The sequence below is a fragment of the Pseudomonas sp. BF-B-15 genome (assembly GCF_019946675.1).
In the GTDB taxonomy this organism is placed as follows: Bacteria; Pseudomonadota; Gammaproteobacteria; order Pseudomonadales; family Pseudomonadaceae; genus Aquipseudomonas; species Aquipseudomonas migulae.
On record NZ_JAGYFZ010000001.1, the window covers coordinates 1 to 115343 of the forward strand.

Consider the following 115343-nt stretch of genomic DNA (forward strand, 5'->3'; position numbering starts at 1 on the left):
GTGTGTCAGTTACTAATGAATTGACTGATACACCGCTATCGCGAGCAGGCTCGCTCCCACAGTGGTTCTGGGTGTTTGCCGAATCGGCTGGACGAGCCGAAATCTTCAGCCGTTTCCATCACCTTAAAAACCCTTATCAACCGGGTTTTCCCGCTCCCGAAACAGACAATGAGCCTCTCTCAACCCTCATTGAATCTGTGCCCATGCAAACCACCAATACCGTTTTGATGATTCGCCCGACACGTTTCTCTTTCAATCAGGACACGGCGGCGAACAACCGTTTTCAGCGCCCGGCCGCCGTGTCCGAAGACGTTCAGCTCAAGGCCCTGCAAGAGTTCGATGGCTACGTTGCCGCACTGCGCGGGCAAGGCGTCGAAGTCCTTGTGCACAACGACCTTGAAGCCCCGCACACGCCAGACTCGATCTTTCCCAACAACTGGTGGAGCAGCCACCCCGACGGCACGTTGGTGCTGTATCCGATGCAAGGCCACAACAGGCGACTGGAGCGGGATAAAGGTGTGCTCGACTGGCTGCGCGACGAATACCGGGTCGAGCAGTTGCTGGACCTTTCCAGCCTCGAACAGCAGGAAGTCTTCCTGGAAGGCACCGGCAGCATGGTGCTGGATCGTCAGCAGCGGATTTGCTACGCCGGCTATTCAACCCGCACCCACGCCCGGGCGCTGGATGAGGTGGTCAACCATCTGGGTTACGAGCTGTGCGCGTTCACGGCGCAGGACCGTCAGGGCGTCGCGATTTACCACACTAACGTGATGATGAGCGTCGGTACGCGGCTGGCCATTGCCTGCCTGGCATCGGTCACGGACCCGAGCGAACGCCGGGTCCTGCGCTCGCGGCTGGAAGACAGCGGCAAGCAAGTCATCGCGCTGAACTGGAGCCAGTTGGAATCCTTTGCCGGCAACATGCTGGAAGTTCAAAGCAGTGCGGGCGACCCCGTGCTGGTGATGTCACGTACCGCCTGGCAAGCGTTGGACACCCGCCAGCGTCGGTTGATCGAGGCCCACACCACGCCGCTGCCGGTGAACATCGACACCATCGAACGCATCGGCGGCGGCAGCGCCCGCTGCATGTTGGCCGAAGTATTCCTGCCCAAACACCTGACTGCCAAGGAGCAAGTGCGATGATCGTCCGTCCCGCCACACCGGCTGACCTGCCGGCACTCCTGGCCCTGGCCCATAGCGCCGGGACCGGTTTGACCACCTTGCCTGCCGATGCGCCGCGTTTGCGCCAGCGTCTGGAATGGGCCGCGAAAACCTTTGCCGGCGACGCCGAGCGTGCCGATGCCGACTACCTGTTTGTGCTGGAGAACGACCAGAAAGAGGCGATCGGTATTTGTGCGCTGGCCGGTGCCGTCGGCCTGCGCGAGCCCTGGTACAACTATCGAATGGGCTTGTTTGTCGCGGCGTCGAAAAACCTCGGGATCAATCAACAACTGCCGACGTTGTTCCTGGGTAACGACATGACCGGGCAATCGGAGCTGTGCTCACTGTTCCTGCACGCCGATCATCGCAGTGGCCTGAACGGGCGCTTATTGTCGAAGGCGCGGTTCCTGTTTCTCGCAGAGTTCCGTCAGCACTTCGGCGACAAGGTCATTGCAGAGATGCGCGGCTACTCGGACGAAGCGGGCATTTCACCGTTCTGGGAAGGACTGGGGCGGCACTTTTTCAAGATGGACTTTGCCGATGCCGATTATCTTACCGGCCTGGGCAACAAGACCTTCATCGCGGAACTGATGCCCAAGTTTCCGCTGCCGACCTGCCTGTTGCCGGAAGCGGCGCGCTCGGTGATTGGCCGCGTCCATCCCAACACCGAGCCGGCGCTGGGCATGCTGCAGGCGGAAGGATTCGAACACCGCGATTACATCGACATTTTCGACGGCGGGCCGCTGATTGAATGCGCCACGGCCGACATCCGCGCGGTGCGTGACAGTCAGGTACTGCAATTGAGCATTGGCACCCCCGGAGAACACGCAGCGACTTACCTGATTCACAACCGCCAGTTTGCCGAGTGCCGGATTACCGCAGCAGCGGCGCGGGTAGCGGCGGGTACGTTGATTGTCGATGCCCAGACCGCAAAAACGCTGGGGTTGAGTGCCGGTGCATCGGTGCGGGCAGTGAGTCTGGCAGTACCGGCCAAGCAATTATCTGCGGCTTGACTCGAACCTTCAGGAGCGAGACTGCTCGCTCCTGAAGGGTTCTGTAGGGTGTCAGGTTCTGCGGCTAAGGACTTCAGTGATACTGCGCCGCTTGGCATGCAACTCACTGGCTTGAATCAACTGCTCAAGGTCTTCGGGCGTGACGTCAAAGAAAGCTTCCATGTCCGCCAGCGCCCGTTTCAGATCCTGGGCAGTGATCGCCTGGCTGTCGATGGGCGGGTGATCGGCCGGCACCATCGGCACCGGTTCACTGGCGCGTCTTGGGTAACGAATGCGCGTCAGGTTGTTGTACGCCAGCGCACTGAGCAACATCGTCGAGGCACCGAGCATTACCGGGCCGAGGGCTTTCCAGTCCAGGGCGATGGTCGCCGGGTCTGCCAATACCAGCAGCAACGCCAAGGCACCGGCCGGCGGATGCAGGCAACGCAGCCAGCACATCAGGATCAGCGACATGCCTGCGGCCAGGCAAGCACTGCCAAGGGTTCGTCCGAGCACGTGGGCGACCAACAATGCGACCACCCCTGCGCTCAAGTAACCGCCGAGAATCGACCAGGGTTGCGCCAATGCGCCGGAGGACACGGCGAACAACAGCACTGCCGAGGCGCCCAGCGGACCGATCAGGTGCTGCGCCACTTCGATGCCGAAAACCTGTGAGCACAGCCAGACGCTGAACATCGTACCGAGGGCCATGCCGATGGCGGCACGGCTCCATTCAGAAGGTCGGGTATTGATGGCGGCGGGGAACCAGCGAGCAAACATGAGGTGAATGGTCCGTTGCAAAAGTCGAGGCAAAAAAAAGGCTTAGCTGGGATACCCAGAAAGCCCTTGAAGTCGTTCCAACTATTGGGGGAGGAACGAGGCACAGTGTGCCGCTCATTCCAGACGGAGACAAATTCATATTAATGCAGTTTCAGTGCATTAATTTTGCTGTAAAGCCACCCGGCGTCCGCTCATGAAACACAGGAAACCGCCCATGGCGGTCAGCGCGCTCAGGGCATAAAACATCGTCGGCGCCGGGGTGTGCATCAACAGGAAACCGCAAATCACCGGGCTCAGGGCACCGCCCAGGGCCGCCAGGTTTTGTGCGCCGTAGTAACTGCCGCGCAGTTCTTCCGGGGCCAGGGTGTCGACGAACAGGAATTCGGCGGGGTAAATGATCATTTCGCCGAGGGTGAAGATGAACATCGCGATGCACCACGACACCAGGCTGTCCGCCAGGCTGAAGCCGATCAGGCCGAGGATGAACAGGCTGGTGCCGCCGGCAATCCAGTAGCGCAGTTGTTCACGCTTGAGGAAACGGCCGATCTGGTATTGCAGCAGGATCACGCTGATGGCGTTGCAGGCGAGCAGGGCGGCCATGGTTTCCAGGGCGCGTTTGGAGTCCTGGGTCACCAGCAGGTATTGCGACAGGTACAGGGTGAAGCGCCCATGGACCACGGTGCTGAGCAGGCAGCCGCAAGTGAACATAATCAGCGTGCGGTCGTTTTTCAGGGTGATCAGGGTTTTCAGAAAGCTTTGCGGCTGGCCGATCGCGGGTGTCTGGCTCGAATCTTTCGGGATCCCGCTCATCAAAAAGATGCTGAAAAACGCAATGCCGCCGGCAATCAGGAATGGCGCAATCGGGTAGACACCGGCGATGACCACGCCGAGCATCGGCCCCGTGGCGTAACCGATGTTGGTCAGGGTGTAGCGCAGGGAAAAGGCCTTGGCACGCTGGCCCATGGGCAGGTTTTCGCTGAGGATCGCCTTCGAGCCAATCAGGAACAGCGCCGAAGCGGTTTCGGTGATCACCAGGGTCAGGGTGGTCAGGTAGAGGTTTTCGGCGAAGGTCAGCAACACGAAACCGATGGCGCTGGAGAGCATGGCGAGGATCAGCAGCCGGCGTTTTTCGAGGCGGTCGATGATGTAGCCGCCGTAGAGCGCAAGCAGGGTAGCGATGAACACCGCGATGCCCAGCAGCAAGCCAACGTCCTGTTGGTTGAGGCCCAGTTTGTTGCTCAGGAACAACGTGAGCAACGGGCTGGTGATGGCGCGGCTGACGACGATGGTCAGCGATACGATCATCAACCGGCGGATAACAAGCGAGTAAGTGGCCACGGTGGGGCAAATGTCCTTATTCAGATTTCAGGGTGTTCGACGGTGTACCGTGTCGCGCCCAATCGCGAGCAGGCTCGCTCCCACATTTGGAATGCGTTCCCCTGTGGGAGCGAGCCTGCTCGCGATTGGGTCAGATCAGTCACCGCATTACTCAAGTCAGCCACCGATCCAGCACAGCAACCGATTCCAGCTGTTCCAGCCGCCACATCTGCCCGATCAGTTCCTCTGCCTGCAACCTCGGCATCACCCGCACCGCCAGGCTGAAAAACTTCTGTTCCAACGCGTCATCACTCAACGGATTGCCCGGCGCACCCAGTGGCGGGTCGACGCACAGGCTCGCCTGCCGACCGTCCACCGTCCGCACGCTCACCACGGGCTCGCCATCCTCTGACAGTTGCGGGTCCACTACAAGACGAATGCGCGACATCCACAGCGCAATCTGCGGAACACGCCGTTGCTCGTCGTCATACGCCTCCAGCCGGCAATGCCCATGAACCAGGCGTGCGGCGAGGGCGTACGGCAAGCTCATCTGCGCCGCCGCGAGGCTGCTCACTTCCTGTGCGCCGCACATGTCCTGCAGAAACCCGCACAGCGAAACCTCAAGGTCTTCAACCTGATCGACATCCACCTGCAGTTGATCCAGCAACAACCCCAACGCGTCGATGGCCGAATGCGTGCCACGGCACGAGGCGTACGGCTTGATCGAACAGCGGGCGAGTTTCCACACGACGCCCAGGTCGGCATCCAGTGCCTCCGGTTGTGCCGTCTCGCCGGCCAGGGTTTTCAGGAAACCGCCCCAGACATCATCGAACAGCTTCGACGGCCCGGTGATGCCTTGCTGCGCAAACCGTGCCGCCAGCAATCCACCTTCGGCGGCGCGCCCGCTGTGCAGTTTTTTACTCTGCGAGCCGTCGTGGATGAAGGCCCACAAGCCGCCGCTGAAACTGCCGGCAATGCCCAGTGCCGAGAGCATTTGTCCGGCGTTCAAACCCAGGATGCGTGCACTTGCCGCCGCCGCGCCAAACACGCCGCAGGTGGCGGTGGAATGCCAGCCGGCGCCGTTGTGCGCCGAATAACCACCACAGGCTTCGAGCACGCGGCGGCCGACTTCGTAACCGATGACCACCGCCGTGATGAACTCGCGACCACTGACCGGCCGCGTGCACATCGAAACAGCGGCCATCACCGCCGGCAGCACCACCGCGCCGGAATGGTCACAGCCACCGGTGTCATCCAGTTCCAGCGCATGTGCGGCGACGCCGTTGAGCATCGCAGCCTGAGCGGCGCCGACCCGCAGGTCCGCGCCCCAGACCAGCGTGCCGCCGGTTTCGCCCGCGAACACCAGGCGCGCCTGTTTCGCCACATCGCTATCAGCCCCGGCCAGCGTCGCGCCAAAGGTGTCGAGAATGTGCCGTTTGGCTTGTGCAACCAGTGCCGGGGGCAAGTCTTCAAATCGTGTGTCGACGCAAAACTGCGCCAGTCGTTGCAAACGCTCGGTCATAGGAGGTAGTCCCGATAATGCCGTTCGTACACTGACGCCGGGTGATCCTCGGTCACAGGCGTCGCGGAATCGGCCCACCACTGAGCGACTTCGGCTCCGGTGGCGATCCACACGTCGCTGTGTTGCTGAATGCCCTGCAGCAATTCGCGCAAAACGCCGATCCGTCCCGGCGTGGCAATGATTTCCGGGTGCAAACGCAGCACGTAACACAGCCCGAAGCGGTGAAACCCTGCAAAGTCCATTTGCAGGTTGCCCAGGGTGTGGCTGTAAGAGGCGATCCGTGATTGCGCCGGCGGCACCGCCGGGCTCAGGTTGAACGCGAAGTAGGGTTCGTCTTCCAGCTCGTAGTGCAAGGGCAGTTCAATCACCTGCGGCGCCGTGGGATGTGCGAACGGCAAATCATCGCCACGCCACGAGGATGACCAACGAATGCCTTGATCCCTCAGCGCCTCGATGAACCCCGGCGCGCCATTACCGGCGGGGATGCGAAACCCCGTCGGGCGCTGGCCGGTCAATGCTTGCAGAGCCTCGCAGCCGGCGGCAATTTCGGCGTTCTGCTGCGCCAGATCGAGGGTGTCGTAGTTTTGATGGCGATACCCGGCGCAGGCAATTTCATGCCCACCGGCCTGGATCGCCTGAAGGTGTTCGGGGTTTTCTTCGGCGACGATGCCGGGGACAAACCAGCTGCTGCGAACCCCCAGTTCCTTGAACAAACCCAGCAGACGCTCGACGCCGCGCTGGCTGCCGTAACGCCATACAGACAGTGTCTTGTCGCGCCCGGCGACTTCCGGCGCCTGGGTGAGAATCCCGTGAATGTCGTTGTAATCGACGGTCAGCACCACCGCGCAGCGATAGCCGTCGGGCCAGACGATGGAATCAGCCATGGTGATGCTCCTTCAGCCACCACTGGGCGACGTCGCGGCAAGTGGCAAACCACACGTCGTCGCGCTGACGCATGTGTTCGAACAGTTTTTCCAGCAACAGGATGCGCCCCGGTTTGCCGGTGATCTTGGGGTGGAACAGGGTGGTCAGGCACAACCCCTCATTCATGGCGCCGTCGTACTCGCGGCACCAGTTGTCCAGAGTCAGCTCATAGCTGGCCGTGCGGTCCAGTCCCGAAGGAAAGTCTGGCGCGCGGGTGTAGGCGAGGGAGGCGTAGTCGTCCATTTCCCAGCGCCCGGGTATTTCCACCAGTGGCGTGTCGAACCCCGGCACGTTCACCAGGTACGGTCGGTCGTCGCCGCGCATGCTGCTGGAGTAGGTCACGCCGGCTTCCACCAGCATCGCCGGGGTCTCGGCGCGCCAGTCGCCGGACGGCGTGCGGAAACCTTCGGCGCGGATGTTCAGGTGTTTCCAGAACACCTCGCGGGATTTCTTCATTACGTCCTTTTGCTGGTCCAGCGTCAGGGCGTAAAAGGATTCGTGTTTGTAGCCGTGGTACGCCACTTCATGCCCGCGCTCGACAATCGCCTGGCACTGTTTCGGCCAGTTCTCCACGACCCAGGCCGGAACGAAAAACGTGGTAGGGATGCGGAATTCGTCGAGCAGGTCGAGAATCCGTGGCAGCGCCCGGTAAGGGCCGTAACCACCAAAACCGAAGTACTCGGGCTTGTGCCAGATCGAGCCGTTGAGCATCGCATCGCCGGTGGGGCCGTCGAGGTCGAAGGCCAGGGCAAGGCAGGCCTTGTGCTGGTCGGGCCAGGTTGGGGAGGACGACATCGTTGGTGCTCCGTTCTCAATAGTCGAAACGCAACCAAACCTGTAGGAGCCGGCTTGCCGGCGATGGTGGTGTGTCAGTCAACATTCATAGCGACTGATCCACCGCTATCGCCAGCAAGCTGGCTCCTACAGGGCAAGCATTACTTGCCGGCGTTGATGGTTGCCGTCTTGATTGCGCCCAGCTCCAGGTCCCATTTTTTCAGGATGGTCTGATAGCTGCCGTCATCGATCATGCTCTGCAACGCAACCTTCACCGCTTCGCTCAGCTCAGGCTTTTTGTTGCTCAGGCCCATGCCGGAGAACTGCACGGAAATCGGCTGGCCGACCGTTTTGTACATGTCCTTTTCCTGAGTCTTCAGGTACGACAAGGTCTCGCTGCCTTGCATCGCGGCATCGATACGGCTCTGACGCAGTTGCGCACGGGCATCCGCCGAGCCTTCGGTGCCGATCACCACGATGGCCGGTTTGCCGGCGGCTTCGCAGTTGGCCTTGCTGTACTCAGCGATTTCCGCCGGGAACGTGGTCCGGCGGCTGGTGCCGACTTTCTTGCCGCACAGGTCGGTGATTTCGTTGAAGTCCTTGTTCTTCTGCAGGGTGTAGAACTGCGGACCGCTGGTGAAGTAGTCGACGAAGGTCACGCTGGCCTGACGCTCTTTGGTGTCGGTCATGCCCGACAGCACCATGTCGACGCGGTCGGTGGTCAGGGCGTTGATCATTTGCTCGAAGCCGGTTTCCTGCCATTTGATCTTCACGCCCAGACGTTCGGCCAGGGCGTTGCCCAGATCAACGTCCACACCGGTGAGGGTATTGGTGGCCGGGTCCTTGAAATCCATTGGCGGGTAGTTCGGCATGATCGCGACGACGATCTCGCCTTTTTCCTTGATGCTGGCCGGCAATTCGGCGGCGAAGCTGACGCTGGATGCCATCAGGCCTGCGAGTACTGCGGGGATTACGTAGTTCTTCATGGTCGTTCTCTTATGTGTGTTGTTACGCCAGCCGGCGCTTAGGTTCGAACGGCAGAAATGAAGCTTTGGGTGCGCGGGTTTTGCGGACTTATTAGTATTTCTTCGGGGCTTCCTGCCTCCACGATCTGCCCGCCGTCCATGAACACCATGCGGTTGGATACTTCGCGAGCGAAGCCCAGTTCATGGGTGACGACGATCATGGTCATGCCGGATTGCGCGAGATCGCGCATCACCGACAGCACCTCACCGACCAGTTCCGGGTCGAGTGCCGAAGTGGGTTCATCGAACAGCATCAGCTTGGGCCGCATGGCCAATGCGCGAGCAATGGCGACACGTTGTTGCTGACCACCCGAAAGCTCGATCGGGTAGCTGTTGCGCTTGTCGGCCAGGCCGACGCGGGCGAGCAGCTCCAAGGCTTCTTCGTGCGCCTCCTTGGGCGAACGCTTGAGCACCTGGCACGGCCCTTCGATGATGTTTTGCAGCACAGTCATGTGCGGAAACAGGTTGAAACGCTGGAACACCATGCCGGTGGCCAGGCGTTGACGGGCGATCTGCGACTCGTTGAGTTCGTGCAGTTTGTTGCCGACGATGCGGTAACCCACCAGCTCGCCGTCGACCCACAGGCCACCCTTGTCGATCTTTTCCAGCTGGTTGACGCAACGCAGCAAGGTGCTTTTGCCGGAGCCGGACGGGCCGATGATGCACAGCACTTCGCCTTGCTCGACTTCGATGTTGATGTCCTTGAGGGCGTGGAAATGGTCGTAATACTTGTTCAGGCTCACGGCCTTGACGATGCTTCTCATGTTCGACTCCTCAAGAACGCTTGCCGGCGCCGCGAGCGAAACGACGCTCCAGACGGCTTTGACCAAAGGACAGCACGGTGACCGTGGCCAAGTACCAGATACCCGCGACGATCAGCAGCTCCATCACTCGGGCGTTGGCGTAGTAGATGTTCTGGGCGTTGTAGAGCAGCTCCGAGTACTGGATGACGCTCGCCAGCGAGGTCATTTTCACCATGCCGATAAACTCGTTGCCGACCGGTGGAATGATGATCCGCATGGCCTGCGGCAGGATGATCCGGCGCAGCGCTTGCAGGCGTGGCATGCCGATCGACTTGGCGGCTTCGTACTGCCCGGTGTCCACCGACAGCAGACCGGCGCGCACCACTTCAGCGGTGTATGCGCCCTGGTTGATGCTCAAGCCGAGGAGGGCGGCCACGAACGGCGTCATCAGGCTTACGGTGTCCATTTCGAACACGCCGGGGATGCCGATGGTGGGGAAGATCAGCGCCAGGTTGAACCACAACAGCAGTTGCAGGATCAGCGGCGTGCCACGGAACAGCCAGGTGTAGGTCACCGCCACGTAGCGCAGGATCGGGTTGGCCGACATGCGCATGATCGCCGTGATCACCCCGAACACAATGCCCAGCCCCATCGCCAGCACGGCCATGACGATGGTATTGAGCAAGCCCCACATGATCGCCTGGGACGTGAGGAACTGGCCGATGTACGACCACTCGATCTTGCCTTCGGCAAAGGCCCGCACCAGGCCGATGATCGCGATGACGATGACCGTGGCGAAAAAGATCCGCCCGTAATAGCGCCGTGGCACGTGATCGTACTGGGTGATATCGAACTGGTTTTCCGCCAGTTTGCGCTCCGCCTGGAGTCGTTCTGCCTGAGTCTGGCTCATGTTGTTTCTCCGAACTGTTCTTTCAAATCCAACACAGATCCTTGTGGGAGCTAGCCTGCTAGCGATTGCGGTGTGTCAATCAGCGAATGGTTGTCAGACAGAGCCAAATCGCTAGCAGGCTAGCTCCCACAGGGTTATGCGTGGAGGCTGTTAGAGGCGGAAGCCCTGATAGTTCTCGGTCCATTCGTGTTGCGCGGCGAGGGCGGTCTTCAACCGGCCGATCTGCTCGCGTACCTGCTGCGGCGCCGTACCACCCCAACCGCTACGGGCGGCGATGGCGGCTTCCAGCGTCAGGCTGTCGCGTACTTCCGGGGTCAGGCGCGAATCGATCTCGGCCAACAGCGCTGGCGAGGCTTCCCACAACTCGATGTCGTGTTTCTCACAGGCCTGAACCAGCGCGCCGGTGATTTCATGGGCTTCCTTGAACGGCACGCCACGCACCGCCAGCCAGTCGGCCACTTCGGTGGCGAGGGTGAACCCGAGCGGTGCCTGACGGCGCAACTCTTCAACGTTGACCTTCATGGTCGCGACCATCCCGGCCATGGCGGGCAGCACCAGCAGCAAGGTGTCGACGCTGTCGAGCACGCCGTTCTTGTCTTCGCTCAAGTCGCGGTTATACGACAGCGGCAGGGATTTCAGGGTGGAGAGCAGGCCGGTGAGGTTGCCAATCAGGCGACCCGCCTTGCCCCGGGCCAGCTCGGCAATGTCCGGGTTTTTCTTCTGCGGCATGATCGAGCTGCCGGTGGCGTAGGCATCGTCCAGTGCGACCCAGCGAAATTGCCGCGAGGACCACAGGCAGAATTCTTCCGCGAGGCGGGAAATGTTGATGCCGAGCATGCTGGCGATAAACAGGAACTCGGCGACGTGATCGCGGCTGGCCACGGCGTCGATGGAGTTTTCGCAGACGCCGCTGTAACCCATTTCCTTGGCCGACTGTTGCGGCAGGCGCGCGATGGCGGAACCGGCCATGGCGGCGGCACCCAGTGGCGACAGCGAGGTGCGGATGTCCCAGTCCACCAGCCGTTGCACGTCACGCAGCATCGATTGGGCGTGAGCGAGCAAGTGGTGAGCAAAGACGATCGGTTGCGCCTGTTGCAGGTGAGTGAAACCGGGGCAGATGCTTTCGATGTGTTGTTCGGCCTGGTCGACCAGCGCTTGCTGCAAGGCCAGCACTTCGACGGCCAGGGTGCGCACGTGGTCCCGCAGGAACAGACGCAGGTCGTTGGCGGTCTGGTCGTTGCGCGAACGGCCGGCGCGCAGCTTGCCGCCCAATGGGCCGAGGCGCTCGGTCAGCAGGCGTTCGATGAAGGTGTGGACGTCTTCGTCATCCAGCGTTGGCGCGATGCTGCCGGCTTTAAAGTCAGCGCCGATACCTTCCAGCGCGGCCAGCATGGTGTGGGTTTCCTGCTCGCTCAACAGCCCGGCGCGCTGCAGTTCACGGGCATGGGCCTTGGAACCGGCGAGGTCATACGGGGTCAGGCGAAAGTAGCGCTCAGGGCAACGGGACAGGGCCGCCAGGGCTTCGGATGGGCCGCTTTTGAAGCGGGCACCCCAGAGACGGTCGGTGGTTTGAGACATTGTTGTTTTCCTCGTCGGTAAAGCGAACTGAAATTGATGCGCAGAGCCGGGAAGACCCGCCGGAAATAATTCGGGCGTGGTTCGGCCTAAGCAGTTTTCAAGAGGGCAGTTGCAGCGTTGCGAGAGCTGATCGAAGTGTCAGCTTTTAGTAGTTCGAAATCAGTGAGTTGGCACTGAAGTACGGGGATTATTAGCGGTTGCCAAGCCTGGTTTTCTGTGTTCATTATTATTGGCCAGCTATGTTTTTGTTGTTGGGCACAGGTTGTTGAATAGCGCGCCAGAGGTAAATAAGCATTATGGAAACCCCACTTTCCAATTCCGGAAACCCGGCGCCAAAAACGGCGCATCGGGCGCCACTGGCCCTCAGCGGGCTGGATTTCAAACTGCTCAAAGTGTTCAAGGCCGTAGTCGAGGCCGGTGGTTTCAGTGCGGCGCAGAACGAGCTGAATGTGGGGCTGGCGGCCATCAGCAAACAGATCTCCGACCTTGAAATTCGTATCGGCATGCGCTTGTGCACCCGAGGTCGCGAGGGCTTTCATCTGACCGAAGAAGGCCGCCTGGTGTATCAGGCATCGATTGATCTATTTGCCTCGGTTGACAACTTTCGTGACCGGCTTAGTTCGGCGCAGAACGAACTTATTGGTGACTTGGGTGTGGGCGTTATTGATAACACTATTTCCGATCTTAATTCACCGTTAGTTGCAGCGCTTAGACGGATAAATGAAGAGTCGCCGAAAGTAAGGTTTCAACTTCAGGCGTCACAACTGGATGAAATTGAAAGAGGGGTCGTAGAGGGACGCCTGGTGGCCGGTATCGTGCCGGTTTATCAGAAACGCGAAGAGTTCGACTATTACACGCTGTATGAAGAACGCTCGGAGGTTTACTGCGCGATCGGCCACCCGTTGTTCTCGGTGCCGGACGCAGAAATCGGCAGCAATGTGCTCAAGGATTACGAGTGCATCAACCACCGCTACGCGATCCATCGCGACAAACTGAATTTTGCCCGGTACGACAGTTTTTCCGCCTCGGCGACCCAGGTGGAAGCCGTGGCGCTGCTGATCAAGACCGGGCGTTTCGTGGGTTTTCTACCGCAGCATTACGCCGCGTCGATGGTCGCCCAAGGGCAGTTTCGCGCGGTGCGGCCGGACCTCATTCACATCAGCACACCGTTCAATCTGATCCTGCGTCACAACACCGTGCGCAGTCCGTTGGTGAAGGCGTTTGCCCAGGCGTTGGGCGTTGATTTGAAGGTGCCTGTTTGTTAATCAAACTTTGCTGACACCATCAAACTGTAGGAGCTGGCTTGCCAGCGATAGCAATCAAAAGATCACCACAAAGTCCAAGGTCCTCATCGCCGGCAAGCCGGCTCCTACAGTGTTTTGAGTAGGCCTCTGTCAATCACGCAACAACTGAAGCCACTGGCCATTGTTGATGCGGAATCGGTAACTTGCGCGAGTCGCCTCGCCCCATCGGAAAGTACATAAACCCGCTGCGCGCCAACCGGTCTGCGTCATACAGATTGCGTCCATCGAATATCACCGGCGCTTTCAATCGTTGCTGGATCAGATTGAAATCCGGCGCCTTGAACTGCTGCCATTCGGTGCAGATGATCAACGCATCAGCGCCGGCCAGCACCGATTCCGGGGTGCCCATGAGCATCAGCTTCGCTTCGTCTGGATACAAATGCTGGGTTTCCTGCATCGCCTCCGGGTCGAACGCCCGCACGCTGGCACCGGCGGCCCACAGCGATTCCAGGAGTACCCGACTCGGCGCGTCGCGCATGTCGTCGGTGTTGGGCTTGAACGCCAGGCCCCACACAGCAAACGTCTTGCCGCGCAAATCGCCTTTGTAGAACGCGTTGATGCGCTCGAACAGCTTGTGTTTCTGCCGCTGGTTGATGGCTTCCACCGCTTGCAGCAGGTCGCTGGAGCAATGCGCTTCCTCGGCGCTGTGGATCAGGGCGCGCATGTCCTTGGGGAAACACGAGCCGCCATAACCGCAGCCGGGGTAGATGAAGTGGTAGCCGATGCGCGAATCGGCGCCGATGCCCAGCCGCACCGATTCGATGTCGGCGCCGAGGTGTTCGGCCAGTTCGGCGATCTGGTTGATGAAGCTGATCTTGGTCGCCAGCATGCAGTTGGCGGCGTACTTGGTCAGCTCGGCACTGCGCAGGTCCATGAACATGATCCGGTCATGGTTGCGGTTGAACGGTGCGTAGAGGTCGCGCATGACATCGCGCACGTCATCGTTTTCGCAACCGATGATGATACGGTCCGGGCGCCGACAATCGGCGACGGCCGAACCTTCTTTCAAGAACTCCGGATTGGAGACGATATCGAACTGCAGCAACCGGCCGACCTTGATCAGGCACTTGTCGATGTGCGTGCGCAAGGTATCGCCGGTGCCCACGGGGACGGTGGATTTCTCCACCAGAATCACCGGTTGCTCGCGGTGACGGGCCACCGCTTCACCCACCGACAGCACGTAGCGCAAATCCGCTGAACCATCGTCCCGGGACGGCGTGCCCACCGCAATGAACAACACCTGACCGTGTTGCACCGCGAATTTTTCATCAGTGGTGAACTGCAACCGCTTGGCCTCCAGGCTTTCGCGCACGAGGCTGGCCAGCCCCGGCTCGAAAATGCTCACGTGGCCTTGCTGCAGCAACTCGACTTTTTTCTCGTCGATGTCCATGCAAACCACGTCGTGGCCGACTTCAGCCAGGACAGCGGCCTGCACCAGGCCGACGTAACCGCTACCAAATACACTGATTTTCATAGGTCACTCCTGAGTGTGGACGCGTGAGCAGGTCGAGCGTTGATGGTGATGACGCCCAGAATGACCAGGGCCACCCCGAGGCTTTTGGAAAGGCTGAAGTCTTCGTTGAACACCGGCAGGACGGCGGCCAGCAGGTACACCAGCGCGTAGCTGATGCTCAGCAGCGAGTAAGCCCGGCCCAGCGGCACATCGCGCAGGGCCACGAGCCAGCTGAGCATCGACAGGGCATAAGCGAGGATGGCGGTCAGCACCACGGCAACGGCGCTCGGGTCGAGGCTGGCGGTCAGCAAGTGCTCCGGTGACGGCAGGCGCGTCATGCTCCAGCGCATGCCCAACTGCGCGGCACTGCCGAGCAGCACGCTGCCCAGAGCGAAGGCGATGCCCCGGCGCAGGCTCATGCGTTCAACCCCAGCAAAATCACGCCGCCGATCACCAGCGCTACGCCCAACCCGTGGCGGCGGTCGATGGTTTCGTGGAAGACAAAGCGAGCGATCAGGGTGATCAGCACAAAATTGAGGCTCAACATCGGATAGGCGACGCCGACTTCAAGTCGCTGCAACACCAGCAGCCACACCAGCAAACCCGCGCCCAGCGCGGCGAGGGCCAGCCACAGCCATGGCGAGCGCAGTTTTTCGCCCCAGCCCGACGTCTTGCCGCGCCAGTTCTCCACGGCGTATTTCTGGGCGATCTGGCCCAGGCAGGTCAGCAGGCAGGCCGCCAATACCAGCAACAGGCTCATGACGCACCCTGAGGGAATATCAAAATCACAAGGTTGCCTTGTTCATAGCGTTTGCCATCCTTGGGCAAGCGGTCGATTTCACGCAGCTCGTCTTCACCCTTGACCCGCATCAGCACGCCTACCGAGCCACGCTGACGGGCGTCGTGCATCCACTGTTGCACGCGATCAGGGTCGACGCGTTGCGACATGCCGTCAGGATAAGCGAGGCCATATTTCAGTTCGCCTATCGTGTTGTACAACGCCACGTCCGGGCGTTTCAGGCGCCAGGCCAGGGCCGAAGCGGCGCCCAGATCGTTACTCAACAAACTGGCGGTCTCGCCGAGTTCCCGGGCATGCTCAAGGACAAACTGGTCGGGCATTTTGTTCGCCACTACCGATTCGGGTATGGCCGCCGGCAAGACCCCGACCAGCAGCAGGCTGCCGAAGGCCGGCGCCGCCCAGCATTGCAAGGGCCGGAACGCTTGCAGCAGGTTGGCCATGATCCAGCCGATCAGGCCGATGAACACCAGCACCAGGTTGTGCAACTCGTGGTCGTACAGCGGTTTTTTCAGTTGCAGGTACACCAGCGTGAAGAGGGTGGTCAGGCCCAGCATGAGATTGAGCAAACCATTGAGGCCCAGTACCCGGCCTTGCTCCAGCCGCAAGCGATCCGCCAGCGCATGCCCCAGCAGCAAGGCCAGTGGCAACAGGCACGGCATGATGTAGGTGGGCAGCTTGCCGTTGCTCAGGCTGAAAAACAGCAGCGGCATCAGTAACCACAACAGCAGGAACGCGATGTTTGCCTGCCTGCGGGTTTGCCATGCCTGACGAAGTGCAGACGGCAGCAGCACCACCCACGGCAGACTGAACGCCACCAGCAACGGCAAATAAAACCACCACGGCGCGTCATGCTGCGCGTCCTCACTGGCGAACCGACGGATGTGCTCGTGCCAGAAGAAAAACCGCCAGTAATCGGGCTCCTGCGCGTGCACCGCCAAGGCCCAGGGCAGGCTCACGGCGATGGCCACGGCAATTGCCAGCGGGCCGTAGATCAACAGTTCACGCCAGCGTTTTTGCCAGAGCATCCAGGGCAGGGCGATCAGCACCGGCAGCAGCCAGGCCAGAAAGCCCTTGGTCAAGAAGCCCATGCCACAGGCCAGGCCCAGTGTTGCCCAGGCAATCAGGCGTCGGGCGCGGGTGGCGCTGTCCAACGCAAACCACAAGGCGACCAGGCTCAGGTTGACCCAGAAAGTGAACTGCGGATCGAGATTGGCGTAGCCGGCTTGCCCGGCGACCACGGTGAAACTCATGTACAGCAACGCGCAGGCAAAGCTTTTGCGTGGCTCGTTCCACAGCCGGCGAGCGATCAAGTAACACAACATCACACTGAGCCCGGTACTGATGGCCGAAGCAATCCGCACCCCGAACAGATTGTCGCCAAACAGTGCCTGGCCAAGGGCGATCATCCAGTACCCGGCCACCGGTTTTTCGAAATAGCGCAGGCTCATGAAATGCGGCGAGATCCAATTGCCGCTCAAGAGCATGTCCTGGCTGATCTGCGCGTAACGGGTTTCATCGGGAATCCACAGACCGTGGGTGCCCATTGGCAGCAGGTAGCCCAGCAGGAAAAGTCCCAGCAGCAGCGGAAGTACCCAGCGTTTACTCATGCACCTTGCACTCCCAGCCAGCCTTCACGGCCGTCGAGCGTGCCGCGCAGTACGCGACCGGTCGGCAAGGTGCCTGGCGCCTTGGGCAGCAGGTCGCCCAAGGGTTGAAAACGGATACCTCGCTGGCGCGCAGCGGCCAGCAGTTGACGAAAATCGTTGGCCATCAGAATCCCTTCTACTTCGGCGTGGATCGTATAGACGTTGAGTTGTTCCGAGGAGAATCGATCGAGAATGAACCCGTTGAAGTCCTTGGCCGCGACCGTTGGGCCAACCACTTCATCGAAGGTCGGCAGGTCCACCGGAATTTGCGGTGCCCCCAAACCACCCCCGGCCAGAGTCGGCTGGAACAGGCTGTGGCCACGGCAATCGCTGTTGTAGCGAAAGCCGAAAGCCTGCTTGGCCTCGATCACGCGCTCGTCCGCGCGCCAACCGGCGGCTGCCGAACACTCGATTTTTTGCCCGAGGATGTCGCCGAGCGTGTCCACGCCCTGGCGAATCTGCTCGATCAACTGTGCGTCGCTCCAGCGCCCGGCATTGGCCTGCCAGCCGTGGTGATCCCAGGCATGCAGGCCGACTTCATGACCTGCATCCCGGGCCTGGCGCATCAAGTGCCCGAGGTCACGGCCAATGGGTTTGCCCGGCCATGCGGTGCCGGCCAGCAGGATGTCCCAGCCGTACAGCCCGGCGGCGTTGGAGCGCAGCATCTTCCACAGGAACTGCGGACGGATCAGGCGCCACAAGTGGCGCCCCATGTTGTCCGGCCCGACGCTGAAGAAAAACGTCGCTTTGACCTGGGCTTCATCGAGCATCTCCAGCAGCCGGGGCACTCCTTCCCGAGTGCCCCGGTAGGTGTCGACATCAATCCGGAGGCCTGCCTGCATCAGTGCTTGTCCGCGATTTCGAGCATCGCTTCACGCAAGAAGAAATCCAGGGTATTGCCGATGGTTTCGCTCATCTGCACGGTCGGCGCCCAGTCCAAAAGGCGCTTGGCGTTGTCGATGCTCGGTTTGCGGTGGGACACGTCCTGGTAACCGGTGCCGTAGAACGCCTTGCTTTCGACGTCGCGGAAGCCGGCGAACGGCGGGAAGTTGTCGCGCAGCGGGTGCGCTTCGAACTGGCGCAGCAGTTCCTCGCCCAACTGACGGATGCTGGCTTCGTTGTCCGGGTTGCCGATGTTGATGATCTGGCCGTTGCAGGCATCGTTGTCGTTATCGATGATCCGCGCCAACGCTTCGACACCGTCGGCGATGTCGGTGAAGCAGCGTTTTTGCTCACCACCATCGAACAGGCGAATCGGCGTGCCTTCCACCAGATTGAGGATCAGTTGCGTGATGGCCCGTGAGCTGCCGATGCGTGCCGAGTCCAGTCGGTCGAGGCGCGGGCCCATCCAGTTGAAGGGGCGAAACAGGGTGAAGTTCAGGCCTTTCTGGCCGTACGCCCAGATCACGCGGTCGAGCAATTGCTTGGAGGTCGAGTAGATCCAGCGCTGCTTGTTGATCGGCCCGACCACGAGGTTGGAGGTGTCTTCGTCGAATTTGGCGTCCTGGCACATGCCGTAGACTTCCGAGGTCGAGGGGAAGATCACGCGCTTGTTGTATTTGACGCAGTAGCGCACCAGTTTCAGGTTTTCTTCAAAGTCCAGTTCGAACACGCGCAGCGGGTTGCGGGTGTACTCGATCGGCGTGGCGATCGCCACCAGCGGCAGGACCACGTCGCACTTCTTGATGTGGTACTCGATCCACTCGGAATGGATGCTGATGTCGCCTTCGACGAAGTGGAAATGCGGATGGCTGCGCAAGCGTTCGATGGCGTCCGAGCCGATATCCAGGCCGTAGACCTCGTAGCGGTCGTCACGCAGCAAACGCTCGGACAAGTGATTGCCGATGAAACCGTTGACGCCGAGGATCAGCACGCGGGTGCGACGTGGCGCGCGCCCTGATTCGGCACCGCGCAGCACCGAACCGTCGACCAGCCCCAGTTCGTTGGCCAGTTGCGGGCCGCTCAGGTACAAACCGTTGTCGTTGCGTTGACCGGCAGTGATCACCAGCGAGTCTTCGCCGCAGGCAATGCGCAGCGGATCGACGCTGATGACCCGGCCCGGTGCCTGGCCTTCGTTGCCCAGGGCGACCTCGGCGTTCCACACAATCAGTTTGTGCTCACCCACCGCACAGAACGCGCCGGGATAAGGCTGCGTCACGGCGCGTACCAGATTGAACAGTTCTTCGGCCGGTTTTTGCCACATCAACTTGCCGTCGGCAGGCGTGCGGCGACCAAACACCGTGGCTTTCGATTCGTCCTGCGGGGTCTCGCTGACTTTCCCGGCGAGCAACGCTGGCAGCGTGTCGCGCAGCAGGTCGGTGGCGGCCACACGCAACTTGCCGTGCAGGCTCAGCGCAGTGTCGCTGCGCTCTATCGCGACTTTTTTCTGGGCGAGGATCGCGCCGGCATCGGCCCGTTTGACCATGCGGTGCAGGGTCACGCCGGTTTCGCTTTCGCCATTAACCAGCACCCAGTTGGCCGGCGCACGACCGCGATAGCGCGGCAGCAACGAACCGTGCAGGTTGAACGCGCCCTTAGTGGCCGTGGCCAGCAACGGTTCGCTGAGCAGGTGGCGGTAATAAAACGAGAACAGGTAATCGGGGTTGAGCTTGGCGATGCGTTCGATCCACAGCGGATGATTGACGTCTTCCGGCGCGTGCACCGGGATCCCCTGACGGGCGCACAGTTGCGCAACCGAGCCGTAGAAGGCGTTTTCCTGCGGATCATCGGCATGGGTGAACACGGCGGCAATCTCGTAACCGCTGGCGAGCAGGGTTTCGATGCCGGCACAGCCAATATCGTGATAGGCGAAGACAACAGCTTTTGCGCTCATGAGAGAACCTGATCTGAAGAGGTGGAAGTGAGGCCGTCGACGGTGACCACAGGCGCCGGGGTGGCCGGCTGGCCGCGCAGGACTTTTTCGATGAAGAACCGCGGACGGGCGCGAACGTCGCTGTACATGCGCCCGAGGTATTCACCCAAAAGACCCATGCCGATGAATTGCCCGCCGGTGAACACGAACAGCACGGCGAACAGCACGAACGTACCGTCACCGGCCCAACTGGCGCCGAACACCAGTCGCAGGACGATCAGCGCCATGGCGAATGCCACGCCCAGTCCGGCCATGGCGAAGCCGACGATGCTCAGCAACCGCAGCGGCGTGGTGGTCATGCACGTGATCAGGTCGAACATCAGATTGACCAGGCGCATGGGGCTGTACTTCGATTCGCCGTGTTCGCGCTCGGCGTGGGTCACCAGGATTTCCGTGGTGTGCCGGGCAAAGCTGTTGGCCAGGATCGGAATGAACGTGCTGCGTTCGCGGCAGGCGAGCATGGCGTCGACAATGGTCCGGCGGTAAGCCCGGAGCATGCAGCCATAGTCGCTCATGGCGACGCCGGTGGAGCGCTGCACGGCGAGGTTGATCAGCTTCGACGGCCAACGGCGCAGGGCCGAGTCCTGGCGGTTGTTGCGCACCGTGGCGACCACGTCATAGCCGAGTTCGGCCTGAGCCACCAACCGTGGAATTTCTTCGGGCGGGTTTTGCAGATCGGCATCAAGGGTGATGACGACATCGCCCTTGCACTGCTCGAAACCGGCCATGATTGCCGCGTGCTGGCCGTAATTGCGGTTGAGAATGACCGCCACCACCGGGCTGCACTCGCGACTGGCGGCTTCTTCAAGTATCTGCGCCGAGTGGTCGCGGCTGCCGTCGTCGACCAATACGATTTCATAGTCATGGTGCAATTGCTGGCACGCCGCCTCGGTGCGCCTGAGCAATTCGGGCAGGCTGTCCTGTTCGTTGTAGACCGGGATGACAATTGACACACAACGGATCGGATAAGGTTTCACAGGCGGCTGTCCACAGTGTTTTCGATGGCGCTGACCACACGGTCGACGTCGTCGTGGGTCATGTCGGGGAACAACGGGATCGAACACAGGCGCGCCGAGTTCCATTCGGTGTTGGGCAGGTAGATGTTGGGGAATCGCCGGCGGTAGTAGGTGTGCAGGTGAGTGGCGATGAAGTGAATGCCGGTGCCGATGTTTTGTTCCTGCAGGGCTTTCATGAACGCCTCACGGTCCAGCCCGCAGCGTTCGGCATCGATGCGCAGGATGAACAGGTGCCAGGCGTGCTGCTGCGGGTAGGCCGGAATCGCCAGCGGTTGCACCGGTGAGCCTTCCAGCCGTTGCAGGTAAGTCTTGGCCAGTTCGGTGCGCTTGGCGTTGATCTGGTCCAAGCGCTCCAGTTGCACCAAAGCAATGGCGGCATTGATGTCGGCCAGGTTGTATTTGAACCCCGGCTCGATCACTTGGGCCTGGGGTTTGCGGCCGTGGGTCAGGCGGTCGTAGGCATCGACGCCGAGGCCGTGAAACTTGAGCATGCGCACCCGGTTGGCCAGCGCTTCATCATCCGTGACGAACATCGCGCCCTCGGCGCAGGTCATGTTCTTGATCGCATGGAACGAGAAGATCGCCGTGCCTTTCGCGCCGACGTGACGATTTCTGTAGAGGGTTCCGGCGGCGTGGGCGGCGTCTTCAACAACGGGGATGCCGTGTTTGTCGGCCAACGCATAGAGCGGGTCGAGATCGAACGCGGCGCCGGCATAATGCACCGGAATGATTGCCCGGGTGCGCGGGGTGATGGCCGCTTCAATGTGCTCCAGGTTGCTCATCAGCGTGTCGCGGTCAACGTCGACGAACACCGGTGTCGCGCCCAACAGGCAGATCATGTTGGCGGTGGAGACCCAGGTCTGGGACGGGGTGATCACTTCATCGCCGGGACCAATGCCCAAGGCCAGTAATGTGACGTGCATGGCGCCGGTCGCCGAGGAAAGTGCCACGGCATGACGGCAGCCCACGTAGTTGGCGAAGTGTTCTTCCAGTTGCTGGTTTTTCGGTCCAGTAGTGATCCAGCCGGAGCGCAATACTTGCTCTACGGCAGCCATTTCTTCATCGCCGATACTGGGGCGGGAGAAGGGGAGAAAAGCCTGACTCATGGGTACCTCAAGGCTGTTGGCTTAGTGGTGTGGCTCTAGATAATTATTGGATCCAATAAAAGCGTAGCCGAATAATCTAAAGCTGCATCAATGAGTTGACTCATCATGCTGACAATCCGCTTTCATTGACTTTTCCTGCATGGACCGGCAGGTTGGGAGCCCCTTGCGGCTCACCGTATTCATAAGAGGTTAGGCGCGTTTTTGTGAAAGGAACATGAAAAACCGGTCGGCGAATCGTTTTTCTGACAGCTATTAAGCCCGTGTTCAGACTACTGCCGTTCATCGCGTTTTTAGTAGAAAGGTCCTACAGAAGTGTTCCGCTTTATATGAAGGATGTTTCAATCCTTAGTTGTTTTATTGATCTGTTTCCACTCAAGGCCGTTTTGTTTTGATTGACTTACCTGTTGCTGATTCAACTGCTGCAAAGAGCCCGATGACCGTGTATCTGGCGCGACTGGCGCCGTCCAGCCAACTGACCATGCGTTATGTGTTGCAGGATGCCGCCGACCGTCTGGGCTTCGAAGACATGAACGTCGAGGAAATTCCCTGGCACGAGCTTCAGCCCGAGGATGTGATCGCGCTGGTCGCGGCACTGCGTGAGGATGGCTACGCGCCGAATACGTCGTCGCTGTACGTCAACGCTGTGCGCGGGGTGATGAACGAAGCGTGGCGCATGAGCCTGATCAGCCAGGAACACTTGCTGAAAATGCGCTCGGTCAAGGGGATTGCCGGTACGCGGCTGTCCCAGGGGCGCAACCTGCGACGCTCGCTGATTCAGGAAATGATGGCGGTCTGTGCCGCGGACCCTCGGCCACAGGGCTTGCGAGACGCGGCGATCATCGGGATTCTGTATGGCTCGGGCATGCGTAAATCGGAATCGGTGAACCTGGACCTCGATCAGGTGGACTTCACCGAGCGTAGCCTGCGGGTGACTGCCAAAGGCAACAAGCAACTGATCAAATACGCACCGGCCTGGGCATTCGCCAAACTGGATGCCTGGCTGGAGCTGCGCCGCTCGCAGCTCAAGGAAGGCGAAGTGGATGATCCATTCCTGTTCAATCGCATTCGCCGTGGCAGCCACATCACCCGTGAGCGCATCACCAAGCACGCGATCTATTACATCGCCCGCCAGCGCGGTGCGCAGGTCGGGGTGAAGATCATGCCCCACGATTTTCGCCGCTCGTTCATTACCCGGGTGATCGAGGAACACGACCTGTCGATCGCGCAGAAACTCGCCCATCACAGCAATATCCAGACAACCGCCAACTACGACGTGCGGGATGACAACGAGCGGCGACGGGCCGTGGATCGTTTCGACCTTTAAGCTTCGCTCAACACGTGGGCGTGACCGATGGTCGAGACGTGCACCGCACTGCCGGTGGGTGGCGCGTAGAGGCCCGAACTACGAACCATGAGTGTGCGACCGGGCTGCTCGGCGGATGGCAGCGACTCCAGTTCCACGGTCAAGGTGCAGGTATTGCCGCTAAAATCCCGCTCGGTCACCACCGCGCGGCACCCAGTGGCCTCCACCGCGCTCGGCACGATGCCGACCACTTGCAGCTGCTCGGGCCGCAGCATGATCTGCGCGCAACGGTTGTTGCGATGGTTGTTGACCGGGATCCGCCCCAGATCACAATGCGCCCAGCCAGCCTCGATCCTGGCGGGCATGACCACCGCATCGCCGAGGAACAGCGCGGTTTGTTCGTCACCGGGGTAGCGGTAGAGGTCCAGTGGATGACCTGACTGCACCAGTTGGCCATCGCGCATGACCGCCAGTTGATCGGCAAACGACAGCGCCTCACTCTGGTCATGGGTCACCAGGATGGTGGTGACCCCGGCGTCTGCCAGCAACCGCGCGACCAGTTTGCGCATGGCCGCTCGCAAGCCGGTGTCGAGCGCGGAAAACGGCTCATCAAGCAACATCAGGCGTGGCTGTTGCGCCAGTGCCCGCGCCAGAGCCACACGTTGTTGCTGGCCGCCGGAAAGCTCGTGGGGCCAACGATTGGCCATGCTGGAATCCAGTGCCACGCTGTCCATCAGTTCAGCGATACGCTCCTGTTTTTGCGCACCCTTGATCGACAAGCCGAAACCGATGTTGGCGGCCACGGTCATGTGCGGGAACAAGGCGCCGTCCTGCGGGACATAACCTATCTGGCGTTGGTGCGCCGGGACTTCGTGAGTGTCGTCCACCAACGTCTGGCCGTTGAGCGTCAGGCGGCCCCAGTCCGGAAACTCGAAACCGGCGATCATGCGCAACAAGGTGGTTTTGCCCGAACCGGAAGGCCCGACGATCACCGTGCGGCTGCCCGTTGGCACCGACAGGCTGATGTTTTCCAGGGCGCGTTGCGAGCCATAGGATTTGCAGATCGAATGCAGTTCAAGAGCGTTCATCGGCCAGCCGTTTTTTTGGATTGGTGATAGAGGAGCCCGGTCAACGGAAGTGACAGCAGGATCATCAGCAAGGCATATGGCGCAGCAGCGGCGTAGTCGATCTCGCTGGTCAACGCCCAGAACCCGGTCGCCAGCGTGCGCGTGCCGTTCGGCGCGAGCAGCAAGGTGGCGGTCAATTCATTGGTGATCGCCAGAAACACCAGCGCGGCACCCGCGGCTGCACCGGGCGCGGCGAGGCGCAGGGTTATCAGCCACAGTGCGCGGCCGGGCGAGCGACCGAGACTGCGCGCGATGTTCTCCAGCTCCACCGGCGCCTGGGCGATGCCGGCCCGCAAGCTGACCAGCGCACGGGGTAAAAACATCAGCAGATACGCCAGCAGCACGGTGATCGTGGTCTGATAAATCGGCCGGGCGAAATGTACCGTGACGGTCACCAAGGCCAGGGCGACCACAATGCCCGGCAATGAGCTGGTGATGTAGTTGCAGCTTTCGAGGACCCGTTGCAGCCGCCCCGGCGAGCGAATCGACAGCCAGGCAATCGGGATCGCCGCGCAGGTGGTGAGGGCCGCACCCGCAATCCCCAGCAGCAGCGTCTGTTGCAGTGCCGGCATCAAGTCGTCCATCTGCCAGACGTGCACACCACCGGCGATCAGCCACTTGCCTAAGGTGATCAACGGCACCCCGAGCGCGAGGGCGCAGGTCACGATTTGCAAGGTCAGCGCGAGCACGGTGGGCACCTTTTTCAGGCGCACGAGCTGCTGCTCCCGGGCGCTTCCAGAACCCACGCGGGCATAACGCGCATTACCACGCGCCGTCGATTCAACGGTGAGCATCGCCAGGCAGCACAGCGCGAGAACACTGGCCAGCATGTTCGCGGCAGGTCCGTTGAAGGTGGACTTGAACTGATCGAATATCGCCGTGGTGAAGGTGTCGAAGCGGATCATCGCGTACAGGCCATATTCGGCCAGCAGGTGCAGCCCGACCAGCAAGGCGCCGCCGCAAATGGCCAGGCGCAACTGCGGCAGCACGACGCGAAAAAACACGGCCCAGGGCTTGAGCCCCATCGATTGCGCGACATCTTCAATGGCTGGATCGAGCCGACGCAAGGTCGCCGCGATCGGCAAGTAGAGGAAGGGGAAGTAGGCGATGACCGACACCAGAACCCCGGCAAACAGCCCGTGAATCGGCGGCACCAGGCTGACCCAGGCATAGCTGTGGACGAATGCCGGGACCGCCAGCGGCGCGGTCGCCAGCAACGACCACCAGCGTCGCCCCGGCAGATCGCTGCGCTCGGTCAGCCAGGCCAGTGTCACGCCCAGCGCGATGCACAAGGGGATCGTGATCAACACCAGCAACACCGTATTGATCAACAGCTCGCCAACCCGTGGCCGGAACACCAGTGCCAGCAAGGTCGACCAGCCAGTTTGTACGGACACGCCGATGACAAAGGCGATGGGCAGCAGCGCGAGCAGAGAAACCAGCACCGACAAACCGATCACCCACGCACCGCCGCGACCCACGAACAATCCGCGGGAGCGGCGGCGTAAAGTTGCGGGAATCGCCTCAGCGACGCCCGCCGGTAATGTTTCAGGTATCAATTAGAGCAGTCCGGCCTGAGTCATCAGCTCCACGGCTTTTTTACTGTCGAGTTTCGAGGCGTCGACTTTCGGCGCGTCGAGCTGCTGCAGCGGCACCAGTTTGGGGTTGGATTCAGCGTTCTTGCCTACAGCGTATTCATAGGAGTTACCGGTCTTGAGGATCGCCTGGCCGTCTTTGCCGGTGACCCATTTCAGGAACGCCTGTGCTTGATCCTTGTGTTGGCTGGACGCCAGGACACCGCCACCGGAAATACTCACAAACGCGCCCGGGTCTTTGTGCTTGAAGTAGTGCAGGGCGGTGTTCTTGCTGTTCTCGCCGGTCTTGGCCTGATCACCGAAGCGGTAATAGTGATAAATCACGCCGCTGTCAATTTGTCCGGCGTTGACCGCTTTGAGCACCGAGCTGTTGCCCCGGTACGCGGTAAAGTTGTTTTTCATGCCCTTCAGCCACTCAAGCGTGGCGGCTTCGCCCTTGAGCTCCAGCACGGCGGCGACAATCGCCTGGAAGTCGGCACCGGCCGGCGAGGCCGCCCAACGGCCTTTCCACTTGGCGTCGGCGAGGTCCATCAGCGACTTCGGCAATTCGGCTTCGGGCAGTTTGCCCGGGTTATAGACAAACACCGTGGAGCGTGCAGCGATCCCGACCCATTTGCCATGGGCCGGACGGTAGGCTGCGTCGACTTGCTCCAGGGTGGTCGGCGCCACTGGCGCAAACAGCCCGGCGTTGTCCACCAGCACCATGGCCGGGGAGTTTTCGGTCAGGAACACGTCAGCCGGGGAGGCCGCGCCTTCCTGCACGATCTGATTGCCCATTTCCGTGTCGTCGCCATTGCGTATCGTGACCTTGATCCCGGTTTCCTTGGTAAAACCTTCGACCCAGGCTTTGGTCAGGCTTTCGTGCTGGGCGTTGTAGACCACGATACCGTCGGCATCGGCGGCGTAGACGTGGCCGGCGCTCAGCAGGGCAGTGGCCAGCAGGGCTTTTTTCAGGAAAGAGGGGATATGGCGATTCATGCTTCGGGCAGCTCCTGTTTTTTTGGGCGTCATGCGCAGGAATTCGCGGTTCAACCAATGCGAATCATTTGCATGTTTCGGATCGCTGGAATGTAGTGGGTACAATGAGAAAAAAACGTTAAATAAACCGTTAATACATGTCATTTTCATTCAGATTAGCAGTGACTCAGCCCCTTGCGCGGTCGATCTGATTCAAACGATGTCGTCGATCAGGATATGGCGCTGGCCACGGCTGCAAATCTCGATTCTGGCTTCGACCTCGTAGACCTCGCGCAGCATCTGTTCGGTGATCACTTCAGCGCTGGGCCCGCTCCCCCGGGACGTTCCATTGGCAATCACCAATACCTGATCGGCAAAGCGTAGCGCTTGATTCAGGTCATGGATGGCAATAAATACAATGACTTCGCGTTTGCGTGCCAGTGCGCGCATGAAGTTCAGCACTTGAACCTGCCGATGCATGTCCAGCGCGCTGGTCGGTTCGTCCATCAGCAGGATTTCCGGTTCGCGCACCAGCGTTTGTGCGATCGATACCAATTGCTGCTGCCCGCCACTGAGTTCGCCGAGGTTGCGAAAGGATAGTTCGGTGATGCCAAGCGCGTCGAGAATCTGGTCCACCAGTTTCAGCTCGTCGTCGTGAACGACCCACCCCGGCGTCAGTTGTTTGCGGGCCAGCAGCACGGACTCATAGACGGTCAACCGGGCACTGGCGTTCAAGCCCTGAGGCATGTAGCTGATGCCCTGCGGCCCCTTTTTCGAGCCCTGCAAGTTGACCTGTCCCGGGCCGTCGATCAGCCCGGCCATGCGTTTGAACAGGGTGGATTTACCCGCTGCATTGGGCCCGACCACCGCGACCACCTGGCCACCGATAAACGTTGCCGTAGTCACGCCGCTAATGATCTCGCGCTGGCCATAGCGGGCGCCAAGGTTTTCAAGCTGGAGCTTCACCATGTGTTTTTCTTCCCGCCAAGGATCAAAGAGATGAAGAACGGCACGCCGATCAGCGAAGTGACCACGCCAATGGGGAAAATCGCGCCAGGGATCAGGGTTTTGCTGACCACCGAACTGGCGGACAGAATCAGCGCTCCGGTCAGCAATGACGCCGGCAAAAAGAACCGTTGATCTTCACCAATCAGCATCCGGGCGATGTGCGGGCCGACCAGCCCGATAAAACCGATGGTGCCGACGAAGGCCACCGGAAACGAGGCGAGCAGGCTGACCATGATCAGCGTCTGGAAGCGCAGGCTGCGCACGTTGATCCCGAAACTCGCGGCTTTGTCATCGCCTAAGCGCAGGGCCGTCAGGGCCCAGGCCCGCTTGGCGAAGATCGGCAGGGTGATGAGGATCACCGCGCAAATCACCCCGAGTTTTGGCCAGGTGGCTTTGGTCAGGCTGCCCATGGTCCAGAACACCACGGCCGCCACCGCTTGCTCGGTGGCAAAAAACTGCACCAGTGCCAACAACGCGTTAAACGTAAACACCAGGGCAATGCCGAGCAGCACGATGGTTTCGGCGGTTACGCCGCGACGCATGCTCAGAAAGTGGATCAGCAGCGCGCAAAGCATGGCCATGATGAACGCGTTCAGCGGCACCATGTACTGCGCCGCCAGCGGGAACAGCGCCACCCCGAAAGCCAGTCCCATTGCCGCGCCAAAACTGGCGGCGGCAGAAAGGCCCAGGGTGAACGGACTGGCCAGCGGGTTGTTGAGGATCGTCTGCATCTGCGCACCGGCCAGCGACAGCGCCGCGCCGACCGCAACCGCCATCAGCGCGACCGGCAAGCGGATGTCCCACATCACCACCCGCACTTGCGCCGACGCCGTGTCCGGTGAAAACAGGGCGCCAAGCACCTCCTTCAGGCTGTAACTGGCCGGACCCAGCGCCAGATCGAGCAACACGCTGAACACCAGCAACACCGCCAGCGCCACCAGGATCAGCCGTTTTCGCAGGACCCGTTGACGGTACGTCACGCTCTGCGCAATAGGCATTTCACCTAGCGAACTCATGGCTTGCCCCCGGTTTTATCAAGGCTGACGAAGTAGCCCGCCTGGTAGGGCACGGGCAGGAAGCGTTCGTGGAGTTCGCGAAACGCGGCGTCGGGATCCAGATCGGCAAACAGCGCCGGATGAAACCACTTGGCCAATTGCTGGATGGCCACAAACTGGTAGGGGCTGTTGTAGAACTGATGCCAGATGGCATGAAACGCTTGATCGTTCTGCGCCTTGATACCTGCGTAGGCCGGGCGTTGGGTGTACCAGGCCAGTTTGTGTCGCGCTTGTGCCAGGTCCGCCCCCGGTCCGACGCCCACCCAGCGACCGCCGGGCGCAAAGGCTTGCCAGTTGGCGCTGGTGACGACCACTTGGTCCGGGTTGGCGACGATCACCTGTTCGGGGTTCAACTGGCCAAAGGTGTTCACAATGATGTTCTTGGCGATGTTGTTGCCACCGGCCATGTCGACAAACAGGCCGAAATTCTCGTTGCCGAAACTCAGGCAACAATCGTCGGTGTACCCACCGATTCGCTCGATGAACACCGTGGGCCGCGCGGGGTGTTTGGCCTCAATGACGTCGGTGACACGACGGATCTGTTGTTTGCGAAAATCGATAAACGCCTCGGCGCGCTCTTCCTTGCCAAACAACTGGCCGAACAGGCGCATGGTCGGCTCGGTGTTTTGCATCGGGTTGTTGCGAAAATCGACGTAGACCACCGGGATCCCCAGCGCGTCGAGCTTCTCGATGTAACGCGCATCTTCGGTGGCGTGTTGCGCTTCGATGTTCAGGACGATGACGTCCGGTTGTTGCGAGATCGCTTGCTCGATGTCGAAGGTGCCGTCCTCAAAGCCGCCGAAGGTGGGAATCCTGGCGATGTCGGGGAACTTGCGCAGGTAGGCGCCGTAAGTGTCCGGGTCGGACTGAATCAAATCCTTGCGCCAACCGACGATGCGCTCGATGGGGTTTTGCGTATCCAGCGCGGCGACCAGGTACAACTGCCGCCCCTCGCCGAGAATCACCCGTCTGACCGGGAGGTGAACCTTGACCTTGCGGCCCAGCAGGTCAGTGACCGTGACGGCGGCGGGATCCGGATTCGCCGCGAGCGCGGTGCGCGGCGCCAGGGAAAACCACACCACGCCCAGCAGTCCCGCCAATAGCAGGGCCGCGAAGGCGTGGCGGCGAGGATGAACAGATGCCATGGTTGAAACCTTTACAGGTAGCCAGACCGGGCAACGGCTCAGGCCGTTGCCCGGGGCTGAACGTTTCAGAAGTCGACGGTGGCCGACAGTTGCAGGGTGCGCGGCGAACCTTGTGAGAAGGCGCCATAGGACGCGACACCGGACCAGTACTCACGGTCGAAAACGTTCTGCACCGTGGCCCGGAACGTGGTCGGACGCTCCGCGATGCGCGTGGCGTAACGTGCGCCAACATCGAAGCGGGTCCATGGGTCGAGTTCCTGGGTGTTGGCCTGGTTAACGTATTGGCTGCCGGTGTAGATCGCGCCGCTGGTCAGCGTCAAACCTTCGATCCACGGCGTATCCCACTCGGCCCACAAGTTGGCCTGGACCTCGGGCACGCCCACCGGTTTGTTGCCGCGATTGGCAACGGTTCCGGTCTTGGTCAGTTCAGCGTCGAGGACGGTGACGCCACCGAGCAGGCGAGTGCCTTGGGCGATCTCGCCAAACACGTTCAACTCCACGCCCCGGTTGCGCTGTTCACCTTGTACCGAGAACACACCGGAGGCCAGCTCGCCGCTGGGTTTCTTGATCTGGAACAGGCTGAGCGTGGAGGTGAAGGTGCCGTAGTCGACCTTGACCCCGACTTCCTGCTGGCGGGAAATGTATGGCGCGAAGATCTCGCCGGAGTTCGACGCAGTGGCCGGGGCAATGTCGCCCTTGCTCAGGCCTTCGATGTAGTTGTAGTAGAACGACACGTGGTCCCAGGGCTTGACCACCACCCCGAACAGCGGCGTGGTTTCGCTTTCGTCGTACGACGTGGTGACGGCGCCGGCCGCATTGAAGTTATCGGATTCGATGTTCTGCTTGCGCAGGCCGACAGTGACCTGCAAGCGCTCATCCAGTACCGAAAGGGTGTCGGCCAACGCCACGCCCGACAGTTCTGTCTCGGAGACTTTGAGGGCATCCGGTTCGGCAATGGACGGTTTCGGACGGTCGATCGGGTGGTACATGTTCGACAGCACGGCCGGGCCGGAAATGATGCCGCGTTTCAGTTCGTCGCGATAACGGGTGACCTGCAACGTGGTGCTGTGGCTGATCGGACCGGTGTCGAAGCGCAGGCGGGCACCGGCGTCGACGGTGTAGCGCTCGACTTCGAACTTGTAGTAGCCCGGGATTGAAGAGGTGTCACCCGCGTTGTTGAGAATGGTCGGGGTCTGATCAGACATCCGCTTCACGTCCGACCGGCCGCCACCGGCGTGGGCGAACACGGTCAAGGCGTCGTTGAGGTCGTACTCGGCACCGAGCAGGGCCGATTTATCGCGGGTTTCGGCCCACCCCCAGTCCTGGCTCACGTTGGTGCGGCCGTTGGCGGCGGAGGGAATCTCCACGCCCGAGGCGATGAGGAACGGACGGGACGCGGCGTCGAATTGTTCTTTCTGGCTGATCAGGTCCAGGGTGGTTCGCAGGCGATCACCCTGATAATCCAGGGAGATGGCGCCGATGTCGACGTCCCGGGATTGATCGTCGATGGCCGTGTCACCTTGCTGGGTGCTGCCGTTGACGCGCACACCGAAGCGGCGTTCTTCGCCGAAGCGCCGGCTGACATCGACGTGGCCGCCGATCTGCGAATCCATGGCGTAGCTGGCGGTGAAACGGGTCAGGTCCTCATCGAGAGAACGCTTGGGGACTACGTTGATCACGCCACCGACACCACTGTTCGGCGACATGCCGTACAGCAGGGCGCCGGGGCCCTTGATCACTTCGATACGCTCGGCGTATTCGGTGAAGACCCGGTAGTTGGGCGCAACGCCGTACACCCCGTCGAACGCCAGTTCCCCGAGGTTGCCTTCGCCCACCGGGAAACCGCGAATGAAGAAGGAATCGACAATGCCGCCGGTCTGGCCAGTGGAGCGTACCGAGGAGTCGCGCTCCAGCACATCGGCCACTGTCACGGCCTGCTGATCTTTCATTAATGTCGAGGTGTAGTTGCTGACGCTGAACGGCGCGTCCATCACGTCCTTGTTGCCCAGCATGCCGAGACGCCCGCCACGGGCGACCTGACCGCCCGGGTAGGCTGGCGGCAAGCTGCCCTTGCGACCGTCGGTGCCGTTGATCGTGGTTTCGGCAAGGGTCAGATCCCCCTCGCTGTTGGCCGGGATCGGCGCCAGGGTGTAGCTGCCATCAGTGCGCGGCACTATTTGCAGGCCGCTGCCGGACAACAGTCGGGTGATCGCTTCCTGGGTCGAGTAAGTGCCGGAAAGCCCCGGACTCATCAGGCCCTCGGTCATTGATGGCTGGAATGACAGCGCAATGCCGGCGTCCACCGCGAACTTCGACAAGGTTGCCCCCAGCGGGCCGGGGGCAATGCTATAGGCGCGGGTCGCAGTGGCATCCAGTGACGCTGGCGCGGCAAGGGCAACGGGGCAGGCGACGCCGGTCAGGGCAAGGCTTAGCAACGCGCTGCGGATAGCCAGCTTGAGTGAGCGATCCGAACGCAGAGGGCGTGCAACGAACATGGAGTGATGACCCTTTCGACGAGGTTGAGAAGTTCTTCCTTTCCTTGCCAGTCGAGATCAAAAAAAGTATCACCCGCTCAGCCATTTTTTTTTGCGCGAGGTTCAGGCGGGGGAGAGCGTCACCCAATAACCGCTCAAGTGGCCGGTTGCGAGCACCGGGTAGGTTTGCACCAGCATGTTCAAGGTGCGTTGGGTATCGCTGATGGGGAACGCGCCAGAAATGCGCAGATCGGCAATCGCCGGATCACAACGCACGAAGCCTTTGCGATAACGCGCCAGTTCCGCGATGAAGTCGGCCAGACGCATGTTGTCGGCCATCAGCATGCCTTGAGTCCAGGCGCTGACGGAGCGGTCCACCGGGTTCAACAGGCCGAAAGCCTGCGATGAAAAGTCGGTGCGTTGCCCGGCATTGACGATCAAGGGCGTTACGCCGTTGCCACCGGGCAGTTCAACCCTGACAGCGCCGTCCAGTACCGCGAGCTGAGTGCGGGTTTGCAGTTCGCGCACCGTAAACCGCGTGCCCAATGCCTGCATTCGCCCCTGACGGGTGGTCACCAGAAACGGTCGGGACTGGGGGGCTACATCCGGTGCGGTCTGCACCAGGATTTCACCTTCACGCAAATTGATCAGCCGTTGACGGGCGTCGAACAGCACATCGATCGCCGAATCGGTGTTGAGTGTAATGCGCGAGCCATCGGCCAGCGTCAACTCGCGTTGCTGGCCCACGGCGGTCCGGTAGTCGGCCGACCATTGCTGGGATTCAACCAGCTTCCAACTGCCCCAACCGGCGGGCAACACGGCCAGTATCATCGCCAGTTTGCCGAGGGCCACGCGGCGTTCGGGATTGCTCGGGCGATCCAGCGCCGACATCGCCAATGACGGGGGCAGGCCGCCCAGCTTGCTTTGCAGCAGTTGGGCCCGGCCCCAGGCGCGGCTGCGTTCAGGGCTGCTGACGCGCCAGCATTCCCACTCGGCGCGCTCGGTATCGTCAAGGTCGCCTTCGCTGATGCGCATCAGCCACTCGGCCGCTTCATCGAGTACTTGTGGATCAATCTGAGTGGGCGTGGCGTAGATCGACATTCATTCCACCAGCATCAGGCATTGAACGAAGGCCTGTTTCATGTAGCGCTTCACGGTGATCAGCGACACGTCCAGTTGCGTGGCGATGTCGTCGTATTTCAGCCCGCTGATCTGCGACAGCAGGAATGCGCGTTTGACCAGCGGCGGCAGGGCGTCGAGCATCGCGTCGATTTCGTGCAGGGTTTCCAGCACGATGAAACGCAATTCGGGCGAGGGCGCTTCAGGGGCAGGCAACAGCGCGAGGGCATCCAGATAGGCGCGTTCAAGCGCCTTGCGCTGATACCAATTGACCAGAATGCCCTTGGCCACACAGCTCAGGTAGGCCCGGGGTTGTTCAATGACCGCGACCCTGGAAGCCAGTATGCGTGTGAAGGTGTCTTGCGCCAGGTCCGCCGCATCCATGGCGTTGCCCAGTTTTTTGCGCAGCGTGGCGTACAACCAGCCGTGATGGCCGGTATAGAGGGCCTCGATCGCGCGCAGATGATTGTGATGAGTCGCGGGCAGGGTATCGCTCATGGATGATAATTTTTAGCGATTGAGAAGTATTCCCAATCCTAAGTGACTGCACCCCTGCGGCGCAAGGGGGAGGCTGATCAGTCGCAGCGTGGCGCTTCGTCCGGTTGCAACAGTACTGATCGATAACGCAAGGCGACAATGAGCACCAAGGCCATTGCGTAGGCGAGGCAAACGATCAGATAGGTGTATTGCAGGCCGTAGACCTGGCTGAGCAAACCGCCCAGGGAAATACCTGCGATGGAGGCCAGTTGCGCCGTGCTCTGAGCCACACCCAGTACGTAACCCTGTTGTGAACTGTCGACCGTCTTGGAAATCAGCGCCATCAGCACCGGCGTCGTGGCGCCGAGCAGCACGCCCCACAGGAAGTAGGCCATGACAAACACGGCCGGGTTTCGGGTAAGGCCGGCGACGCCGGTCAGGCCGATGCAGCCGATGACAACCCAGGACATTCGCTGCAGGGTTTGCTGTTGCGTCCGGTGTTCGAAGTAGCGCGCCCAGCGTGTCGCCGAAAGGATGAAGCCCAGTGCCAGCAAGCCGTAACACAGGCCCGTGACCGAATTGCCGACCTCAAACACCGAGCTGACGTACAACGAAAATGATGTCTGCGGCAGCATCCGCGCCAACAGCAGAATGCCCATTACGCCCAGCAGCGACATCAGGGGTGAACCCTGCCACACGCCGCGGGCTCGAGTCGGCTGCGGCGCCGCATCCACCACCGGCGTTTTTTTCACGGGCGGCACATCCGGCAACGTCACGGCCGCCACCACGGTGCACACCGCGCAGAGCGCCGAAGCGATGAGATTGATCCAGAAAAAAGTCGCGTAATCGAGAATCAGACCGCCGACCACTGCCCCGAGCAACGAGCCGACGTTGGTGGAGATTTGCAGGATCGCAAACAGGCGGGCCCGCCGTGAGGGCGCCTCGATACTGACCCCGTAAGCCTGGGCTGGCGCGATATACCCGGCAAAGGCGCCTTGCAGGAAGCGCAGCAGCAGAATCACCCAGATATCACTGCACAGTGCCAACCCCAACTGAGTCAACGACAAACCGGCCAAGGCACGAATCATCATCAACTTGTGACCATAACGGTCGCCGATTCGGCCCCAGAAGGCACTGGTCAGCATGATGCCCAGCATCGGGCCGACGTACACGGCGATGCTGGCGAAACTGAACAGCGATTCCGACGTAGTCAGTCCGCGCAGGTAGACCGGCCAGAACGGGCCGCTCATTTCCATCGCACCCATGGAGATGAGCTGGATCGTGAACAGAAGATAAATCAGGATTCTGACGCTGGAACCCTGAAAAGTGCCTGAATGGAACATCGGTCAGCCTCGGTGGTTGGCCGGCATCCTACGTGCTTTGCCATCGAGGGAAAACCATATCGGGCGTTCTGTATCGGTGTCAGTTGGCAGACGGACAGCCTCGCTGCGCAGTGGTTGCTGCCTGGCTGATCAACGCGGCCAGGCGTTTGACGTTGTTTTGCTGGGCCACCACCAAGTCATCAATGGAGGGGCCTGAAGGCGTCTGCAAGGTGCTGCGGCACGTAATCAGCGTGTTATCGCCTTCGCCGGGATTGCGCAGGCGCCATTTGACGTCGATCAAACCGTACTGCCCGGGAATCGAGTCGAAGCGTTGCACCTCCAGGCGTACTGACACTCTTCGCTTCGGACTGCTGTTGGCCAGTTGATCCACCAGAGCACTGCGCAACTCGTCCACCAGACTCGCAGCCCACCATTGGGTTTCGAGAATTGCCACGCCGCTGTTGCCCTGACGAATGACGATCTGCGGACGATCGACCTGGGCCGGTACGCTGAGGCTTTCGATCTGGATTTCCCCACCGTTGCCTCGTGCGGTGCCGCTCAATTGTGCCGGGGTCAGGGTGTGGAACTGAATCGGGTCACTGCGGCAGGCGGCGAGCAGTAGACACGCAGTGACCAAGGTAATCTTCAGCGAAAAAGCCATGGGTGTTGCTCCTGTGGTCAGTTGCGCGGTGGGCCCTGTAGGTCCGTCGGTGCTGCGTTATTGGGACGACCGCGAATCAGCGACTCTGGATGCCGGCCCAGGTAATCCGAGAGCTCACGCAGGGAGCGCGACATGCGCCCGAGTTCTTCCAGGGTCTGGGTCAATTGCTCGCGTTGCGGCGAGTCTTCGGCAAGGGTCGAGCTGGCCGATTGCAGGGTTTTGCTGACGTCTGCCAGGGTGGTTTGCACGCCAGGCAGGGTCTTGGCGTTGAATTGCGCGAGGCCCTTGCGCAGCTCTACGAGGTTGCTGTCGAGGTTGCCGGCGATGCGCTCGATGGGCAGTTGGTTGATCTTGGTGACCATGCCTTCGAGTTTTTCCTGCAACTGTTCGAGGCTGCCAGGAATGGTGGGAATGCTGACAGGGCGGGCGGTCGGGTCGAACACGACTTTCTCCGCTTTGGGATAGAAGTCGAGTGCGATGTACAACTGGCCGGTCAACAGATTGCCGCTGCGGGCCTGGGCCCGCAGACCGTTTTCGATGAAGCTGCCCATCAACCGTACGCCGGCGGCTTCGTCATTGGGGTCATGCTTCAACGCTTCAAGCATTCTGGCGTGGGCCTGGCCGAGCCGTTGCGGGTAGATCACGATGCCGACGTTGACCGGAAAGCTGCGTTTTTTCGGGTCGAAATCCAGATTGACCGACACAACCCTGCCGAACTCGATGCCAAGGAACTCCACCGGCGCACCGACTTTCAACCCGCGCAATGCCTGGTCGAAACGCAAACTCAGGAACTGCGCCTTGCCGCTGGGCGGGGCGAGGGCGGTTTGCTGGTCTTCGAACAGCTCGAAGCCTTTGTCCTCTAGCGCCGGTTTATCGTTGGGGCTGTATTCCGGCGCCCTGAACGCGATGCCGCCCACCAATATGGACGAGAGCGACTCGGTCTTCACCGAAAAACCGTTGGCGCCGACATTGACATCGATGCCGCTGGCATTCCAGAACCGGGTGTTATCGGTGACGAAGGCATCGTTGGGCGAATGGATGAAGACTTCGAGGTTCACCCCTTTGCCGTCGGCATCCAGGGCATAGGCGACCACTTGGCCGACCGGAATTTTGCGGTAGTAGACCGGGGAACCAATGTCGAGCGAGCCCAGGTCCTGGGTGTGCAGCGTAAAGCGCTTTCCGGGTTCGCCATAGGTAATGGGGGGCGGATTTTCCAGCCCGGTAAAATTCTTCGACCGGGCATTGGCCTGGCCGATGTCGGCGCCAATGTAGTCCCCGGACAGCAGTGTATCGATGCCCGACACGCCGCCAGCACCGATGCGGGGCCGTACCACCCAGAATTGCGAGTCTTCGCGGGTGAAACTTTCCGCCTGCTTGGACAGTTTGATGGTGGCGTTGACGCTTTTCTGGTCGCCGCTCAATTCCACGTCGGAGACATGCCCGATCACCACGTTGCGGTATTTGACCTCGGTCTTGTTGGCGGTCAGGCCGCTACCGGTCTTGAACGTGACGGTGATGGTCGGTCCTTCCTGCAAAATGCTGTGAACCACCAGCGAAATACCCACCAGCACCGCGACAATCGGCACGATCCACACCAATGAAACGCTGTAGCGGCGGGTCTTGATGGGGGCCTGCCCGGGAGCTTGCGGCCCGTCAGCGGCTTGAGACTTCATCCATGACCTCCTCGTTTTCGGAATGTTGCTGATCCCAGATCAGACGTGGGTCGAAACTCATCGCCGACAGCATGGTGAACACCACCACCAGACCAAAAAACAGAATGCCCGCGCGCGGTTCGATATCGGCCAGCGCCTGGAACTTCACCAACGAAGCCACCAGGGCGACCACGATCACGTCGAGCATCGACCAATAACCGATGAGCTCGACGAAACGGTACATTTTTGAGCGCTCCTTGCGCGCCCAATCACTGTCGCGCTGAACGGTCACCAGCAATAACGACAGGGCGACGAACTTGATGCCCGGCACCGCGATGCTGGCAATGAAAATGATCAGGGCGATGTCCCAGGCGCCGTGCTGCCAGAAATCCAGCACACCACCCATGATTGTGCTGTCCGCGCCGCTGCCGACCATTTTGGTGTTCATCACCGGCAACACATTGGCCGGGATGTAAAACACCAATGACGTGATCAAGTAGGCCCAGGTTCGGGTCAGGGCGTTGGTTTTGCGCCGATGCAGCGGCGCACCGCAGCGTTCGCATTCGTGGGGGTCGCCGGTCATGTCACAGGCCAGGCCGCAGCTGTGGCAGAGACACAGGTTGAGTTCGCTGGCGACTGGTGGCGTAGTCATAAGACATCCCACAGTTCACGGACATCGCGCCCGGCGATGCGGATCATCATCAGGCTGAGAATGGCCAGGGCGAACAGGCCGATACCAGGCAGGACGTCGAGCAACCCGGCGAGCTTGATCACCGCGACCATCGCCCCCAGCAGGCAGACTTCCAGCATGCTCCAGGGCCGCAGGGTTTCCAGCCAGCGCATACAGAATCTGAAACCCGGCGAACGACGGGAGGCGAGGGCAAAACTCAGGACCCAGATCAGCAGCAGCAACTGGAAAATCGGCGCGATGATCATGGCGATTGCCGCCACCATCGCGATGAAGGTAATCGGGCCCAGACTCAGGGCCTGTACCGAATCCCACAGCGTCGCGCTGTTTTTCAGGCCTTGCAGGCTGATGCTCATGACCGGGTAGAAATTGGCGAAAATCCACAGCATCAGCGCGGTGACGGTCAGCGCCAGCCGCTGCTCCACCGTCAGGCCGTTATAGCGCTGAAGCACGCCGCCGCAGCGCGTACAGAGGGTTTTCTGATGTTTGGCGAGCGTGACTTTTTGATACACGCAGTCGCAGTGCTCGCAGATGATCAGTTGGTCAGTCGTAGCCATAGGCCGCACTCGCCAGGAGGCAGGAAAGTCAGAGCACATCCTCAATATAGAAGTGCCTTGCGATTGAGCAAATTAAAAGGCGGACTTAAAGCTGACTTGCTGGTGATCGGGCCTCGAGTCCTGCACTGATCTTGCGGCCGCCATCGCCAGCAAGCCGGCTCCTACAGGGTTTAGTGTTTGCCCGGTGGATCGGCTGCGCACGGCCATTGTAGGAGCCGGCTTGCCGGCGATCGGACCTTGAGGTTTGCGGTGATATTGCGGGCGTCATCGCCAGCAAGCTGGCTCCTACAGGGTTTGGTGTTTTCCCGTCGGATCGGCTGCGCACGGCCATTGTAGGAGCCGGCTTGCTGGCGATTGGGCCTTGAGGCTGCGGATATGTTGAGGGCGCCATCGCCAGCAAGGGGTGGGTGTTTTAGCCGAGGATTTCGCGCAGGCGATACCAGAACATGCCGAGGGCCAGCAGCGGTGAGCGCAGCTTCGGGCCGCCGGGGAAGGTCATGTGGGGCACGGCGCTGAATACGTCAAAGCCTTGGCTGTGCCCGGCATGAATCGCTTCGCCCAGCAGTTTGGCGCACCAATGGGTCACGTTCAGGCCGTGACCGGAATAACCCTGTGCGTAGAACACGTTCGGATGCTGACTCAAGCGCCCGACCTGCGGGAAGCGATTGGCGGTGATACCAATCTTGCCGCCCCATTGATAATCAATGCGCACATCGGCCAGTTGCGGGAACACCTTGAGCATTTGCGGGCGCATGTAGGCGGCGATGTCTGCCGGATCACGCCCGGAATAATGGCAGGCACCGCCGAACAGCAAACGCCGGTCCGCCGAAAGCCGGTAGTAATCCAGGCCGACTTTCTGGTCGCACAGTGCCAGGTTCTGCGGGATCAACTGCGTTGCGACGTCAGGCGCCAACGGCTCGGTGGCGATGATGTAGCTGCCCGCCGGAAGCACCTTGCCGCTGAGCTTCGGTTCGAGTTCGTCCAGGTGCGCGTTACACGCCAGCACCAGGCTGCCGGCGCGCACCGTGCCCCCGGCACAACGCACCTGCACGGTATTGCCATGAATCAACTCCAGCACCGGGCTCTGTTCGAAGATCTGCACCCCAAGCGATCGCGCCAGTCGCGCTTCGCCGAGCACCAGATTGAGCGGGTGCAAATGTCCCGAACCCATGTCCACCAGGCCACCGGCATACACGCCTGAATTCACTACGTGTTCACGGATCTGCTCCGGCCCGACCAATCGCGTTTCATGGGCGTAACCCGACTCGACAAGGCCTTCCTGCTCAGCCTTGAACGCCGCGAACTGTGCCTTGGTGTTGGCCAGTTCGCAAAAACCCCAGCGCAGGTCGCAATCGATGCCGTGCTCGCGGATGCGCTTGCCCACCAGCTCGACCGATTCGGTCCCCGCGCGCTCCAGGTAACGCACGCCTTCTACACCGATGTGCCGGGCGAAACCGCTGACGTCATGGCCAATGCCGCGGATCAACTGGCCACCGTTGCGCCCGCTGGCGCCCCAGCCGATCCGCCGGGCTTCCAACAAAATCACCGAGAGCCCGCGCTGGGCCAGTTCGATGGCCGTGTTGACCCCGGTAAACCCGCCGCCGATCACGCAGACATCGGCGACAAGGTCCTCTTCCAGCGTAGGGAAGGGCGTCAGCGTATGGGCCGATGCCGCGTAATATGAACGTGCATGTTCGAGGTTGTACTGATTCATTTGTTGGACTTCACTTTGCTCCAGGAACGGGTCATCAGCCGCATGATCGCCTGGGGCGGGGTGGTCGAGATGTAGAGTTTGTCGAGCACTTCCTGAGGCGGGTAAACCTCGGGATTGTTCACCAACTCAGGGTCCATGAATTGCTTGGCGGCCGGGTTGGGGTTGGCGTAACCGACCGAGGCGCTGACCTTGGCGATCACTTGTGGGTCGAGCAGGTAGTTGATGAAGGCGTGCGCCTCTTTCGTGTTGCTGGCGTCGGCAGGAATCGCCAGCAAATCGAACCACAGGTTGCTGCCTTCCTTCGGAATCGCGTAGGCGATGTTCACGCCGTTCTTGGCTTCCTTGGCGCGGTTGGCAGCCTGGAACACGTCGCCGGAATAACCGAACGCCACGCAGATGTCGCCGTTGGCCAGGTCCGACACGTACTTGGATGAGTGGAAGTAAGTGATGTAAGGCCGGATGCTCAGCAACTTGGCTTCGGCCTTCTTGTAGTCCTCGGGATTTTCGCTGCGCGGGTCCATGCCCATGTAATTGAGGATCGCGGGGAAGACTTCATCCGCCGAGTCCATCATCGACACGCCGCACTGGCTGAGCTTCTTGATATTTTCCGGTTCGAACAGCACGGCCCAGGAGTCGATGTGATCGATGCCCAGCACTTGTTTGACCTTGTCGACGTTGTAGCCGATGCCATTGGTGCCCCACAGGTAAGGCACCGAATGCTCGTTGCCCGGATCGTTTTTCTCCAGTAGCGCCAGCAGTTTCGGGTCAAGGTTCTTGGAGTTCGGCAGCTGTGCGCGATCCAGCTTGAGGAACGCGCCGGCCTTCACCTGGCGCGCGAGGAAGTGGTTGGACGGCACCACCACGTCATACCCGGTACGACCGGCGAGCAGTTTGCCCTCCAGGGTTTCGTTGGAATCGAAAACGTCGTAGATCACCTTGATTCCGGATTTGGCCTGGAAGTCGGCGAGGGTGGTTTCGCCGATGTAATCGGTCCAGTTGTAGACGCTGACCTGTGGTTGAGCCTGAGCAACAGCGCTGAATAGCAGGGCCAGCGCGACCGGGACCACGGATTTCAATAGACGCATATCGACACCTCTTGGAGTTGTTGGATTCTTGTAGGAGCGAGGCTTGCCCGCGAAGGCGGACTGCCAGCCAACGGCGATGTTGAATGTGCTGGACTCTTCGCGGGCAAGCCTCGCTCCTACACGAATGTGTGATCTCGTGTGGTTTTCAGACACTAAGAAGCAAAAACTCCCGCTCCCACGAGCTGATCACGCGCTTGAAGTTCTCGTGCTCCGCTCGCTTGACCGCGACATAACCGCGGACAAACTTGCTGCCCAGATAACGCTCGATGGTTTCGCATTCTTCCATCTGCGTCAGCGCGTCTTCGATGGTGATCGGCAGGCGCAGGTTCCGTCGTTCGTAGGCCCGGCCCTGTACCGCAGCGCTCGGCTCGATGCGCTCGACCATGCCGAGGTAACCGCACAGCAGGCTGGCGGCGATGGCCAGATACGGGTTGGCATCGGCGCCGGGCAAACGGTTTTCCACGCGCATCGCCTCGGGGCTGGAGGTCGGCACACGCAGGCCCACGGTACGGTTTTCCTCACCCCACTCGACGTTCACCGGTGCCGAGGTGTCCGGCAGGAAACGGCGGAACGAGTTCACGTTGGGCGCAAACATCGGCAGCACTTTGGGGATGTATTTCTGCAGGCCGCCGATGTAATGCAGGAACAGCTCGCTCATCTGCCCGTCGGCATTGGCGAAGATCGGCTGGCCGGTGGCGATGTCCACCACACTCTGGTGAATGTGCATGGCGCTGCCCGGCTCGTCGCCAATCGGCTTGGCCATGAACGTCGCTGCAACATTGTGCTTGAGCGCTGCCTCGCGCATCGTGCGTTTGAACACCGTGATCTGATCGGCCAGGTCCAGCGCGTCGCCATGGCGGAAGTTGATTTCCATCTGCGCCGGGCCGTCTTCGTGGATCAGCGTGTCGAGGTCCAGGCCTTGCAATTCGCACCAGTCGTAGACGTCTTCAAACAGCGGGTCGAATTCGTTGGCGGCGTCGATGGAAAACGACTGACGCCCACTTTCCGCACGGCCCGAACGGCCCATCGGCGCCTTGAGCGGCAAGTCCGGGTCTTCGCAGCGCTGGGTCAGGTAAAACTCCATTTCCGGAGCGACAATCGGCTTCCAGCCTTTGTCGGTGTACAACTGCAAGACTTTCTTCAGCACGTTGCGCGGCGACAGTTCGATCGGGTTGCCGAACTTGTCGAAGGTGTCGTGGATCACGATTGCGGTGGGCTCGATGGCCCATGGAATCACGTACACCGCATCGGAAACCGGCTTGCACACCATGTCGATGTCGGCCGGGTCGAGCAGGTCGTAGTAGATGTCATCGTCGACAAAGTCCCCGGTTACCGTTTGCAACAGCACACTTTCCGGCAGGCGCATGCCTCGCTCATGCAGGAACTTGTTGGTGGGCGCAATTTTGCCGCGTGCAATGCCGGTCAGGTCGCTGACGACACACTCGACTTCGGTAATCTTGTGATCTTTCAGCCACGTGAGCAGCTGATCGAAAGGGACATTCATAAAGACCTCGTTATTGGTTTTATTAACGCCGGGGAGGGTGGTTTCATCCGCCACACACTTCCCCTGGGACGCGTTGACGACTATCTTGGGCGAGCCTTGACGTTCCATCTATCCACTTTCAGCAGCACCAAAACGCACCAAACGAGTGCGTAAGGTCACCCATGACAGCGTGCAATCCATTACAGGTCCAAGCGTTCGATACCGCCGATGTCGCCGAGCAAATCCGCGCCACCCCGGGTTGGGTCCAGCATTACCAGCAGATGTCGCCGGGGCATTTCGCCGGGCGGGTGCGTTACCTCGACCTGCAGGGCGTCGAGATTTACGAAGAACACATGAACACCCGGGTCGAGCAGAATTTCAGCGCGCCCGAGGGTGCACTGGCATTCTGTTTCGATCGCAGTGACAACGCGCTGTACGTGCTGAATGAAGAAAGCCGCAACATCTGGATCACGCCGGAGAACTACCAGGAAATCGCCGTGGTGTTCGGGCCGGAGTTCGTTCAGCGTCACGGTCTGAATGTCGCCAGGCTCGAAGGTTTGTTCATGGCGCCGCTGAACTCGGGGCAGAACGCGCTGTTCAGTCGCTGGCTGAGCGGAACGTTGACCCGGTTGGCGCAAACCCTCGATCCGCCGAGCAAAGAGGCCTTGACCCAGCAGTTGCTGGAAGACTGCCTGTACATCCTCGACAACGCCTCGGTCTGCCTGGATCGCGGCGGTTTGCAGCGCCGCGCTGAAGAACGGGCGGTGATGAAGCGCATTGGTGAATGGGCGGCCGATTCCCCGGAAGAAACCCTGAACCTGCTGGAGCTTTCCCGGGTTGCCGGGGTGTCATTGCGTCAGTTGCAGCACGCGTTCAAGGCGTACACCGGCATGACGCCGACCCATTGGCTGCGTCTGCGCCGACTCAACAGCGCCCACCGCGAACTGCTGAATCGCTCGCCTATGGAAACCACCGTGGCCGAAGTGGCGATGCAGTGGTCGTTCTGGCATTTGGGGCGGTTTTCCAGCAGCTACCGAGCGTTGTTCAAAGAGCTTCCCAGTCAGACCCTCGCGCGTAAAACCGGCCGGGCATCAAGCCGCTGAGCCGATCACTGCTCAGCGTGGCTTGGTGGCTTTGGGTGATTTAGTGCTGCCGGGGATGTGCAGGTAAGCCATGACGCTTTCGGTCAACTCGGTCGCCAGTTTGACGGCTTCCTTGTTGCGCGCCATCACCCCAGCGACCAACCCTTCGATCAAGGCAAGTACGGCGATGTTGGAACTGGTCATGACCGGGTGATCGGCCGGGGCGAACAGAACGTGATCGGCAACGCTGGTCAGCGGCGACGCAGGCGAATCGGTGATTGCCAGCACCTTGGCCCCGCGTTCATGGGCGAAACGGGCGAGTTGCAGGGTGTCGAGCGAGTAACGCGGCAGGGCAATCGCCAGCAAGACGTCCTGGTCGGTAATGGCGGCCAGACGGTAAGCGGCGTTTTCGTTACCACCCTCCATGCTGATCGCGGTGGCGTCCGCACAGAACGGCATCAGCGTCGAGGCGGCGAGGCCGGCAAAATAGACGCTGTTGCCAAAACCAAGAATGTAGATTTTGCGTGCGTTGATCAGGCTGGTGACGAACGCTTCAAACGTGTCTTCATGGTTGTTGGTCGCCGCCGTCGCCAGGTTACTGGTGGCGCTCTGGATTTGTTCCTGCAGCCCAAACGCGCCGTCGGGGCGATGCGCCAGTTCGTTGCGCAGCTTGTCGACGGGCGAGACCATTTGCTGCAACGTCGCCACCAGCTCGGCCTTCATGCCGGTGTAGCCGCCGAGGTTCAGGGCTTTGGCCAGGCGGTTTACCGCTGCGGGTGAGGTGGACGTGACGTGAGCCATCTCTTCAATGGTCAGCGTCGCCGCCTTCAGCGGGTGGCGCAGAATGAAGTCGGCCACTTTGCGCAATGACGGCGGCAACTCGGAGACGGTTTCCGCCAGTTTGCGCATGACCGGCGCGGCATAGACCGTGGTGTCTTTCGATGGGGTCGGCATATCCGGCTCAACATTTCCTGAGAATTAGAGAAGGCCTGGCATGAGGTTGGCGCGAGTGTATCCGAAGCCGACCCTCGACGTGCAGCGCAAGGGCGAGGGTCGGTGACGCAAACGCGCGGATTACTTCAAGCTGCCGGCCAAAAACTGTTGCAGCCGTTCGGACTGTGGTTTTACCAGCACCTCACGCGGATCACCGCGCTCTTCGACCAAGCCCTTATGCAGGAACACCAGTTGATTGGAGACTTCCCGGGCAAAACCCATTTCGTGGGTCACCACCACCATGGTGCGTCCTTCCTGAGCGAGGTCCTGCATGACCTTCAGCACTTCGCCGACCAGCTCGGGGTCGAGTGCCGACGTCGGTTCATCGAACAGCATCACTTCCGGTTCCATGGCCAGCGCACGCGCTATCGCCACGCGCTGCTGCTCGCCACCCGACATATGCGCCGGCCACGCGTTCATGCGGTGCGCCACGCCGACTTTGTTCAAGTAATGCTCGGCCTTTTCCCGCGCTTCTTTCTTGCCCAGCCCCTGCACATGCACCGGGGCTTCCATGACGTTTTCAAGGGCACTCATGTGCGACCAGAGATTGAAGTGCTGAAACACCATCGACAGTCGCGAACGCATGCGCTGCAACTGCCGGGGTTCGGCAGCCTTCAGGCCGCCGAGTTTGTTGTTCACCAGTTTGAGCTGCTCGCCATTGAGCACGATGTTGCCCGCGTTCGGCTGTTCCAGCAGGTTGATGCAGCGCAGGAAGGTGCTTTTGCCTGAGCCGCTGGAACCGATGATGCTGATGACGTCGCCCGCTTTCGCTTCCAGGGATACGCCCTTGAGCACTTCGTGGGCGCCGTAGCTTTTGTGCAGATTCTGTATTTCAAGTTTGTACATTCTGTTCACTCTCTGGTGTCAGTCGCTGAGTAAGCGGCCCTGGCGAATCAGGCGGGTGCCGGCGACTTTGGCCAGCCACAAACCGGGTTGGGCAAAACGCAGACGTTCGCGGGCATAAAGGATGCCGTCGGTGCTGGCGCGCACGATGCTGTGGCGATCGTTCAGCGGGTCAAGCACTTCAAACAGTGGATCGCCAACCTTGACCCGGGCGCCCAGCGGTTGCAGGAAACTCACCACACCAGGGTGCGGCGCGTAGGCGTATTGCGTCCCGGCGAATGGCGTTGCTTCACAAGCGGATATCGGGGCCAGGGGCCAGTCCCCGCTGATCAGGCCTTGTTCGGCTAGATAGCCGAGAATGGCCTCGGCGCTGTCGACACATTGCTCGCGCTCGGTGTCGGCCATGCCACGCAATTCGATGGTCGTGGCCACGCACGCCATCGGGATAGCCGCTTCGGGAAACAGCTCGGCCAGGCGTAACCAAGGGATCGCACAGGCTTCATCGAAGGCGCTGCCGCCAGCATCTTCAGCCAGCAGGGCGGCACCGGCGCCCAGGCGTGCGGCCAATGAGCGCAAGCGTGGCCAGTGTTGCGGCATGGCATAAAGCAGCATGATTGATTCGAAGTCGCAGTGCAGGTCCAGCACCACGTCGGCGTCACACGCATGCCGCAACAGCAGGCGACGCAGGCCATCGAGTTCCGAAGTGGCTGGCGGTATGTCGGCGAGGACATCGGCCATGGCACGACGGATCAGCGCGGTGTTGACGTCGGCGTCGGTGCCCAGTTGGCCTTTCACCAATGCGGCCACGGCTTCGGTCAACTCGGGAAAATCACGATTGAAATTCTTGCCGCTGGAGAACTCGAAGCGACCTTGGTGGGTCGCCTGGAACATCTGGGCGATGCCGATGGGGTTGGACATCGGCACCAACTCGACGACCCCGTTCAGGCGACCTTGCTCTTCCAGTACTCGCAGACGACGTTTGAGTTCCACCGCCACGCGCATCCCCGGCAACTCGTCGGCATGCAGGGAGGCCTGGATGTAAGCCTTGCGCGGCCCGCTGCCAAAGCGAAACAGTGACAGGCGCCGCTCGGTGCCCGAAGCACTCCACGGCAACAGGTATTCAATGTGCTCCATAACAGCTCCTTAATGCTTGCGCGGTGCCAGGTATGCCAGCCAGCGGCGCTCGGCCAACTTGAACAGACGAACCAGGATGAAGGTCAGGGCCAGGTAGATAAGGCCGGCAGTGATGAACGCCTCGAACGGCAGGTAGAACCGCGAACTGACTGTTCGCGCGGCCCCGGTGATATCCACCAGCGTGACGATCGACGCCAGACTGGTGGTTTGCAGCATCATCAGCACTTCGTTGCTGTACTGCGGCAGCGCCCGGCGCAAGGCAGACGGCAGCAGAATGCGGCGGTACAACGTCACGCGCGACATGCCCATGGCTTTGGCCGCTTCGATCTCGCCATGTGCCGTGGCCTTCAAACTGCCGGCCAGCAACTCTGCGCTGTAGGCACTGGTGTTGATCGCGAAGGCCAGGCACGCGCAAAAGGTGGCACTGGACAGGTAGGGCCAGAGCGCGCTTTGGCGTACCGATTCGAACTGCGCCAGGCCGTAATAGATCAGGAACAACTGCACCAGCATGGGCGTGCCGCGGATCACGTAGGTGTAAAGCCAGGCCGGAAAGTTGATCAGCGGCGATCGAGACACCCGCATCAACGCCAGCGGAACGGCCAGGACCAGGCCGAAGGCCAGGGAAATCAGCAGCACTTTCAGCGTCACCAGGATGCCGTTGAAATACAGCGGCAGGTTTTCCCAGATCAGGTTGTAGTCGAGCATCATTGGTTGCTCCCCATCACAGTTCGGCGGCTTTGATGCCGACCGAGTAGTGTTTTTCCAGATAGCGCAGCACCAGCAATGACAGGCTGGTCAGCATCAGATAGAGCGCCGCCACCGCGAGGAAAAAGGTAAACGGCTGGTGGGTGGCGTCAGCAGCGTTCTTGGCTTTGAACATCATGTCCTGCAAGCCGATGACCGATATCAGCGCGGTGGATTTGGTCAGCACCAGCCAGTTGTTGGTGAAGCCGGGAAGGGCGAAACGAATCATCTGCGGCACCAGAATTCGCCAGAACACTTGCGTGCCCCTCATGCCATAAGCGGCTCCAGCCTCGGCCTGGCCTTTAGGGATCGCCATAAACGCGCCGCGAAAGGTTTCCGACAGGTAGGCACCAAAAATGAAACCCATGGTGCAGACACCGGCGATAAAGGGATTGATATCGATATAGCGGGTGTAACCGAGCGCAAGAGCGACGCGGTTCACCAGATCCTGGCCGCCGTAGAAAATCAGCAGGATCAACACCAGGTCGGGAATGCCCCGAATCAGGGTGGTATAACTTTCGCCCAGCATCGCCAGCCATTTCAGTGGCGACAAACGAAAGGCCGCTCCCAGCAGACCCAATGCTATCGCCATGGCCATGGAAGTCAGGGCCAGGTTAACGGTCAGCCAGGCGCCATCGAGAATGCTCGATCCGTAGCCGTGAAGCATGATGAAGTTCCTCAAGCGAGCGCGGTGAGGCGCGCAAACAAGCCCAAAGCGACGCCTGCCCGGGGGCCGGCGCCAGAGTGGCGGGTGAAGGCTTATTCGCCGTAGATATCGAACGCGAAGTACTTGCTCATCACTTGCTGGTACTTGCCATTTTCGCGGATGGCGTCAATGGCGGCACTCAGGCGGGCAACGTTGGCACTGTCACCTTTACGCACCGCGATCCCGGCGCCCCGACCGAAGTATTTCGGGTCGTTGATGTCCGGCCCCACCAGGGCGAAATCCTTGCCCGCCGCGGTTTTGATAAAGCTTTCGTTGGTGTTGACGATGTCGGCCAGCGTCGCGTCCAGACGGCCCGACGCCAGGTCCAGGAACGCCTCATTCTGCGAGGAATAGCGCACCACCTCGATCCCGCGTTCCGCCAGTTGTTCGGTGGCGAAACGGTCGTAAGTCGAGGCGCGTTGCACGCCGACTTTCTTGCCTTTGAGATCAATCAGCGGGTCGTTGATCACGTTGCCGGCCTTCATCGCGAACTTGCCCGGCGTGTGGTAGTACTTTTTGCTGAAGTCGACCGACTTCATCCGGTCTTCGGTAATCGACATCGACGACAGCACGGCGTCGATCTTGCGCACCTTGAGTGACGGGATCATGCCGTCGAATTCCTGGATGACCCACTCGCATTTGATCTTCATTTCTTCGCACAGGGCATTGCCGATGTCGTAGTCGAAACCGCTGACGTTGCCCTCCGGTGTCTTGAAGGAGAAGGGAGGGTAAGCGGCTTCGATACCGATACGCAGGCTGTCTTCGTCGGCATGCGCCAGGAAGCTTGTTGCGCACAGTGCCATGGCGCCTAGAAGTGCTCTTTTGTTCATTTTGTTGACTCCTTGAAGGGGCGTTTGGGTGGTCCGGGTAGAAGCCGTCCGATCTGGCGATGTCGCAGTCCCTGAAATGTGTGCAGCTATAATTGACACGTTTTATTTCATATTGCAACTGCGTGAAAATAATCATATCAACACAAGGCGCGCAAATTCTCGACGCGCATGACCCGAAACCGGTGTGTAGTGAGGGCCGTCAGTCACCCGTCGGAGGAGGGGGAGCGGGGGTGATCTACACTCTTGATGGCTGAGAAAAATGCCAGGAGGTTTTCATGAACAGGTTGTCTTGCATTGGCCTGTGTCTAGCGCTGTCGGTTGTCGCTACTCAGAGTCGGGCAGAAACGGTTGTGCCGATGAAAGGGCAGAACTCGCAACAGACACAGCTGGACATCAATGAGTGCCACAACGTGGCCGCCAGTCAGAGTTCATCGACGCAGCCAACATCCGGTGGCCGCCTGAAAGGCGCGGCGGTCGGTGCCGCTGCCGGAGCCGCTGGAGCTCAGGTTCGCGGGCGCCAGCACGACGAGTTTTATGACCGCGTCGATGACGATGTAAAGCAGGATTATCGGCAGAATCGCGCCAAAGAGACGGCAGCGGCAGGCGCGGTGGTCGGTGGCTCGCGTCAACGCCAGGAGCGCCGGGCGCAGCAGAAAACCGCCGCTTCGACCAGCTCGACGGCCTATACCAGTTGCCTGCAAGGTAAGGGGTATCAGGTCAATCCCTGAGCGTGTTTTGGCGGTCGCTGATCCAGCAGATACACCATCAGGCAGGCATACAGCGTCACCAGAATGAACAGTCCCATGCGCACGGCGAACGCGGTGTAGACGTCCTTGCCTGCGATGCTGTCCTGCACCGACTGGCCCAGCAGAATGATCATCGTGATCAGGCTGTTGAGCCAGAACCCCGGGGTTAAACCTGTCGGGCTCAGCGCGTAGAGCTTGCGCGCAATGATCAGACCGAACAGCAGCATCCACAGAAAAAACATCCAGAGGTGCACAAACAGGCTGAGTGCACTCCAGAACAGCACCGCCAACACTCCGGCGAGCAGGGTCGAACCGACCAGTTCGCGACCGGCGTTGCGGGCTGTGGTGGAACTCTGCTGACCCAGGCCGACCGCCTTCAGGATGATCGGCAGATAGCTTGCCGGATCGATCAATGCCAGTAAAAACGCCGGTAGCACAATCAGGGTTGCACGCAGCGCCACGCGGCTGACTTCTTCGGCCGGCATCGGCGGCGCGACCGGCGGCGACGGTGCGTTGGCAGGTTCAGGAAACAGCCAATGACTCAGCCCGACCACCATCACGGCCAGCAGCAATCCTTTGACCAGCGCCCCGATGACCGTCGCCGCGAGATCGAACTCGGCGACACCGGCCGAGGAAATCATGGTCAGGCCGATCACCAGGAACGTGACGATCAAATTATTGCCGCCGCGCAGACCAAAACGAAACACCAGAAACAGGCACACGCCGATCAACAACACGCCGCTGACCGGGTAATAACGCAGGATCGGAATCAGCAACAGGCCGACACCAGTGGTCAACATTGCGATCAGCGCGAGCGCCAGTCCAGCCTTAAACGGCAGCGCACGATTGACGCTGGCGAGCAGCAACAACGCCAGCACCGGCGCGATGAACGGAATCGGCAATCCCAAACCGAAACTGGCCGCCAGGCACATCGCGGTGCCGGTGGCCAGGCGCAATGCGCGCTGCTCCCGGGGCGTGCGCTCAGTAGGCATACGACAGCCAGCTCATCAGGCCCACAAACAAGCGGCCGAGTGGATTCAACGGATTGCCCTCGGTGGGGAACGCCATGACTTCAGCCTGACCGCCGGTACGAATGGCGCGACTGTCTTGCAGTTTGGCCATCGAGTCTTTGGAAAACTCGATGATCACCGGAAAGCGTTGCGCCGGGCGCAGCCAGTCACGGCTGTTCTGCACAGTGGGCAACGTACCGGGTGGCGGCGTCTGACCGACACTGACGCCGTAACCGACACTGCGCACGCGCCCGTCGAACACCTCGCCCGGCAGCGCATCCAGAACGATTGCCACCGGCGTATCGACCCTGACCCGACCGAGGTTGTTTTCGGTCATGTCCGCGCTGATCCAGACATCGTGGATCGCGATCAGTGTCATCACCGGACTGCCTACAGCTGCAAACTGCCCGGCGTCAGTGCGCAAGTCGGTAATCAAACCGGCCGACCGCGCACGAATCTGCGTATTGGCCAGATCCAGTTCGGCTTTCGACAACGCGGTGGCTGCACTGCGCAGCAAGGCGTTCTCTTCCTCGCTGCCACCTTCCTGCTCACGCGCGCGCTGGACTTCGGCACGGGCAGCGGCAACCTGGCTGACCGCTTGTTCGCGGTTGGCCCGAGACACTTCCAGCAGGCGCACGGAAATGGTCCCGGGGTCGTCGCGGTACAAACCTTCAAGGCGCTGATTGTCCTGGCGAGCCTTGAGTTCGTTGGCTTGCGCGGCGCGTAAATTGGCCTGGGCCGAGGCAATGCCGGCGGTACTGGCGCCGATCTGGCGACGTGTCGACTCAAGGTCTGCGCGCGCACGGTCGACGGCGATCTGATAAGGCTGAGGATCGACCTCGAACAGCACGTCTCCCGCCTTCACGTCCTGATTGTTGCGCACGTTGACGCGAATGACCCGACCGGCCACTTCCGCGGCCACCGGAATGACAAAGGCACCGACCCGAGCCTGTTGCGTATAAGGCGTGTATCGGTCGGCCAACAGATACCAGGCCAGGCTCAGGAGGATCAACAGCAGCACCCACTTGAGCCCTTTTTTCGCCGGGTCGGCAGGCGGTTCCGGCGCCTTGGAGGAGGGCGCCTCAGGGGAGGGTTGCGCGGCATCACTCATGGTCCGTTACCTTTTTTGGCGGCTGCGGGCTCATCCAGTAAATCGCCCCAGTCCGTGCGTTTTTTCATGTCCTGGCGGGTGGCCGGATCAACGATCGGCTGGGCGCTGTACCAACCGCCACCCAGCGCCTTATACAGCGCGATCACATTGCTCACGGCATTGCTGCGGCTGACCAGGTAATTGTCCTGTTGCTCCAGCAATGCGCGTTGCGCGTCCAGCACCCGCTGAAAGTCGGAATAGCCTTCGCGATACTGGGCGCTCGCCAGCACCAACGAACGTTTGGCGGCGACTTCGGCCTCACGCAGGATGCTTTCGCGCTCCAGGGATTTGATCAGTCCATTGGCGGCGTCATCTGCCTCGCGAGCCGCTTGGCGAACCTTGTCGCGGTAGGCCTCGATCAACTGCTGCAACCGCGCATCCTGCACGCGCACGTTGTTGCTGATCTGGCCATGGTCGAACAGGTTCCAGCGCAGGCTGGGACCACCGATCAGGTCCAGACTTCTCGAGGTGCCATTGAGCGTGTCGGCCGACCAGACGATGCTGCCCAATAAGGTCAGCGACGGGTAGAAATCGCTTTCGGCCACACCGATCAAGGCCGATTGGGCCGCGACATTCAGTTCAGCGGCGCGTACATCGGGGCGTCGCAGCAGCAGATTGGCCGGGACGTCCTGCAGCACGGCGCGGTCGACCAGCGGGATCAGTCCTTCATTGTCGATGAGTTGCGGTAGCGCACCGGGCGGCTGGCCAATCAACACCGCCAACGCATTGCGCGTGCGCAGCAACTGATCCTCGAAGCTGGGGATGGTGCTCAGGGTGCCCAGGTATTGTGTCCTGGCTTGCTGCAAGTCGAGTTCGGCTTGTTGGCCGCTGTTGAACAGCTTTTCGGTGATCTCGAAATTACGCTTTTGCTGTTTGGCGTTTTCCCTTGCAACCCGCAAGCGTGCCTCGGTGGTGCGTAACAAGAAGTACGTATCCGCCAGCTGCGCGCGCAGCAGCACGAGCACGTCTTCATAGTTGGCATGGGCGGCGAAGTAACTGGCATCGGCCGACTCGATCGCTCGGCTGAAACGCCCCCAGAAGTCCAGCTCCCAGCCAATGTCGAACCCGGCACTGTGCTGCCAGAAATGGCTGTCCTGAGGATTGTTCCCGCCGGATTGCCGGCGGTTGAAGTACAGACTGTCGGCGCTGGCTTGCTGCAGTTGCGGATAGCGTCCGCTCTGGGCAATCCCCAGTTGCGCACGAGCTTCCATGACCCGCAGACCGGCAATCTTCAGATCCGAATTGTTCGTATCCGCTTCGGCAATCAGACGATCGAGGACGGGATCGCCGAAGACTTGCCACCACTGACGCAAATCCGGGTTCAGGCTGCGTTGACTGGATTGCTCAAGGGCAGGGGAGCTCCAGTGCTCGATCCACGTGGGCTTCGGCGACTGAAAATCCGGCCCCAGACGTACGCAGCCACTCAAGCCGAGCACACCCAGCAGCAACAGTTGTCCCGATCGCGTCAGATGCATGCATGTTTTCCAGCCAAGGAAGTTCACAGGAGCATAGACGTCCAAATGATCAACTGACTGCTAAGCTGTCCAAACATCTGACCCTTTTAACAGGTACGACAGCCATGAATGCACCCCATACCGCTGGATGGCGATTCAAACTGGGCATCGCGATCATTTGTCTGATGCTCGGCTCCTGGCTGTTGGTGCCGATCATGGCGGCAACCGACATGCCGGGTTCCAAGATCGCCGCGCTGACCGGCGTCCTGTTTATCAGTAACAAAGTGCTGTTGATTATCGTCATTGCTGTCATGGGCAAGGCGGGGTTTCAGCAGCTTAAAAGCACTGTATTTGGCTACGTGTCTAAACTGGCACCGGCAACCGACACCGAAGTTGGGCCATGGCGTCATTGGATCGGTGTCGTGATGTTTTGTCTGCCGCTGATTTCGGCATTTCTGGAACCCTATGTCGACAGTATCTGGCCTGGACTCAGGCCAAACATCTGGCAGCTCCAGGCGTTGGGCGACTTGATGTTGATCGGCAGCTTTTTCGTACTGGGGGGCAACTTCTGGGAAAAAGTGCGCGCATTGTTCATTCGAACCGCGCGAGTGGTGAACACCAGTGCAGTGTGATTATTGATTAACTTAACTAAAGGGCTATTTAGTATAGCTATTTGCCATCATGGCATTCGGAGCAGCCATTGCAGCTAAACAGTGAAGCACTCGTGACCGCGCTTAACCTTGAACCGCATGTCGAGGGTGGTTACTACCGAAGAACCTATCAGGCTGATCAACAGCCTATGGTCGAGACGATTGGTGGTCCACGTTACACGATGAGCTCCATCTATTACCTGTTGACCACAGATTCGCCCGTCGGCCAGTTTCACCTGAACCGATCCGACATCATGCATTACTACCACCTGGGCGACGCCATTGAGTACAGCCTGATTTTCCCGGACGGCACATTAAAAACTGTCGTGATGGGCAGCGACGTTTTGGCCGGAGAATGTTTGCAGCTGCATGTACCAGGCGGCATCTGGAAAGCTTCGCGGTTGATGAAGGGATCGACGGGATTCGGTTTGATCAGTGAAGCGGTAACACCAGAGTTTCATTTTGCGGACATGGAAATGGGCGACAGGAAAAAGCTCAGTGAAGAATTTCCAGAGCATGGAGGGCTGATTGAGCAACTGACGAGAGATTGAGGATCGAGGGGGAATCAGTGCTTCAAAATCTGCGTGCAACCGGGCTGATCTCGAAATACATTGTTACGTGTAATGTATATTATGTTAAATGATGTGTCTGGGTGGAACTTCTTCCAAGGGCCTCTCAGCGAACTTCGCCTATGGGCATCCAAGGACTCTATAGATCTCAGAAACTACCTGCATCGTTGCGTCTTCGATCGTTCCTTCATTACGGCATAAAACCCAGCCGTGATCTGCAATCGCTCGCTCGAACGCATTGGTACAAGCGACTTGTTCTTCCAGCTTATGGATCACAGTACTGCTCAGCCCACGCTGTCGTGCCGCTGCTCTCGCCCATGAAATATCAGGCGCGGTGACAACCCCGACATGCAGGTCTGGCACTCGCACGTTTCGATCAATGTTCAACTGTAGAATCTCTGCAAACGGGACTGTCCGGCGAAACGCGGCTTCAGACGGATACCAGCGATCGATCAAGATGATGCTGCCTGGTGGCTGTTTAGTCAGCACGTGCCGGGAAATCCAGTTACGGCTATCAGCAAAGCGCTCACAAACCACCAACTCCAAATCCCGGGTGGGATTTCTGACGAGTTTGTTAACGAGGGTCATTGTTTCCCCCCTAAAAGGATCGCTTTTTTTCTCGCAAAGTCGGATCACCTTCTTGTTGTCTGCCCTCAGTACTTTCGTAACGGCCTCCAACAGTGTGGTTTTGCCGGTTCCCTTGGGCCCATCCAGAGATATAAACAGCGAACGATTCATTCTTCACATAACGATTGATATACGGTTTTTTGGCCCGGTTCGTTCGCTGGAACCGCTTGGCGCGACTACGCAAATCGAGTGGAGGGTTCTTATGAACAGAGATTGATGAACACTTTAACCCGGTTTCCGGCTAACGGGTCTCAGAATCCAGGGGGCCAGCCGCTTATGAACATCGGTCATTCCCCATAAGTTAAACCGGATAGCTCAAGTCGCTCCCAAAAGGCATCGCTCGCAATCTGTGCAAGCGTCAACAAAGCGTTACTTTTTTGAAACACTTCACAACCGTAGATCAGTAAAACCTGATTTTTGACACTCTCCCGATATGCGGTCACAACTTTTGCACTCCGCTGGGTCCTAACACGGTGGTCGTCGATGGAATATTGGCGTCTAGCGAGGTTCTTACCCGATACGGAGATAAGCTAATGATTTTCAATGTGCAAAATTATGGCGCCAAAGGAGATGGCATCACAGACGACACGGCAGCGATACAAAGTGCGATTGATGCGGCGGCCGCTGCAGGCGGTGGGCAGGTGTATATGCCGACCGGGACATATATTGTTTCGGGAGGTGAGGAACCCTCCGACGGCTGCCTGATGCTCAAGAGCAACGTCTATCTATACGGCGACGGCATGGGCGATACGACCGTTAAGGTGGCTGACGGCTCCGACACCAAAATCACGGGGGTCATCCGCTCGGCCTATGGCGAAGAAACCCATGACTTTGGCGTCAGCAACCTCACTATCGACGGTAACCGCGACAACACCACCGGCAAGATCGACGGCTGGTTCAATGGCTACATTCCCGGTCAGGAAGGTTACGACTCCAACGTCACCCTCGACAGCGTCGAGATCAAGGATTGCTCCGGGTACGGTTTCGACCCCCACGAGCAGACCGTCAACATGGTCATCAAGAACAGTGTGTCCCACGGCAATGGCCTGGACGGCTTCGTTGCGGACTTTCTCAGCGACAGCACCTTCGAAAACAACGTCGCCTACGACAATGACCGCCACGGTTTCAACGTCGTCACCAGCACCCACGACTTTACCCTCAGCAACAACGTTGCCTACAACAATGGCGGAAGTGGCATCGTGGTGCAGCGCGGCAGCGAGGACATCCCCTCCCCCAGCAACATCACCATCACCGGTGGTGAGGTGTACGGCAACGGCGCTGAAGGCGTGCTGGTCAAGCTGTCCAGCGATGTAACCGTCAGTGGTGTCGATATTCACGACAACGCCAGCGCCGGGATCCGCATCTACGGCAGTAACCATGTCGAGATCATCGACAACACACTCAACAACAACTCTCTGGGCGCCCCCGTACCGGAAATCATCATCCAGTCCTACGACGACACGCTGGGCGTGTCCGGCAAGTACTTCAACGGCAGCGACAACACAATCCAGGGCAACATCATCAGCGGCAGCAACCTGTCGACCTACGGTGTTGCAGAGCGCAATGAAGACGGCACCGATCGCAACGCCATCATCGGCAACACCATCAGCCATACCAGCAAAGGCGCCACACTGGTCTATGGTGACGGCAGTTACGTAAACGCCACGGTGCCCATGACTACCGTGCAAGGCACGGCTGGCAACGACACTCTGCTGGGCAGCGCGGCCAGCGAAATTTTCTATGGTGCAGCAGGCAACGACACTATCAATGGCGGGGCCGGTGGCGACATTCTAGTGGGCGGTGCGGGCATCGACAAACTCACCGGCGGCACGGGTGCCGATACGTTTCGTTTCGTCGCCCAGTCCGACAGTTACCGCAACGCAACCGCAAGCTTCGATGACACCATCACCGACTTCGACGTCACCCAGGACAAGATCGACCTCGCCGGCCTCGGTTTCACCGGCCTGGGCAATGGCCGTGGTGGCACCTTGCAGGTCAGCTACAGCGCTGGCAACGACCGCACCTACATCAAGGACTACGATGCCGACGTCAGCGGCAATCGCTTCGAGTTGATTCTGTCGGGCAACCTGGCGAGCACCCTTACCGCCAGCAACTTCATTTTCAATCGGGTGGTCACCGGCACTAGCGGCAGCGATTCGCTGTTGGGTAGCGATTCGGCCGACACCCTGCTCGGTCTGGCGGGCAACGACAGCCTCAGCGGCGGTGCAGGCGACGACAAAATTGACGGCGGCACCGGCATGGATACCCTTACCGGTGGCGCCGGGGCGGACACCTTTGTGTTCTCCAACCGCCTGGACAGTTACCGCAACTACAACACCGGCGGCGCCAACCTTGGAGACCTGATCACTGACTTCAATATCGCCGCCGATAAGATCGATCTCTCGGCCATGGGTTTCACCGGCCTGGGTGACGGCAAAAACAACACCGTGTACCTGGTGCTCAACACTGCCGGTACCAAGACTTACATCAAAACCCTGACCGCCGACGCCAATGGCAACCGTTTCGAGGTAGCGCTGGACGGCAATTATCTCGACAAGCTGACCAGCGCCAATTTTGTCTTTGCCACTTCGCCAACGGTCAACCACGCGCCGGTGGTGGCAACGGCGTTGCTGGATCAGAGCGCCACCGAAAACACCCCGTTCAGCTACGTCGTGCCGGCCACCAGTTTTACCGATGCGGATAACGACAGCCTCAGCTACACCGCCCAACTGGCCGATGGCAGCGCCCTGCCCGGTTGGCTGACCTTCGACACCGCTACCCGTAGTTTCAGCGGCACGCCCAACGACACGGCATCGGGCAATTACTCCATCAAGGTCACTGCATCCGATGGCAGCAACGCAACCGTCAGCGACAGTTTTACGTTGGCTGTACAGGACGTACCCACCGCACCCACTGTGATTAATGGCACACCGAACAACGACACGCTGACGGGCACCGCTGCCAACGAACAACTGTTCGGTGGCGCTGGTAACGACACCCTTAATGGCGGCGCCGGCAACGATATCCTGGTCGGCGGCACCGGCGCGGACAAACTCACCGGCGGCGCGGGCGCCGATGTATTCCGCTACACCTCAAAACTCGACAGCTACCGCACCGCGTCCACCAGCGCCAGTGACCAGATCCTCGATTTCGACGTGACCGCCGACAAAATCGATGTCTCGGCGCTCGGCTACACGGCCTTGGGCAATGGCCTGAACGGCACGCTGCAAGTGACCTACAGCGCTTCGAGCAACCGCACCTACCTCAAGGATCTCACCGCCGACGCCAATGGCAACCGTTTCGAAGTGTCGCTGGCGGGCAACTTGGTGAACAGCCTGACGGCCAATCATTTTGTCTTCGCGGACCAGAACACTCCCAGCAATGTTGCGCCGGTGGTGGCCATCCCCCTTCTCGACCAGAACGCCACCGAAAGTTCGCCGTTCAACTACACCGTAACCCACGACAGTTTCACCGACGCCAACCAGGATGTGCTGACCTACACTGCGACCCTCGCCGACGGCAGCGCCCTGCCCGCTTGGCTGAGTTTCAACGCCACCAGCCTGGCGTTCTCCGGCACGCCGATCAGCACGGCGTCGGGCAATTACAACGTCCTGGTCAAGGCCACCGATCCTTCTGGTGCGTCGGTCAGCGACAGCTTCGCCCTGGTGGTGGCCGATGCGCCCGCCAACACCATCACTGGCAGCAACAACGCCGAAAGCCTCAACGGCACGGCGGGCGCCGACCTGATCCTCGGCCTCGGTGGCAACGACACCATCAAGGCCGGCACTGGCGCGGACATCGTCGACGGCGGCGGCGGACGCGATTCGCTGTACGGCGGCGACGGGGCCGACGCCTTCCGCTACACCGACGTACTCGACAGTTACCGCGACTACGACACCGGGGGGGTCACGGCGACCGACACGGTCTACGACTTCACCGCGGGCGTCGACAAGATCGACGTTTCAGCGCTGGGTATTCTCGGCCTCGGCGATGGCAGCAATGGCACGCTGTACATGACTCTCAACGCGGCCGGCGACAAGACCTACATCAAATCCGCCGAGGCCGACGTCGATGGCAATCGCTTTGAAATCGCCCTCAACGGCAACTACCTCGACACCCTGACCGCCAGTGATTTCGTGTTTGGCGAGCGCGCCCAGCAAGACATCCTCTACCTGCCCACACTCGGCCAATCCAATGCGCGCCTTTTGCGCATGACGGAGGACGACGATCAATCCGGCACCTCGATGCTGGTAAAAGACCTGGACCGCTACACCCCCTATGACGTGCGCAGCCAGTTCACCGACGCCGATGGCAATGGCATCGACATCGCGGTGGGTGGCAGCACGGTCAATGGCCTGTCGACCTTGGGCGCCGAGGAACTCAAGTTGTGCTGGTGGCTGACCGACACTAACCAACCCGGGCCTGCACTGTTGCGTGCCGTGGCGTTGCTGCAGGACCAGCTCACCGAACTCAAATCCATCGATAACGTCACCATGGGCATCATCTGGGGCCAGGGCGAGGAAGCCGCTCAGGAGATTGGCCGCTCCACGGACAAAGCCGCAGCAGCATCGGCCTACAAGGCCGCGACCCTGAATGTGTTTGATTACCTGCATGCCCAGTTCGGCAACTTCAGCGTGTACATGATGGAAACCGGTCACTACGAGCAGGACGCTGCGCGTGCCCGTGGTTATTCGGAAGAGAAGATTGCCTCAATCGTTGCGGGGGTTGGCTATGTCCGCGCCACCCAGGAGGCCATCGCCGCCGAGCGCGCCGACGTCAAGCTTGCGGTGGACTACACCGACCTGCCCTTGCGCTACGAAGTCGATCCGCTGGTCTATCCCGATGACGTCTGGCACCTGCACGAGGAATCAGCGGAAATCGTTGGCCAACGCCTGGCCGATTACATTGCCAATGACCTGGGCTTCCAGGGCGATCTCACCGACAACAACAGCGTGCAGGCCATTTTCGACAACGCTCAGAACCAGGGCGGGATGATTGCCGGCACTGATCAAGCGGATACCTTGGTGGGCAGCTCGGGCAACGACACACTGGATGGCGACTTGGGCGCCGACACAATGACCGGTGGCGATGGCAACGACATCTACGTGGTCGATAACGCGTTCGACAGTGTGGAGGAAACCAACACCTCGACCGCGCAGATTGATACCGTGCAGGCCTCGGTCAGCTGGACGCTGGGCGCCAATCTCGAGAATCTGGTGCTCACCGGCGTGTCGGAAATCGACGGCACCGGCAATGAGCGGCGTAACTTCATCACCGGCAATGCTGCCGACAACGTGATCGATGGTGCCGCAGGGGCCGACAGCATGAGCGGTGGCGATGGTGACGACACCTACTATGTCGACAATGTCGACGACACCGCGATCGAGACCAACAGCAATGCGGTGCCTGGAGGAGTCGACAACGTACACAGCAGCCTGGCGGCCTATACCCTCGGCAGCAACGTCGAGAATCTGTATGTCGATAGCGCTGGAGCCGCCAATGGGACAGGCAATGCGCTTGACAACACGCTGTTCGCCGGTGCCGGCAACAATGTGCTGGACGGACGCGATGGCAACGACACAGTGTCCTTCGAGCGGGCCTTGGCGGGCGTTACTGTAAACCTGTCGACGTCCGCACAACAAAACACCGCGGGGTCGGGGCTCGACACCTTGAAATTCCTCGAAAACGTGACGGGAAGCGCCAACGCCGACAGTCTGTCGGGCAATAGCGCCGCGAATATCCTGAACGGTGGTGCCGGTAACGACACGCTGGTGGGTGGTTCGGGCGATGACCGACTGATCGGCGGCGCAGGCACCGACAACCTGACCGGCGGCACTGGCGCGGACACCTACGCGTTTGGAGCGCTGTCGGACATGGGCGTCGGGGCTTTACGCGATGTGATTAGCGGTTTCAAGACCACTGAGGGTGATCATCTGGATTTCACCAGCCTGGACGCCAACCCGCTGACCGCCACCGTCGACGCATTCATGTTCATTGGCAGCAACGCCTTCGACCCCACCAACGCCACTGGCCAACTACGCTTTGCCGACGGCATCCTCTCCGGCAGCGTCAACGCCGACGTCACCCCCGAGTTCGAATTCGAGATGGTGGGCGTCAAGGAGCTGCAGGCCAGCGATTTCACAGCCTGACCTGATGTGAGGGAGCCTGCTCGCGATAGCGGTCGGTCAATCAGCTTCCATGCTGAACGTACCGCCGTCATCGCGAGCAGGCTCGCTCCCGCAGGGTTTTTTCGGTGCCTGAAAATCAAAGACCAACACAGACTAATGTGGCGAGGGGATTTATCCCCTCGCCACAATTCACCACGGCCAGTCGCGCTGCCAGTGCAGGACTGGCTTCACGCTCATTCCTCTTTGAAGGCCGCAAGCAAGCGCTCACGCAAAGGTTTCATCAGGTAATTCATCAAGGTGCGTTCCCCCGTCACCACCGTGACATCGGCGAGCATGCCGGGGCGCACCAGCAGACCAGCGGCCTGCAGCGAGGCGACGGTGTCGGCGGGAATTTCAACCTTGGCGGAAAAGTACGGCTGGTGGGTCTGTTCATTGATCAACTGGTCCGCCGACACCGTAGTCACAGTGCCGGTGACCGTCGGCGTATCCACCCGTTGCAGGGCAGTGAAATGCACATGCACCGGCAAACCCGGGCGTAGCTTATTGGCCATCAGCGGCTCGAAACGCGCGGTGATCGCCATCGGCGCATCCAGCGGTACCACCTGCATCAGGGTTTGGCCAGCCTGCGCAACGCCCCCGACCGTGTGAATGCTCACGTCCATGACCTGTCCGGATACCGGCGCACGGATCGCGCCGTTGTCGACTTCAAACTGCAAGGCATGAATCTGATCGGCATAACCGGCCGCCTCGGCAGAGACTTCGCTGAGCTGCGTTTCGGCATCGCGGCGAAATTCCTGCTGCACCTGCAAGGCCTTGAGCCGGCTTTCGCTGATCGCCTGGCGGGTCCTGCCAACATCGCCCACTCCGGAGGAAATCTGTCCAGCCAATTGGGCTGCATTGCGCTCGGCCTCGAGCAGTTTGTTACGCGGAATGTAACCTTCACGGGCAAGATTGCGCAGGCCTTCCAGCTCCTGTTGCTGGAAGTGCATCTGCGCGTCGTAGTTGCGCTTGACGCCCTCGTAGCCGAGCAATTGCTGCTGCAAGGCCGCGGCTTCGTGTTCGATGATCTGCAAACGGCTGCCCAGTTCTGCACGGCGGGTCAGAAACAGCTGGCTCTGTAAGGCCATGGCGGCCTTGACCCGCGGCTCGTCGGCACGCTCCAGCAGTTCAACGGGCCATTGGATCTCGGCTGAACCCAGGCGCTCGGCGATCAACCGCGCCTCGACGCTACGATCATTGAGCAACTTGCCCAAAGTCACGTCCCGTTGCGCCTGCGCCTGCACCGTATTGAGCTGGACCAGCAACTGTCCCTGGGTGACGCGCTCGCCATCGCTGACCAGCAGCTTTTCTACCACCCCACCGACCAACGACTGCACAGCCTTGCGTTCGCCCGCCACCACCACGGTGCCGCTGCCCACGACACCCTGGTCGAGTGGCGCCAGACAGGCCCAGAGCAGGAAACCGCCCAGTGTCAGGACCAGGAAACCCACACCATAGCGTGCCGCGCCCCCGGCGTCGGTGCTGGCGCGTGGCTGCACTGTGGTGCCGCGCGCACTCAGCCCATGCTCGCTGTACGTTTGTGCCTCAGGGGTCAGATCACGCATCTCCGCCAGCCTCCCTGACCGCGGCCGGTCTTGGCCCCGGTCTCAATGCCTTGAGCAACCGATCCCTTGGACCGAATGCATGTTGAGTACCGTCCTTGAGCACCAGGATGTGATCAACCACTGCCAGCACATTCGGCCGGTGGGTAATCAGCACCACGGTGCTGCCAGTAGCCTTGAGCGCATTGATGGCCTGCACCAGCGCCACCTCTCCGGCTTCATCGAGATTGGAGTTGGGTTCATCGAGCACGATCAGCGAAGGGTGCCCATAGAGCGCGCGAGCCAGGCCGAGGCGTTGCTTTTGTCCACCGGACAAGCCAAGCCCTCCGGGGCCCAGCGGCGTATCGTAACCCTTGGGGAATTTGAGGATCATCTCGTGAATGCCGGCGTGACACCCTGCGGCGATGATCTTGTCGGCGTCCTGCTCGCCGAAGCGGGCAATGTTGTCGGCCACACTGCCGTCGAACAGCTCGATGTCCTGCGGCAGGTATCCAAGGTGCGGGCCCAGGGCGTCGTGGGACCATTGACTGATCTCGGCGTCGTCCAGGCGCACCGACCCGCCCATGGCCGGCCATACCCCGACCAGCGCTTTGGCCAGCGTTGATTTACCACTGGCGCTGGGGCCAACGACGGCGAGCACATCACCTTTGGTCAGGCTGAAATTGATGCCCCTCAGGATCGGTTGCGAGGCGCCGGGCGGGCCGACATACACCTGATCCAGGCGCAGCGCGCCGGTGGGCGGTGGCAACGGCATGCGCAGGCGCTCGCGCGGTTGCTGAGCAAGCAGTTGGCTCAGGCGCTGGTAACTCTGGCGTCCAGAGTTGAATTGCTTCCACGAACCAATGGCGATTTCCACGGGAGCCAGGGCACGCCCCAGCAGCAGCGACATCGCAATCATCATGCCCGCAGACAATTGGCCTTCCAGTACCAGCAGCGCCCCCAGGCCCAGGGCCAGCGACTGTCCGGAGATGCGCACGAAGCGGGTCGTCGCGGTGATACGCGCGCCGCGGTCGCTGGCATGGGACTGGGCGGCAATGATGCGTTGCTGCAGCAGACTCCAGCGCTGGCGCAACGGCCCGAGCATGCCCAGAGCCCGGATGACTTCGGCATTTTGTAGCGTGCTGTTTACATAGATCGACGACTGCACGCCCAGGCGATTGGCTTCGTCCAGGCGTGTGCGCGTCGCTAACTCGCCCCACAGCGCCAGGCCGATCAGTACCAGCGCGAGAACCAGCGTCAGCACGCCGAACCAAGGATGAAAGATGAACGCCACCAGCACGAAGATGGGCAACCACGGTGCATCCAGCAAGGCGATCAGGCCCTGGCCGGTGATTAACTGCCGTAGCGTCGCCAGATCGGTGAGCACCTGCGCCGGGTTCGCGTTGTGCTCACGCAGGCTGCGGGCGAAGGCGGCATCGAAAATCCGCTCGCCCAGGGCTTCGTCCAGCCCGGCGCTCATGCGAATCATCACCTCGCCGCGTGCCCACTCGATCAGGGCGCTGAACATGAACAGTCCCAGGGCGATCAAGGTGAGCATGAATAAGGTGGTTTCGTTGCGACTGGTCAGGACCCGGTCGTACACCTGCATCATGTAGAGCGACGGCACCAGCACCAGCAGGTTGATCACACCACTGAACAGCGCCAACGACCAGAACACACGGCGATAGCTTAATAACGCGGCATCAATGTCATGCCGTGGATCGAGAAGCAAACCCATAGAGTGTCGCCCGCAAAAGGAATAGTCGGTCCAAGACGCAATCCATCGCGAGCTTTTTGCCCTCAGGCATTGGAAAAAAATAGACGTAGTCTGACGTGCCGCTAATCAGAGACGATCCTCGTCGCTAGGCGTGAAATACTGACAACGCAACCTCGGGTTAGTGCGGGCCGGGTTGTTGGGGGTGACGGGCGGGGATGTTGCACAGCGCCACGAGTGAGAAAGCATGGAAGACCGCGACCTCTTCGTTGCAGGGGATCGCAAATCCTTCTGAGACGGGCGGGTAGTAATTGCTGGTTTTATCCAATCTTGAGATTTCTCCCTCCGCAGCGTATTAGTATTTGCACCTGACTGACGCGATCCGGTGCGGCCAATGCGTGAAATCTACAGCGTCTTCAACTCCAATGGAGCCTATGAAACCGCTGCCCATGAGCATGATGAATTCATGATCATGGTGCCGGAACATGGTTTGTTGCGATTCAAGGACGAACAAAGCGGCCGTTCGACGTCGATAGTTGACCGACAGTTCGTATTGGTCCCACCCCAGTGGAGCCATTCCTCATCGTCAATGACAGTGAGCCAGGGGCACGTTGCGTTCTATGTCGACCCGGATTACATGAGCTATGCCCTGCGTGATCTGTCCGGTGATGCCAATCGTTTGTTGCGAGTACCGACGTTGGGTATCTGGCACGCCTCGGCACCGTTTCATCATCTGTTGCTGGCGAAAAAGGCCTTCAGCCAACCGGATCGCTACGTGGATCGGCGTCGGCAAATCACCCAGACCGACCACTTGCTGCTCCTGGAATGCCTGGCGATTTCCCTGAGCCAGCCAAGCCTGCAACGTTCTTCGACCGAACGTCATGGTGCGGCATTGGTGCGTGATGTTCAGCGCTATCTGGATGGCAACCTTGAACAGTCTCCGGGACTGGACGAGATCGCTGAAGCCTTTCATGTTTCACGACGCCACCTCACCCGCTTGTTTGCCCAACACACTGGCGAATCCGTGTTGGCCTGCGTTCAGCGCATGCGCCTGGAGCGAGTGAAGAACCTGCTGCAGCACACGCGCATGTCGGTGCTGGAGATTGCCAACAGTGTCGGCTACGAGTCCCCTTCCCACCTGGCCCAGGTTTTCCGACGCGCGCAGGGCTGCTCGCCTGACGAGTTTCGCCGTAACACCAACCGGTAAACCCTCCCGATTATCCATGGCCCGATCTCGCGCATGATGAGGCCCGATCCCGTGCGCCCGGAATTCCTCCGCCCTGCATCCTGAGCCCTGATAAAACAACAAGAGGATGGGGCCGTGAGGCAAGAACCCTTTATCAGTTTCGCTGATGTGCAGAAGAGTTTTAAGGTCGACGGGCGCCAGTTTGTGGCCGTGCGCAATGTATCGCTTGAGATCCAGCGCGGCGAAATCATTACGTTGGTCGGCCCGTCCGGGTGTGGCAAATCGACGTTGTTGAACATGACCGCGGGGCTGTTCGGTCCTACCGAAGGTCGGGTTCATTACGACAGCGCCGAAGTCAAAGGTGTCAACACCCGCGTCGGCTACATGACCCAGGCTGACCACTTGCTGCCGTGGCGCACAGTCGCCGGCAACATCGCCGTACCGTTGCAGATCCGGCGCATGGGCAAGCGTGAAATCGACGTGCGAGTCGAGGAACTGTTGGCGCTGGTCGGGCTGACCGGTTTCGGTGCCAGCTACCCGAACCAACTGTCCGGTGGCATGCGAAAACGTGCTGCGATGGCCCGATTGCTGGCCAGCGATCCTGAGACCTTGCTGATGGACGAACCGTTTGGAGCCCTCGACGCGCAGATGCGCCTCACGCTGCAAACCGAACTGTTGCGACTGTGCAAGAAACTGAAAAAAACCGTGCTGTTCGTCACCCACGATGTCGACGAAGCCATCGCCCTCGCCGATCGCTGCGTGGTCTTTGCCGGACGTCCCGGCACCATCGATCACATCCTTGAGGTGTCACTGGCGCAGCCACGCAATCTGGTGCAACTGCGTTCCGATCCGCACTACGTCGAACTCTGCGCCGCCCTTTGGCAGCGCCTGGCCCCAGACATCGCCGGCGCCGCCGATCCTTCCTCGCTGGCTCACTCTCTGGAGGCCCTATGATTCAGGTCTATCGCTTGCTGTTCCTGGTGTTTCTGCTGGTGCTGTGGGAAGGCATTTCCCGTTGGTTCGGCGTCGAGTTTTTCATCAGCCGGCCTTCTGCCGTGGCGGCCAGTTTGTGGAAGATCCTGCTCAACGGCGTGTTTTTCTACCACGCAGGGATTACCACGCTGGAAGCCGTACTCGGATTCTTCTTCGGCTCGGTCGCCGGTCTCGCTGCTGGTCTGCTGTTAGGACGGGCCAAAGTCCTGGCCGACATCCTCGACCCCTTCCTCACCGCGTTCTACAGCTTGCCGAAGGTCGCTCTCGCGCCATTGTTTATCCTCTGGTTCGGCATCGGCTTGCCGATGAAAGTCATACTGACCGCAGCAGTGGTGTTCTTCCTGGTGTTCCTCAATACCTACAGCGGTGTGCGCAACGTGTCCCGCGAGCAGTTGACCATCCTGCGCCTGATGGGCGCCCGCGAACGTGATTTGTTGAGCATGGTGGTCATCCCCTCCGCGTTCACCTGGGTGTTTACCGGGTTGCGCCTGTCGGTGCCGTACGCACTGATCGGCGCACTGGTGGGTGAAATCATCGCTGCCAATCGCGGGCTCGGCTACTTGCTCTCCGACGCGGCTTCGCAGTTTGACACCGCCGGTGTGTTCGCCGCGCTGGTGGGCATCATTGCCCTGGCGCTGATCCTCAATACCGCGGTCAAGCTGGCCGAACGCCGTTTGATGCCGTGGAAAGCCAACGACGCCGAACGTGAAGTGGCGGTTTGAGCACACCTACGATTTGATTATCCGGAGTTCCATCATGTTCAAACGTCTAGTAACGGCGACCGCGTTCGCCAGCGTATTGCTCTGTGGGTTCGCGACTCAGGCCGCCGAGTTGACCAAGGTCAAACTGGCGTTTCCCAGTGAAGGCTTCTTGTATGTGCCGATCTATGTCGCGCAGAAGCTCGGCTATTTCGCCGAAGAAGGGCTCGACATCGAAGTCATCGTCTTCCAAAAAGGCGGTTCTGCGGCGCTTACCGCTGTGCTCGGACGTGATGCCGACGCCTATGTCGGCCTACCTGCCGTGGCGATTCGTGCCCGCACCAAGGGCCAGAATGTCCAGGCATTCGCCTCAGTGCAAACCCAGTTCGGCAGCACGGTGGTGATCGATGCGGCATCTGCCAAGAATGCGGGCGTATCCGCGGCGTCACCGCTGACTGCCCGGGCACAAGCCTTGAAAGGATTGAAAATCGGTGTCACCGGTCCCGGCAGCACCACCGATATGCTGGTTCGCTATCTGGCCAAGGACGCAGGCCTGAGTCCGGACAAAGACCTGACCATCATGCCGATTGGCGGCGCGCCGAACATGCTGGCGGCGTTTTCCCAGGGCAGCATCAATGGTTTTTCGCTGTCACCACCGACTATCACCACCGCCGAACAGCAAGGGGGATTTGTGCTGATGGACCTGGCCAAGGGTGAATATCCGCCGCTCAACGGTTTCCTCTTTACAGCGATGATTGCTCGGGAAGACTGGCTGGCCAGTAACACCGACACCGCACGAAAAATGGTGAAGGCTCTGTGGCGCGCCGAGCAACTGATCGCCACCGATCCGGACAAGGCTCGGGAAGCCGTGCGGCCGTACTTCGCTCACACCGCCGCGCCGATTTTCGATTCGGCATGGGCAGCGTCACTGCCCTCTTACCCGGCCACGCCAAGGGTCGAGTTGTCGGGCGTCCAGAAGAACATCAGTTTCATGAACGCTGTTGAAGCGGAACCGGTCAGCCTTGATCCGCACACAGTATTTACCAATGCCATCGTCGATGCAGTTGCACCCGTTTTATCGGACGCTCAAGGAGCGCAGAAATGACCCCGCAAGTTCATCTGGTCAATGTATTCCCTGCTGCGGAAAACGGCGGCAACCCGGCACCAACCGTTGCTCGCGCCGACGGTATGAGCGCTGCCGACATGCAGGCAGTGGCCCAGGCTTATGGTCACGAATGCGGCTTCGTCTGTTCGCCACCGGCCGGAACCGACTATGACTTCAGCTTCCGTTTCTGGGTGCCGAACCACGAAATGGAGATGTGTGGACATGCCTCGGTCGGCGCCGTCTGGCTGCTGGACCGACTGGGGATGTTGCCTAAGGATCAACTGTCGATCTGGACCTTGAGTGGACGCGTGGACGCGCGGGTCACGCGCGATGGGGATGGTGGCGTACAGATCGAAATCACCCAGCCCATAGGTCAGGTCGAAACGCTCTCGTCCCCGGACATCGAAGCGGAAATCCTCTCGGTGCTGGGCATCAGCTCCAATGAGTTGGCTCCGCTACCCATCCAGAACGCGGCCACCAGCCGGGTGAAAACCCTGATCCCGCTCAAGAGCGTAGCGGTGCTGGATGGACTGAAACCCGACTTCCGACGGGTTGAGCAATTGTGCGAGCGCATCGGCTCAACCGGTTTGTACCCCTACGCAGCACTGGACCTCGCCACTCGACAATTCGACGCACGACAGTTTCCAAAATCCTCCGGCTATCCCGAAGATGCGGCCACCGGTATTGCGGCCGCTGCCTTGGCCTTTGGGTTGCTGGAAAACGGCCTGGTGAGTGCTGATGAGCGCCCGGTGCGTGTTCGTCAGGGCCGGGCTATGGGCCGCCCTTCGGAGATATCGTTGCGCTTTCGCCGGGATGCTCAGGAGCAGATCCAGGGATTGTGGCTCGGCGGGCCGGTGAGTTTTGCGCAGGTGAACCCATGAGCATTCGAGAGAGACTGACGCTGTTGGGCCTGCAATTGCCCGATGCCCCTGCCCCCAAAGGTGACTACGTGCCGGTGGTGATCCACAGTGGTGTGGCCTATGTCAGCGGGCAGGTGTGTCGACTGGCCGACAGTGTAATCAAAGGTCCGGCTCGGGCAGACATGCCTGCAGAAACCTTGATCCTGGCTGCTCGCACCTGTGTGTTGCGGGCTTTGAGTGCGCTTGAGCAAGCGATCGGTGATCTGGAATGCGTCGAGCGGATTCTGTTCGTACGCGGATTTGTCTATGCCGAGGACGGTTACCAGGAATACTCAAAAATTCTCGACGAAGCTTCGCGTTTGCTGATCGAGTTGTTTGGCGAGCGCGGGCAACACGCGCGCTCTGCACTGGGCGTCGCCGGGCTTCCAGGCAGCGGATTGCTGGAATTGGAACTGGTGGCGGCAGTGCGTTAGAACGCTGTCTCACCAGCCCAATCAATCAACCATGAAAGCTCTCGCGTTGAGGTGGCACATTCCTCAGCGCGACTGCGGCCTGGGAGCCAATGTCGACGCTTGCCTCTTATCCATGGCCCGATTCCGCGCGTGATCAGGCCCGATCCCACGCGCCCAAAAAATTTCCACCTTGCAAACTGCCCCCCTGACAAAACAACAAGAAACAATAGGAAGGTGTTTATGCCAATGCTCCCTCGCCATCCATCGCTCGTTAAGCGCAGCCATCTCCAAGTGGTGGTGTGTGTTTCGACACTCGCGCTATCGTTGACCGCCTGGGCGGCCACTCCTGGTCCCACGAAGTCCTACCAACAACCTGCGCTGGAGCCGATTGGCGAAGTGCAGGCCATTTATGACGGCAATCTCAGCGAGGACCTGGCCGTCACTACCTTTCGCAATACTGATCGTTTGTTTCCTGTGCGGGCCATCAAGGCGGGCAGCCACCCTTTCCCGTTACCGCGCAGCGGCACGCCACTCGGCCCGGTTGCCTTTGACTATAAAGGCAAGCGCTACAGTCTCGATGACTACGTTGCGCTGAATCGGGTAACAGGCCTGTTGGTGCTCAAGGACGGTCAAATCGTCACTGAGCGATACGAAAAAGGTAATACCGCCGACACCCGCTGGATGTCGATGTCGGTGGCGAAATCTATCACCTCTACCCTCGTGGGCGCTGCATTGCAGGACGGCGCCATCAAAAGCCTTGATGACAAAGTCACCCACTATTTACCCGCGCTGGCCGGTAGCGGATACGACCAGGTCACCGTACGTCAAATTCTGTCCATGCGCTCCGGAATCAAATGGAACGAGAAATACACTGATCCAACATCAGACGAACGACAGTTGATCAAGCTGCGAATCGAACAAGTGCCTGGATCGCTCCTCAAGTTCATGGCAAGCCTGCCTACCGCTGCACCTCCTGGCACTCGCACCAACTACAGCACCGGTGAAACGCAAGTCTTGGGACAACTGGTCAGCGCCGCCGTGGGCAAGCCACTGACGCAATACCTGAGCGAAAAGATCTGGGTTCCCTATGGCATGCAAACCGATGCCAAATGGTGGCTCGACGGCCCCAATGGCAATGAAGTGGGCGGCAGCGGAATCAGTGCAACCCTTGAAGATTACGGGCGTTTTGGCCAGTTTTTCCTCAGCGGCGGCAAGGCCGGTGCACAGCAAGTGCTGCCTGAAGACTGGATGAGCTTCGCCAGCGCGACCACTGGCACAGATGCGGCCTACGGTGACTTTGCCAACATGTGGTGGCCAGGCTGGACCGATGCTTCCAAGGCCGATAAAGCCTTTACTGCTGCAGGCACTTTTGGTCAGTACCTCTACATCAACCCGACCAAAAATGTGGTGATTGTAGTGTGGCAAGCACAGACCAAACCCACCGGTGGTGAGGTTATCGACGACATGGTCGCCTTTGACGCCATCAGCAATACCCTTCAGTAATCGGTTTCTCGGGTTCATGTATAGGCGTTGGAAAAACGCCTATACATGAAGAAGGCAGCCAGAATTTATTCTCTAATGCTGTTCTAGCGTGTCGGCATAGGCGTCCTGATTGACAGGCGCGTGGATCGAGACGCCATACGCAATCAGGCAGCCAACCCCGCAGCTTCCCACCACCAGGCACATGGGCCACGGGGTGCCATCGGCCAGGCGACTGACCCACAGACTGGCCAGCGCCCCGGTGGCGAATTGCACCGAAATACCGAGGGCGACACTCGCCCCCGCCTGCCTCGGAAACATGCTCATCAGGCTTGCCGTGCAATTGGCTCCGAGCAACCCGGTGACGCCCATGTACAGCACCATGCAAAGTACGATGCTCCATAGCCCGCCCCACTGTGCTTAAGGAAATGGGAGGTATTTAATTTGCGGGTGTCTGGAATGACGCCAGCTCGCTTGTTCAGGGTTTCATAATCTTGATACTTGCGAACGTTGACTCATCACGCGCCTGATCCAGCAAATTCATCGGCCTTGCCGGCGGAAATACTTGCAGAGTCGGACTTGCTGCCACTTGCGGTTGCGCCACCAGTCGCTCATCGCTGGGTGGAATGCCGAAACACTCGCGATAGCACTTTGAGAAATGGGGGGTGGACACAAAGCCGCACACCACCGACAACTCTACGATGGAGATCGGCGTTTGCTTGAGCAACTGACGTGCGCGTATCAGGCGCAATTTGAGGTAATACCGCGACGGCGAGGAATGTAGATATTTCTGAAACAACCGCTCGAGCTGTCGACGGGACAAGCCAACATAACTCGCCAGTTCGTCGAGCTCGATCGGCTCTTCCAGATTGGCCTCCATCAAGGCGACGATTTCCTGCAACTTCGGTTGATGGGTGCCGAGCATGTGCTTGAGGGGCACTCGTTGGTGATCCTGCTCGGTGCGGATTCGCTCGTAGACGAACATCTCGGAAATGGCCGCTGACAGTTCATGACCATGATCGCGACTGATCAGGTGCAGCATCATGTCCATTGGCGCGGTTCCACCGGAGCTGGTGAAGCGGTCCCGGTCGAGAGTGAATAAACTGGAGCTGAGGTTCACGCGCGGAAAAGCTTCCTGCATGGCGGCCAGAAATTCCCAGTGCACGCTGCAATCGAACCCGTCGAGCAAGCCTGCCTGGGCCAAGGCCCAACTGCCTGTGCACACGCCCCCGATCCGCTTCGAGCGTCGCGCCTGGGCTCGCAACCAGGCAACGTGCTCCCGGGTCACGGCGCTTTGAATGCCGATGCCTCCGCAGACAATCACGGTATCAAGCATCGGTGCGTTATTGATCGACGCATCCGGAGTGATCGGCATGCCGTCGCTTGCCCACACCTGCTCGCCTCCCAAACTGAAAGTGTGCCAACGATACAGCTCTTGACCGGTCAGCTGGTTGGCCATTCGTAGCGGCTCTACAGCAGAGGCCAGAGAAATCAAAGTGAATTGGTCCAGCAGCAAAAAACCAATGGTTTGGGGAGAAACGGCCCTGGGGGTGTCATATGCCATCGAAGATTATTCTCCCAGTGAGCGGTAATGGCCCGTGGCACGGGCGGTTTTACCGCCCCGCCACTGCTCGCGTACTTATAAGATCGCAAGCAGGTTTACGCTGAAGCGGCTATGCACTTTCTGCCGCCACCACCCTCTGCGGCTGCCCGTGGTGACGCGTGGTCACAAGGCCGATAAAGGAAATCACCAGCGCCAGGACGATGGTCGAAGAAACCTCCATACGGTGCTCGGGCGTCACCATCATCACCGCCAACGCTGCGCTGATGAAGGCGATGACGAACCAGGTCAGCCAGGGAAACAACCACATCTTGAAGGTCAGCGTGACGTTCTGCCGACGCAGAATCCTGCGCATGCGCAATTGCGACACGGCGATAACCAGGTACACCAGCAACGCAATGGCGCCAGAGCTGGCGAGCAGAAACTGGAATAAACCGGCGGGCATGAAGTAGCTGAACAAGGTCACCCCGGCACCCAGCACGGTGCTGGCGATCACCGCTGCCCTCGGCACACCCGCCGACGACGTCACCTTCAATGGTTTCGGTGCATCACCGCGCTTACCCAGCGAAAACAACATGCGCGAGGAAATATAGATCGACGAGTTCATGCAGCTGGCCACGGCAATCAACACCACCACATCCACCAGCAACTTGGCATGGGGAATGTTCATCAGCTCCAGTGCCCGCTGGTAAGAGCCGACAGACGCCAGCAACGGATCATTCCAGGGCACCACGGAAATGACCACGAAAATGGACAGCAAGTAGAACACCCCGATCCGCCAGATCACCGAGCGTGTGGCTTTGGCGATGTTCTGAGCAGGGTTGCTGGATTCGGCGGCCGCAATGGTCACCGCTTCCGTACCGATGAAGCTGAACATGATGGTGATGAATGCGCCGACGACCGCTGACAAACCGTTGGGCGCAAACCCGCCATATTCGTCCATGAGTCGACTCAACCCGCTGGCTTCCCGCTCGGGAATCCACCCCATCAGCACCGCAAAACCAAGGCCGATAAACCCGATGATCGCCACGACCTTGGCCATCGCAAACCAGAATTCGAACTCGCCGTATTTGGACACGCTGAAGAGATTGGTCACGACCAGCAGGATGATCGACAGCAAGGCAAACAACCAGGTATCGATCTGTGGGAACCATTGGTTCAATACATGCCCGGCCGCGAGCGCCTCGATGGGGATCACCAGCACCCAGAACCACCAATACAGCCAGCCGATGGTGAAGCCAGCCCAACGCCCGATGGCCTGGTCTGCATAGGTGGAAAAGGATCCGGTGTCCGGGTTGGCAACCGCCATCTCGCCCAGCATGCGCATGACCAGAACGACTAAAAGGCCGGAGAACAGATACGCCAGCAATACCGCCGGACCGGCGGCAGCGATGGCATGTCCCGACCCGACAAACAAACCTGCTCCGATAATCCCCGCGATGGAAAGCATAGTGACATGGCGCGGCTTGAAACCCTGTGCCAACTGACCGTTCGAATCTTTAGAGTTCAGGCTATTCATTGTTTTTTTTTGTTCTCTGGTGATCGACGTTAGAGCGTGCTGACTGAGGGTCAGGCGATCATCATTTCTTCCTGTTGCCCCTTATCGAAAGCGGCGAACCTCAACGCTTCTGAGCATTTCCCATCAGTCATCGTGACTGCACAGCCATGAAATGACGCGTCACCTTACGCGTCCAGTCTTCAACGCAAGTAGCCCGAGCGCGCCACCTGTGAGTCTGATATCGACATGCGCCAGCGTGACAATCCATTACCGGTTTACTACCTCGACGAAGGTAGCCAACAGCTGATCCCTCTTCTATAGGCACGTTCCATCCAACCGGTGCAGGCGCATCGGTTGGAGAGGATGACTCCGTAGTCTGCCTTCACGGAATTCAGCGCCACCTCGTCAGCTACACTCATTCGATACATCTCCGCACAGAGACTTCGACCATGGTCACCAAAACCGCAATCGTATTCGCTGGCGGCGGCAGTTTGGGTGCGGTGCAGGTGGGAATGTTGCGGGCCCTGGTCGAGGCCGATGTTCGATTCGACATGGTCGTCGGCGCTTCGGTAGGCGCTATTAACGGTGCCTACTTTGCCGCAAGGCCCGATTCCGAGGGCGTCGAGGCGCTCGCCGGATTTTGGCGTGGGCTGAGTAAAACTGACATCTTTCCCCTCTCCTGGATCGACACCTGCAAAGGACTGATCAAGCGGCGTGGCTTTTTATTGCAGCCGGCGGCGTTACACCGATTGCTGGGGCAGGCACTTCCCATCCATCGCATCGAAGAAGCGACGCTGCCTCTGCACATTGTCACCACCGACCTGCTCAGTGGTGCCGAGACGGTTCTGTCCAGTGGCGACCTCGAGCAGGCGTTGCTGGCCAGCGCTGCCATTCCGCTGGTGTTCCCCTGCGTGCAAATCGCCGATCAGTTTCTGGTTGATGGCGGCGTGGCAAGCAATACACCTATTTCGACGGCCGTAGCCTTGGGAGCCACCAACGTCGTGGTCATCCCCACCGGCGTGAGTTGCGCCCTGACACAACCGCCCCGGGGCCTGGTCGCCTTGGCCCTGCACACCGTCAACCTGATGAGCATGCGTCAACTGGTGAGCGACATCGAACACTTCCGCGCTGTCACCAGCTTGCACATCGTCCCGCCGTTGTGTCCTGTGGATGTCTCGGTGTTCAACTTTGACCAGACCGAGTCTTTGCTGCAGCGTGCCTATGTGCAGACCCTTCGGTGGCTGGAACGTGGGGGGCTCGAGCGCACCAAGGTACCGGGCGCCCTGACCCTCCATTCACATGCCCATGAGCATTGAGTGATGTGAATGACCTGTCGCCCTGTCTAACCGCCCTGCTCCCTCGGCATCAAATTTTGAACTGTCCGAGCAAGGTTTGTAGACGATTACCGATCATATACAGCTCATCGACGGTCTTGACCCCGCTCTTGGTCTGGTTGGCAACGGAATCAATGGCCCGCGCGATCTGATGCACCCCGCGGTTGATTTCTTCAGCCACTGAGGTCTGCTCCTCCGCAGCGCTCGCGATTTGTGCGTTCATCGCGTTGATGGTCGCGATCAGTTCGACAGTGTTGCCCAGGAACTCGCCCGCCTGATCGGCCTGAGCGTTAGCGCCTTGAGCCGCTTTGGTGGATTGATGCATCGCACTGACCACGCCATCAGTCGTGCCCTTGAGACGCTCAACCATCGCCTGGATTTCCTGGGTGCTGCGCTGAGTACGACTGGCCAACGCGCGCACTTCATCGGCAACCACCGCAAACCCTCGCCCGGCAGCACCGGCACGAGCGGCTTCGATAGCCGCATTGAGTGCCAGGAGATTGGTCTGCTCGGCAATCGAGCGGATCACATCCAGCACGGTGACGATAGAAGTCACATCGTTTTGAAGGCTCTTCATGGAGAGACCACTCTCATCAAGCTCCACGGTGAGTGCCTGAATTCGAGTCATGCTGCCATTGACGATTTGCCTCGCGTGCCGGGACTGCCTGTCAGTTTCGACGGCTGCGTCGGCAGCGTTTTGTGCGCTGACCGATACTTCTTGCGCTGCCGATGACATCTCATTTATCGCCGCCGCCACCTGGTCGGTTTCCTGGCGCTGCTTATCCATGGCACGGTCAATATGCCTGCTCTGCTCGGCCACATGGCTCACAGATCCATTCAACTGCTCGCTCATGGCGACGATCTGGCTGACGAGGCTGTGAATCTGATCGATAAACGCATTGAACGAACCGGCAAGTTGCCCAAGCTCATCTCGACTGACCACCGGCAGACGCCGCGTCAGATCGCCCTCGCCCGCAGCGATTTCATCAAGGTGGGCCCGGATCAGGGTCAAGGGACGTAAGCTGCGCTTGACCAGCAGTAAAGCCAACACACCGATAATGCCAACCAGCACACAAGCAATGATGGCGATGCTGAACATCAAGCTGTGCACCCGCGCATCAACATCAGCCCGCACCTTGGCGACCTGAACGTCGATACTGTCCAGATTGATCGCCGTGACCACGACCATGTCCCACTTGGGCAAATAAAAACTGTACGCGAGCTTCGCCACCACCTTATCGGTGTTGACCAGCCCTCCTGAATAGGTGACGAAGTGAGTCTCATTTTTTGCCGCAGCGACCATTTCGCGGTTCAGGTATTTCCCGTTGATGTCTTTGCGATCACTCATGTTGGTGCCGACGCCTTCGCTGCTGTCACCGCGAAACAGGCGTACAACCTGGCTGTCATAACCGATGAAATAGCCGTCATCGCCATACTTCATTTTCGACAAGCGGCTGATCGCCAAGGCTCGGCTGGACGGATCCCCGGCAGCAGCCCGATCATAAAGTTCGGCTATGGAAGTGCGAGCAATGCTCGCGTAATCCTTGAGCCGAGTGCGGCTCTCTTCAAGCAGTCGCTCGCGGGTTTGAGCGACTTCTTGTTCGGCCTGGGACTGCAAAGTGCCGCGGGTGCTCAAACCTGAAACCAGGGCAAACAGCATCACCGGAAACAACGTCAGCAACAGTATTTTGGTTTTAAACGACATCGTTGAAATCCTTCACCCAATCCTGTGAGGCCGAGGCTGAAAAGGCGGCCTGCGAATATCGCGAGGCCGCGATCAGGGAATCACCAGAGCGCGATGTCGTAGGTAAAGTAGATCCGGTTGCTGTCTCGGCCACGGGAATAATCAGAGCGATAAACATAGTTGCGCAACCGCACACCCAAGCCCTTGAAGGTGCCTTGTTGCACGACATAAGCCAGTTCGGCGTCACGTTCCCACTCTTTTACCGTGGTGTTGGACTTACCGTCGTTGCCGCTCAGATAGCGAGTAGAGAACGTCAGGCCCGGCACGCCGACGGCGGCAAAGTTATAGCCGTAATTAAGCATCCAGGTTTTTTCATCTTCCTCGATGAACTTGCCTATCCCGGCGTTGCTGAACGAGTACACCGTTGCGCCACTGATAAAGGGCAGTCCGGCATCACCACTGAGGGTCTGGTAGCCGCCGCCGACTGTATGGCCGGAAATGGCGTAGGACAGTTGCCCGCTCAGCATGTTGTTGTCGATCTTGCCACCGTAGGCCGAGCCGGTATCGACACTGTTGAAGTAGCGCAAGTCACTGGTCAGCACGCCGCCGCCCAAGGGTAGATCGTGCTGGATACCTGCAAAATTCTGACGGTAAAAGTTTTCCAGCTCGCCATAGAAGTAACTTAAACGAACGCTCTTCCCCAGCTTGTATTCGGCCCCTGCATAGCTGAAGTCCCCTGATTTATCTCCGCCGTAACCGTCGGGCACAATCGGCATGCTGTCGGTGGAATCGCGCAGTTTGAATCGATCCAGGTAGCCCCCGGTGAGGGTGAGGTTTTCGATGTCGACGCTACTGATCTGTGTGCCTTGGTACGTTTGCGGCAACAGACGCGCGTCGTTATAGATCAGCACCGGAGTCTTGGGTAACAAGGTGCCGTATTTGACTGTGGTCTTGGCCAGTTGGGCCTTGGCAGTCATTCCCAGGCTTGCAAATTCGTCAGCCGCGCGACCGTCATCATGGACGGGCAGCAAACCCGTACCGCTGCGGCCACGGCCGGAGTCGAGCTTGACCCCGACCAGGCCAAGGGCATCAACACCAAACCCGAGGGTGCCGGGGGTAAATCCCGACTGGTAATCCAACAGAAATCCCTGGGCCCATTCGGTTCGTTCGCTCTTCGCCGTCCTTGCCGACTTGGCACTCAAGCCATGCTCGTCGCGGAAGTTTTCATTGAAATAGACGTTGCGTAATTGCAGCTTGAGCTTGCTGTCATCGATAAATCCTTCTGCGCTGGCACTGGCTAGCGGCAACAAACCAAGAAGTGAAAACAGCGCCCGTTGGGTATGCAAAGTGGTCATGGAAAACTACTCATTGTTGTTATTTGGGGTGCAGAACAGCGCGCGCCTCGCTGGCGAGGCGCCTTGGGAGAAAACAGGTGGCTTGGGTGAATCAGGTGAAGAGACTGATCGCCCCGGTCAGCAGGGCTAGCGCGGTGATGACCAGTGAAGTGAGCACCGCCCATTTGACGGTGGCTTTCTGGAAGTCGCCGATATCGCGATCGACCATCCCCACCAGCAACAGGGTTGAGGCGACCAGCGGACTCATCAGGTGTACTGGCTGCCCGAGAATCGACGCGCGGGCGATTTCCACCGGATCAATGCCATACGCCGCAGCGGCATTCGCCAGAATGGGCACCACGCCAAAGTAATAAGCATCGTTGGACAGGACGAACGTCAGCGGCATGCTGGTAATCGCCACCACCAGCGGGAACAGATGCCCCCAGGACGGCGGAATCCAGTCAACCAGGGTTTGCGCCAGGGAGTCGACCATCTTGGTGCCGGAGAAAATCCCGGCAAAGATGCCGGCGGCAAACACCAAGAGTACGACGGTCATGGCGTTGCCCGAATGGGCGAGGATGCGTTCCTTCTGAATATCCAGTTGCGGATAGTTGATCATCAGCGCCAGTACGAACCCGATCAGGAACAGGATCGCGGAATGCATGATCCCCATCACCAGTGCGACCATCACCGCGATCACCAACAGCAGATTGACGTAGGCCAGTTTCGGTCGCTTGTGCGGAGTGTCTTCAAGAATCGCCTTGATGTAGCAATCTCCCCCGCCGCTTTCCAACTGGATATTGCCGATCCGTTTGCGCTCGGCACGGCCCAGCAGAAACGCGGTGAACACCACCCACATGGCGCCGCCAATCATGGTCGGCAGCAACGGTACGAAGTATTCACCGGCATCCAGGCCCAGCGCCGCGATCGCTCGGGTCGCCGGCCCTCCCCAAGGCGTCATGCCACTCATGATGCTCAGAGAAAGCATGGCGATGGTCGCCAGAATCATCGGATTCATCCCGATACGTTTGTATAGGGGCAGCATTGCCGCACAGGTGATCATGTAGGTGGTGGTGCCATCACCGTCCAGGGCCACCAGCAGCGACAGCAACGCTGTGCCGACAGCGATTTTCATCGGGTCGCCGTTGACGCGTTTGAGGATCTTGCGAATCAGCGGGTCAAACAGACCGGCGTCGATCATCAAGCCGAAAAACAAGATCGCGAACAGCAGGAGCGCGGCCGAAGGAGCGACCATTTTCAAGCCGTCGAGCATCATCTTGCCGGTAGTGCCACCGAAACCGCCAATGACGGCAAACACAATCGGCACCACCGTCAGCGCGACAATCGGCGATAACCGTTTGGTCATTATCAGGACGGTGAAGACCACCACCATGGCCAATCCAAGCAATGCGAGCATAGGTCAGTTCTCTTGTTCTTATGAGTAGCGTGGCCGACGCACAGGCGCGCGACCCCGTCCCCGCCAGACGGCACGATCAACGGTGCCTGGCGGGAGTTATTCATTGAGGTATTTAAGGGGCTGGATTCAGCCTTGAGCGGTCAAGCGTGTTCGGTGACCTTCAAGCCATCCCAGTCGGGGTTCTGGACTTGGGCTGGGGGTGCGGCAGGCGAAGGTTTACCGTCCAGAGTCCGCATCAGTGTTTCGCGATCACAGGCGTTCTCCGAGATGGACATCACCACGGTAGCCACGGCGTTGCTTGCCAGGCTGGTCAAAGCCCGGGCTTCCGACATGAAACGGTCGATCCCGATCAGCAAGGCAAGGCCGGCCAAGGGAATGTCATGGATCACTGTCAGCGTCGAAGCCAGTGCGACAAAGCCGGCACCGGTGACGCCCGCGGCACCCTTGGAGGACAACAGCATGATTGCCAGCATGGTCACGGTCTGTGTCAGGCTCAGTTCGATGTTGCAGGCCTGAGCAATGAACACCGCTGCCAGCGAGAGGTAGATCGCCGTACCGTCGAGGTTGAACGAGTACCCCGTTGGCAACACCAGCCCCACCACGCCTTTTTTGCAACCCAGGGCTTGCAGCTTTTCCAGCATCCGCGGCATCACCGGCTCGGTGGAGGAAGTCCCGAGCACCACCAGGAATTCTTCGCGGAAGTAGCGCAGCAACTTCCACAGACTGAAGCCATTCGCCCGGCAAATGCTCCCCAGCACCACAAAGACGAAGAAGGCGCAGGCGACGTACAGCGTCATGATCAGCTTGGCCAACGAGCCCAGCGATGTAATACCGTACTGGCCCACGGTGAAGGCCAAGGCGCCAAAGGCACCGATCGGAGCGAAGCGCATCAGGTAGGAGAAGATCTTGAACACCATGTGCGAGGCGGATTCCAGTAAATCCAGCACCGGCTTGCCACGCTCGCCTATGGCCGACAGCGCGAAACCGCAAAGCACCGCGATGAACAACACCGGCAGTACTTCACCTTTATTGAAGGCACCGATGAACGTGTCGGGGATGATGTGCATGAAAAAATCGACCACTCCCAGCTTCGCGGCCGAATCGGTGTACTGCGACAAGCCCTTGGTGCTCAACTGGGTGGGGTCGATGTTCATGCCCACACCGGGTTTGAACAGGTAGACCGACACCAGGCCAATAATCAGGCTGATCACGGTCAACGCCAGGAACAGCAGCATGGTCTTGCTCAACAGGCGTCCGAGGGAGCGTTTATCGCTCATACCCGCGATACCCGTGACGATGGTGCAGAACACCACCGGAGCGATCATCATCTTGATCAGTTTGATGAAGGCATCACCCAGCGGCTTCAAGGCGATGGCCTGCTGCGACCAAAAATGTCCGACCAGTACGCCCAACAGCACGGCGCAGAGAATCTGAAAGTAGAGCGATTTTACAACTTTCATGGCATCACCCATTTTTAGAATTGTGCTGATGCAAAAACGGCAATGACTAGGGGACGTTATCCGGCGAGTCGTTGGGAAGCCGCGGCGTAGACAAAACCGGAGAACAGCCTGCGCGATGTACGCACTACCGAAGCACGAATGGTCTCACCCTGAGCGCCGGTGTAGGACAATACGACATCTATTCCACCACTAGGGTGTTCAATGCGTACTTGCTGCAAGCGCGGCTCGCTAACCCCGCCGAGCAATTGCGCGACCACACTGCCTTCAGTGACACAAGCAGTGGCCAGGCCGATGGAGCCGGTGATCGCCAAGGCCCGATGGCAATTGTGTGGCATGAAGTAGCGCACCTGGATTGTGCCGCCAGCCTTGGCCGGTGAAACCAGTACAGGCTTGGGGATCACTTTGTCGCTGACATCACCCAGGCCCATTGCCAGGCCAGCTTGCAGTCGCAAGGACTCCAGGCGGCGCAGAAACTCTTTGTCGGCATCCAGCTCAGCAGGACTTTCATCACCGCGCTTACCCAGCTGGCCGGCTTCGACGATCATCATCGGCATCGCCATGTCGATGCAGGTCACTGCAATACCGTCGATCAGATCCTGCGTTTGCCCAGTCGGGAAAAGCTTGCCCGTCTTGCTGCCCGCCGCATCCAGGAAGGTCAGTTGTACAGGAGCGGCGGTACCCGGCACACCATCGATGGCGGTGTCGCCTTCATAGCTGACCTTGCCACCCGGGGTCTGTACCTCGGCGTTCACAAAAGTCCCCGTGTTGAGGTTGCGAATACGCACACGGGTCAGGTCTTTGGTGCCTTTTACCAGCCCCTGTTCGATGGCGAACGGGCCAACGGCGCAAAGCATGTTGCCGCAATTGGGCGCAGTGTCGACTCGACGCTGGGAGACCATGACTTGAACGAACAGATAGTCGACATCCGCGTCAGGATGCAGCGACGGGCTGACGATCGCCACCTTGCTGGTTTGTGGACTACCGCCACCGATGCCGTCAATTTCCAGCTCATGGCCAGAACCCATAAGGTTGAGCAGCAGCTCATCACGGTCTTCGATCGCAACAGGTAGATCCCAGGCGAGAAATACCGGGCCCTTGGAAGTACCACCGCGCATTAGCACACAGGGAATTCGTTGCATGAATACTGACTCTTGTTGATCAATGGGGGTTATTGATGTCTTGTGAGCAAGAGTCGCAGGCTTTAAAAATTGTTTCCAATGCAAATATCAGCCTGATTATTGCGTTTGGCGCATGACGAATCTAGGATGAACTGGCTGAACAACGCTCGTCTGCCGAGATAAAAAAAGTGAATTATGAGCTCAATGACATCCGATCTTTCGTGAAGATCGCGGAACTTGGAAGCTTCCACGAAGCTGCCGATGCCTTGCATCTTTCTCAACCCGCGTTGAGTCGGAGAATGAAAAAGCTTGAAGAGGGATTGGGAACAGCGCTTCTTGATCGCACGACAAGAAGGGTAAGCCTCACCAGCGTTGGGCGAGACTTCCTGCCCAAGGCACGACGCTTACTGGATGACTTCGACGACTCGATACTAAACATCCGCGAGCTGGCGGAGCGGCAGAGCGGTCGTGTCACCCTCGCCTGCATCCCCACCGCAGCCTTCTACTTCCTCCCTTCGGTCATCCGCCTCTACAACGAGCGCTATCCACAAATCCGCATTCGTTTGCTTGATCTCAGTGCGAACGAAGGACTGGAGGCTGTTCTGCGTGGCGAAGCCGACTTTGGCATCAACATGATGAGCGGCCAGCACCCGGACATTGAGTTTGTGCCGTTGGTCAACGAGCCTTTTGTTTTGGCGTGTCGACGCGATCATGAGCTGGCCGGGCGCAGTTCGGTCACCTGGTCTGAACTGAGCAATTACCGCCTTATCGGGGTCGGTCGCCTGAGCGGCAACCGCATGTTGCTGGACCACGCCTTGTCGGGCTTGAGCTGGCGTCCACAGTGGTTCTATGAGGTGCAACACCTGTCTACATCGCTGGGCCTGGTAGAAGCTGGTCTAGGCGTTTCGGCAATGCCGAGCCTCGCAATGCCGGCGGTGGATCATCCAACCTTGGTGAGCGTCCCTTTGATAGAGCCTGTCGTGAACCGATCGCTGGGACTGGTTTACCGAAGAGGCGCCTCACTCTCTCCGGCAGCGGAAAAATTCGTCTCGATACTGCTGGAACAGTGGGAGCAATGACCCCTCTCGTCCTGCCTGCTTTAATAAGTGCATAGGGCAACTCGTCCCGCGCGCGCTCACTGAATGCAGGCGTATATTGGTATTGGCGATCCAGGAAGTTGAGGCCGTAGAGGTCGCCAATGGTGTAGAGGATGAGAGTGCTGGCAAAAACCAACGGATAACCCGGAATGCTGGAGGTGCGACATGAGCCAATATCAACGCCTCTTTCTGATTGTCGGTCCAACCATGCGTCACACGCCGGCGATGGAGCGGGCAGTTGCACTAGCCAAAGCCACTGACGCAGTGCTGCATATCGCGGTGTTCATTGAAGACGTCGACATCTTGGGGTTGATGAGCGGGAATGAGCAATTTCGCGAGATCTGTCAGCAAGAGAACCAGAAGTGGCTGCAAGATGAAGCCCAACTGATACGTGGCAATGGCATTGCGGTGACCACCGAAGTTGTATTGGCTCGGGACGTACTTCAAGAAATCCTTCAGCATGTGAAAGACTTGCAACCGGACCTGGTTATCAAGGACGTACACCACGAATCAGCACTCAAACGCGTATTCGTCACGCCGCTGGATTGGCATCTGCTGCGCGATTGCCCGGTTGCTGTTCATCTGGTCAGCGAAGTCAGGTGTCCACTTCCGCGGGTGATTGTGGCGGCAGTGGATTTGTCGCATCCAGAACACCAGATTAACGACCTCAATGACCGGATCATCGTGGCTGCGCAGCGGATGGCCATGCAGTGCGATGCAGAGCTGCACCTGCTGCACGCCTTCGATCCATCGCTGACACATATCTCTGACGCCGGTGCCGGCGCCGTGACGATGCCGGGCTTCAGCACCGATGTACGCCGGTCACTGAACAAGTCCTTCATTACGCTGGCTGAAAACTACCGCGTGCCCTCTGAACGACAACATTTCATTGAAGGGCCGCCCACCAAAGTGATGTCCGACTTCGCGGCCCACACCCGAGCCGATGTGATCATCATGGGCGATACGCACCGTAAAGGGCTGCACAAGCTGATTGGCAGTACTACAGAGCACGTGTTGTATAAGGTGCCCTGCAATGTTTTGGCAATTAAGGCGCAGGTAGATCAGTAACGGATCGGCTTTCAGTGCACGACGGCAGCGTTGGCGGCCGAACAGGCCGCGACGCTCGGCTCGCTGAATGGGTTTTTGTGAATTTCAGTCTATTCTTTCGCCTTCAAGAGCAGTTTTTCGATTAACGGCCTGGCGCCTACAAACATCTTTAAGCTATTGATAAATAATACGTTTTTATAATTTCAAGGCCCGAATATCGCGCCATAAACATTTGCTTACAAAGCAGCAGCTCGCTAAAGCCCGAGTCTGCTACTACAAGTGATAGGTTGAGCTGCCTGAATCGGCCATAAGATGCACAGCCTCGATTATGCGCATCCACCTACCCTCCCTCCCTGCCTTCTTGGCTTATGTTGCACTTTCCTGCCTGTTTGCGGCCGCATGGTTCACCCACCCTGCCCCTGTGCATTCTTCCTTTGCCCTGATGAACCCGGTGAGGGCTGTGGCTGAGCAAGTAGCCAAACCCATTTATACCAGCCGTTTTGCCTCGTCCGGGCTGGTGGACTTCGTGCATTCCTCGGCGGTAACCGCCTTGCCTGACGGTAGCCTGATGACCGTCTGGTTCGCGGGTACGCGTGAAGGCGCAGCCGACGTGCAGGTGCGCTCTGCCCGCTTCGACGCGAAAACCGGCGAATGGGGTGCGGAACAGGTATTGGCGACTCGACAGTCGACCCAACTGGGCACTGGAAAATACATTCGAAAACTGGGTAACCCGGTCGTTGCGCTCGCACCGGACAACCGGCTCTGGTTGTTCTACGTGTCCGTGTCCATGGGGGGCTGGGCCGGTAGTGCGGTTAATGTAATGGTCTCTGAAGACTATGGACGCCAATGGTCAGCGCCGCGCCAATTGATCACCTCGCCCTTCTTGAATATCAGCACCCTGGTACGGTCGGCCCCGGTGTTTCATGCCGACGGTTCCATCGGTTTACCGGTCTACCACGAATTTCTGGGCAAGTTTTCCGAGTACCTGTACTTGAGCGCAGACGGTGAGGTGATCGATAAATTCCGCATCAGCCATGGCAATAACTCATTGCAACCCACAGTCGTTCCGCTGGATGGACAGCGCGGCATCGCCTTGCTGCGTTATGCCGGCAACACCCACCATCGAGTACTGGCGACCCGCACTGAAGACGCCGGGCAAACCTGGAGCGAGCCTTACCCGCTCGATCCCTCGAATCCCAATTCCTCGTTGGCGGCCATAGCGACGCCCGAACATGGGTTGCTGGTGGCACTCAATGACTTGCAAGAGGGGCGCTTCAAACTGAGTCTTTATGGCACCGACGCAAAAATGGACGATTGGCGCTCGCTGCGCGACCTCGACAAATCGCCTGATCCAGAGGGCGATACGTTTTCACCCGAGGCCTACAAGGAAATCATCGGCAGAGAGTTTCGCGGATCCAGTGGCGCACTTCGCCAACCGCTGGAAGCGCAGTTCCTGAACAACCTGGACAGCCGGGTCTGCAAGGAACAAGCCTGCAGTTTCGAATATGAATACCCGTACTTCATCCGCAGTCCCGACGGGATGTATCACCTGGTTTATTCCTGGAACAACACCTTCATCAAGCACGTCACCTTCAACGATGCATGGCTGTCGGAGCGTGCCAAATGATCAACCTTTGGCAAGCACATCTCAGTTTCACAATGATCATCTTTTTGTTGCTGCCTTCTTTCGGCTTAAAGCGGGCCGCGCAGATCGTGCTGCTGGTTGCATTGCTGGCCGCCAGCTTTATACCGCTGGACGACTTGTCCTTGGCGGCTTACCTGCGCAGTCACATTGATGACCTTGCGATGACGACCTTGGTGTTCATGGTGTGGGGTTGTTTGCGTCGACTGGGTTTCCTGCCGGCTGCTCAGCAGGATAAAACCCGCGTGTTGATTATCTTCGCTGCGCTGGCACTGGCGTTGTATCCGGCAACGCTGGGGTTGAGTCATCTGGACCCTTACCGGTTTGGCTTCAGCCCGCGCCCGATGCTGATTTTCTTCGCTCTGCTCACCGCAGGTCTGTTTTACCTGCGCAGCTACCTGGCCGTCGTGATGCTGGCCAGTGCGACCCTGGCCTTCATCGCAGGGGTAAAACCTTCGCACAACTATTGGGATTATCTGGTTGATCCGCTGCTGGGGCTGTATTGCTGCGCGGCACTGCTGATGCTTGCGGTGCGCTGGACGTACGGTTGGCTGAACACGCGGTTTGGCTCAGTGAAAGACTCCAGATCCATTTGAGATCCAACGACATTTTTAACAGGGGTACAGGGATGGGTTGGCTGCAATCGAGACGTTTGCATTATTGGCTAGGCGCGACAGCGATTGTGTTTGTGCTGTTTGCATTGCTGCGGGTGGTGTTCTTTTTCGGCTTCTCCGGTTTCGACGCCCGAGCATTGAGCGACGATCATGCCGTCCTGGAAACCCTGGGCATCGGCTTTCGTTTCGATCTGCGCCTGGCCATCCTGGTGATGTTGCCACTGGCGTTGCTGGCCTGGATTCCTCGTTGGAATCTTGTCAGCAGCCGCCTGCTTCGCCGATTGGCGCGCGTGTATCTGTCAGTCGCCCTGGGCGCCCTGCTGCTGATCTATATCGTCGATTTTGGCCATTACGCCTATCTGGGCGTACGGATCAATGCCACCGTGCTGCGCTTCATAGACGACGCGCAAATATCCCGTGACATGGTTTGGCAAACCTACCCGGTTATCTGGATATCGCTGGGGTGCCTGGCAACGGTCGCCCTGGTGACGCTGGCCCTGGTGCGCCTGGAGCGCGTGACGCTGGATCGCCCCCGTAAAGCCATTCACCCGCTCTCCGTTACATGGGGTAGCGCGTTGATGGTCGTGTTGGTGCTGTTGGGTATTTTGGGCCGTGTCGAGAACATGAACCTGGAAAACCCTGTCCCGTTGCGCTGGAGCGATGCGTTCTTCTCCGGCAATAACCAGGTCGCTGCGCTGGGCTTGAACCCGGTGATTTTCCTCTACGACACGGTCAAGGTCGGCCAGTCGCGTTATGACGAAGCGCAAGTGCGTGAACACTACGCCGTGATTGCCAAGTACCTGGGCGTGGACCAGCCCGATCCGCAAACCCTGAATTTCGTCCGTCATCAGGCGCCACAACCCTACAAGGTATCGAGCACACGGGCGCCGAACGTGATGTTTGTCATGCTCGAGTCGCTGGGTACCAGTGCCGTCGGCGCCTATGGCAACCCGATCAATCCGACACCCAACATCGATCGCCTGGCCACACAGAGCTGGTTCTTCGAGCACTTCTATGTTCCGGTCACCGGGACCGCAAAAACCGTTTGGGCCAGCATTAGCGGGGTTCCAGACGTCACTCGACAGGAAACCGCGACGCGTAATCCGCTGATCACCAAACAGCACACATTGATCAATGCCTTCACCGGTTACGAGAAGATCTACACCATTGGCGGCAACTCCGGTTGGGCCAACATGAATGCCTTGATCCGGCAAAGTATCGACGGGGTTCGTCTGTTCGAAGAGCGGGACTGGAAATCCCCGGTGGTGGATGTCTGGGGGATTTCAGATCTGGATCTGTTCAAGGAAACCGACAAGATCCTGCAAGCGCTGCCCAAGGACAAACCGTTCTTTGCCTATGTGCAGACGGCCGGTAACCATCGTCCCTTCACGATTCCCAAGAGCAATGACGGATTCGAGGTCAAGCACCCTACCCTGGCCGAAGTTCAGGCTGCGGGATCGCGCAGTGTCGAGCAGTACAACGCCGTGCGCCTGCTGGACTTCAACATCGGACGCTTGATGGAGATTGCCAAAGCGGGTGGTTACTACGACAACACCATTTTCGTGCTGTTTGGCGACCACAACACCCGTATCGCCCAGATCCCCTTCCTGGCACCGGCTTATGAGCAACTGGGTCTGGAAAGTAACGCGGTGCCCATGATCATCCATGCACCGGGTCTGCTCGGCACGCGGACCGTCAAGGAAGCTGTCGGTCTGGTGGACTTGCTGCCAACCGTGGCGGGCATGGCCGGCCTTGAGTTTCGCAACAGCGGCCTGGGGCGTGACATCCAGCAGCCTGCGCCCGAGGGTGAACGCGTAGTGCCGTTGGTGTTGCGTGAAGGTACGTTCCCGTTGATTGCGGGCGTCACTCAACACTACATGGTGCAGATGGAGCACGACGGCAGCTCGCCGACGCTGCACGATCTGGCCTCCGCGACGCCGCTGGACAACGTGGCCGGGCAAAACCCTGAAGAGTTCAAGCGCCTGGTGCAACTGACCCGCGGCATGCATGAAACGTCCAGGTTGATGTTGTACCAGAACGTGCGCAAGTAACCGGGATCGGGGTCGGCTACCGCGCCGACCCCGATAGTGTGCCGGCACTATTGTCTAATCGCGATCCTCATCCTGCCCTTCCCTCCATTCCTCGGGATGGACCTTGAGATAGCTGCTGACGGCGACGCCTAAAGTCGGAAAAAACGCAGCTTCGCCAAACCGCTCGAATAGTCCGAAGCGCTTCAACTTGTCTTTGACAGGGTCCTTCATCTCGGCCACGCACAACGTGATGCCAGCCTCGTTCAAGGTTTGGTCCAGTTCAGCCAGCATGTCGGCGGAAGTCACATCCACGCTGGTGACCGGTTCGGCTGCTACCACCAGCCAACGAACCGGCGTGGGTGATGTCGCCACGGCGTCCAGCACTCGGTCATGGAACAGTTCTGCGTTGGCAAAAAACAACGGCGCATCCCAGCGAAACAGCACCAGGCCGGGAATAAGGCGCGCATCCGGATAACGCGTGATGTCGTGATAGCCCTGGACGCCTTTGGCGCGACCCAACACCGCAGAATACGGCCGCCAGCCATCCCATAGAAACTCGATCACCGCGACAACGATGGCCAGGCCAATGCCCTCGATGGCGCCGAATACGGCCACACCGAGCGTACAAACGATCGATAACCAGAATTCCCAGCGCTGGATACGATAGATCCGTCGCAGATCGGCGACCTCGATCAGGCCGATAGCCGAAGCGATGACCACCGCCGCCAGTGCGCTGGTGGGCAGGTTTTTCAGCAAATCCGGGGCATACACCAGCAATAAGGCAACAGACAGTGCTCCAACCACGCCGGCAAGTTGGGTTTGGGCCCCCGCTGCCTCGGCCACAGGCGTGCGTGACGAACTGCTGCTGATTGGAAACCCCTGGAACAAACCGCCGGCAAGGTTGGCGACGCCGAGCCCTACCATCTCCTGGTTTGGGTCGACATAGGTCTTGGTCCGCGCCGCATAAACGCGCGAGAGCACACTGGTGTCGGCGAACGAGACAAGCGCAACGGCGCAACCTCCGATCACTACAGGAACGATATCGGCACGGCTGATCCAAGGGATGGCAAACGCCGGCAAGCCTTGGGGCAGCAAACCGAGGACCGCGACATTGTGGGTTGTAAGGTCAAGCACGCCAACGGCGATGGTGGCGCCTGCCACGGCGATCAGAATCCCCGGCACGCGTTTTTTGTCCTTGAGCAACAAGATGACCGCCACGGTGGCTGCACCGATCATGAAGGTGGTCCAGTTGGTTTTCCCATCCATCACCGAGGTGGTAATGGCCCACAGGTTGCGCAGCGGTCCGTCGGATTCAATCGAAAAGCCGAAAAACTTGGGTAGCTGACTGATCAATACCGTCAGTGCGATGCCGTTCATGTAGCCATAGCGGATCGGTTTGGATAGCAGTTCGGTGACAAAGCCCAGCCGTGCGACACCCGCCAGAATGCACACCACCCCCGAGACAATCGCCATCATGCCGGCAAGGGCGATCGCCCGATGCGGATCACCGCCGGACAGCGGCAAGACTACGGCGAGAATGATGGCTGCCAATGAGGAATCCGGCCCCAGCACCAGGATTCGGCTGGGGCCGAACAACGCATAAGCGAGCAATGGAACGATGGTCGCGTACAGGCCATAAATGCCGGGCACCCCCGACGCCACCGCGTAGGCGATGCCGACGGGCACCAGCATGGTGGTGAGCACGAGTCCGGCCACAATATCGCGCCGCAACCATGCCATCTTGTAGCGGCTCAACGTCCGCAGCCCCGGCAGCCAACGGCTCAAGTGGGTTTGATCGCCAGTATGCCTGTGCGTAATCCGGCCCGGTTCGGGAGCGGGTGGCGGAGCATCCGAATCGCTCATGGGACTTTAGCCCTCAGGGATAACAAACAGCGTGCGGTAGATTCATTCTGGGTCAAGTCTGCGATCTTGCTCAGTAGTGAGTGAAAAATTCAACGATGGACCAGGCAACCTGCACACTCATCGTCGACCGCACCGACTCCAATAGCGTGTCTCCCCGTGTCGCAAATTCATAAATTCTCGCCGATCACACGATGTTTTTTCTCCTGGGTCTCAGCCAATGATGCCAATGTGCCTTTATTGCACCTTACGCTGACCTCTTGATCGCCATCTATTAGCTGACTCAGGAATTACGGACTATGGGAAGCTGGAAAATCAGGACTCATCTGCTAGTGCTTACCAGCACTTTGCTCCTGGGTTTGTTGTGTGTCGGCGGGCTTGGACTCTTGGGAATGCAATCTGCGGTACGCAGCCTGGAGACCGTGTACCTCGATCGGGTCGTACCGCTGCGGGACTTGAAAAAAATCGCCGACCTGTACGCCGTGGACATCGTCGATGCCACCCACAAGGCACGCAATGGCAACTTCACCAACGCCGAATCATTGACCCGGATAGAGCAAGCGCAGAGGGAAATCGATCAGACGTGGCGCGCGTACAAATCAACGGAACTGATCCCCGCAGAAACCCGTTTGATCGCGCAAATCGACCCGCTGATGGAAGCGACCCACGGTCCATTGCAAAACTTGCAAGGCCTGCTGCGCCAGAACGACGCCGCCGGTCTCGCGCGTTTCGCGACAGATCAGCTGTATCCACTGATCGATCCCTTGTCAGCCAAGTTTTCCGAGTTGATCGAAGTTCAACTGGTGGAGGCCAAGAACCAGTTCGAACAGAACCAGAGCGCCTATACCTCCAGTCTCCAGCTCAGCCTGTTGATTCTGGCATTGGCCCTGATCGCGGGCGTGGCCTACACGGTCTTGTTCTCCCGCCTGTTGAGCCGTCAACTCGGTGCCGAACCGGCAGAACTGGCGGCCATCAGTTCGAACATCGCCCAGGGGAAACTCGCCGCTACACAGTTTGATCAGCAACAGTCGACGGGGGTGCTGCACTCCGTCCAGGCGATGCGCCACAGCCTGAGTGAAATGATCGGAAAGATCAGCCAGGCCTCCGGGCAGATCGAGGGTGCCACGCTGCAATTGTCTGCGTCCTCCGAACAAGGATTGAGCAGCGCCGCACTGCAAAGCGAGACAGCCTCCTCCATGGCGGCCACGGTAGAAGAGCTTTCCGTCAGCATCACTCACATCGCCGACAATGCTCGACAGGCCCAGAGCACCGCACAGAAAGCAGGCGAAATCACCAGCGAAGGCATGGAGGTCATGCAGGCCTCCATCCAGGAAATGGGCCAGATTGCCGATCTGGTGACACAAAGCTCATCGGACATCGATCAACTGGCGATTCAGTCCAACGACATCAGCCTGATTGTCGGTGTGATTCGCGGCATCGCCGAACAGACCAATCTCCTGGCCCTCAATGCCGCCATTGAAGCGGCACGCGCGGGCGAGCAAGGTCGCGGCTTCGCCGTGGTCGCCGATGAAGTGCGCAGCCTGGCCGCCCGCACAGCCCAATCCACCACGGAAATCGTTGCCTTGGTCAATGCCATACAAAGCGGCATGATCAAAGCCAAAGACAGCATGGCCGCCGGCTGCGAGCGCGTGACTCATGGTCAGAAACTGGTCGAAAGCGCGGGCCATTCCATGGGCAGGATCAAGGGTGTGCTGGACGAATCCCTTGCGGCCGTCAGTTTCATTTCGGTGTCGCTCCAGGAACAACGCGCCGCCAGTGAACAGGTCGCCTGCAACGTCGAGAAAGTAGCGCAAAGTGTGGAAGAGAACGCCACCGCCCAAAGCGGGATCGTGCGCACAACCCAGGAACTCAAGGCAATGTCCGACGGGCTGGGCGCCATGCTGCAGCGGTTCAGCTTCTAAAAGGCCTGGCCCCCGTCAAACCAGTCAACGGCAGTTTGAAGGTTATGACGGGGGGCACCCGGTTGCCGAAGATGGTCTAGGATTTAAATGGCGAGCTTTCGTCACTCACACCCTGCCGCTGTTTGTCTGGCCCACTCAAAGGGAGACGCCAACGTGAGTACCTTGAAACTTCATCCTGCCCTGGACAATGGTATCCAACCCGCCGACGCGAATTTCACCGGTGGCACCCTGCAATGCCTGTGTGCGACCGACAAAGTCGAGGTCCGGATCGACGCGCAAACCCTGCATAACCACGCGTGCGGTTGCAGCAAATGCTGGAAACCGCAAAACGCGATATTCGCCGTCATTGCCGTGGTCCCTCGGGACAAGGTCAGCGTCACTGCCCACGGCGAAAAACTGGCCATTGTCGACGAAAAAGCCACCATCCAGCGACATGCCTGCAAGCAGTGCCACGCCCATCTCTTTGGGCGCATCGAGAACAAGGACCATCCGTTTTATGGCCTGGACTTCGTCCACACCGAGCTTTCTCCCCAACGAGGCTGGGCTGCACCAGGCTTCGCGGCGTTCGTGTCCTCCATCATCGAAACCGGCACACCGCCAGCGCAAATGAAAGCCATCCGTGAGCGCCTGCGCTCTATCGGCCTGGAGCCCTATGACTGCCTGTCCCCGGATTTGATGGACGCAATGGCGACTCATGTCGCCAAACAGAAAGGCCTGCTGCCTGCCGCCTGATTGATCGGTCGCCGCGGTTTCTTCGCCGGACCGCGGCCCCCGGGCAGCTTGTTTGGGGATCTGTCGTCAGCGACGTCGAGAAATGGCGAACGCCGGCAGCGCTTCAATCCTCTGGGGGTTTTCTGAACACCAGCAGCTTCCCGGTTGCACGCTGCACCACCTTGTCATTCTGATTCAGCGTTTCCATGAACAGCGTCACCACGCCCCGATCCGGTTTGGAGGCCGACGGCTCGATGGCCTGCACCTTGCTGAACAGGCGTAACACGTCATCCGGATAAGTCGGTGTCGGCCAGCTCAGCTCGATGCCCAGGCCAATGATGCCGTCCGCCAGGGGGACGCTGGCCACGAGCATCTTCATGGTCAGGGCCGCAGTGTTCCAGCCGCTGGCCGCCAGACCGCCGAACAGACTCAACTCGGCCTCTTCGGCACTCAAATGGAAAGGTTGCGGGTCGTATTCGCGAGCAAACGCCAACATCGCTTCCTGGTGGACGCGAACAGGGTCGCTTTCAAACTCCTGACCCAGACTCAGGTCATCGAGGTAGAGTTTTTCCCAGGCATGCAGGGTCATGATTCATTCCTCCGCAGTGCATTACGAATAGCCGATGTCGCTGAGATCGATCGCCACCAGCAAGGCGTGCTCATCCGCCTGACCGTCGGCCTTGCGTCGATAGGCGCGCCGCTTGCCGGGCATGCGCAAGCCGTCGGTTTCAACATAGCCATGAACGTACTGCGCGGCAGCCAGGCCACCGCTGACATCCACGTTGTAGTCGTGACGACGTAACAGAAAGTCTGCACCGAAGTAGAAATCCTGCACCGCGCAGTGCGTGGCGATTGTCTCGGGGAAGGTCACCCGCAAACGACGCCAGCGCTCCGAGCCCTCATGCCAGGGCTCGACTTCCTCGGTCACGACACCCGGCCAGGTGAACTGGAAAGGCATGGTCAGGTACGACCAAAGCGCGTAACCGTTGAAGTACGCTCGGTGCAAGGGATCCCAGGGACTGTTTTCCCCATGGTCGCGAAAGGATTCTCTGGGTTTCGATCGCTCGGCGATTACCTTGCCGGCGGTATTTTCGATGGCGATTCGATTCGGGGTGTAGGCGGTGAATTGATCGGCCCCGCCAAAGGGCGTCACTGAGGCCCGCTGCTCATGCAGCCAGACGGTCATCTGCCGTGGCGCGCTGTCCTGGGTCAGCCCTTTCATGGCCCAGAGCGAGCCCCCGGTCACGATAGTGGCGCGTACCTGGTTGAAACTGCTCCAGCGCTCCAGACCACCATGGGCGATCAGTACGAAATTGAGCAGTTCATCACCCGGCGCATTCATAGTGGCGGCCCTCCTCCCTCCGAAGGCTGATCCCGAACCCATTGCCAGAATAATTGATACCCGACCGCCAGCACCACCGGACCGATGAACAACCCGATGATGCCGCTGGTGACCATCCCGCCAAGCGCGCCGATCAGCACCACCGGCATCGGCACATCAACACCGCGCCCCAGCAGCAGCGGTTTGAGCACGTTGTCCACCAGGCCGGCAACGAAGACGAAGATGGCAAACACGATCGTCACAGTGTTGGCGCCTTCGGTGGCGAACACAAAGGCAATCACCGGAACCGTGATCAGCGTCGCCGGCAATTGCATGATGCCGAGCAACAGCACCCCAAGGGCCAGCAAACCGGCGCCGGGAATGCCCTTGAAGACAAACCCGAGCCCCACCAGCAGCATCTGGATGAACGCGATCCCGACCACGCCCAGCGCGACCGCACGGATCGTTGCGGTGCACAGCGCGGCAATTTTCGGTCCTTTGGCCGGGTCGCTGACCCGCGAGGCAATCTGCACCGCGCTGCGACTGCCGCTCTCGCCATAGGCCATGAAAATACCGGCGATGATCAAGGCGAAAATGAAGGTCAGGAAACCCATGCCGACGCCGGCCAATTTGCTCAAAAGGGACAGGCTGAAGTGCTTGATCTGCGGGAGGTATTTGGCGGTCAGGTCGGGAAGATTGGTTGAGGCTTCAAGCCACAAGTCAAACAGCGGCTGCCCCACCAATGGCCAACTGGCAATGGATTCGGCGGGTGGTGGCAGGTGAAAGTCGCCGCCCTTGACCACTTCCATCACACGGTCGACCGAGTCGGCTATCGAGGTGCCCAGAAAGTAAATCGGCAACACCAGGATGACGATGGCGATCAGGATAATCAGCGTCGCAATGCGCCCGTCATTCTGTCCCAAGGGCCCTTTCAGACGCGCCTGCAACGGGTAAAGGGTAATCGCCAGGATCAGCGACCACAGCATCAGGTCACGGAACGGGCTGAAGATTTCAAAGCAGAACAGCACCAGAACCGCGATCAACCCAGCCCGGATAAGGACATCGAGCAGCGTGCGCGTCAGCGTTTTTTCGGAGAACGAAGTGGGCTCCATGGAGGCCTCCTGATCACTGCAACGGTACGGGATCGGTTAGCCCAGCATAGTCGTTCGGCGGAAAACGCGTGGATTCAACGCAACTTCAATGGATCAACCAGTCCGGCGGCAATGGCCATGCCGACCAGGTCCGGCAGGGTATTGGCCTGCATGCGTTTCATCACGCGTGAGCGGTAGAGGTCGACAGTTTTTGCGCTCACCCCCAGTTGCTCGGCGATTTCGCGGGTGGTGTAACCCTGCACCAGCGGCAACAAGACGTCTCGTTCCCGTGGGGTCAGCGTGAGCAAACGCGCCTGCAACGCTTCATGCCCCTGATTACCCGAACGGTGGGTCGCGCAAGTGCTCAGGGCCTGTTGCACGCTGTCCAGCAGCAGTTGTTCGTTGTAGGGCTTTTCAATGAAGTCGTGAGCGCCGGCCTTGAACGCACGCACCACGATCGGCACATCGGCGTGACCGCTGACGAAGATGATTGGCAGGTTCAATTCGCGCAATCGCATTTCTTCCTGCACGTTCAAGCCGCCCATGCCGGGCATGCGTACATCCAGCAGCACACAGGCTGCCAGGCTGGCATCGCAGGCATTGAGGAACTCAACACCGCTGGTAAACGGCAACGCCTTGAGGCCGACTGATTCCAGTAACCAGACCGTTGAATCGAGCATGCCTTGATCGTCATCGACCACATACACCACGTGCTCCGTCACACCCGCCATTGCATTATTCCTGTTGTTGTTTTGTTGGACCGGCAAGCGGCAAGCGACAGCACATCAGCAGCCCGACCGGTTGGCGGCGGGCCTGCAATTCGCCGCCGAAACCTTCGATGATGCTGCGGCTCATGGACAAACCGAGCCCCAGGCCATCGGCCTTGCTGGTATAGAACGGGGTAAAAATCTGCTCCAGTTCGGGCTCGCTCACGCCGGGCCCCTGGTCCTGCACCGTGATGTCCACGGTGGCGGCACTGCCCTGCCCGGCGGTCATCATAATCAGCGAGGGCTGGCCGGGATGTTGTTCGCGGTTGGCATCGATGGCATTGCGCAACAAATTGAGCAGGACTTGTTCCAGCAACACTCGATCGGCATAAACGGGCGGCAGATTATCCGGCAGACGATCCTCGATTGTCACTTGGCAATTACTCGCTTCCCAGGCGCACAAACGCACGGCTTCGCGGGCGACATCGGTGACGTTCAGCGCCTGCATGCGGCGCTGGCCTTTGCGCAGAAACGCGCGCAAACGGCGGATCACTTCCGAGGCGTGCGTGGCGTGATGGGTGATGCGTTCCAGCCCTTGCGCAACCCGGGCGGCGGCCTGGGGATTGGAATCCACGGTCTGCAAATAACGCTGGCTGGCGTTGGCGTAATTGACCACCGCGGCCAGCGGCTGATTGATTTCGTGGGCGATGCCCGAGGCCAGTTCACCGAGGGTGACCAGGCGCGCGGTGTGCGCCAGTTCATCCTGATGGCGGCGCTGCTGCACTTCGCGCAGTTCACGTTCGGTCATGTCCCGCGCCACCAGTGAATAGTAGCGCTCGCCACCGGCCGAACGATGCGCCAACAGCACCAGCGACACCGGCACCGACGCGCCACCGCCCGGTGGATGCAAGCGCGCATCGGTGCTCCAGACGCCGTCGCGCTCGGCGCCGCTCCAGCCGTCACGTTGCAGACGCGTCAGGTCTGCGCTGGCGAACAGTTGTGCCAGGACCGGCATCGGCTGTTGCTCGCCTATGCCGAGGATGCGGCGTGCCGCCGGGTTGAGGTAAGTGACTTGCCCCTCGGGGTCGATGAACAGCACCGGATCGGTGTTGACCTCGACGACTTCGGCCAGGCGCCGCTTGTTCTCTTCGGCCTGCACTCTGGCAGTAATGTCCCGGGAGACGCTGACCACCTCGACCACCGTGCCGGTATAGGTTTCACGAATCGCCCGACTGGCGGTTTCGAACCACAGGTAATGCCCGTTCCGATGACGAATGCGATACGTCATGGTGTGATAACCGTCCTGCTCCAGCGCATCGCGGGCACGCTGCACCAGACTGGCCAGGTCCTGGCCATGGAACAGGCCCTGGGCCATTTGCCCGCGCAGTTCTTCCGGCCAATAGCCGAGCAACGTCCATGACGCGGGGGAGGCATCGAGAAAACAGCCGTCGGGTGTGTGACGGGAAATCAAGTCGGTGGTGTTCTCGATGATCAGCCGGTACAACCGCCGCGCCTGAGCCGCTTCGCGCTCGGCCAGCACTTGCGCGGTGGCGTCGCGGCAACGGGCGAGCACACGGTTATCCTGGGGATCGGGAATGAATGTCCAGATCAGAATCTGCGTTTCGAGCTGGGCTTCGACCCCTTCAATGGCACGCTGCTGGTCCAGGCAAGCGCGCACCAGTACCCGATGGTTGACCGGCAGAAAACCGAATACGTCGCTCAGAGGCTTTTCCGCCAGCAACGCCAGCAACGCCGCGTTGAATTCCTGCGGCCGTCCCTGCGCATCGAGCAACAGGCTCGGTTGCGGATCGTGGCCCAACAGTGGCGAGCCACGCAGCATGCCGTTGACGCTGCTGAGCAAAGTCGTGAGCAAATCCTGCACCCACCCCAGCCAATCGAAACTCACGCCTTCGCAGACTTCCACCAGCAACAACCCGGCCTGCCCAGGCGTCAACGCCAGATCGAACACTTGGCCATGGCTGATGGCGGCGCGGCGCAGTCGACCGGCCAACCAGCAATCCAGTTGCCGCACTTGCGCCAGGTCGAGGCGCCCGGCTTCCAGCAAACGCTCGAACAGCAACTGATCGCTGGCCAGCGAAGGATCGCCCTGGCCCGGGGGAAAATGCTGGGCGGCACCTTCATGGCTGTAGATTCGCGCCTGGGGTTGCCAGCTCAGGTAAACCGCGCGACGCACCTCAGGGCAATCCTGCAAGGCCCGGCACAACGCATCGGCCCGGGCGGCCAGAGGCACGGCCTCACGCTGCAGGCGCAACCAGCTGTGCAATCGAACGGGAGTCAGGGTCATCACGGGTCCGCTTCGTTGGGGAAGCCAAGGATATACCGGCCTTGGCGATTTAACGGTAGTCATTTAGTTCAGCACGAATCAAATATAGTATATATACCATACGCCATAGGTTGTACTTCCATATCGATGGAGGATTGTTATATAAAGCACACCGGACATATAAAGGTGACCTCAGCGGCGACGCTGAAAGGCCACCGATAGAGCTAACAATCAGCCACCGAGTACCGCACATGTCGATCTATGAACAAGGGCTAGTCCCTTCGGCTGTCAATCACATCGCCTTGTCTCCGCTCAGCTTCCTTGAGCGCACGGCCAATGTTTACCCCGACTACCCCGCCGTCATCCACGGCTCGATTCGCCGTACCTGGGCGCAGACCTACACCCGTTGCCGACGCCTGGCCTCGGCGCTGGCTGGTCGCGGCATCGGCAAAGACGACACCGTGGCGGTGATGCTGCCCAATATCCCGGAAATGCTGGAAGTGCATTTTGGCGTGCCGATGATCGGCGCCGTGCTCAACCCGCTTAACGTGCGCCTGGATGCTGAAGCCATTGCGTTCATGCTCCAGCATGGCGAGGCCAAGGTGCTGATCACCGACCGCGAATTCCATAACGTGATTCACGCCGCCATCGGCATGCTTGATCACCCGCCTCTGGTCATCGACGTCAACGACCCGGAATACGGTGAAGGCCAGGCCGTCAGCGATCTGGACTATGAAGCGTTGCTGGCCGAAGGCGACCCGGCGTTCGCCTGGCAATGGCCAGCCAACGAGTGGCAAGCCATCTCGCTGAACTACACCTCCGGCACCACCGGCAATCCGAAAGGTGTGGTCTATCACCACCGCGGCGCTTATTTGAATGCCTTGGGCAACCAGATGACCTGGGCGATGGGCAACCATCCGGTGTACCTCTGGACCCTGCCGATGTTCCATTGCAACGGCTGGTGCTACCCGTGGACCATCACCGCGCTCGCCGGCGTTCACGTGTTCCTGCGCCGGGTCGATCCGCAGAAAATCCTCACGCTGATTCGCGAACATCAGGTCACGCACCTGTGCGGCGCGCCGATCGTGCTCAACGCGCTGGTCAACATGCCGGAGTCCGCGAAGGCGGCCATCGATCACCCGGTCAACGCCATGGTCGCCGGTGCTGCGCCGCCGGCCAAAGTCATCGGCGCCGTGGAGGAAATGGGCATCAAGGTCACCCACGTCTACGGCCTGACGGAAACCTATGGTCCGGTGACCCTCTGCGCCTGGCATGCCGAATGGGACGAACTGCCGCTGGAAGAACGGGCGCAGATCAAATCCCGTCAAGGCGTGCGCTACCCGACGCTCGAAGGTGTGATGGTCGGCGATTCGAAGACGCTGGAACCGACCCCGCGCGATGGCCAGACCATCGGTGAAGTGTTCATGCGCGGCAACACCGTGATGAAGGGCTACCTGAAAAACCCGACGGCCACCGCCGAAGCATTCGAGGGTGGCTGGTTTCATACTGGCGACCTGGCGGTGTGTCACCCAGACGGTTATGTCGAGATCAAAGACCGCCTCAAAGACATCATCATTTCCGGTGGCGAGAACATTTCCACCATCGAACTCGAAGGCGTGCTCTATCGCCATCCGGGGGTGATGGAAGCCGCCGTGGTCGCCCGCCCCGATGAAAAATGGGGCGAAACGCCCTGCGCCTTCATCACCTTGAAGGCTGATCACCAGGACGTTCGCGAGGCCGACATCATCAGCTTCTGCCGCGAGCATCTGGCCGGTTTCAAAGTCCCGCGCACGGTGATTTTCACCCTCCTGCCGAAGACATCCACCGGCAAGATCCAGAAGTACGTACTGCGCGACAGGGCCAAGGCCCTCTAACCCTCACCGACGTTTTACCTATCAGGCGGCAGGTGTCTTACCTGCCGCCTCGGGCTCGTGCAGGCCGGATTCGGCCTGCCCTGCCCCCACACACCGATAACAACAACAATGTGGAGCGCATCATGATCGACATCCATGCAACCGATACCCAACGCTGTGAACGTATTCGGACCAACCCGAAATTCCTGCAACTGGTCAGCAGTCGCTCGCGCCTGGCCTGGTCGTTGAGTGCTGCGGTGCTGGGCACTTATTACCTGTTCATGTTCGTGGTGGCGTTTGCCCCGCAATGGCTGCACGCGCCGCTCGGCGAGCACCGGATGTTGACCCTCGGCATGCCGGTTGGCGCGGCGATCATTGTTTTTTCCTGGTTGCTGACCGGTTGGTACGTCTACAGCGCCAACACGCGCTTCGATGCGCTGGGTTCGGCCATTCTTGAGGAGAGCAAGTGATGCGTAAACTCATCCTCGCCGCAGCCTGCCTGTTGCCGACCTCCGTTGTATTAGCTGCACCCGCGTTGGGTGCCATCGAAAAACAACCGCTGAACCTGCATGCGATCGGCATGTTCTTCGTGTTCGTCCTCGGCACGCTGGCCATCACCTGGTGGGCCGCGCGCCAGACCAAATCCACCTCGGACTTCTACACTGCCGGCGGTGGCATTACCGGGTTTCAGAACGGCTTGGCGATTGCCGGCGACTACATGTCCGCCGCTACGCTGCTGGGGCTGTCCAGCCTGGTGTTCGCCAAGGGTTACGACGGTTTCATCTACACCATCGGCTTCTTTGTCGGTTGGCCGATCATCACCTTCCTGATGGCCGAGCGGCTGCGCAATCTGGGGCGCTACACCTTTGCCGACATCGTCTCCTACCGACTGGACCAGAACAAAGTGCGGATCTTCGCTGCATTCGGTTCGTTGACGGTGGTGTGTTGCTACCTGATCGTGCAGATGGTCGGTGCCGGCCAGTTGATCAAATTGCTGTTCGGCCTCGACTACCCGGTAGCGGTGGTGATCGTCGGCGCGTTGATGCTGGTGTATGTGATCTTCGGCGGCATGATCGCAACGACCTGGGTGCAAATCATCAAGGCTGTGTTGCTGCTGGCCGGCGGCACGACTCTCGCGGGCATGGCCATGTCGCAGTTCGGTTTCAGCTACGAAACCCTGGCCACCAAAGCGGTCGAAGCGCATGCCAGCGGCTGGAATATCATGGGCCCCGGCTCAATGCTCGCCGACCCGATCAACACCGCGTCAATGTCTCTCGGCCTGGTATTCGGCATTGCCGGTCTGCCGCACATTCTGATGCGCTTCTTCACCGTACCCAACGCTAGGGAAGCGCGTAAATCGGTGTTCTACGCCACCGGTTTCATCGGTTTCTTCTTCCTCGTGGTCTGCACCCTGGGCTTCGCCGCGATGGTGATCATCGGCACCGATCCGCAGTATTACGTCAACGGTGAAGTTGGCGGCGCCTTGATTGGCGGCGGCAACATGGTCGCGATGCACTTGGCCAAAGCGGTAGGCGGCAACCTGTTCCTCGGGTTCCTCTCGGCCGTGGCGTTCGCCACCATCCTTGCGGTGGTCTCCGGGCTGGCCCTGGCCGGTGCGTCGGCGATTTCCCACGACCTCTACGCCACCGTCTTCAAGAAAGGCAACGCCACCCAGAAACAGGAAATGCGCGTCACCCGCATGGCCACCGTAGGCCTGGGCATCATCGCGATTCTGCTGGGCATTCTGTTCGAGAAGATGAACGTCGCGTTCCTGGTCGGCCTGACCTTCGGCATCGCCGCCTCGACCAACTTCCCGGTACTGATCATGGCCATGTACTGGAAAGGCCTGACCACCAAAGGCGCGATCATCGGCGGTTTTGCCGGCCTGATCTGCGCGCTGGTGCTAGTGATCCTGTCCCCGGCCGTGTGGGTGACCGTGCTCGGTCATGCTCACGCCATCTTCCCGTACGACCACCCGGCGCTGTTTTCCATGCCGCTGGCGTTCCTGGTGATTGTCGTCGTGTCCCGACTCGACCGCAGTGTGCGGGCCGACAAGGAACGTGACGCCTACGCCGACCAGTTCGTGCGCGCCCAGACCGGTCTCGGTGCTGCCATCGCTTCCAGTCATTGATTGAAAGGCACGGCGCCCGGTTGCGGCGCCGTGCACAACCGTCCTGTCGAGGTTCACGTTATGCCCGAATTCAAAGCCCCCCTGCGCGATCTGCGCTTCGTCCTGCATGAGGTGTTCGACGCCCCGGCCCTGTGGGCACGCCTGCCTGCCCTGGCTGACAACATCGATGCCGGCATCGCCGACGCGATCCTTGAGGAAGCGGGGAAAGTCACCGCGCACCTGATCGCACCCTTGAACCGCAGCGGCGACGAAGAAGGCGCACAGTGGCATGAAGGTCAGGTGACCACGCCCATCGGCTTCAAACAGGCTTATGCCACGTACATCGACGGTGGCTGGGTCGGCCTGTCCGGTAATCCCGAGTACGGCGGCATGGGCATGCCGAAAATGCTCGCCGTGCAGTTTGAAGAAATGCTCTACGGCGCTAATTCCAGTTTCGCGCTGTATTCGGCATTGAGTTCCGGTGCGTGCCTGGCGCTGGATGCCCACGCCAGCGAGACCTTGAAAGACCTGTACCTGCCGCCGATGTATGAAGGTCGCTGGGCCGGCTCCATGTGCCTGACCGAAGCCCATGCCGGCACCGATCTGGGGATCATCCGCACTCGCGCCGAACCTCGGGCGGATGGCAGTTTCAGCATCACCGGCAGCAAGATATTCATCACCGGCGGCGATCAGGACCTGACCGAAAACATCGTCCATCTGGTGTTGGCAAAACTGCCCGACGCGCCGGCCGGACCGAAAGGCATCTCGCTGTTTGTGGTGCCCAAAGTGCTGGTCAATGCCGACGGCTCCCTTGGCCGGGCCAACGCCGTAAGTTGCGGTTCGATCGAACACAAGATGGGCATCAAGGCCTCGGCCACCTGTGTGATGAATTTCGACGGTGCCAGCGGCTGGCTGGTGGGCGAAGCCAACAAAGGCCTCGCAGCGATGTTCACCATGATGAACTACGAACGCCTGTCCATCGGTATTCAGGGCATTGGCTGCGCCGAAGCGTCCTATCAGAGTGCGGTGGCCTACGCCCGTGAACGCATTCAGAGCCGCGCCCCGACCGGCACCGTGGCCGCGGACAAAGTCGCCGATCCGATCATCGTCCACCCCGATGTGCGCCGCATGCTGCTCAGCATGAAAGCCATGACTGAAGGTGGCCGCGCGTTCGCCAGTTATGTCGGACAGCAGCTCGATCTGGCGAAGTTCTCCGACGATGCGCAAGAACGCGAGAGCGCCCAGAGCCTGGTCGCGCTGCTGACGCCGATTGCCAAGGCCTTCTTCACCGACACCGGTCTGGAGAGCTGCATCAACGGCCAGCAAGTGTTCGGCGGCCATGGCTACATCCGCGAATGGGGCCAGGAACAATTGGTCCGCGACGTGCGCATCGCGCAGATCTACGAAGGCACCAACGGCATTCAGGCGCTGGACCTGCTCGGGCGCAAAGTGCTGGCCGATAACGGTTTCGCGTTGCGTCAGTTCACCGGCCAGATTCGGCATTTCGCCCACCAGCCTGACGCGCCCTACAGCGCGCAATTGTTCGATGCCGTGCAGCGCCTGGAAGACCTGAGCGACTGGTTGCAGGACCGGGCAGCGACCAACCGCAACGAAGTCGGCGCCGCTTCCGTGGAGTATTTGCACCTGTTCGGGTATGTGGCCTACGCCTGGTTGTGGGCGCGCATGGCGCAGGTTGCCCGGCAAAAGCGAAGCGACGACGAAGGCTTTTACGGTGCGAAGATCGCCACCGCCGACTTCTACTTCCATCGCCTGCTGCCGCGCATTTTGAGCCTCGACCAATCGATTCGCGCCGGCAGTGCCTCGTTGTTCGGTCTGAGCGCCGAGCAGTTCTAACGATTGAACCGCACGCGGCGCCACGCTCCTCTCTTTTCGGCGCTCGCGTTTTTTCTTGGTAAGCCCTCGCCCGGTTGGCGAGGGTCGCGCAAGCCGTCATTTCATAATAAAAACAAAGGGGCTTCACATGGATCGCAACACCCGCACTCTCGCTACCCGACTGTTGCTGGCCGGCGGCGTCATCAGCCTCTCGGCCCCCGCCGCTGCTGACTTTATCAAGGACAGCAAGGCCAGCCTTGAGCTACGCAACTTCTACTTCAACCGTGACTATCGTCAGACCAACGCGGCGCAATCGAAACAGGAGGAATGGGCGCAGGGCTTCCTGTTGCGCTACGAATCCGGCTTTACCGAGGGGCTGATCGGGGTCGGTTTCGATACGATCGGCCTGGTAGGCGTCAAACTCGATTCCAGCCCGGATCGTGCCGGCTCCGGCCTGCTCCAGCGCCATCGCGACACGCGCAAAGGCGCGCAGGACGAATACGGTGAACTGGGCCTGACCGCCAAACTGCGTGCGTCCAAAAGCACATTGAAACTGGGCACATTGCTGCCCAAGCTGCCGACGGTATTGGCCAACGATTCACGGCTGTTGCCGCAAACCTTCAAGGGCGGCCAGCTGACTTCGCTGGAAGTCGAAGGCCTGACCGTGGATGCCGGACGGCTGACGCAGGTCAACCAGCGCGACTCCTCGGACTATGAGGACATGGGCATCACCCGAACCGGCGCCAAGGGCATCACCAGCCGCCATTTGGACAGCGACAGCTTCGATTTCGCCAGCCTGAACTACAAATGGACCAGTAACCTCGCCACTGGTTATAGCTACGGCCACCTCGACAATTTCTACAGCCAGCACCTGGTCAACCTGACCTACGTGTTGCCGGTCACCGTCGGTCAATCGTTGAAGACTGATCTGCGGTTCGCACGCTCCATCGATGATGGCGGCAGTAATGTCGACAACAAGGCAATTGGCGCCATGTTCACCTACAACCTCGGTGGGCATGCATTCGGCCTGGGCTATCAAGGCATGAGCGGCGATACCGGGTATGCCTACATCAATGGCACCGATGCGTTCCTGGTGAACTTCGTACAGATCGGCGACTTTGCCAGCAAGGACGAAAAATCCTGGCAGGCCCGTTACGACTACAACTTTGCCGCCCTCGGCATTCCCGGCCTGACGTTCATGACCCGCTACATCAACGGTACCGATATAGACCTGGGTAACAACCGCCCTGAAGGCAAGGAATGGGAGCGCGATACCGATATCGGGTATGTCGTGCAGAGCGGACCGCTGAAAAACGTCGGAGTGAAATGGCGCAATGCGACAGTGCGCTCGACAAATTTTGGCAGTGATCTGGATGAAAACCGGTTGATCGTCAGTTACACGTTGCCGATCTGGTAAGGCGGCATAACGGCCACCATCGATTCGCCAGCAAGCCGGCTCCTACAGGGGGGGGCGTACACCCCGATCCTGTAGGAACTGGCTAGCCTCCCCCACAAGAAAGTCAAAACACAGCACATCGATTCAATATCCCCGCCCGACTCTACGCCACCATGGCCTCCTCACTCACCCCGTAAGGACATCGCCATGGCTATCGCAAAAGCAGTACCCGGCAAAACCCTGCTGACCCCAACCGACCACACGCTGATCATGATCGATCACCAGTCGCAAATGTCCTTTGCGACCAAGTCGATCGACGCCGTGACCCTGCGCAACAATGCCGCGCTGGTGGCCAAGGCGGCGCGCGGCTTCAAGGTCTCGACCATCCTCACCACCGTTGCCGAAAAGAGCTTCTCCGGCCCGATCTTCGACGAAATCAAATCGGTGTTCCCGGAACACAACGTCATCGACCGCACCAGCATGAACACCTGGGAAGACGAGCGCATTGCCGTTGAAGTGAATAAGTTCGGCAAACAGAAAATCGTCCTCGCCGGCCTGTGGACCTCCGTGTGCATCGTCGGCCCGGCGCTGTCGGCCATCGACCAGGGTTTTGAGGTGTACGTGATTGCCGACGCCTGTGGCGACGTCACCACCGAAGCCCATGAAATGGCGATGCAGCGCATGATCCAGATCGGCGCGCGGCCGATGACTTCGTTGCAATACCTGCTTGAATTGCAGCGCGACTGGGCACGTACCGAGACCTACGACGAAACCGTGAAAACCTCGATCGCCAACGGCGGTTCTTACGGTCTGGGCCTGATCTACGCCAAGACCATGTTCGGCGCCTCCGAAGGTCATTAAGTAATCACGTGGCTCCGGGGTTCCGGAGCCGCTTCCCTTCGCGGTGGACTGATCGATGACGTTTTCCTCACGAGACCTCAGTCGCGGGTTGTGCCTGTGTTTGCCGGCGCTGTTATCAGGCATGGTCCTGGCAGATGAATCGCAGGGCTTGCTGGCCGGCGCGAAGCTTGAAGTGCTGAGCCGAAATTTCTATCTCAACAACGACTATCGATCCCCGACGCCGGCAGGCAAAAGCTACAAAGCTGAGTGGGCTCAGGGCTTTATCAGCTCTTTTGAATCCGGTTTCACCCCCGGCACCCTCGGATTCGGACTCGATGCCCACGGCTTTCTAGGATTGAAACTGGACGGTGGCAAGGGCCATTCCGGGACAGGGTTATTGCCGCTGGACAGCGACGGTCGTAGCGAAGACAACTATTCCAGTGCTGGCGGCGCGTTGAAAATCAAGGCCTCGAAAACCACGTTAGCCTTCGGTGAAATGATGGTCGAAACCCCGGTGTTCGACACCGCGGATAAACGCCTGCAACCCGAGTACGCCAGCGGTTTTCTGGTGAACAGCCACGAGATTGAGGGGATGAATCTGGTCGCCGGCCACTTCACGGCGTTCAAGAATCAGGACGGTGCTTCGGGCAAGGACAACTTTTACGGCTACGGCGCCAACACTGAAGCGGGCGGCATTTCTATTCTGGGTGCCGACCTGTTTACGCAAAGTCCGTTCGGCGCGGCCCTCTATGCTTCAGAGCTGACCGACACCTGGCATCAGTACTACGCCAATCTGCACCTGAAACAGTCCGGCTGGTTCCTCGACGCCAATCTCTATCGCACGCAGGACACAGGCCAGGCGTTGGCCGGTGCTATCGACAACACAGCGTTCAGCCTGTCAGGCAAATACACCGTCGATGCCCACGCCTTCACGTTGGCCTATCAAAAGGTTAACGGCGATACCCCGTTCGATTTCGTCGGTGGCGACTCGATCTACCTCGCCAACTCGATCAAATACGCCGACTTCAACGGTGCCCACGAGCAGTCCTGGCAAGCTCGCTATGACCTTGATCTGGGCCTCTATGGCATTCCCGGGCTGAAATTCATGACCCGTTATGTCACAGGCAGCCAGATCGACGGTACGCACGCCCCCAAGGGCGGCGCCTACAACCCGTTCGATGAGTCGGTCGGTGCGTACAGGCCGCTGCAAGGTGATGGTGGACGGCATTGGGAGCGAGACATTGACTTGCGCTACATCGTGCAGTCTGGATCGGCCAAGGGCTTGTCGCTGCAACTGTCCCATGTCTCGCACCGGGCCAACAGCGCCCAGGCGGGCGATGATATCGACAGGGTTTATGTCGTTATCGAGTACCCGCTGAGTTTCGGCCGTTTCTGATAATCGTCAGCCCGCGCGTTCGCACTCTCAAGCAGGCTCGCTCCCACAGGGGTTGGCGTTTATCATGACCGCCGAAAACAACCCTGCCTTGTATGAGAATGAGCATGACCTTCGATTTTGATCAGGTGTTCGACCGCCACAACACCGGCAGTACCAAGTGGAGCCGCTACCCGGCCGACGTATTGCCGATGTGGGTTGCCGACATGGATTTTGCCGCGCCACCGGTGATCATCCAGGCCCTGCAAAAACGTCTGGAACACCCGTTGCTCGGCTACAGCGTGGCGCAGGATGACTTGCGCAATGCCATCGTGACCGACCTCTGGAACAAGTACGCCTGGCGCGTCGAGCCGCAGGAGCTGGTTTTCCTGCCGGGCGTGGAATCGGGTTTCAACATGGCCCTGAATGCGCTGGTCCAGCCGCAACAGAATGTCGTGGTGCAAACGCCCAACTACCCACCGCTGCGTCATGCACCGGGGCATTGGGGGCTGAACAAGGTTGAACTGAATTTCGAGGCGATGGCTGATGGCACGTACGCCACGCCGCTTCAGGCCTTGCGCCAGTCGCTGGAAGGCGGCGGTGCGTTGCTGCTGAGCAACCCGCACAACCCGCTGGGCAAGGCGTTCCCAAGGGAAGAACTGCAAGCCGTGGCCGATATCTGTGTGGCACAGGGCGCCTGGATCATTTCCGACGAAATCCATGCCGAACTGTGCTTCGACGGCCGCCAACACATCCCCACCGCGTCGTTGAGCCCGGAAATCGCCCGGCGCACCATCACGCTGATGTCGGCGAGCAAGGCCTACAACATCGCTGGCCTGAAGACTTCGTTCATGATCATTCAGGACCGCGCCCTGCGCGAACGCGTCAACCATGCGCGCTGCGGCATGGTCGACAGCGTCAATCCGCTGGGCATGGAAGCGACACGTGTTGCTTACACCGAAGGTGCGCCGTGGCTGGCAGAGCTCAAGGACTACCTGCAAAGTAACCGCGATTATCTGGTGGAAGCCGTTCGCACGCGCTTGCCCGGCATCAGCATGAATGTGCCTCAGAGCACTTACCTGGCCTGGCTCGACTGTTCGGCGCTGGGGTTGGAGAACCCGCAGCAGTTCTTCCTTGAAAAGGCGAAGGTCGGGCTTAGCCCTGGCCTGGATTTCGGCGATGACAGCCAACAGTTCGTGCGCCTGAACTTCGGCTGCCCGCGCGCGTTGCTGGAGGAAGGCATCGCACGGATGGAGCGCAGTTTGCGCGACCGCTAACAAGCCCCCCTTGCCGGCGATGACATCCGCAAGGTCACCGCAGGGTTCAAGGGCCAATCGCCAGCAAGCCGGCTCCTACAGGGATTTGTTGCGGCACACATCCCTGCCAGCCACCTCGCACCTTGTAGGAGCTGGCTTGCTAGCGATGACATCCGCAAGGTCACCGCAGGGTTCAAGGGCCAATCGCCAGCAAGCCGGCTCCTACAGGATTTTGTCGCGGCACACATCCATGCCAGCCACCTCGTACCTTGTAGGAGCTGGCTTGCCGGCGATGACGTCCGAAAGGTCAGCGCAGGGCTCAGGGGCCAATCGCCGGCAAGCCGGCTCCTACAGGATTTTGTCGCGGCAAACATCCCTGCCAGCCACCTCGCACCTCGTAGGAGCTGGCTTGCCGGCGATAGCGTCCGCAAGGTCAGCGCAGGGCTCAGGGGCCAATCGCCGGCAAGCCGGCTCCTACGGGCGCGGGAGAATAAGCGCGTACGCTCGAAGAGCCGGACGGTTTGTTACCGTAATGTCGAGGCGATGATTTCCACCAGGTTGAGTTGCGTGAATGGTTTGGACAGGCGCGGGAGCCTGGTCGCAAAGCCTTCCAGCCGCTCGGCGTAACCGGTGGCGAGGATGATCGGCAGGTCGGGCCTGATGCTTCGGATCGCCTGCGCCAGTTGCGCACCGTTCATTTGAGGCATGGCCATGTCGGTAATGACCAGGTCGATGACCTGTTCGCTGTCGAGCACTGTCAGCGCTTGAGCCCCGGATACTGCACTGATCACCTGATGGCCCAAATCTTCGAGCAACAGGCAGGTACTGGTCAGCACCAGGCTGTCGTCATCCACCACCAGCACGCACAGACGAGGCACCGGCGGTGCGGCTTCCTCCTGGGCAGGCTTGGCGATCGAACCCTGCGTCGCGACGGGAATCCACAGTTCGGCCGTGGTGCCCTTGCCCTTCTGGCTCTTTAGAATGAATCGCCCGCCCAATTGTTCGATGAAGCCATGCACCATCGACAATCCCAGCCCCGTACCTTTGCCGACCCCTTTGGTGGTGAAGAACGGGTCCATCGCCACGGCGAGTGTGGCGTCGTCCATGCCCTCCCCGGTGTCATTGATGCTCAGGCAAACATAACGACCTGTCATTGGCCTGAGCGAGGGGTGATCGCCGGCGTCTTCAGAACGGGCGCTGATCAGGAGCTTGCCGCCATGGGGCATGGCGTCGCGGGCATTGGTCGCCAGGTTCAGGACTGCCAGTTCGAGCTGGTTTTTGTCGGCCCAAACAGGCTCGATCGTTTCCGTAAAACGGGTTTCGAGGACTACGGAAGGCCCGAGGGAACTGCGCAACAGGCCGGTGATGCCCTCCACCAACGTCGGTATCTCGACGGACTCGGTCTTCAGTTCCTGTCGCCTGGCAAAGGCCAGCATGCGCTGGGTCAGCGCCACTCCGCGCAAGGCGCCTTGAGTGGCGTTGTCCAGCAATCGGGTGATCTTCGAATCGTCCCCGATTCGCTTGCGCACGATTTCCAGATTGCCAAGGATCACCGTCAACAAATTGTTGAAGTCATGGGCAATCCCCCCGCTCAATTGCCCGATGGCTTGCATTTTCTGCGCCTGGAAAAGCGCCTCACGGGTTTGTTCGAGCGCCTGCTGAGCGCGGGTTGCTTCAGTGATATCCCGGGTGATCTTGGCGAAACCGAGCAACGTCCCGGTATCGCCCCAGATCGGATCGACCACGACATGCGCCAGGAACCGCGTGCCGTCCTTGCGCACTCGCCAGCCTTTGTTCTCGAATCGCCCCTCACGGATGGCAATGTCCAGCGTGCGCTTCGGTTCGCCGGCTGCGCGGTCTTCCGGGGTGTAAAACATCGAAAAATGCTGACCGATCACTTCTTCGGGCAAGTAACCCTTGATGCGCTGGGCACCAGGGTTCCAGTTGGTCAGCCGTCCGTCAGCGTCGAGCATGTAGATGGCGTAGTCCGTGACACTTTGCACCAGCAGCCGGAACTGCTGTTCGCTTTGCTTGAGCACTTCTTCAGCCATTTTGCGGTCGGTCAGGTCCCGGGTGATCTTGGCAAACCCCAGCAACTTGCCCGTCGAATCGAGGATCGGATCGATCACCACATGGCACCAGAAATGCGTACCGTCCTTGCGCACCCGCCAGCCTTCCCCCTCGAATCGCCCTTCCCGAATGGCGGTGTCCAGGGCTCGTTGGGGCATCCCCTTGAGACGGTCCTCCTCGGTGTAGAACCGCGAAAAATGCTGACCGAGGATTTCCGCTTCTTCATACCCTTTGAAACGTCGAGCGCCGGCATTCCAACTGGTAATGATGCCGTCGGGATCAATCATGTAGATCGCATAGTCAATCACCGCATCGATCAACAGGCGAAAGCGCCCGTCCTCGATGGTGCTGGCTTTGCCTCGATCTTCGTTCATTGAGCCCTCACGTCGTGATTGTTTTTTGAGGAGTATGCGACAAACCCGGGGTTTGGAAAGCCGAAATGCCCCGCTCGACGCAATGTGTTATCGGTTTACGTATCTGACAATGCAGGCATACAGATCGTTGTATACGAAACTCGGAACATGCTGGGCATGACCCGCAATCTTGAGCAGCGCCAGATGGCACTCTTTGATGACTTTGTTGCGGCGACTCGTCGAGTTGGCATGGTTATCGATAATGTCGAAGTAAGTGCTATGCGCAAAGTCCTTCAGCGTTGTCGTAGTGCTGACGGTACCGTCGGCCGCTTTTGTGTAGGTACTCTGAGCACGCAAGGTACGCTCATTCAGCACGCCGAACCCGCGCTCGTACACGAACATTTGCGAGCCGCTGATTGCCTTTGCCGCTGTCTCGAATGCCAGAATGATCGCGAGTGCGAAATGCATGCTGGCCTCGAGTTTCGAAACCGTAAGAAACCTTTCCATCTCCTGGTTTTCCAGGCTTTTAAGCGCGCGTTTGATGCTCGACACGTGAGCGAACTCTTGGGTGCAGCCAACGATATGAGTCTCGAACTGATAACCGGCGGCTGTTGCCGTCGGCGGAAAAGCCGCGAAATCGAGGCTGTCGAACGCGCATTCCATGACGATGTTGTATTTTCCGACGAATGCCTGCGTAAAGATCATCGCGCTGACTTCACGCACAAACTCCTCTGTATGCTCATACGCATGCAGAACGCCAAGCTTGATCATCTCGGTGTAGTGAGGGTGTTTTTTCCGGTATTCGGGCAGGTACAGGCGCACGTAATTTTTGTAGCGGCCCGAAGGCAGAAGACTTTTTTCAAGCAGATACGTTTTGCCAGATCCCTGCAGGCCGGCAACGATCAGCATTTTCGGGGTTGCCTCGGCCGTAATGCCGCTGAACAGCGTCGCTTTTATTTCATCGAATGCGGCCGTGACCTGCTCTTGGGTGTACGTATAGTTTGGTGCTGCTGACATACCTTGATTTCCTTATCAAAGACTGGCTTGAAAGTGATGATTGCCTCTATGAATAAAGCGGGCATTCGCCACTTGTTCAAATGCCTGTGTTTTTCAAGGTATGTCGATGTTTTTTAAGGTAAAAAATCCTACTCCGCCGAGAGCGAAATCGCCGGAGCAACCGACCACCAGCGCGGCAGCAGTTGCTTGACCTTGCTGTCGCCAAACCGGTCATCAATCAACATCACCACCCCCTCATCCTGTTGGGTGCGTATCACTCGCCCCGCAGCCTGCACCACTTTCTGCACGCCGGGAAACAGGTAGGTGTAGTCGTAACCGGCCCCGAAAATCGCGGCCATGCGATGTTTCAACTGTTCGTTGACCGGGTTGAGTTGCGCCAGGCCCAAGGTGGCGATGAATGCACCGATCAACCGCGCGCCGGGCAAGTCGATGCCTTCGCCAAATGCCCCGCCCAGCACTGCGAAGCCGACTCCCTGGCTGTCCGCGGTGAATTGATCGAGAAAATCCTGTCGCCGGGCTTCTCCCATGCCCCGCGATTGCGCCCACACAGTGATGTGCGGGTGTTTTTCGGCCAGCAACTGCGCCACTTGCTGCAAGTAATCGAAGCTGCTGAAAAACGCCAGGTAGTTGCCGGGGCGTTGACTGAACTGCCGGGCAATCAGCTCGACGATCGGCGCCAGGGACGACTGTCGATGGACGAACCGCGTGGATATCTGATTGACGATATGGACCTTCAACTGGTCAGCGTGAAACGGTGATTCGACATCGATCCACACCGTGTTCGCCGGCGTCCCGAGGAGATCCCCATAGTAATGACGCGGGCTCAACGTCGCGGAGAACAGCACGGTACTGCGTGCGGCCGTCAGGCGCGGGCGGATGAAACCGGCAGGCACCACGTTGCGCAGGCACAGTTGCGAGAGCGGCTTTTTGCGCTCGAGGTCCCGCTTGCTGATGTCGAACAGAAACTGTTCGTCGAAGAGTTCGGCAACGCGGCAGAACTGCAGCATGTCGAAATAAAACGTCTGCAATGCACTGTCCAGGCCCTGCGGGTGATCATTGAGGTAATCGCCAATGCTCGCACTGCACGAGGACAGCGCCTGAAGCAGTTTTTCCGGAGGCTTGTCGTAGGCCTGATACGCACCAAGTTGCAGGTTATGCAGGGCGTTCCACTCACGATTGACCCGTTGCAGGGATTTTTTCAACGGCTCTGGCGCGGTTTTACGCACGCCGTTGAGGGCCGACTGGTCGAGACCGGCGCTGTACATCTGCCGGCCGCGCTCCACCAGGTTGTGGGCTTCGTCCACCAGCACCGCGACTTTCCAGTTATTGGCCTGGGCCAGCCCGAACAGCAGCGCACTGAAATCGAAATAGTAGTTGTAGTCGGCGACCACCACGTCTGACCAGCGGGCCATTTCCTGGCTCAGGTAGTACGGGC

The 115343-nt window shown here is 59.7% G+C and carries 95 protein-coding genes and 1 pseudogene (1 of these 96 running past the window's edge); 32 read left to right on the plus strand and 64 right to left on the minus strand.

Annotation, left to right across the window (positions count from 1 at the left end):
- Positions 1-203 precede the first annotated feature (203 nt).
- Both ctlX and astA read left to right on the plus strand, forming a co-directional pair.
- On the plus strand, positions 204-1142 hold the full coding sequence (ctlX, locus tag KGA97_RS00005) for a citrulline utilization hydrolase CtlX (protein ID WP_223479984.1): 939 nt from the start codon (positions 204-206) through the stop codon (positions 1140-1142).
- On the plus strand, positions 1139-2173 hold the full coding sequence (astA, locus tag KGA97_RS00010; protein ID WP_223479985.1) for an arginine N-succinyltransferase: 1035 nt from the start codon (positions 1139-1141) through the stop codon (positions 2171-2173). Before ctlX ends, astA begins: the two co-directional genes overlap by 4 nt.
- 51 nt (positions 2174-2224) lie before the next feature.
- Here the strand turns inward: astA and KGA97_RS00015 are convergent, their stop codons facing one another.
- From KGA97_RS00015 to argH, 9 genes are all read right to left on the minus strand, one after another.
- Positions 2225-2932: an HPP family protein gene (locus tag KGA97_RS00015; RefSeq protein WP_223479986.1), complete on the minus strand. Its 708-nt coding sequence runs from the start codon at positions 2930-2932 to the stop codon at positions 2225-2227.
- 159 nt (positions 2933-3091) lie between these two features.
- Positions 3092-4270, minus strand: coding sequence for an MFS transporter (locus tag KGA97_RS00020; protein ID WP_008026490.1), 1179 nt, complete (start codon positions 4268-4270; stop codon positions 3092-3094).
- Positions 4271-4421: 151 nt separating this feature from the next.
- Complete coding sequence (locus KGA97_RS00025; protein ID WP_223479987.1) at positions 4422-5771, minus strand: MmgE/PrpD family protein; 1350 nt, start codon at positions 5769-5771, stop codon at positions 4422-4424.
- Positions 5768-6655 carry a polysaccharide deacetylase family protein gene (locus KGA97_RS00030; protein ID WP_223479988.1) on the minus strand — a complete coding sequence of 296 codons (888 nt, stop codon included), beginning with the start codon at positions 6653-6655 and terminating at the stop codon, positions 5768-5770. The genes KGA97_RS00025 and KGA97_RS00030 overlap by 4 nt, the downstream gene beginning before the upstream one ends.
- On the minus strand, positions 6648-7490 hold the full coding sequence (locus KGA97_RS00035) for a polysaccharide deacetylase family protein (protein WP_008038392.1): 843 nt from the start codon (positions 7488-7490) through the stop codon (positions 6648-6650). The genes KGA97_RS00030 and KGA97_RS00035 overlap by 8 nt, the downstream gene beginning before the upstream one ends.
- Positions 7491-7630: 140 nt before the next feature.
- Positions 7631-8455: an ABC transporter substrate-binding protein gene (locus tag KGA97_RS00040; RefSeq protein WP_223479989.1), complete on the minus strand. Its 825-nt coding sequence runs from the start codon at positions 8453-8455 to the stop codon at positions 7631-7633.
- A 38-nt stretch (positions 8456-8493) separates the two neighbouring features.
- Positions 8494-9258: an amino acid ABC transporter ATP-binding protein gene (locus KGA97_RS00045; RefSeq protein WP_008026481.1), complete on the minus strand. Its 765-nt coding sequence runs from the start codon at positions 9256-9258 to the stop codon at positions 8494-8496.
- A gap of 10 nt (positions 9259-9268) precedes the next feature.
- On the minus strand, positions 9269-10147 hold the full coding sequence (locus KGA97_RS00050; RefSeq protein ID WP_008026479.1) for an amino acid ABC transporter permease: 879 nt from the start codon (positions 10145-10147) through the stop codon (positions 9269-9271).
- Between the two features lie 150 nt (positions 10148-10297).
- A complete protein-coding gene (argH, locus tag KGA97_RS00055) occupies positions 10298-11725 on the minus strand; it encodes an argininosuccinate lyase (RefSeq protein ID WP_192227226.1) in 1428 nt (475 codons plus the stop codon).
- Positions 11726-12021: 296 nt separating this feature from the next.
- Between argH and KGA97_RS00060 the strand changes: the two genes are divergently transcribed.
- Positions 12022-12990, plus strand: coding sequence for a LysR family transcriptional regulator (locus tag KGA97_RS00060; RefSeq protein ID WP_008038396.1), 969 nt, complete (start codon positions 12022-12024; stop codon positions 12988-12990).
- A 133-nt stretch (positions 12991-13123) separates the two neighbouring features.
- Here KGA97_RS00060 and KGA97_RS00065 read toward each other — a convergent pair whose 3' ends face one another.
- The 8 genes from KGA97_RS00065 to arnB are packed head-to-tail and all read right to left on the minus strand — an operon-like array spanning position 13124 to position 21921.
- Entirely contained in the window at positions 13124-14503 is a 1380-nt protein-coding gene (locus tag KGA97_RS00065; RefSeq protein WP_008038398.1) for a UDP-glucose dehydrogenase family protein, read from the minus strand.
- Positions 14500-14901: a 4-amino-4-deoxy-L-arabinose-phosphoundecaprenol flippase subunit ArnF gene (gene arnF, locus KGA97_RS00070; protein WP_207284294.1), complete on the minus strand. Its 402-nt coding sequence runs from the start codon at positions 14899-14901 to the stop codon at positions 14500-14502. Before arnF ends, KGA97_RS00065 begins: the two co-directional genes overlap by 4 nt.
- A complete protein-coding gene (gene arnE, locus KGA97_RS00075) occupies positions 14898-15242 on the minus strand; it encodes a 4-amino-4-deoxy-L-arabinose-phosphoundecaprenol flippase subunit ArnE (protein ID WP_008026468.1) in 345 nt (114 codons plus the stop codon). The genes arnF and arnE overlap by 4 nt, the downstream gene beginning before the upstream one ends.
- Positions 15239-16888 (minus strand): lipid IV(A) 4-amino-4-deoxy-L-arabinosyltransferase, encoded by a 1650-nt coding sequence (gene arnT, locus KGA97_RS00080; RefSeq protein ID WP_207284295.1) that lies wholly within the window; start codon positions 16886-16888, stop codon positions 15239-15241. Before arnT ends, arnE begins: the two co-directional genes overlap by 4 nt.
- On the minus strand, positions 16885-17769 hold the full coding sequence (arnD, locus tag KGA97_RS00085) for a 4-deoxy-4-formamido-L-arabinose-phosphoundecaprenol deformylase (RefSeq protein WP_207284296.1): 885 nt from the start codon (positions 17767-17769) through the stop codon (positions 16885-16887). The genes arnT and arnD overlap by 4 nt, the downstream gene beginning before the upstream one ends.
- Positions 17769-19760, minus strand: coding sequence for a bifunctional UDP-4-amino-4-deoxy-L-arabinose formyltransferase/UDP-glucuronic acid oxidase ArnA (arnA, locus tag KGA97_RS00090; RefSeq protein ID WP_223479990.1), 1992 nt, complete (start codon positions 19758-19760; stop codon positions 17769-17771). The genes arnD and arnA overlap by 1 nt, the downstream gene beginning before the upstream one ends.
- Entirely contained in the window at positions 19757-20776 is a 1020-nt protein-coding gene (arnC, locus tag KGA97_RS00095) for an undecaprenyl-phosphate 4-deoxy-4-formamido-L-arabinose transferase (RefSeq protein ID WP_008026458.1), read from the minus strand. Before arnC ends, arnA begins: the two co-directional genes overlap by 4 nt.
- Positions 20773-21921, minus strand: a complete 1149-nt coding sequence (gene arnB, locus KGA97_RS00100) for a UDP-4-amino-4-deoxy-L-arabinose aminotransferase (protein ID WP_223479991.1) — start codon at positions 21919-21921, stop codon at positions 20773-20775. Before arnB ends, arnC begins: the two co-directional genes overlap by 4 nt.
- Positions 21922-22354: 433 nt before the next feature.
- Between arnB and xerC the strand changes: the two genes are divergently transcribed.
- On the plus strand, positions 22355-23245 hold the full coding sequence (xerC, locus tag KGA97_RS00105; RefSeq protein WP_008038408.1) for a tyrosine recombinase XerC: 891 nt from the start codon (positions 22355-22357) through the stop codon (positions 23243-23245).
- On the opposite strand, the gene KGA97_RS00110 is transcribed toward xerC, so the two are convergent.
- The 17 genes from KGA97_RS00110 to KGA97_RS00190 form a co-directional block, all read right to left on the minus strand.
- The gene (locus KGA97_RS00110; protein ID WP_223479992.1) at positions 23242-24312 is read right to left on the minus strand and encodes an ABC transporter ATP-binding protein; all 1071 of its coding nucleotides are present in this window, start codon (positions 24310-24312) and stop codon (positions 23242-23244) included. The genes xerC and KGA97_RS00110 overlap by 4 nt on opposite strands.
- Positions 24309-25907, minus strand: coding sequence for an ABC transporter permease (locus tag KGA97_RS00115; RefSeq protein WP_223480067.1), 1599 nt, complete (start codon positions 25905-25907; stop codon positions 24309-24311). Before KGA97_RS00115 ends, KGA97_RS00110 begins: the two co-directional genes overlap by 4 nt.
- A gap of 3 nt (positions 25908-25910) precedes the next feature.
- Positions 25911-26924, minus strand: a complete 1014-nt coding sequence (locus KGA97_RS00120; protein ID WP_008026448.1) for an iron ABC transporter substrate-binding protein — start codon at positions 26922-26924, stop codon at positions 25911-25913.
- 192 nt (positions 26925-27116) lie between these two features.
- Positions 27117-27872 carry an ABC transporter ATP-binding protein gene (locus tag KGA97_RS00125; RefSeq protein ID WP_008038420.1) on the minus strand — a complete coding sequence of 252 codons (756 nt, stop codon included), beginning with the start codon at positions 27870-27872 and terminating at the stop codon, positions 27117-27119.
- Entirely contained in the window at positions 27866-28927 is a 1062-nt protein-coding gene (locus KGA97_RS00130) for a FecCD family ABC transporter permease (RefSeq protein ID WP_008038421.1), read from the minus strand. Before KGA97_RS00130 ends, KGA97_RS00125 begins: the two co-directional genes overlap by 7 nt.
- Positions 28924-30111 (minus strand): ABC transporter substrate-binding protein, encoded by a 1188-nt coding sequence (locus KGA97_RS00135; protein ID WP_223479993.1) that lies wholly within the window; start codon positions 30109-30111, stop codon positions 28924-28926. The genes KGA97_RS00130 and KGA97_RS00135 overlap by 4 nt, the downstream gene beginning before the upstream one ends.
- A gap of 65 nt (positions 30112-30176) precedes the next feature.
- Positions 30177-32606 carry a TonB-dependent receptor gene (locus KGA97_RS00140; RefSeq protein ID WP_207284301.1) on the minus strand — a complete coding sequence of 810 codons (2430 nt, stop codon included), beginning with the start codon at positions 32604-32606 and terminating at the stop codon, positions 30177-30179.
- A gap of 102 nt (positions 32607-32708) precedes the next feature.
- Positions 32709-33686 carry a FecR domain-containing protein gene (locus KGA97_RS00145; RefSeq protein ID WP_223479994.1) on the minus strand — a complete coding sequence of 326 codons (978 nt, stop codon included), beginning with the start codon at positions 33684-33686 and terminating at the stop codon, positions 32709-32711.
- The gene (locus KGA97_RS00150) at positions 33687-34202 is read right to left on the minus strand and encodes a sigma-70 family RNA polymerase sigma factor (protein ID WP_008026436.1); all 516 of its coding nucleotides are present in this window, start codon (positions 34200-34202) and stop codon (positions 33687-33689) included.
- Between the two features lie 77 nt (positions 34203-34279).
- A complete protein-coding gene (locus KGA97_RS00155; RefSeq protein WP_223434224.1) occupies positions 34280-35524 on the minus strand; it encodes an MFS transporter in 1245 nt (414 codons plus the stop codon).
- A gap of 79 nt (positions 35525-35603) precedes the next feature.
- Complete coding sequence (locus KGA97_RS00160) at positions 35604-36164, minus strand: membrane integrity-associated transporter subunit PqiC (RefSeq protein WP_223479995.1); 561 nt, start codon at positions 36162-36164, stop codon at positions 35604-35606.
- 17 nt (positions 36165-36181) lie between these two features.
- Positions 36182-37837, minus strand: coding sequence for an intermembrane transport protein PqiB (locus tag KGA97_RS00165; RefSeq protein WP_008038427.1), 1656 nt, complete (start codon positions 37835-37837; stop codon positions 36182-36184).
- Entirely contained in the window at positions 37818-38468 is a 651-nt protein-coding gene (locus KGA97_RS00170; RefSeq protein WP_008038428.1) for a paraquat-inducible protein A, read from the minus strand. The genes KGA97_RS00165 and KGA97_RS00170 overlap by 20 nt, the downstream gene beginning before the upstream one ends.
- Positions 38465-39061 carry a paraquat-inducible protein A gene (locus KGA97_RS00175; RefSeq protein ID WP_192227209.1) on the minus strand — a complete coding sequence of 199 codons (597 nt, stop codon included), beginning with the start codon at positions 39059-39061 and terminating at the stop codon, positions 38465-38467. The genes KGA97_RS00170 and KGA97_RS00175 overlap by 4 nt, the downstream gene beginning before the upstream one ends.
- Positions 39062-39473: 412 nt before the next feature.
- On the minus strand, positions 39474-40775 hold the full coding sequence (locus KGA97_RS00180) for an NAD(P)/FAD-dependent oxidoreductase (RefSeq protein ID WP_223479996.1): 1302 nt from the start codon (positions 40773-40775) through the stop codon (positions 39474-39476).
- Positions 40772-41860, minus strand: coding sequence for a polyamine ABC transporter substrate-binding protein (locus KGA97_RS00185; protein ID WP_223479997.1), 1089 nt, complete (start codon positions 41858-41860; stop codon positions 40772-40774). The genes KGA97_RS00180 and KGA97_RS00185 overlap by 4 nt, the downstream gene beginning before the upstream one ends.
- 145 nt (positions 41861-42005) lie before the next feature.
- On the minus strand, positions 42006-43364 hold the full coding sequence (locus tag KGA97_RS00190; protein WP_008026421.1) for a glutamine synthetase family protein: 1359 nt from the start codon (positions 43362-43364) through the stop codon (positions 42006-42008).
- Between the two features lie 161 nt (positions 43365-43525).
- Here KGA97_RS00190 and KGA97_RS00195 point away from each other — a divergent pair, with 161 nt between their 5' ends.
- Positions 43526-44446, plus strand: coding sequence for a helix-turn-helix domain-containing protein (locus KGA97_RS00195; RefSeq protein WP_223414308.1), 921 nt, complete (start codon positions 43526-43528; stop codon positions 44444-44446).
- 12 nt (positions 44447-44458) lie between these two features.
- Here KGA97_RS00195 and KGA97_RS00200 read toward each other — a convergent pair whose 3' ends face one another.
- The 6 genes from KGA97_RS00200 to KGA97_RS00225 form a co-directional block, all read right to left on the minus strand.
- Complete coding sequence (locus KGA97_RS00200) at positions 44459-45379, minus strand: MurR/RpiR family transcriptional regulator (RefSeq protein WP_008041565.1); 921 nt, start codon at positions 45377-45379, stop codon at positions 44459-44461.
- 120 nt (positions 45380-45499) lie between these two features.
- Positions 45500-46264: an ABC transporter ATP-binding protein gene (locus tag KGA97_RS00205; protein WP_207284309.1), complete on the minus strand. Its 765-nt coding sequence runs from the start codon at positions 46262-46264 to the stop codon at positions 45500-45502.
- An 18-nt stretch (positions 46265-46282) separates the two neighbouring features.
- Entirely contained in the window at positions 46283-47395 is a 1113-nt protein-coding gene (locus tag KGA97_RS00210; protein ID WP_223479998.1) for a succinylglutamate desuccinylase/aspartoacylase family protein, read from the minus strand.
- 9 nt (positions 47396-47404) lie between these two features.
- The gene (locus KGA97_RS00215) at positions 47405-48103 is read right to left on the minus strand and encodes an ABC transporter permease (protein WP_008026413.1); all 699 of its coding nucleotides are present in this window, start codon (positions 48101-48103) and stop codon (positions 47405-47407) included.
- Positions 48104-48116: 13 nt separating this feature from the next.
- Complete coding sequence (locus KGA97_RS00220) at positions 48117-48806, minus strand: ABC transporter permease (protein ID WP_008041551.1); 690 nt, start codon at positions 48804-48806, stop codon at positions 48117-48119.
- Positions 48807-48898: 92 nt separating this feature from the next.
- A complete protein-coding gene (locus KGA97_RS00225; RefSeq protein WP_008026411.1) occupies positions 48899-49675 on the minus strand; it encodes an ABC transporter substrate-binding protein in 777 nt (258 codons plus the stop codon).
- 275 nt (positions 49676-49950) lie between these two features.
- Here KGA97_RS00225 and KGA97_RS00230 point away from each other — a divergent pair, with 275 nt between their 5' ends.
- On the plus strand, positions 49951-50403 hold the full coding sequence (locus tag KGA97_RS00230; RefSeq protein WP_008026410.1) for a YMGG-like glycine zipper-containing protein: 453 nt from the start codon (positions 49951-49953) through the stop codon (positions 50401-50403).
- Here the strand turns inward: KGA97_RS00230 and KGA97_RS00235 are convergent.
- From KGA97_RS00235 to KGA97_RS00245, 3 genes are read right to left on the minus strand one after another with little or no spacing between them, the layout of a single operon-like run.
- Complete coding sequence (locus KGA97_RS00235; protein ID WP_223479999.1) at positions 50388-51413, minus strand: DUF2955 domain-containing protein; 1026 nt, start codon at positions 51411-51413, stop codon at positions 50388-50390. The two genes, KGA97_RS00230 and KGA97_RS00235, sit on opposite strands and share 16 nt — an antisense overlap.
- Positions 51403-52542, minus strand: coding sequence for an HlyD family secretion protein (locus KGA97_RS00240; RefSeq protein WP_223451429.1), 1140 nt, complete (start codon positions 52540-52542; stop codon positions 51403-51405). Before KGA97_RS00240 ends, KGA97_RS00235 begins: the two co-directional genes overlap by 11 nt.
- Positions 52539-54056 carry an efflux transporter outer membrane subunit gene (locus KGA97_RS00245; protein WP_192227201.1) on the minus strand — a complete coding sequence of 506 codons (1518 nt, stop codon included), beginning with the start codon at positions 54054-54056 and terminating at the stop codon, positions 52539-52541. The genes KGA97_RS00240 and KGA97_RS00245 overlap by 4 nt, the downstream gene beginning before the upstream one ends.
- A gap of 104 nt (positions 54057-54160) precedes the next feature.
- On the opposite strand from KGA97_RS00245, the gene KGA97_RS00250 reads away from it, so the two are divergent.
- Together KGA97_RS00250 and KGA97_RS00255 are read left to right on the plus strand one after the other, a co-directional pair.
- On the plus strand, positions 54161-54667 hold the full coding sequence (locus tag KGA97_RS00250; RefSeq protein WP_008041543.1) for a transporter suffix domain-containing protein: 507 nt from the start codon (positions 54161-54163) through the stop codon (positions 54665-54667).
- A gap of 68 nt (positions 54668-54735) precedes the next feature.
- Positions 54736-55236 carry a cupin domain-containing protein gene (locus tag KGA97_RS00255; protein WP_207284313.1) on the plus strand — a complete coding sequence of 167 codons (501 nt, stop codon included), beginning with the start codon at positions 54736-54738 and terminating at the stop codon, positions 55234-55236.
- 138 nt (positions 55237-55374) lie between these two features.
- Here KGA97_RS00255 and KGA97_RS00260 read toward each other — a convergent pair whose 3' ends face one another.
- On the minus strand, positions 55375-55992 hold the full coding sequence (locus tag KGA97_RS00260) for a dTMP kinase (protein WP_223480000.1): 618 nt from the start codon (positions 55990-55992) through the stop codon (positions 55375-55377).
- 422 nt (positions 55993-56414) lie between these two features.
- On the opposite strand from KGA97_RS00260, the gene KGA97_RS00265 reads away from it, so the two are divergent.
- Entirely contained in the window at positions 56415-62030 is a 5616-nt protein-coding gene (locus KGA97_RS00265) for a putative Ig domain-containing protein (protein WP_223480001.1), read from the plus strand.
- A 212-nt stretch (positions 62031-62242) separates the two neighbouring features.
- Here KGA97_RS00265 and KGA97_RS00270 read toward each other — a convergent pair whose 3' ends face one another.
- Both KGA97_RS00270 and KGA97_RS00275 read right to left on the minus strand, forming a co-directional pair.
- Entirely contained in the window at positions 62243-63613 is a 1371-nt protein-coding gene (locus KGA97_RS00270) for an HlyD family type I secretion periplasmic adaptor subunit (protein WP_223451438.1), read from the minus strand.
- Positions 63606-65327, minus strand: a complete 1722-nt coding sequence (locus KGA97_RS00275) for a type I secretion system permease/ATPase (protein WP_008041537.1) — start codon at positions 65325-65327, stop codon at positions 63606-63608. Before KGA97_RS00275 ends, KGA97_RS00270 begins: the two co-directional genes overlap by 8 nt.
- Before the next feature lie 370 nt (positions 65328-65697).
- Here KGA97_RS00275 and KGA97_RS00280 point away from each other — a divergent pair, with 370 nt between their 5' ends.
- From KGA97_RS00280 to KGA97_RS00310, 7 genes are all read left to right on the plus strand, one after another.
- A complete protein-coding gene (locus tag KGA97_RS00280; RefSeq protein WP_008041536.1) occupies positions 65698-66510 on the plus strand; it encodes a helix-turn-helix domain-containing protein in 813 nt (270 codons plus the stop codon).
- Positions 66511-66624: 114 nt separating this feature from the next.
- Positions 66625-67443 (plus strand): ABC transporter ATP-binding protein, encoded by an 819-nt coding sequence (locus KGA97_RS00285; protein WP_223480002.1) that lies wholly within the window; start codon positions 66625-66627, stop codon positions 67441-67443.
- Positions 67440-68204: an ABC transporter permease gene (locus KGA97_RS00290; RefSeq protein ID WP_008041534.1), complete on the plus strand. Its 765-nt coding sequence runs from the start codon at positions 67440-67442 to the stop codon at positions 68202-68204. The genes KGA97_RS00285 and KGA97_RS00290 overlap by 4 nt, the downstream gene beginning before the upstream one ends.
- Positions 68205-68238: 34 nt before the next feature.
- The gene (locus tag KGA97_RS00295) at positions 68239-69285 is read left to right on the plus strand and encodes an ABC transporter substrate-binding protein (RefSeq protein ID WP_192227191.1); all 1047 of its coding nucleotides are present in this window, start codon (positions 68239-68241) and stop codon (positions 69283-69285) included.
- Positions 69282-70166, plus strand: coding sequence for a PhzF family phenazine biosynthesis protein (locus KGA97_RS00300; RefSeq protein ID WP_192227190.1), 885 nt, complete (start codon positions 69282-69284; stop codon positions 70164-70166). The genes KGA97_RS00295 and KGA97_RS00300 overlap by 4 nt, the downstream gene beginning before the upstream one ends.
- On the plus strand, positions 70163-70618 hold the full coding sequence (locus KGA97_RS00305; protein WP_192227189.1) for a RidA family protein: 456 nt from the start codon (positions 70163-70165) through the stop codon (positions 70616-70618). The genes KGA97_RS00300 and KGA97_RS00305 overlap by 4 nt, the downstream gene beginning before the upstream one ends.
- A gap of 219 nt (positions 70619-70837) precedes the next feature.
- On the plus strand, positions 70838-72100 hold the full coding sequence (locus tag KGA97_RS00310) for a serine hydrolase domain-containing protein (protein ID WP_223480003.1): 1263 nt from the start codon (positions 70838-70840) through the stop codon (positions 72098-72100).
- A 72-nt stretch (positions 72101-72172) separates the two neighbouring features.
- On the opposite strand, the gene KGA97_RS00315 is transcribed toward KGA97_RS00310, so the two are convergent.
- From KGA97_RS00315 to gabP, 3 genes are all read right to left on the minus strand, one after another.
- Complete coding sequence (locus KGA97_RS00315) at positions 72173-72403, minus strand: hypothetical protein (RefSeq protein WP_223480004.1); 231 nt, start codon at positions 72401-72403, stop codon at positions 72173-72175.
- Between the two features lie 151 nt (positions 72404-72554).
- Positions 72555-73640 (minus strand): GlxA family transcriptional regulator, encoded by a 1086-nt coding sequence (locus KGA97_RS00320; protein WP_008041524.1) that lies wholly within the window; start codon positions 73638-73640, stop codon positions 72555-72557.
- A gap of 109 nt (positions 73641-73749) precedes the next feature.
- Complete coding sequence (gene gabP, locus KGA97_RS00325; RefSeq protein WP_207284318.1) at positions 73750-75156, minus strand: GABA permease; 1407 nt, start codon at positions 75154-75156, stop codon at positions 73750-73752.
- Between the two features lie 428 nt (positions 75157-75584).
- On the opposite strand from gabP, the gene KGA97_RS00330 reads away from it, so the two are divergent.
- Complete coding sequence (locus KGA97_RS00330; RefSeq protein WP_192416370.1) at positions 75585-76451, plus strand: patatin-like phospholipase family protein; 867 nt, start codon at positions 75585-75587, stop codon at positions 76449-76451.
- A gap of 49 nt (positions 76452-76500) precedes the next feature.
- Here the strand turns inward: KGA97_RS00330 and KGA97_RS29510 are convergent, their stop codons facing one another.
- The 6 genes and pseudogenes from KGA97_RS29510 to KGA97_RS00355 form a co-directional block, all read right to left on the minus strand.
- Positions 76501-77322 carry a methyl-accepting chemotaxis protein gene (locus tag KGA97_RS29510; protein WP_411740668.1) on the minus strand — a complete coding sequence of 274 codons (822 nt, stop codon included), beginning with the start codon at positions 77320-77322 and terminating at the stop codon, positions 76501-76503.
- A 36-nt stretch (positions 77323-77358) separates the two neighbouring features.
- A pseudogene (locus tag KGA97_RS29515) lies at positions 77359-78174 on the minus strand (cache domain-containing protein); the annotation flags it as partial.
- An 80-nt stretch (positions 78175-78254) separates the two neighbouring features.
- Positions 78255-79508, minus strand: coding sequence for an OprD family porin (locus KGA97_RS00340; RefSeq protein ID WP_223480006.1), 1254 nt, complete (start codon positions 79506-79508; stop codon positions 78255-78257).
- Positions 79509-79599: 91 nt separating this feature from the next.
- Entirely contained in the window at positions 79600-80904 is a 1305-nt protein-coding gene (locus tag KGA97_RS00345) for a CitMHS family transporter (protein ID WP_008041516.1), read from the minus strand.
- Positions 80905-81044: 140 nt separating this feature from the next.
- The gene (locus KGA97_RS00350; RefSeq protein ID WP_223480007.1) at positions 81045-82376 is read right to left on the minus strand and encodes a dicarboxylate/amino acid:cation symporter; all 1332 of its coding nucleotides are present in this window, start codon (positions 82374-82376) and stop codon (positions 81045-81047) included.
- A 44-nt stretch (positions 82377-82420) separates the two neighbouring features.
- On the minus strand, positions 82421-83503 hold the full coding sequence (locus KGA97_RS00355) for a 4-oxalomesaconate tautomerase (RefSeq protein WP_223480008.1): 1083 nt from the start codon (positions 83501-83503) through the stop codon (positions 82421-82423).
- Between the two features lie 167 nt (positions 83504-83670).
- Here KGA97_RS00355 and KGA97_RS00360 point away from each other — a divergent pair, with 167 nt between their 5' ends.
- The 5 genes from KGA97_RS00360 to KGA97_RS00380 all read left to right on the plus strand — a co-directional run bounded on the left by KGA97_RS00360 (position 83671) and on the right by KGA97_RS00380 (position 89933).
- Positions 83671-84561, plus strand: a complete 891-nt coding sequence (locus tag KGA97_RS00360; protein ID WP_032832639.1) for a LysR family transcriptional regulator — start codon at positions 83671-83673, stop codon at positions 84559-84561.
- A gap of 183 nt (positions 84562-84744) precedes the next feature.
- Positions 84745-85647 carry a universal stress protein gene (locus tag KGA97_RS00365; protein WP_192227180.1) on the plus strand — a complete coding sequence of 301 codons (903 nt, stop codon included), beginning with the start codon at positions 84745-84747 and terminating at the stop codon, positions 85645-85647.
- Positions 85648-85954: 307 nt separating this feature from the next.
- Positions 85955-87253, plus strand: a complete 1299-nt coding sequence (locus KGA97_RS00370) for a sialidase family protein (RefSeq protein WP_223434306.1) — start codon at positions 85955-85957, stop codon at positions 87251-87253.
- Complete coding sequence (locus KGA97_RS00375; protein WP_223480009.1) at positions 87250-87864, plus strand: hypothetical protein; 615 nt, start codon at positions 87250-87252, stop codon at positions 87862-87864. Before KGA97_RS00370 ends, KGA97_RS00375 begins: the two co-directional genes overlap by 4 nt.
- A gap of 32 nt (positions 87865-87896) precedes the next feature.
- Positions 87897-89933, plus strand: a complete 2037-nt coding sequence (locus KGA97_RS00380; protein WP_223480010.1) for an LTA synthase family protein — start codon at positions 87897-87899, stop codon at positions 89931-89933.
- Between the two features lie 54 nt (positions 89934-89987).
- On the opposite strand, the gene KGA97_RS00385 is transcribed toward KGA97_RS00380, so the two are convergent.
- Positions 89988-91775: a SulP family inorganic anion transporter gene (locus KGA97_RS00385; RefSeq protein WP_223480011.1), complete on the minus strand. Its 1788-nt coding sequence runs from the start codon at positions 91773-91775 to the stop codon at positions 89988-89990.
- A gap of 296 nt (positions 91776-92071) precedes the next feature.
- Here KGA97_RS00385 and KGA97_RS00390 point away from each other — a divergent pair, with 296 nt between their 5' ends.
- Together KGA97_RS00390 and gfa are read left to right on the plus strand one after the other, a co-directional pair.
- Positions 92072-93694 carry a methyl-accepting chemotaxis protein gene (locus KGA97_RS00390; RefSeq protein ID WP_223480012.1) on the plus strand — a complete coding sequence of 541 codons (1623 nt, stop codon included), beginning with the start codon at positions 92072-92074 and terminating at the stop codon, positions 93692-93694.
- Between the two features lie 153 nt (positions 93695-93847).
- Entirely contained in the window at positions 93848-94426 is a 579-nt protein-coding gene (gene gfa / locus KGA97_RS00395; RefSeq protein WP_008026381.1) for an S-(hydroxymethyl)glutathione synthase, read from the plus strand.
- A 103-nt stretch (positions 94427-94529) separates the two neighbouring features.
- Here the strand turns inward: gfa and KGA97_RS00400 are convergent, their stop codons facing one another.
- The 5 genes from KGA97_RS00400 to KGA97_RS00420 form a co-directional block, all read right to left on the minus strand.
- Positions 94530-94994: a MaoC family dehydratase gene (locus KGA97_RS00400; RefSeq protein ID WP_008026361.1), complete on the minus strand. Its 465-nt coding sequence runs from the start codon at positions 94992-94994 to the stop codon at positions 94530-94532.
- Positions 94995-95015: 21 nt separating this feature from the next.
- On the minus strand, positions 95016-95747 hold the full coding sequence (locus KGA97_RS00405; protein ID WP_223480013.1) for a hypothetical protein: 732 nt from the start codon (positions 95745-95747) through the stop codon (positions 95016-95018).
- Entirely contained in the window at positions 95744-96838 is a 1095-nt protein-coding gene (locus KGA97_RS00410) for an AI-2E family transporter (protein ID WP_008041498.1), read from the minus strand. The genes KGA97_RS00405 and KGA97_RS00410 overlap by 4 nt, the downstream gene beginning before the upstream one ends.
- A gap of 74 nt (positions 96839-96912) precedes the next feature.
- Positions 96913-97548 (minus strand): response regulator transcription factor, encoded by a 636-nt coding sequence (locus KGA97_RS00415; RefSeq protein WP_192416359.1) that lies wholly within the window; start codon positions 97546-97548, stop codon positions 96913-96915.
- A gap of 4 nt (positions 97549-97552) precedes the next feature.
- Positions 97553-99829, minus strand: coding sequence for a PAS domain S-box protein (locus KGA97_RS00420; protein WP_223480014.1), 2277 nt, complete (start codon positions 99827-99829; stop codon positions 97553-97555).
- Between the two features lie 230 nt (positions 99830-100059).
- Here KGA97_RS00420 and KGA97_RS00425 point away from each other — a divergent pair, with 230 nt between their 5' ends.
- The 8 genes from KGA97_RS00425 (at position 100060) to KGA97_RS00460 (ending at position 110489) form a co-directional block, all read left to right on the plus strand.
- Positions 100060-101682, plus strand: coding sequence for an acyl-CoA synthetase (locus tag KGA97_RS00425; RefSeq protein WP_223451464.1), 1623 nt, complete (start codon positions 100060-100062; stop codon positions 101680-101682).
- 122 nt (positions 101683-101804) lie between these two features.
- Positions 101805-102131 (plus strand): DUF485 domain-containing protein, encoded by a 327-nt coding sequence (locus tag KGA97_RS00430; protein ID WP_008041492.1) that lies wholly within the window; start codon positions 101805-101807, stop codon positions 102129-102131.
- The gene (locus KGA97_RS00435) at positions 102131-103792 is read left to right on the plus strand and encodes a cation acetate symporter (RefSeq protein WP_223480015.1); all 1662 of its coding nucleotides are present in this window, start codon (positions 102131-102133) and stop codon (positions 103790-103792) included. The genes KGA97_RS00430 and KGA97_RS00435 overlap by 1 nt, the downstream gene beginning before the upstream one ends.
- 60 nt (positions 103793-103852) lie before the next feature.
- Positions 103853-105625, plus strand: a complete 1773-nt coding sequence (locus KGA97_RS00440) for an acyl-CoA dehydrogenase C-terminal domain-containing protein (protein ID WP_223480016.1) — start codon at positions 103853-103855, stop codon at positions 105623-105625.
- Positions 105626-105752: 127 nt separating this feature from the next.
- A complete protein-coding gene (locus tag KGA97_RS00445) occupies positions 105753-107021 on the plus strand; it encodes an OprD family porin (RefSeq protein ID WP_223480017.1) in 1269 nt (422 codons plus the stop codon).
- Between the two features lie 186 nt (positions 107022-107207).
- On the plus strand, positions 107208-107861 hold the full coding sequence (locus KGA97_RS00450; protein ID WP_008041483.1) for a hydrolase: 654 nt from the start codon (positions 107208-107210) through the stop codon (positions 107859-107861).
- A 55-nt stretch (positions 107862-107916) separates the two neighbouring features.
- Positions 107917-109236 (plus strand): OprD family porin, encoded by a 1320-nt coding sequence (locus KGA97_RS00455; RefSeq protein WP_223480018.1) that lies wholly within the window; start codon positions 107917-107919, stop codon positions 109234-109236.
- 104 nt (positions 109237-109340) lie between these two features.
- Entirely contained in the window at positions 109341-110489 is a 1149-nt protein-coding gene (locus KGA97_RS00460; protein WP_223480019.1) for a MalY/PatB family protein, read from the plus strand.
- Between the two features lie 503 nt (positions 110490-110992).
- On the opposite strand, the gene KGA97_RS00465 is transcribed toward KGA97_RS00460, so the two are convergent.
- From KGA97_RS00465 to KGA97_RS00475, 3 genes are all read right to left on the minus strand, one after another.
- Positions 110993-112912 (minus strand): PAS domain-containing sensor histidine kinase, encoded by a 1920-nt coding sequence (locus tag KGA97_RS00465; protein WP_223480020.1) that lies wholly within the window; start codon positions 112910-112912, stop codon positions 110993-110995.
- Positions 112913-112999: 87 nt separating this feature from the next.
- Positions 113000-113908 carry a zeta toxin family protein gene (locus tag KGA97_RS00470; RefSeq protein WP_223480021.1) on the minus strand — a complete coding sequence of 303 codons (909 nt, stop codon included), beginning with the start codon at positions 113906-113908 and terminating at the stop codon, positions 113000-113002.
- A 128-nt stretch (positions 113909-114036) separates the two neighbouring features.
- Positions 114037-115343: the 3' portion of an ATP-dependent DNA helicase gene (locus KGA97_RS00475; RefSeq protein ID WP_223480022.1), read on the minus strand. Its footprint extends 973 nt past the window's final position; 1307 of the gene's 2280 nt are visible here — the last part of the coding sequence; its start codon lies beyond the right edge, outside the window; its stop codon occupies positions 114037-114039.

Excerpts from the sequence above, each read along its gene's own strand:
- KGA97_RS00215 (WP_008026413.1), bottom strand. The coding sequence starts at position 48,103 with ATGATGCTCGACTACAACCTGATCTGGGAAAACCTGCCGCTGTATTTC.
- KGA97_RS00315 (WP_223480004.1), bottom strand. The coding sequence starts at position 72,403 with ATGAGCATGTTTCCGAGGCAGGCGGGGGCGAGTGTCGCCCTCGGTATT.
- KGA97_RS00400 (WP_008026361.1), bottom strand. The coding sequence starts at position 94,994 with ATGACCCTGCATGCCTGGGAAAAACTCTACCTCGATGACCTGAGTCTG.
- KGA97_RS00205 (WP_207284309.1), bottom strand. The coding sequence starts at position 46,264 with ATGTACAAACTTGAAATACAGAATCTGCACAAAAGCTACGGCGCCCAC.
- KGA97_RS00440 (WP_223480016.1), top strand. The coding sequence starts at position 103,853 with ATGCCCGAATTCAAAGCCCCCCTGCGCGATCTGCGCTTCGTCCTGCAT.
- KGA97_RS00410 (WP_008041498.1), bottom strand. The coding sequence starts at position 96,838 with ATGGAGCCCACTTCGTTCTCCGAAAAAACGCTGACGCGCACGCTGCTC.
- KGA97_RS00235 (WP_223479999.1), bottom strand. The coding sequence starts at position 51,413 with ATGCCTACTGAGCGCACGCCCCGGGAGCAGCGCGCATTGCGCCTGGCC.
- KGA97_RS00180 (WP_223479996.1), bottom strand. The coding sequence starts at position 40,775 with ATGAATCAGTACAACCTCGAACATGCACGTTCATATTACGCGGCATCG.
- KGA97_RS00370 (WP_223434306.1), top strand. The coding sequence starts at position 85,955 with ATGCGCATCCACCTACCCTCCCTCCCTGCCTTCTTGGCTTATGTTGCA.
- KGA97_RS00240 (WP_223451429.1), bottom strand. The coding sequence starts at position 52,542 with ATGAGTGATGCCGCGCAACCCTCCCCTGAGGCGCCCTCCTCCAAGGCG.
- KGA97_RS00195 (WP_223414308.1), top strand. The coding sequence starts at position 43,526 with ATGACAGCGTGCAATCCATTACAGGTCCAAGCGTTCGATACCGCCGAT.
- KGA97_RS00155 (WP_223434224.1), bottom strand. The coding sequence starts at position 35,524 with ATGTTCCATTCAGGCACTTTTCAGGGTTCCAGCGTCAGAATCCTGATT.
- KGA97_RS00145 (WP_223479994.1), bottom strand. The coding sequence starts at position 33,686 with ATGTCGATCTACGCCACGCCCACTCAGATTGATCCACAAGTACTCGAT.
- KGA97_RS00135 (WP_223479993.1), bottom strand. The coding sequence starts at position 30,111 with ATGGCATCTGTTCATCCTCGCCGCCACGCCTTCGCGGCCCTGCTATTG.
- KGA97_RS00460 (WP_223480019.1), top strand. The coding sequence starts at position 109,341 with ATGACCTTCGATTTTGATCAGGTGTTCGACCGCCACAACACCGGCAGT.
- arnB (WP_223479991.1), bottom strand. The coding sequence starts at position 21,921 with ATGAGTCAGGCTTTTCTCCCCTTCTCCCGCCCCAGTATCGGCGATGAA.
- KGA97_RS00025 (WP_223479987.1), bottom strand. The coding sequence starts at position 5,771 with ATGACCGAGCGTTTGCAACGACTGGCGCAGTTTTGCGTCGACACACGA.
- KGA97_RS00470 (WP_223480021.1), bottom strand. The coding sequence starts at position 113,908 with ATGTCAGCAGCACCAAACTATACGTACACCCAAGAGCAGGTCACGGCC.
- KGA97_RS00390 (WP_223480012.1), top strand. The coding sequence starts at position 92,072 with ATGGGAAGCTGGAAAATCAGGACTCATCTGCTAGTGCTTACCAGCACT.
- KGA97_RS00445 (WP_223480017.1), top strand. The coding sequence starts at position 105,753 with ATGGATCGCAACACCCGCACTCTCGCTACCCGACTGTTGCTGGCCGGC.
- arnA (WP_223479990.1), bottom strand. The coding sequence starts at position 19,760 with ATGAGCGCAAAAGCTGTTGTCTTCGCCTATCACGATATTGGCTGTGCC.
- KGA97_RS00185 (WP_223479997.1), bottom strand. The coding sequence starts at position 41,860 with ATGCGTCTATTGAAATCCGTGGTCCCGGTCGCGCTGGCCCTGCTATTC.
- KGA97_RS00210 (WP_223479998.1), bottom strand. The coding sequence starts at position 47,395 with ATGGAGCACATTGAATACCTGTTGCCGTGGAGTGCTTCGGGCACCGAG.
- KGA97_RS00365 (WP_192227180.1), top strand. The coding sequence starts at position 84,745 with ATGAGCCAATATCAACGCCTCTTTCTGATTGTCGGTCCAACCATGCGT.
- KGA97_RS00125 (WP_008038420.1), bottom strand. The coding sequence starts at position 27,872 with ATGGTGAAGCTCCAGCTTGAAAACCTTGGCGCCCGCTATGGCCAGCGC.
- KGA97_RS00050 (WP_008026479.1), bottom strand. The coding sequence starts at position 10,147 with ATGAGCCAGACTCAGGCAGAACGACTCCAGGCGGAGCGCAAACTGGCG.
- KGA97_RS00435 (WP_223480015.1), top strand. The coding sequence starts at position 102,131 with ATGCGTAAACTCATCCTCGCCGCAGCCTGCCTGTTGCCGACCTCCGTT.
- KGA97_RS00420 (WP_223480014.1), bottom strand. The coding sequence starts at position 99,829 with ATGACCCTGACTCCCGTTCGATTGCACAGCTGGTTGCGCCTGCAGCGT.
- KGA97_RS00260 (WP_223480000.1), bottom strand. The coding sequence starts at position 55,992 with ATGAATCGTTCGCTGTTTATATCTCTGGATGGGCCCAAGGGAACCGGC.
- argH (WP_192227226.1), bottom strand. The coding sequence starts at position 11,725 with ATGTCTCAAACCACCGACCGTCTCTGGGGTGCCCGCTTCAAAAGCGGC.
- KGA97_RS00450 (WP_008041483.1), top strand. The coding sequence starts at position 107,208 with ATGGCTATCGCAAAAGCAGTACCCGGCAAAACCCTGCTGACCCCAACC.
- KGA97_RS00350 (WP_223480007.1), bottom strand. The coding sequence starts at position 82,376 with ATGGGTGATGCCATGAAAGTTGTAAAATCGCTCTACTTTCAGATTCTC.
- KGA97_RS00320 (WP_008041524.1), bottom strand. The coding sequence starts at position 73,640 with ATGGCATATGACACCCCCAGGGCCGTTTCTCCCCAAACCATTGGTTTT.
- KGA97_RS00035 (WP_008038392.1), bottom strand. The coding sequence starts at position 7,490 with ATGTCGTCCTCCCCAACCTGGCCCGACCAGCACAAGGCCTGCCTTGCC.
- KGA97_RS00430 (WP_008041492.1), top strand. The coding sequence starts at position 101,805 with ATGATCGACATCCATGCAACCGATACCCAACGCTGTGAACGTATTCGG.
- KGA97_RS00405 (WP_223480013.1), bottom strand. The coding sequence starts at position 95,747 with ATGAATGCGCCGGGTGATGAACTGCTCAATTTCGTACTGATCGCCCAT.
- KGA97_RS00290 (WP_008041534.1), top strand. The coding sequence starts at position 67,440 with ATGATTCAGGTCTATCGCTTGCTGTTCCTGGTGTTTCTGCTGGTGCTG.
- KGA97_RS00250 (WP_008041543.1), top strand. The coding sequence starts at position 54,161 with ATGAATGCACCCCATACCGCTGGATGGCGATTCAAACTGGGCATCGCG.
- KGA97_RS00375 (WP_223480009.1), top strand. The coding sequence starts at position 87,250 with ATGATCAACCTTTGGCAAGCACATCTCAGTTTCACAATGATCATCTTT.
- KGA97_RS00415 (WP_192416359.1), bottom strand. The coding sequence starts at position 97,548 with ATGGCGGGTGTGACGGAGCACGTGGTGTATGTGGTCGATGACGATCAA.
- KGA97_RS00040 (WP_223479989.1), bottom strand. The coding sequence starts at position 8,455 with ATGAAGAACTACGTAATCCCCGCAGTACTCGCAGGCCTGATGGCATCC.
- KGA97_RS00140 (WP_207284301.1), bottom strand. The coding sequence starts at position 32,606 with ATGTTCGTTGCACGCCCTCTGCGTTCGGATCGCTCACTCAAGCTGGCT.
- KGA97_RS00165 (WP_008038427.1), bottom strand. The coding sequence starts at position 37,837 with ATGAAGTCTCAAGCCGCTGACGGGCCGCAAGCTCCCGGGCAGGCCCCC.
- KGA97_RS00120 (WP_008026448.1), bottom strand. The coding sequence starts at position 26,924 with ATGAATCGCCATATCCCCTCTTTCCTGAAAAAAGCCCTGCTGGCCACT.
- KGA97_RS29510 (WP_411740668.1), bottom strand. The coding sequence starts at position 77,322 with ATGAGCGAGCAGTTGAATGGATCTGTGAGCCATGTGGCCGAGCAGAGC.
- KGA97_RS00310 (WP_223480003.1), top strand. The coding sequence starts at position 70,838 with ATGCCAATGCTCCCTCGCCATCCATCGCTCGTTAAGCGCAGCCATCTC.
- KGA97_RS00265 (WP_223480001.1), top strand. The coding sequence starts at position 56,415 with ATGATTTTCAATGTGCAAAATTATGGCGCCAAAGGAGATGGCATCACA.
- KGA97_RS00110 (WP_223479992.1), bottom strand. The coding sequence starts at position 24,312 with ATGAACGCTCTTGAACTGCATTCGATCTGCAAATCCTATGGCTCGCAA.
- KGA97_RS00385 (WP_223480011.1), bottom strand. The coding sequence starts at position 91,775 with ATGAGCGATTCGGATGCTCCGCCACCCGCTCCCGAACCGGGCCGGATT.
- xerC (WP_008038408.1), top strand. The coding sequence starts at position 22,355 with ATGACCGTGTATCTGGCGCGACTGGCGCCGTCCAGCCAACTGACCATG.
- KGA97_RS00275 (WP_008041537.1), bottom strand. The coding sequence starts at position 65,327 with ATGGGTTTGCTTCTCGATCCACGGCATGACATTGATGCCGCGTTATTA.
- KGA97_RS00425 (WP_223451464.1), top strand. The coding sequence starts at position 100,060 with ATGTCGATCTATGAACAAGGGCTAGTCCCTTCGGCTGTCAATCACATC.
- KGA97_RS00340 (WP_223480006.1), bottom strand. The coding sequence starts at position 79,508 with ATGACCACTTTGCATACCCAACGGGCGCTGTTTTCACTTCTTGGTTTG.
- KGA97_RS00345 (WP_008041516.1), bottom strand. The coding sequence starts at position 80,904 with ATGCTCGCATTGCTTGGATTGGCCATGGTGGTGGTCTTCACCGTCCTG.
- KGA97_RS00225 (WP_008026411.1), bottom strand. The coding sequence starts at position 49,675 with ATGAACAAAAGAGCACTTCTAGGCGCCATGGCACTGTGCGCAACAAGC.
- KGA97_RS00030 (WP_223479988.1), bottom strand. The coding sequence starts at position 6,655 with ATGGCTGATTCCATCGTCTGGCCCGACGGCTATCGCTGCGCGGTGGTG.
- KGA97_RS00130 (WP_008038421.1), bottom strand. The coding sequence starts at position 28,927 with ATGAGTTCGCTAGGTGAAATGCCTATTGCGCAGAGCGTGACGTACCGT.
- KGA97_RS00190 (WP_008026421.1), bottom strand. The coding sequence starts at position 43,364 with ATGAATGTCCCTTTCGATCAGCTGCTCACGTGGCTGAAAGATCACAAG.
- arnF (WP_207284294.1), bottom strand. The coding sequence starts at position 14,901 with ATGAGCCTGCGCCGGGGCATCGCCTTCGCTCTGGGCAGCGTGCTGCTC.
- KGA97_RS00175 (WP_192227209.1), bottom strand. The coding sequence starts at position 39,061 with ATGGCTACGACTGACCAACTGATCATCTGCGAGCACTGCGACTGCGTG.
- KGA97_RS00220 (WP_008041551.1), bottom strand. The coding sequence starts at position 48,806 with ATGCTTCACGGCTACGGATCGAGCATTCTCGATGGCGCCTGGCTGACC.
- KGA97_RS00305 (WP_192227189.1), top strand. The coding sequence starts at position 70,163 with ATGAGCATTCGAGAGAGACTGACGCTGTTGGGCCTGCAATTGCCCGAT.
- KGA97_RS00270 (WP_223451438.1), bottom strand. The coding sequence starts at position 63,613 with ATGCGTGATCTGACCCCTGAGGCACAAACGTACAGCGAGCATGGGCTG.
- KGA97_RS00230 (WP_008026410.1), top strand. The coding sequence starts at position 49,951 with ATGAACAGGTTGTCTTGCATTGGCCTGTGTCTAGCGCTGTCGGTTGTC.
- KGA97_RS00330 (WP_192416370.1), top strand. The coding sequence starts at position 75,585 with ATGGTCACCAAAACCGCAATCGTATTCGCTGGCGGCGGCAGTTTGGGT.
- KGA97_RS00170 (WP_008038428.1), bottom strand. The coding sequence starts at position 38,468 with ATGACTACGCCACCAGTCGCCAGCGAACTCAACCTGTGTCTCTGCCAC.
- ctlX (WP_223479984.1), top strand. The coding sequence starts at position 204 with ATGCAAACCACCAATACCGTTTTGATGATTCGCCCGACACGTTTCTCT.
- KGA97_RS00465 (WP_223480020.1), bottom strand. The coding sequence starts at position 112,912 with ATGAACGAAGATCGAGGCAAAGCCAGCACCATCGAGGACGGGCGCTTT.
- arnT (WP_207284295.1), bottom strand. The coding sequence starts at position 16,888 with ATGAGTAAACGCTGGGTACTTCCGCTGCTGCTGGGACTTTTCCTGCTG.
- KGA97_RS00045 (WP_008026481.1), bottom strand. The coding sequence starts at position 9,258 with ATGAGAAGCATCGTCAAGGCCGTGAGCCTGAACAAGTATTACGACCAT.
- KGA97_RS00280 (WP_008041536.1), top strand. The coding sequence starts at position 65,698 with ATGCGTGAAATCTACAGCGTCTTCAACTCCAATGGAGCCTATGAAACC.
- arnE (WP_008026468.1), bottom strand. The coding sequence starts at position 15,242 with ATGAGCCTGTTGCTGGTATTGGCGGCCTGCCTGCTGACCTGCCTGGGC.
- arnD (WP_207284296.1), bottom strand. The coding sequence starts at position 17,769 with ATGCAGGCAGGCCTCCGGATTGATGTCGACACCTACCGGGGCACTCGG.
- KGA97_RS00160 (WP_223479995.1), bottom strand. The coding sequence starts at position 36,164 with ATGGCTTTTTCGCTGAAGATTACCTTGGTCACTGCGTGTCTACTGCTC.
- KGA97_RS00455 (WP_223480018.1), top strand. The coding sequence starts at position 107,917 with ATGACGTTTTCCTCACGAGACCTCAGTCGCGGGTTGTGCCTGTGTTTG.
- KGA97_RS00355 (WP_223480008.1), bottom strand. The coding sequence starts at position 83,503 with ATGCAACGAATTCCCTGTGTGCTAATGCGCGGTGGTACTTCCAAGGGC.
- KGA97_RS00200 (WP_008041565.1), bottom strand. The coding sequence starts at position 45,379 with ATGCCGACCCCATCGAAAGACACCACGGTCTATGCCGCGCCGGTCATG.
- KGA97_RS00300 (WP_192227190.1), top strand. The coding sequence starts at position 69,282 with ATGACCCCGCAAGTTCATCTGGTCAATGTATTCCCTGCTGCGGAAAAC.
- KGA97_RS00060 (WP_008038396.1), top strand. The coding sequence starts at position 12,022 with ATGGAAACCCCACTTTCCAATTCCGGAAACCCGGCGCCAAAAACGGCG.
- gabP (WP_207284318.1), bottom strand. The coding sequence starts at position 75,156 with ATGAATAGCCTGAACTCTAAAGATTCGAACGGTCAGTTGGCACAGGGT.
- KGA97_RS00015 (WP_223479986.1), bottom strand. The coding sequence starts at position 2,932 with ATGTTTGCTCGCTGGTTCCCCGCCGCCATCAATACCCGACCTTCTGAA.
- KGA97_RS00295 (WP_192227191.1), top strand. The coding sequence starts at position 68,239 with ATGTTCAAACGTCTAGTAACGGCGACCGCGTTCGCCAGCGTATTGCTC.
- astA (WP_223479985.1), top strand. The coding sequence starts at position 1,139 with ATGATCGTCCGTCCCGCCACACCGGCTGACCTGCCGGCACTCCTGGCC.
- KGA97_RS00150 (WP_008026436.1), bottom strand. The coding sequence starts at position 34,202 with ATGAGCGATACCCTGCCCGCGACTCATCACAATCATCTGCGCGCGATC.
- KGA97_RS00380 (WP_223480010.1), top strand. The coding sequence starts at position 87,897 with ATGGGTTGGCTGCAATCGAGACGTTTGCATTATTGGCTAGGCGCGACA.
- KGA97_RS00065 (WP_008038398.1), bottom strand. The coding sequence starts at position 14,503 with ATGAAAATCAGTGTATTTGGTAGCGGTTACGTCGGCCTGGTGCAGGCC.
- KGA97_RS00245 (WP_192227201.1), bottom strand. The coding sequence starts at position 54,056 with ATGCATCTGACGCGATCGGGACAACTGTTGCTGCTGGGTGTGCTCGGC.